Raw genomic sequence first — 115,343 nt, forward strand, 5'->3', positions numbered from 1 at the left:
CCTACAATTTCACGTGCGTAATAGCCCGGACTTCAAATGGCGGATGTTGGCCATGTCCCAAGTTGACGCTCTCTTCCCACCCCTCAGACAAGTGGCCGACTCTCAAGCAGTCGCCGCCATAGAGCACCTCGTCCGAGAAGCCCCTGATCGTGCACTGCATCGCGTGAATGCGCTTGCCTTCGCAAAAGACAACGGCGTTGATGAAGAACAGGCGATCGCCGCCTTCCTGCACGCCACGCGCCTTGGGCTATTTGAAATGTCATGGAATGTGTTGTGTCCAGCCTGTGGCGGTGTTCTTGACGCAGGCACCAGCTTGAAGTCGATCAATCGTGCCGAATATCGGTGCGCCTTTTGCGCGATCGGCTATGAGCCGAACCTGGACGAGATCGTCGAGGTAACCTTTACCGTAAGCCCGCGGCTCCGCCAGATCGCTGGGCATGATCCGAACGGTCTTCCTATCTGGGAGTATTGCCGGCAGATGTTCTGGAGTTCTGGTGTCGCTCTGCCCGAGAACCTGGAATCGGTGGTTGAGGAGATCACCCTTGAGGCTCTTGAGCTGCCTCCCGGTGAGAAGGCGATCCTGTCTTTGCAGCTGCCGGAGAAGTTCGTCATCATCTTCGACCCGGTGACTCATGCGACGCAGTTCATCGACGTCAAGGGCGCGGCGGCCCGCGAGCGCCAAAGCCTCTCGCTCGTGTTTGATCACGCCATGGCGGCAAGCGAGCCCGTCGAGCTGCACCCTGGACCGGTCCGTCTCTCACTTGAGAACCACCGCGACGTGCGGCTTCTGCCGACAGTGTGGGTTGCGGATGAACGGCTCAATGATCTTGTCGCGCGGCGACGGCCATATCTGACCGCCAAGCGTCTCTTGACCAACCAGACCTTCCGGGATCTTCACCGGACCGATATGCTCGACGTGGACCAGCGCTTGAAGATCACCAGCATGACCTTCTTGTTCACGGACCTGAGAGGCTCAACAGAGCTGTACGATCGCATTGGTGATCTCGCGGCGTACGACCTCGTGCGGGCGCATTTTCGGGTCCTGTCCGAGAGTGTAGTCGCCGAAGCTGGAGCCGTTGTGAAGACGATCGGGGATGCGGTAATGGCAACCTTTCCCACTCCACAGCAGGCGATCGCCGCAGCCTTCCGCATGCGCGAAGGAATGCGTCGCCTCAATAAGGAGCAACAGCGTGAGGACCTCTACCTCAAGATTGGAATTCATGAAGGGCCTTGTCTCGCGGTGACCTTGAACGACCGCCAGGATTATTTCGGTCAGACCGTCAATGTGGCGGCTCGTGTCCAGGGGGTGGCCGATGCTCGCGCAATCTGTGCGACGGGGTCAGTGATCGATGATCCTCAGTCGTCCCGGCTGCTCAAGACTGTTGGTGTTAGGCCTGAGCCGCACTCCACAGTTCTGCGGGGGATCTCTGATGAGATGACGATCTACGAAATTCCATAGAATGGCAACGCGCAAGCCGACGGTAGTGTGAATTGGCCTAGCACCTGGCGCTTCATCCACCTTTCGGTGCATCAGTTGGCTTCTCGCATCTTCATTGACGGGGATCATGCGGCATGAAGCACGCGATACCGCAGCAGGTCGAACTTGGCTCTCCTGAACATCTGCCATTCGGCTCCGAAACAGACCTGACGCTTCTGGAACCAGCGACGGCTCCGGGCAAGATCATCATCTTGCGCTGCGATGACGGCAGTCTCCAGGCACCGTTGCATTAACCTCGGCGTATAGCGAGGAGCGGCTCATCAAGGATCCGCTCCCGTGTCTCTGTTCAAGCGCCGTCGCTTCGCGGTCGAGATCATCCTGCTGTGCGTGCGCTGGTACTGCAAGTATGGGATCAGCTATCGCGATCTCGCCGAGATGATGCAGGAACGCGGTGTCAGCGTCAGTCCAAGCACGATCTTCCGTTGGATTCAGCGCTCTGCTCCAGAGATCGAGAAGCGGATCCGACCCTATCTGGGACCTCGCTCAGATTTCTGGAGAGTGGACGAGACCTACATCCGCGTCGGCGGCAAGTGGAAATACCTGTTTCGCGCGGTCGACAAGCACGGTCGGTTGATCGCCTTCAGGCTGTCCGATCGCCGTAATGCCAACGCTGCGTATCGTTTCCTGCGTAAGGCCCTCAAGGCGATGAGCCACTATCCACCGTCCTCCATCACGACGGATAAACTGGCGTCGTATCCCAGGGCAATCCTGCGCCTGCAGAACGAAGGGCTGTTGTCGAAAGATGTGGTACACCGCACCTCGAAATATCTGAATAACATCCTTGAGGCGGATCATGGCGCGCTCAAGCGCATGATCCGTCCGACACGCGGCTTCCAGACCATGAAAACCGCCGCCGCGACCCTGACGGGTTTTGAAATCATGCGCATGATCCGCCGCGGCCATTGCATCCAGCGGGAGCGTCGCGCGACAGGCGAAATCCGTCTTGTCAATCAGCTCCTCGGTCTTGCTGCCTGAGTGGCCCGTTAAACTAGGTCCGTTATGCCGTTTTCAAGTTACTGCAACAGTGCCCAGGCCCTATGTTACGCTGCTTTCGTGACGATCATGAGATATGCGCAGGACGAGTTTTACACCAGTGTGAGGCTGGCTGGGTCAGGCTGATGTCTCGAGATTGTTCGTCATCAATGCGGGCCAGGGCAGCTTTGATTCTCGGAGGCAAGGGCTGGCAGATGATGTCAGCGTAGAAACTGCGGAGGTCTTTGCCAATCGTGCGCAAGAGCTCCTCGTCAGACATCATGAAACCCCGTCTATTACCCCCGACGCTGCTTCCCATAGCCGCCTCCAAATCAATTCTTCAATAGAAGTAGCGAGGCGTTGAGGGCGCGTTAACAATCTTTTCGGCAGGCTGTGGAAAGCAAGCAGAAGGCCAAGTTTTCTTGTATCTGCCGCTCGCTTGCCATCAGCGCAACTTAATTGATCGGTTGAGGATGGCATCAATCAGGCCAAAGAGTGTTGTTCCTAACCAAGGGCTACGCCGCTATCGCGCTATAATCTACATGAGCCCTGCTTGTCACGGTGCGGCGCGTACCCGCGACGGGTTCGGATATAATCCGACCCATCAGGTTTGCGGTCTTGCTTCTCACCATGGATCAGCCACCCCAGCGCATATCCGGCAACACCTGCCATAAACAGCGAGAGCAAAGGGTTCTTCGTCACCTGCTGGGTCACGGCATGCTGGCTCGCGCGAATGTGCCGCTCTGCTTCTGGGTTGCGCTCTCTTGCCTGTCGGACGTAGTGCTCGCCACGATTATATACATCACGGGCTGTTCCAGACGCTTGCTCTGTCACGTCGTGTAGGGCTTCACGGACCTGATCCAGAATGTGCTCGGTTGAGTCCTGCTCCGTCAGGGCCTGCTGGTCATCCGCCGATGAGGAACGGGCTTCCTGGCCAGGACGATCAGGCTCAGGCCCTTTGGTAATGGTGACAGAGATCGGATCACTGGTCGGGAAGGTTTCCTCAATGGCGTGGTCGAGCCTTGTATCGAGGTTCTCCTGCGAGTTTTCAGGCAGCTTATTGTCCGGGGGGCACTCCGTAGACTGACGCTCCTCTTTGTCGAGCGGGGAGTGGCTGCTGACACCAAGTACGTTCACGATAAGAGCCCTCCAGGAACCTCAGAGCAGGTTTGTCGGCAACCCGCGGCAATGATAACGCCAGGACTGCGAACGTCGTTCCTGGATGTTTAACCCATGTGGTGATCTCGACTGACGAGCTTAACCGAGCGCCAGAATAAAAGGCCGGTACATCTCACTTACACAGCTAAACCTATGCTGTCTGTTGGGTTTCTGCCAGTTCTGAGACAAACCTGCTGACTGCCGCGAAAGACCTCAAGTGCGGCACATTCCGTCAAGGTTGCTGAGGAACCTCGATGGTCCTTGGAGGGTGTCTCATGACGCATATGGACGATCCGGTTGCCAAGCACATCAAAGCGATGATCCTGAGGACCACATGGAAGGCGTCTGACGATGAGGGGCAATCCGGCACATCTGAAACGCTCAATCAGATTGTCAGGACACTCAGGAGATTCCCTAATTATCCGTATAACCCCTACCACCCGCATTCTCATCTTGGGGATGAAGATCCAAAGGCCTAGCAGCGGCCGCTCGTCTGTCTGACTTTACGCTCCCATGGCCGGAACTGGAGGCCTTTAGCCCTCCTCATTCTGGGTGCCCGTCCAGCGTTTGCCTTTTTATTGTCAAGGTCTCTGGCCAGGGTTCCTGCATTGAAAAACGAGCTACTTTCAGATCATCAAGGCGCTGTTTGGTTTTGGGCGTCACTGACAATTTGGACAACGATTCATTGGCATCCCAGGTGCAGACCTACCCATGTCACGGATGGGGTAACTCTTCAGATACTTTGATGTAATTAGCCCAAGGGACAATAATCTTATCAAGCCTTGGGCCGCGTGAATTTGGATTAGGGGCGTATTATGGACAGCTTATCTTTACTGGTTGTGGCCATCGGGGCCGTGCTTGTCGCACTCGTGGCGTATCTCGGCGTGATTGACTACATCCATCCAGTCTCTGAGATGAAACTGAGCAAAATCTATGCACGTAAAATACCAAAGCGGAATCACTGAACGCTGGGCAATGGTTCTGGAAGCTCGGGCCTCAGTCCGCAGCGGGCCTCCACTTTCCCAAGGTCACTTTTGACCACTGGGGCTCGAAGGTCGGGCAAAAGAAAGCCCAAAGACATGCTCTGGGCTCAAATGGCACTTCCAAAGGAAACCAGCACAAGTTGGGCGGAAGCGTGAAGGCGATACAACCAATCCTGAATGGGCAATATTCCCGTGCGGATAGGCTAATTTGCTCATGGGTCAAAAAGGGCATCAACTAGCTCGACGCTCGGGTTGCGAAGCCAGCCGAGTTGACCAGCGACATGCGCGTATAGCTGGGTCGTGAGGAAGCGGTCTTTGACTGCCACAACAAGGTCGCGGCGTCCTGAATATCTCCAGAGCGGGCTATCCCCTCTGGGAGCCGATACCTGCACTTCGGTGTCATGAGACACAAGGCCGTGGTGCCTGTTTAGCTCAAAGTTGATACGATACTGGGCAGTACTTTTCTGATCCCTCTCCCGTACCCTAATCCGAGCGACAACCAGAATATCACCGCGCCCCCGTAGTGGCTCGGCTGAGAGCTTGAGGGAATCCCACAAGATAACTGAGCTTGGTCCAGGCTTGACCATGGCCGCTCTCCAGACCCGTGTAGGATACGCCTATCGCTCCTTTATGGAAATGCGCCATTGCTCCCTTCCGCTGCTACGCCGGCGTTCCTCTGCTGACGCGGAAAGGGTTAGCGGTAAGCTCTCTGTGTATTCTCAAACGCAGGCCACAGGATGCTGCGGGATTCGACGCCACAGCGTTGGTCGATCTCGCAGCCGTGTCGATGGAGGAAGTCGAGCTCTGGCAACCCCACTGAGATTTGGAGCGCGTAGCTCAGACCGATCCATTCCGCTTCGACATTCGCAGCCTGACCGTTCCGGCGGCATCAACTCTGCCGGCGAACGTTGGGCCGGACCGATTCCCGTCCCGTCCGAGACAACCAAGTCAGCTGGCGTGGTGAGCGTCTTGCGAGGCCGCGATCAACGTCAGCATAGGTCAGCACAGATTGGGCAGGCTTGGTGTGGTATTGGAACTGTAGCTTCGAGGCGCCGACAAAGAGTGCCGGCACCTCCCTTGACAACCGGAGACGATAGAAGCGTCGAGACTTACTGTTTGGTCGAGCGAATTCGCTCCAACTCCGACATCATCTCTGCCGCACTGGCTTGCCCAAACTCGACGGTGAACTTCTCCCGCACGACCTTGGTCTTCTCCCTCAGCTTTGCCACTTCAGCATCCGGCAGGGTCGAAAACTCCACCCCCTTGGATTTGAGCTCATCGAGAGCCGTAAGTTCAAACGCCCGAATGGTCTTGCGCTCAAAGTCCTGGGCTTCCTTGGCCGCTTCGGTGATGAGTGCCTGCTCGTCCGGCGTGAGGCGATCCCAGAAGCGCTTGCTCATAAGGAAAGCCCAAACGCTGTAGATATGGTTGGACTGGACCGCGAATTTCTGCACCTCGTAGAATTTCGATGCGAGGATGGTGGCGAGCGGATTCTCCTGCCCATCGATGGTCTTGGTCTCAAGAGCGGTGTAAACCTCTGTGAAGGGCATCGGCACCGCATTGGCTCCGAGCTCCCGGAACGTGTCGATGAACAGAGGATTTTGAATGACCCGTAGCTTGAGGCCTGCAAAGTCCTCAGCTTTGGTGATCGGCCTACGACTGTTGGTGACCTGGCGGAAGCCATTTTCCCAGAACCCGAACCCGATCAATCCCTTCTCAGGGAGCTTGGCCATGAGCTTCTGTCCAAACGGGCCATCCAAGAGGGCATCAGCTTCTTGGCCGCTCTGGATCAAAAACGGCAGATTGATCAGTCCGAAATCTTTCAATCCCGAAATCCCGACCAGGGTTGAGGTGTCTGGAATTGTCATCTCCTGCGTGCCGCCCTGGAGAGCCGAAATCATTGTAACGTCGTTTCCAAGTGTGCCGCCTGCGAAGAGCCGCACCTTGATCTTACCGCCGCTCTTCTGACCGACTATCTCGGCAAACTTCGTGACCGATTGACCTTGCGGATGATCGGCACTTAATCCGATCCCAACCTTGATGGTTCGGTCCTTGATGTCGGCTGCATGGGCGGGGGAGAGCAAAAAGAAACCGACGACCAATGACGTGGTAAGCAGTGTTCCACTCGCCATCATTTCCTCCTCTAAAGGGGCGCCTTATTCTACAACCGACACTCTAAGGGCCCGACGATTCATTCAGCCTACCAATGCGAGGAAAGGGTGAAATTGGACCCCGATCATCGACTACTCTCTGCTCCTTAGGGCATAGGACGTTTACCGAGCGAGCATTCGTAGGTGGGTCACCGTTGACCTGGCGCCTCGGCGTAATAACAAAGCCAGCCACTGGGTCTGCCGAACGAAGTTTGGCGCTGTCATAGTGTTCCTCGTCGTCTCGAACACCTGCGCATGTTCAATCATCGCACAGAGCCTTATCTCGGCCCCTCCTTCCGTCAAGTCCTAAAACCTGTCGTCACTTGTCCTCATTTGTCCTAAGGCGCTGCCTCTCCGATTCAACTACGGCGCGGCAAGTTACTTATGGCTCAGTTATGGTGGCCGGCATCGACGCTATCGGTAGAACTAGGGCCTGTTAGGGCTTGAACTCATTGCGCCTGGAGGCGTTTTGCTCGTCCTGATTTGAGGAGGAGCCATGCTGACGGATGCACAATGGGCGATGCTGGAGCCGCTGGTGGAACAATGTCGTCCGAACGGCAAGACACCGCCGCAAGACCTGCGTCGGACGTTCGAGGTGATCCTCTGGCGTCATGAGAACGGCGCCAAGTGGCGGGCCGTCCCCTCTGAGCTCGGCCCGTGGTGGCGAGCGGCTCAGATCTTCATCCGCTGGGCGCGTCTGGGTGTCTGGGAGCGTCTGCTGAAGCTCGTGCAGGAGCACGGCATCCAGCTCGGAATGACGTTCCTCGACGGCACCAGCGTGCGGGCGCACCAGAAGGCCGCAGGGGCTCGCCGAAAAGGGGCTCTCAAGCTCAACGAGACGATCGTGAAGCACTTGGCCGCTCTCGTGGCGGCTATGGCACCAAGGCTTGCGTGATCGCCGATGGTCTGGGCCGCGCCATCGCGTTTCGCCTCGCACCCGGTCAGGCGCATGAACTGCCGCACGCCCTTCCGCTGCTGGAGCGCCTACCGGACGTGCCAACCTGGGTCGTGGCCGATCGCGGCTACACCAGTCATACCTTTCGCGAGCACATCTGGAGCCTGGGAGCTCGACCGGCGATCCCGTCCAAGTCCAATGAAGCACCGCTCGCCTGTCCGGACTGGATCTACAATAATCGCAATGTTGTCGAGCGGCTGTTGATGCCGGAGTAAAACTCCCCAGACCTGCCGATTGAATTTTCCCCAGGTGAGAGCGGTGGCCAGTTGGTTTGGCCGTCTCGGGGAAGACGGGCAGGCCCTCTTCGCTGATGCTGCTCCTGATGATCAGGAGGGCATGCGGTGATCCAGCTTGGGGAGTTAGTCATGATCCTGGATTGGCACCGGCAGGGCATGTCGGTCTCAGCCATTGCCCGACAGAGCGGCCTCGATCGCAAAACCGTGCGCAAGTATATCCAACGCGGCCTGGAGGCTCCGGCTTATGGCCCACGCAAGCCGCGTCAGACCGTCATTGATCCCTTCACCGGCTACTTGCGCGAGCGGGTGAGCGCCTTCCCGGGCCTGACCGGAAGCCGCCTGTTCCGCGAGATCAAGGAGCACGGCTATGCCGGGGGCTACACCGCCGTCACCGACTTCCTGCGCGAGATCCGCCCCACCCCGTCATCCTCCTTCGAGGTCCGCTTCGAGACCGCGCCCGGCCTGCAGGCCCAGGTCGACTTCGCCCAGTTCCAGGTCGTGTTCGCCGACGAGCCTACAACCCCGCGCATCGTCTGGCTGTTCTCACTGGTGCTCGGCTACAGCCGCCTGATCTGGGCCCGCTTCGTGCTGCATCAGGATCTGGCCACCGTGCTGCGCTGTCACGTGGCGGCTTTCGAGGCTTTGGGCGGAGTGCCGCACGAGGTGCTCTACGACCGCATGAAGACCGTGGTCACCGGCGAGACCTCTCCCGGCGGCATTATCTACAACCGCGCGCTGATCGACCTGGCCCGGCACTTCGGCTTCCATCCCAAAGCCTGCCGCCCGTACCGGGCCAAGACCAAAGGCAAGGTCGAGCGGCCCTTCCGCTACATCCGCGAGGACTTCTTCCTGGCCCGCTCCTTTCGCAATCTCGAGGACCTGAACCGGCAGCTGCAGCACTGGCTGTCCACCGTGGCCAACCCGCGCGTTCATGCCACCACGCGCCGCGTTGTCATGGAGGCCTTTGCCGAGGAGCATCCCTTCTTGCGGCCTCTGCCGCTGGCCCCCTTCCGGTCCGTCTTGCGGCTGGAGCGGCGGATCTCGCGCGACGGCATGGTCAGTGTCGGCGGCAACTTCTATAGCGTGCCCGATGCCACACGCCGGCGCGTGGTCGAGGTCCACACCCTGGCTGATGAGATCCGCATCTTCGAGGAGGGTGAGCTGATTGGCGCCCATCCCGTTCTGGAGGGCCGCCACCAGCGCCGGGTCGCGCCGGGCCACCGCAAGAGCTTTCCCGCACCGCAAAGGCGTGAAGCCAAGGTCGCTCCGGTCGGCCGCACCGGCGACGTGGTCGCCCAGCGCTCGCTCGCGTTCTACGACGCGGTCGCCCGTCACCTGGCCCGGGAGACGCGCGCATGAGTGCGCCCCTGGAGCTCATTCCCACGACCCTGGAGCGGATCCGTCAGGATCTGGTTGGCCTGAAGATGCCGCGCGCCCTGGAGGCGCTCGATGCCATCGTGCGTCGCCTCGAGCAGGGCGAGATCGGTGCGCTGGAGGCGATCGACACGCTGCTGTCCGAGGAATTGAGCCTGCGCGAGAACAGCCGCATCAAGACCGGCTTGCGCATGGCGCGGCTGTCGACGATCAAGACCTTGTCGGGCTTTGACTTCACCTTCCAACCCTCGCTCGACCGGGACCGCATCCTGACCCTGGCGCAGTTGGGCTTTATCGCCCGCTGCGAAGTGGTGCACTTTCTTGGCCCGCCCGGCACCGGCAAGAGCCATCTCGCCATCGCCCTGGGGGTAGAGGCGGTCAAGGCCGGCAAGAGCGTGTACTTCTGCACGCTGGCGGATCTGATCGGCATGCTGGCCCGCGCCGAGCGTGAGGGGCGTCTGCCGGAGCGGATCCGGTTCTTCTGCCGGCCTTCGCTGCTGATCGTTGACGAGATCGGGTACCTGCCCGTGGTGTCCGGCGGGGGCAACCTGATCTTCCAGCTGGTCAACGCCCGCTATGAGAAAGGCGCCATGATCCTGACCTCCAATCGCGGCTTTGCGGAATGGGGCGAGGTTTTTGGCGATCCCGTTGTGGCCACGGCGCTTTTGGATCGCCTTCTTCACCATGCTGTGGTGGTGCAGATCGAAGGCTCGAGCTACCGGCTGCGGCAACACGCCGAACTGATGCCCGAGCATGTGCGCTCCAAGGCGCTGATCACGCCACCCAATCCGGTGTCCGTCTCCCGTCCGCGAGGTCGGCCTCCGAAAAATGGTCCCGAGCCCCTGGGGACGTAAGCGGCAGAAGTGGGGAATTTTACTTCGGCGCTTCTGGGGATGATTCACACGGCATTGACAGCGGCTCTGGGCCAGGTTGAAGGAGTGGCGTGCTGTTGCGACCCGCTACGAGAAGACGGCCTCGTCCTTCATGGGCATACTCTGCCTCGCCGCTACTCTCGACTGGCTCAAGAACTAACAGACCCTAACAATCTCGCAGGTTTTGTCGCAAACATTTTGATTCAGAGTTTCAGCTACGGTGACTGCGATCACAGCGGCGGAGACAGGGATGTTCAAAGGCAGGCATTTTGATCGCACGGTAATCCTGCTCTGCATCCGGATAAGGCGCCAGTGGATCGGCTGGCACTTTCACGGGAAGCAAGTGACGAGCCAGGTCGCTGCGCGGTAGGGTAGGGATGCAGCCCGTGTCCTATCGCCGGAATCAAATTCCCGCCCGAGGTCATTCGGCACGCCGTATGGCTTTATCTGCGGTTCACCCTCAGCTACCGGGATGTGGAGGAACCCTGGCCGAACGTGGCTTGGAGATCTCCTATGAGACGATCCGGCGATGGGTGCTCAAGTTCGGCCCGACCTTCGCCCGTAAGCTGCGCCAGCCTGCAACCTCGGCCGAGCGATCAGTGGCACCTGGACGAGATGGTGATCTCGATTCAAGGCAGGCGCATGTACCTGTGGCGAGCCGTCGATAGCGAAGGTGAAGTCCTGGACGTCCTCGTGCAACCACGCAGAGACAAGGTTGCCGCGCTGAGGCTGATGTGAAAGCTGTTGAAGAAGCAGGGCTTGCTCCGCGCGTGCTCGTGAGCGACAAGCTGCCGTCCTATGGAGCGGCCCGAAGGGAGCTGGGTCACTCGGCTTGCCATGAGCAGTGACGGAGGAAGAACAACAGGGCGGAGAATTCACACCAGGTGATCAGACGACGGGAACGGAAGATGCACTGCTTCAAGTCGGCTGGATCGGCTCAGCGCTTTCCCGCCGTTCACTCCGCCAGGGCGCTGGGGGTGTCTGAGCACACCGCACCGGGTGATACGCTACGCACCCGACAGCACTATTGTGAAACAGCTAAGTTTAGAATCCTGATCACAGTTCATAGAAGCTCACCCGTCCGGAGAGGGATGTTCCTCCGCTCAAGCTGACATGGTCGAGCCATATTGCTCCGTTGTGCTGTCCCAGTAGTGCACGTGATACTTTTCATGAGAGGGCCTGATGGCTTACATCAACTGGGAGCGAACGTTTCCTGTCGACCCAGCGACAGGCGAGGTCTTGCCGATAGGCACGGAGGATGCCTTGGAACTTCCAACCTATGGAAACTACGGGGGTGGAGGTTATTCTGCTGGCGAATTTGGAGGGCAGCTTCTCACGACGTCTTCGGGGAGGCCGCTCAGTCAAACCCGTCTTACGAAATTAGGATCTGAGTCTGAGGACCCGCTAGACCGCCTAGACTACCTCTTCTACAAGCACGATGTGGCATCCAACGATGTTGGGGAAGCCTACACCCGAGGACAGGCGAAAGCGGACGCATCCTTGGTCAAATCACTTATTAAGCTCGATGCCAGTTATGATCCTGAAGCCAGTCTCTATGCTGGGGGCTCAACCTTCGCGATGATTGGACGGCTTGCTATCAATGATAAGCTGCATTTCCTCCCACCCAAGGTGCTGATTACCGCAGTTGAGGATGCTGTTGGCGACATCCAGTATGGGCTTGAGAACCTGCCCCAGCAGGAACTCGTCGCAGCACTCGGGACCCTATTCGAGCCGACTTCCGAAACGGGCGTGTTTGCGTTCGACTTTGAGGTTGAGACTACGTCCACTGGGCAGGAGTTTATTGAGTACATTGCATTGACCGTCTTGAATGATGCTATTGATTTCGATGAGATAGACGACGCTCCACTTGACACCGGATTCCCGGTGAGTGGCGTAAGCGAGTACCGGCTCACGTTCGAAGTGGCTACCCGTGACCTGGATTTTCTGTCGGTGTAGCGCGTGGGTCAGTGACGATAACCCCTCTCGGACGGCGACGAGAACTTCCGGGAGGGGCCGCGACCAACCAACCACTTTCCGCGCCTCACCATTTGCCAGTCCATCCACCCGCTCATTCTCAGGATGACCGGCGTGATCCTTCGCCCATATCCAGTTCATCTCTCGGCCAGCTATCAGGGCATCCATCTGCATCCAAAGATCCTGATTCATGACCGACTTACCGTCAGCCTTGCGCCAATCCATGGCCTTCCACCCACGGAGCCACTCCGTCGCACCCTTGATCACGTACTGGCTGTCGCTGTGGATCACAATGGGGAGTTCCTGAGGGACAGCTTCAAGCGCCTTGATGGCTGCCGTCATCTCCATCTTGTTGTTGGTTGTGGTTCGGCCCTGGTTGCGCTGGGTTCAAGTTCCCGTGACAAAGCCAATGCCTTTGCCATCCCGTTAGGCAGCAATTGCACCTTGCGGTTCAACTCGATCATCTCCGGCATCGTGAAGCCGGAGGGGCGCAACAGTGCCTGCGGCCGATCCAAGGCACTGTCCCTCCGGATTGGGAACGTTGAGCACAGCCATACGGTTGTTTAATCAATGGGCGGACTGCCTGAGCAGAACCACGCCCGCGGAGCAGGAGGAAGTGTCATGGACCACAGATTCCAGATCGGCCAGCTTGTGCGGCCGCGCGAGAAGCTTCTCGAGAATGCCGGGATCTACGAGATCTTGCGCCAGCTTCCGAGTGGACCGGATGGCGAGCCGCTCTACCGCATCAAAGCCGCAAGCGGACCGGTTCAGCGCATTGTGCGCGAAGCTGACCTCCTGCCGGCCTGAGGCTCCTCAAGGGTGGCGGGTTGAACAAGCTTTGCCTGTGAATCAGCTTGGAAACGGCGATCCGTATCAGAACGAGCGCAATCTGTTGGTGCTGCGGACCAACCGCCAGCACCAGAGGGGTTACAGCCGACGGCGGTCGTGACCCTCCTGGTCTGAGCAAAAACCGAACGCTCCTCAGACGTTGAGGCCGAGCCGGTGACCAAGTCTGTGTTCCAGGCCAGAATTACAGCCAAGCGGCCAAACCTGCCTCAGATCCGATGGTCTGGCGCCACAGCAGGTAGCTCAGATCCCGGCTCAATGGTCCTCATGCTCGGTGAAGCCGAAGCTGGCTGAGGATCGGTTTGTCCGGATGCCAGACGTTTCTCCAAGGCAGCAACTTGCCGTGACCGTGTTGCATGGATCAGTTGGTGAACGCACTGAGCCCACCCCCTGTCTGTAGTTTAGGCGATGCGGACGGACGTCGGGCATCCGAGCTCAAGCATGCGGTTCAAGGCATGAATGGCAATGGAAATTTCGGTCGTGCGACGCCGGTCCGTCCGCGAACGCAGTGCATCTCCGATCACTCGTTTGAAGCGGCTGATGGAGGCCTCCACCAAAGCCCGACGCGTGTACCCGGACCTCGTCTGCCAGCCCGTGCGTCCATGCTCCGCGATGCTTCGGAGATGCCGATCGCGCTGGGTCGGAGTGCTCTCCGCCGTCTCAGTCGGCACTGCCGTTGATCGTGGCGGAACGATCACGTCAGCATCGGGATAGCGCTTGGCGATAGTGTCGTAGATGCCAGTCTGATCGTAGGCACCATCGCCGATGAACGAAGCGAGTGGATCTGGGATCTGGTCGAGCAAGGGCTCGACCTGCGAGCCGTCATCGACCTCGCTGGTCGTCAATTCCGCCGCGAGGATCTGCCCGGTCTCAGTGTCGACGCCGATGTGCAACTTTCGCCAGGAGCGGCGTCTCCGGGTGCCATGCTTCTCGATTAGCCACTCGCCGGGTCCGCATAAGCGAAGTCCTGTGCTGTCGACCAGTAGGTGAACAGGCCCTGCGGAGAGCGGGCATGGTTCTGGAACCTCCAGGGTCTCGGCGCGGCGGCTCAGGATTGAATGATCCGGGACAGCGAGATCAAGACCGAGCAGCCTGAGAATCTAGCCGATCAGACCCTCCGTCCGACGCAGCGCCAGCCGGAACACCGCCCGGAGCGTCAGGGCTGTCTTGATCGCCAGGGCAGAATAGTGGGGCTGACCGCCGCGTGTCGTCCGAGGCTCAGCCCGCCAGGCTGCAATGGCTTCCTCGGTGAACCAGACCGTGAGACTGCCCCGCTGACGCAAGCTGGCGTCGTACTCGGCCCAGTTTGTCACCCGGTGCCGCTGCCTGGGGATACGATGACGGCGAGCGGCATTGGCTTTGAATGGCACGGTAGAAATCTTTGGTCAGAAGCCGAACAGGCCTCTACGCTACCCGGCTGCGGTTACCAATTCGCTCATCCGTGCAACAAGCCTCTGGAGCACCCGCATTGGCGCGGGCCAGCCCGTAGGCGTGACGGAGAATGTCGTCGCGGCAGATCTTGTCGTAGAGCCCATAGAAGCGGAAAGCGGGCTGCGCCTTCGCCTTGCAATAGAGCTTTCTCTGAAGGATCCGGGTCTTCTCAGGTGTTGCTAGACTCATCGTCAATCACCCTCCCCTCACCATCGTCGAAAGCGCACCAGAAGTCAGGGTCCTTTGCTCCGCCGGCGTTACCCGGCCTCAGCGCTCGTATGACCCTGTCCGACTCCCGCCCTGGCCGGCGTCTTACAACACCGTTGAGGCCGCTACCCTCGCACAGAACGGGTCTCCCCCGATGACCCGCATCACCCTTCCGACGTGCCGTGCCCACGACCCCGGCGGATCGAGCGGGTGCATGTGTCGATTGCTTCCCCGCTCGCACGGCCTTCCCCAAATGGCAGGAGGGTCGGCATCCGCATTGTCACGCTCATAGCCTGCTCAGGCTTCACTCACGTGACGGCCCACCGGATTGCTCAGCCGCCTTACAGCGACCTTTGTCACGAGGCTCCGGCCCGTCCGGTTGCCCGGCCGAACCGCTCGTCAGCGACCAGATCAATCGACAACTCTCTGGGTGGAATCTTCCTCCACTGGTGATCCGCGCCTTCGGGGCGCACTGCCAGGAACTGACCTTCGGCACCGCTAGCAAGAATGATCGGGAAAGCAAGCGCACGCTGAAGGCCTGGACTCCACGGCCAACTCCGCGTCGGCCTGATATGAGACTTCCCAATCCAATTGGTGCCAAGTTCGAATAGCTCGCCCAAGCGGTGAGCCCAGCTGGAAGGCTTCTTCCCTATCAGAACCAATCCGTCTCAATGTCGCCGACGGTTCTTGATGTAGCGGTCGAACGCGACCGCGCTGATGATGATGAGTCCGATGATGACCTGCTGGATATACGACGAGACGTTGTTGAGAACGAGCCCGTTGACGAGAACCCCGATCAGCGTCGCGCCGATGACGGTCCCAGCAATTGTCCCCGCGCCACCGAACAGGCTCGTTCCGCCAATTACCACGGACGCGATCACCGTCAGCTCATAGCCCTGCCCCGCTACCGCCTCCGCAGAGTTGAGGCGGGCATTGAGAACAAACCCGGCGAGGCCTGCGAAAAAACCAACTATCACGTAGACCGAGAGAATGATGCGGCTGACCAAGATGCCGGACAGTCTTGCTGCTTCCATGTTGCCGCCGACAGCATAGACGTTTCGCCCGTAGCGGGTGTGGCGCAGCACCACGTGGCAGATGAGAGCGCATAACAGGAAGAGAATTACCGGCACGGGCACCGGCCCGATCATCCCCTGCCCCCACCAGCGGAAATCAGCGTCGAAGCCGGAGATCGGACCACCTCCAGAAAACCAGAGCGTCAGACCGCGAAAAGCAGATAGGCCTCCCAGGGTCACGACGAAGGGCGGGACCTTCAGGCGCGTGATCGTAAAGCCTTGGATGAAGCCGCACAGCACACCGATACCCACAGCCGTGAGCAGCGAGGCGAACCATCCGTAGCCAGTGACCTCATCGGAATCCAGCGAGAGAGAATTGCCTGTCGAGCCCTTAGCGACAGCGGCAGCCACAATTGCGGAGAGCGCCAGCACCGAGCCGACGGAGAGGTCGATTCCCGCAGTTAGGATCACGAACGTCATTCCCAGCGCAATGAGGCCCGTAATCGAAATCTGGCGCATCACATTGAAGAGGTTCGTGGGGTCCAGGAATCGGGGCTCTAAAGTCGCGAATACGGCCATCATCAGAAGGAGGAAGATGAGAGGGGCAAACCGGCTGAGCAGTTCCCAGGGAGACCGCTCCTTCCGGATCGGCGCTGCAGAGTTTACCTCAAAGGCCTGAGCCATCCTACTCTCCATGAATCCATGCTCTCAACCGGGTGCCTGATCACGGTGGACCAAGGGTTGGTCGAGTGTCATCAGGGTCATCAGCCGCTCTTGCGTCGCCTCGTCGGCCCGGATCTCCCCTGTGATCCGCCCTTCCCGCATCGTGACGATCCGGTCGGAGATGGCGAGTATCTCAGGCAATTCAGACGAGATGACCACGATGGCGATGCCGTTGGCGGCCAGCCTATCCAGAAGCTCGTGTACCTCTGCCTTCGCCGCAACATCGATACCTCGTGTTGGCTCGTCGACAAGGAGCACCTTGGGCTTCACTGAAAGCCAGCGTGCCAGCACGACCTTCTGCTGGTTGCCGCCCGACAAATTCGAGATGGGCTGCTCCGGGCTCCTCATGCGAATGTTCATCGAACCGCGGAACTGTTGCAGGGCCGCCTGCTCCTTGCGTTCATCGACAAAGATACCCGCACGCAGGAAATGGCCCAGGGACGCAATGGAAAAATTGCTTCTGATGGCCTGCTGCAGAAAAAGCGCCTGCTGCTTGCGATCCTCTGGCACGAGTCCGATTCCAAGACGGATGGCATCGCTTGGGGAGCGGATCTTGACAGGTTCCCCGTCTATTGCGATTGTCCCTGCGGCAGGCGGATCTGCGCCGAAGATCGCTCGCGCCATTTCCGTTCGCCCTGATCCGACCAAACCTGCAACGCCTAGAATCTCTCCCGCGCGCACATCGAGATCGACGTCTCGCAGCTTGATCGCCTGTGCCCGCGCGGCCTCGGTGCACAGTCCTCGAACGCTCAGGCGGACGGCCCCGCCCGCATGCCTTGTCGCTGGACGCCTGTAGAGCTCTGACGCCGCACGCCCGACCATGAGCTCGATCACGGCGGCCGTTGTGAGATCCTTGCGATCTCGTGTGGCAGCGAGCTTTCCGTCACGCAGGATCGTGAACCTATCGCAGACCGTCATCGCCTCTTCGAGACGATGGGTCACAAACATGATAGACACGCCCTCTTGGCGCAAGGCCCTCATGATCCCGAGAAGGCGCTTGACCTCCGCCTCCGACAGCGCAGAGGTCGGCTCGTCCATGATGATGAGCCGGGCTTTGATCGAGAGCCCGCGGGCAATCTCGACCAACTGCTGCTCGGCTACGGAGAGTTCCGCGACCGGAATATCAGGGTCGATGTCCAGCCCCACCCGTCTGGTAATAGCCTGCGCCTCGATCCGCATTCGCTTCCAATCGACCAGGCCTCCCAGCCGCAGCGGCTCGCGGCGGATGAAGATATTCTCCGCGACGCTCAGTTGTGGAATGAGGTTCAGTTCTTGATAGATTGTCACGATGCCAGCATCCTGGGCAGCCTGCGGGGTCGGGACGGCGATCTCCCGCCCATCCCATAGAATGCTTCCGGCATCGGGAGCCTGAGCGCCCGAGATGATTCTCAGGAGCGTGGACTTACCCGCACCATTCTCGCCCAGTAGGCCATGGACTTCACCATAGGCTACTGAGAGCGACACCCCATCGAGCGCGGTGACGCCCGGAAATCGTTTCGTGACATCGCGGATCCGAAGAAGAGGCGAGAAGTCATCCATGGCGGAGTTCACACGGAAGTCGGCCGGTCTGGCTTGGAACCAGCCCGGCCACCGCTACGACACTTCCGAGATGCGTTCCGCCTTGTTGACGTTCTCTTTGGTGATCGCCACCGGCGTGATGAGCTTCACTTGCGTGTCCGGCTTCTTGCTGTCACGCGCGTAGGAGACCGCGATCCTCATCGCCTCGCGGCTCTGCTCGCCGGGGAACTGTTCAATCGTGGCGGCCATCTGCCCGGCGCGGATCGCCTTTAAAGCTTCGGGCAGAGCATCAAAGCCGTAGATGGCAATGCCGCTGAGATTGCGGGCCTTGACAGCCTCCATCGCGCCCAGCGCCATATCATCGTTGGCGCAGACGATCACGTCCGGCTTGCCCTTACCAGCAAGGCCTGCCTCCGTCACTGAAAGCCCTTCCGCCCGAGCGAAATTGGCCGTCTGCTCAAAGACGATCTGATACTTGTCCTTTGCCTTGTCGAGGACGTTGTGCAGGCCCTTGTTGCGGTCGATGGCAGGTCCAGCACCAGGTTGTCCCTGCAAGTGGAAGATCTTAGCCCCATTGGGAAACGCTCTCATGATAGCTTCGGCCTGAGCTTCACCGCCCTTCACGTTGTCGGCGCCCACATGGGCGAGGATGCCGGACACGCCACGAACCTGACGGTCGATGGTTACCACAGGAATGCCAGCCTTCACCGCCTGTTCGAGGGCGGGCGCCATTGCGTTCACCTCCAGGGGCGAAATGACGATCGCATTGACCTTCTGAGTGATAGCAGCCTCGACATCGGCGGTCTGCTTGGGGACCGAGTTCTGTCCATCAGTCTCGATTAGTCGGATGTCGCCAAGCGACTTCGCCTCCGCCTGCAACTGGCGCTGCATGTGGACGAAGAACGGGAAGGATAGGCTTGGAAGAGATGTCGCGATTACAAGCGATTTCGCCTGAGCGAAGGCAATCCGCCCTCCAGCGGCGGCCCCGAGGACAAGACTGGCGGTAGAAGTCACAAAGTTTCGCCGAGTCAACAGAATGGACATGCCTCTTCCTCCCGTGAGCTTGGCCTTGTGGCCAATTTTGCCGACTATAACGCCAACTGAGAGTTCGCCCCAGACTATAAAGAGTCTGGCCGACGAACCGACGAATAAAAAGGTATAATTTTGGGAGAATTGGCCAGCCCGCTTATCTAGATTAGCGATAGTCAGGGCTCGGATGGATACCGCCTGTGACGTGAGCCCTGCGAATTCCTCCAGATGAGGTTAGAGTCCGTCCAACGCTGCGCTGAGCCCCTTGCTTGGACCACCCGAGGCTAGAGTTTTCCGTCCTTGATCAAGGCGACGGGCTGGCTGCGTCGCCCGATTTCGTCAGCACAGTCGGGGGCTTATTCCCGATCGCGCCATGGGGCCGTTCCTCGTTGTACAACGAGGTTTGAGAACGCCCACAGGACCATTCGCCGTGAAGTTCTGTATTGGCTTCACCCCAGCGTGCTTGAAACACCCCTGACCTCCCGCTTGTTCAGGCCTGCGTCTGCGAGCCGAGCCAGAACGCCTCGAGCTAAATCAAGCCATACTGTTTCGCCTTATTCCGAAGGAACGGCAGTCCCTGGCCAAGAACTTCCTCCCGTGCGGGGGCAACCGGGCGCCATACCGAGAGAGCGGAGGCGATTTGTGGGGGCACGGTGATGAAGCTTTCCATTGCCATGCCACCCTTGAAGCCGATCGCCGCGAGCGCGGCGAACACCTCGTCCCAGGCAACCGTATCGGCGCCGGGCGTTCCACGATCACTTGCGGAAAGATGGATGTATTTCAGGTGCTCGCGAGCCCGCAGAATGCCGTTCGCGATGCCCTTCTCCTCGATGTTCATGTGATAGGTGTCGAGGTGCACGAAGACGTTCGAGGCGCCGACGCGCTCCACCATTTCGACCGCCTGTTCGGCTGTGTTGAGGATGTGGTTCTCGTAGCGATTGACCGCCTCGAGGCCGTAATCCATGCCAAGCGACTTCGCGTAGGCTGCCGCCTCCTGGACAACCCGCGCGGTTGCGTTCTTCTCGGCTTCCGTCGGCGCAACCCCGGTGCGCTGTCCGATGGCCCCGTAGATGACGCCGCTCATCGCCTTCGCGCCGATCGCATGGGATTTGTCGAGCGCCATCCTCAGGAAGTCGAGCGCACCCTCCGGGTTGTTGGTCGGCAGCTTGTCGAGGGGAAGCCCAAGCGAGCAGACGCACTCGACTTCGTGCCGCTCAAGCAGGTTGCGCGTGTGTTCCGCGTCCACGCCTTCGGGGTCAAGCATCGTGATCTCGAGGAAGTCGATCTCGTGCTTGACCGCTTCGGGTATTGCGAACTCTGCCGCCTCGCGGTTCCACTCCATGGCCCACATGGCGGTATGAACACCAAAGCCGCTGACGCTCATCACACTCTCCCTTTCAATGTCCGCTTTTCACTCGCGTATCGGATGAACGCTCCAACTTGCAGCCTTGCCCAGGCATATCGGACGATCATCACGACAATCAGGATTACGCCCCAGAGTGCCGTCGCCAGATGCTGGTTCGTGCCTAGCAGGTTGAGGCCGGAGGCGATCACCTGAAGGACGACGAGGGCGATCACCACGGGGATCACCCGGCCGAAGCCGCCGAAGGGGTCCACTCGGCCGAGGAAACTCGCAAGCACGGTGATCAGGAGATAGGACTCGCCGTGTCCAACACGAACCGAATTGAACCGGGTCAGCATGACGATGCCGGCGATCGCGCACATGACGCCGGAGAGCGTATAAACCAGCATGATGGCCCTATGCGTGTCGACGCCCGAATAGCGGGTAGCCTCGGAGTTCGAGCCGATCATGTGGGTTGCGAAACCGAGACGCGTTCGCTTCAGCAGGATGGTCCACATCGCCACGCAGGCCATGAAGATGAGAAGCGGGATCGGAATGCCGAAAATAGTACCCTGACCCATGTGAACGACGAAGGTCGGGAAGCCGGAGATGTCGCCGCCGCGGGTCAGGAACTCGCCGAGCCCGCGCAGGAAGATCATCATCGACAGGGATACGAGAATCGGATGCGCGCCCGTATAGGCGATGACAACACCCATGGCGCCGCCGATGATCGCGCCGCTGAGAAGCGCGGCCGCAACGCCGAGTGCGAAGACTGCCACGCCGGCATCAGCGCCGCCATATGCTTGCAGAACCCAGGCGAAAGCCAGACCGGAGATATTCGCCGTGAAGGTGATGGCGAGATTGAAGCCACCTGAGATCAGCGGCATGAGCATGGCGAGCGTCAGCAGGCCGAGTTCGGGAAGCTGGAACGCGATCGACGTGAAGGTCTCCGCGCTGAGGAAGCGATCGGTCGTCAAGCTGAACAGCAGAATGACAGCCGCGAGAACCACGAGCAGGCCGGCGATCTCGCCCCTGGTTGAAGGCGCTGCGCCGGATGCGCCCGCCTTCTGGCGAAACAGAAGAGACGCGATGGAGGTCATTGGGTGGCTCCCGCGAGTTTCGGTCCCCTGAGTCGGCGGGTCACCCGTCCCATTGTGTCGCCGGAAACGCTGATGGCCACGAGAATGACCGCGCCAACGATCATGCGGAAGGCATAGGGCGAAACCCCGAGCAGGTTCAGGCCGTTCTGGGTGATCGAGACGAGAGCCAGGCCCAGAATGGCGCCGAGCAGCGTGCCGCGCCCGCCGCCAAGCCGTGCGCCGCCAAGGACGACGGCGGCAAGAACTTCCAGTTCACGTCCATAGAGCGCATTCGGCACGATTTCCTGGGCGTAATGCGCCTGCATGAGCCCCGCGATCCCGGCGCAGGCACCAAGCCATCCATAGGCCAGATAATGCATCGCACCGAGGTTGATGCCGAGGCGCCGTGCAGCCTCCGTGTTGTCACCCATGGCAAAGAGCTGACGCCCGATGCTGAGGCGACGCAGGAGCAGCCAGGTCAGCGTCACCACGACGACCATCGCCAGGACCGGCAGGGTGATTTCGGCAAAGCCGGTTTCGGTCTCGCGCTCGAAGAGGACGACGCGCGTGCTCAACCAGTCGGGCAGATCATAGATCGAGACGCCACCCGTGACATACATCAACATCCCGAAGAACAGGTTGAACGTCGCAATTGTGACGACAATCGACGTGATCCTGAAGTGGTAAATCAGCGCCGCATTCAGCGATCCCAGGCAGACACCGACGAAGCAGGCCAGGACGAGGCCGGCGGCCCAGTCGCCGCCGCCCATCTGCATCAGGATGGTGACCGTGAGATACTGGACGACGGAGGCCGCGACCGCAAACGAGATATCGATTCCCCCGGCGATCAGGACGACGAGCAGGCCGGCCGCGAACATGATGTTGACGGCGGAGTAGTTCAGAAGGTCGAACAGGTTGACGAGGGTCAGGAACGTGTCGGTGGTCAGCGCGAGAAAGATGCTGATCAGGGCGATAACGAGGATGAGCCATTGCTCGGTCGGCCCGATTTGCTTCAGCCTAGGCATGGATTTCTTCCTCGATCTTTTCCATACGCGTCCGACCCGGGATGTACTCGGCGACGATCGCGCCATCGCGCATGTGCAGGATGCGGTCCGAATTGAAGTAGACTTCCGGTGTTTCGTCGGAAATCAGGAGGATCGCCATGCCCTCGTCGGCAAGCTTGCGGACGATCTCGAAGATCCCGTGGCGCGCGCCGACATCGACGCCGACGGTGGGAGAGTCCAGGATGAGGAGCGTCGGCTTGGTGGCCAGCCACTTGGCAAGGACGATGCGTTGCTGGTTGCCGCCCGAGAGGGTCGACACGGGATCGTCGGAATGACCTATCTTCACTGCGAGGCGTTTGATCCAATGATCGACGAGACTCTCCTCCTTCGAGGACGACAGCAATCCAACATTGTTCGTCAGGTCGTCCAGAACCGTGACGGCCGTGTTGTCGGCGATTGACTGTGGCTGAACCAGGCCGAGCGACAGTCGGTCCTCGGACACGTACGCGATCCCTGCCGCAATGGCGTCGCGGTTCGACCGCAGTTGGAGCGGCTTGCCCTTCAGGTGGATCTCCCCCGAGTCCGGACGGCTCGTGCCGAAAATGGACAGGGCCAGTTCCGTCCGGCCGGCGCCGAGCCGGCCGGTCAGGCCGACAATCTCGCCCTTGCGGATATCGAAGGAGATATCGCGGTATTGACCGCGCCGCATCAGGTTTCGGACTGACAGGATCGGTTCGCTGGAGGCTGATCGTCCGGCGCGGATCTGCTCATTGAATTCCTTCCCGGTCATGAGCTCCGTCAGGCGGATCTGGGTCATGCCTTGCGTCGGGAAGGTTCCCACATATCGCCCATCGCGCAGAACCGTCACCCGCTCGCAGACGTCCAAAACCTCGGCAAGCCTGTGGCTGACGAAAACGACGGCGATGTTCTCGGAGGACAGCCTGCGCACGATCTCGAGAAGCGCGAGTGTTTCCGCATGGCTCAGGGATGCGGTCGGTTCATCCATGAACACGAGGCGGGCATCGGCCACGAGCGCACGGGCGATGGCCACCAGTTGGCGCTGTGCGATGGAGAGCGTTCTCACCGGCCGGTCGGGTTCGATGCTGACGCCGAGCTTGTCCAGCATGGAACGCGACACACGTTTCATCTCGCCGTAATCGACGAGGTGCGGCTTCGCGCCGAGATTGCGTTCGAAGGCGATGTTCTCAGCCACCGACATCTCGGGGAACAGGGCAAGGTCCTGCCAGATCACCTGGATGCCGAGTTCCCGCGCCCGGGCTGGTGTGAGGTGCTCCATCGGCGTACCGTCGAATTCCATGACCGCGCCGGGCTCGGGCGCGTAAACGCCGCTGATGATCTTGATGAGGGTGGATTTCCCGCAGCCGTTTTCACCAGCGAGGCAAAGCACCTCACCTGCGGCAACATCAAACGAGATATCCATGAGCGCCTGAACCCCACCAAAGCGCTTCGAAATTCCCTCAAGGCGGAGAAGACCGGGCCGTCTCCCGGCAGCGGGTTGCTGATCCACCATGATAGCAAGCCTTGCTCAGATGGGTTTGTAGTAGCGCAGCCACCTCGTGAACGCGAAAGCTGCGCCGACGGAGCAGAACAACGCAGATCCTGCTCCGTGCGCGGGGGTCAAAGGCCGAGCGCAGCCAGGTCGTCGACAGTCTTCTCATTGATTGGGACAAGCTTGTCGACGATGATATCCTTGTTGGCGGCATCCGGGTGGACTGTGCCGAGGCCAGCGATCTCCATGCCGTCCTTGATGGGCTCGCCCTTGGCCAACATGGTGCCGAGCGTCACGAAGACCTCGCCGGCCACTTTCGGGTTCCACATGAAACCGCCCGTGAGAATGCCGTCGTGGACGAGCTTGCGTCCCTGCCCGGGAGAGAACGGGCCCAGTACGAGAATTTCACCTCCCTTGCGGCGTTCGGCAACGGCACGCCCGGCGCCGATCGGTCCCTGGCTGCCAAAGGCAAGAAACGCCTTCAGATCCGGATTGGCGCGTATGACGTCCAGGGCGGTGCGTCGGGATGCATCCACGTCCTCCGCGACGCCATAGCGTTCCCCAACGAGTTGCATGTCAGGATGGTTTTTCTTGAGATACGCGATGGCCGCATCGGCCCAGGCATTGTGAAGCGGCACAGTCAGGGAGCCGACAAACACGGCGTACTTGCCTTTGCCGCCCGTCTTTTCAGCGAGAAGCTTGCCGTAGGCTTCGCCAAAGCCCTGGGCAGAGGCTAGCTCGAAGTTCCAGTCCACGTTCTTCTGGTCTGGTGACTCGTGGGTGATCACCTTGATGCCGGCGTCCATCGCTCGCTTCAGGACGGGCTCCAACACCTGCGCATCGTTTGGTACGACGCCGATCACGTTGACGCGCTGCGCAATCAGGTCCTCCACGGCGCGGACCTGGAGAGCGGGGTCTGCACTAGTCGGGCCGACCATGAATGCCTTGACCCCGAGTTCCTTGGATTTCTCCTTGATGCCGGCCTCCATCGCATTGAACCATGGAATGCCGCCGATCTTGACCACGACACCTATTGTCGGAGGGTCCTGCGCGACTGCCGGCAGCGTGCCCATGATTGAGAGACTGGCCACTGCGCCGAACAAGGTACGGCGGCTGATAATGCCTCTACGCATCGCTTTCCTCCCAAAGGAAAATTTGCCGAAGGCGGGAGCCATTGTTCGTTGCGCCGGAGGACTGGCTCATTTCCGCAGACTTGACGAAACGCTAAATCTATTTAGCTAATTCGTCAACGCGATGTGCTGGACTGTGATATGAGCCGCAGCATCAGGCACGTGAAAGAACGCACGAGCATGCCCAAGAGGCAGGGAAAACGGTCGACTATATATGATATAGCCGCGCGGGCGGAGACTTCGGCCTCGACGGTCAGTCTCGTCCTCAACGGCTCGTGGCAGCGGTACCGGATCAATCCCGAAACGGCCAAGCGCGTTCTCGCAGCCTCAGACCTGTTGGGATACAATATCAATCTCCGCGCACGGGGACTGCGGTTGAACCAGTCGCGTCTCGCCGGGATGATCATTCCCCACTACCGGAACCGCTTCTTCGCCGGACTTGCCGAAACATTCGAGGACGAGGTGCGGCGGCGTGGACTGTGTCCGGTGGTTGTGAGCACCCAGCGCGACCCGGTAACGGAGCGTACGGTCATCGAAACCCTGATCGCACAGCAAGTCGAGTTGCTGATCATCACCGGCGTCGACAATCCGGACGAACTCGATGCGCTCTGCGTGAACGCGGGAATCCCTTGCGTGAACCTCGACCTGCCCGGGCGCGGCGCTCCTTCGGTCGTATCCGATAATCGCGGCGGGTCGTACAAGCTTACGGCTCTTCTCGTTGACGCGGTCCGCGAGCGGAGCGGCGATCCCTCGACGATCCGCTTCGTCGGCGGCCGGGCGAATGAGTACGCGACCGACGAGCGGGCCGCGGGCTTCGCGCAGGCGCTCAAGGACGCTGGCATCAACGTCCAGGATGAGTGGGTCATCCGATGTGGTTACAAGCCGAGTGCTGCACGAACCGTCGTGCACGATTTGGCAGGGGAGCAAGCGGGGTTTCCGCCCGGCCTCTTCATCAATTCCGTTACGAGCTTGGAGGGCTTCGCGGAGTTCATGAGGTCCAACTGGGAGGCTTGCCGGGATACCATCCTATGCTGCTTCGACTGGGATCCATTCGCGGCCTCGCTGCCGCTCCCCACGATCATGATGCGCCAGAACGTGGAAGGACTCATCGCTCAGAGCTTCGCGATCCTCGATGGGATGGCCTCCGGTACACCCGATCCGATCGTCGTACAGCCAACCCTGGAGATCGTCGGAATGAAGTCGAACATCGCTGCCTGATGCTGCTCTCATGAAGGGTATGGAAGGGGAACTTTCGCATGCGACATGAGGGGAGTGATCCAGGAAGGGGAAAGGCCGTTGCTGTCTTTGACGTCGGAAAGACGAACGTCAAGTTGAGTATGGTGTCGCCGGAGGGGAGCATCGTCGGGACCCGGTCGCTGCCGCATGCCACGGTCGACGATCCACCCTGGCGCCGCCATGATCTGGTTGGAACCGAGACATGGCTTTTGACGACGTTGGCGGAATTCGCAACACGGTTCGAGCTTCTCGCATTCGTAACGTCCGGCCATGGCTCGGCGGGCGTTCTCGTGCGTGAGGCGGAGCTGTCGAGCGAAGCGCCGGCCCTCCCGATGATCGACTACGAACAGGCGCTTCCCGAAGACATACGGGCGGCCTATGCGCCGCAAGCGGGCGGCTTCTTCGATCGAGGCAGTGCCGTCATGCTCGGAGCGACCCATCAGGCGCGCCAGATGTTCTGGATCGAAGCCGAGGCAAAGTCGGATTTCGACAAGGCGGACTGGTTCCTCGGCGTGCCGCAATACTGGGCGTGGCGCTTGAGTGGCGTAGCGGCGTCCGAGGTGACCTATCTGGGCGCTCAATCCCACCTCTGGAATGTTCCGGCCGCCCACTGGTCGGAGATCGTCGAACGGCGCGGTTGGCGGAGGCTCATGCCCCCTTTTCACCCTGCCTGGGACCGCCTTGGCCGGATCAGGCCGGAGCTTTCACGTCGATACGGACTCCCGCCTGGCCTTCCCATCCTGACCGGCATTCACGATTCCAGTGCCAATTTCTACCGATACCAGACAGCCGGTCTGTCACGGATGACGGTTGTCTCGACCGGCACATGGATCGTGGCGCTTAGCGATCATGCGGATCTGGCAACCCTCAACGAGACCCGCGGCATGACCTGCAATGCCGATGTGTACGGACGCCCTCTGGGTGGAGCGTTGACCATGGCCGGGCGCGAGTTCGCGGCCATTGCAGGCGACGGTGCAGCCAATGCAAAATCCTCAGCGAGGATTCTTCAGGAGCTCATCGCACAAGGGACTATGGCCATCCCATCGTTTGGACAGGACGACGGCCTTTTCCCGGGAAGCGCCGGAAGGGGGCACATCGCCGGACCCTTGCCGAGGAGTGATGATGAACGTCTCACCCTCGCAGTGCTCTATGCTGCTCTCGTGACAAACGAGTGCCTGGAGGCATTGTCCAGCAAGGATCTCGTCATTCTCGACGGGACATTCCTTCGCGAACCTCTTTATGCAAGCCTTGTCGGCGCGCTGCGCCCCGAATGCCATACGGCTTTCAATCTCGCCAGCAGCGGAGTCGCTACAGGGGCAGCGCTGCTGGCAACGCACGGTATGTCCAACAAGGTACCGCTTGTGACCCTTGAAAAGCCCGAGCCATTCCATTGTCCGGCCTTGCCGGACTACGCGAAGGAGTGGCGATCGCGAGTGATCTCTGAACAGCACCGGTTCCAAACCACCTAAACGGAGAGACCCCATGAACGAGGAAACGCTGGCATTGCGGCGCCAGATGGTTGATATCTGCCGCCGGATGAACTCCTCCGGCATCAATCAGGGCACAGCCGGAAACCTGTCCGTCCGACACGGAAGCGGCTTCCTGATCACGCCATCGTCGCTGCCTTACGATACCATGCAGCCTGAGGATCTCGTGGAGATGGACTTCGACGGAACCTACGAGGGCCGCCGGCCCTCATCGGAATGGCGTTTCCACCGGGATATCCTACGGGAGCGGACGGACATCAATGCCGTTCTTCATTGCCATTCGATTTACGCGACAACGCTCGCCTGTCATCACAAGACGATCCCGAGTTTTCATTATATGACCGGCGTGGCAGGTGGCACCACGATCCGTTGTGCAAAGTACGCCACCTTTGGCACGCAAGAACTGTCCAACAACGCTCTCGAAGCATTGATGGATCGAAAGGCCTGTCTTCTTGGACAGCACGGCCAGATTTCCCTTGGTGACAACCTGGAGGCGGCTCTCTGGCTCGCCATTGAGGTGGAAACGCTTTCCAGGGTTTATGTCCAGGCGCTGACGCTCGGAGAACCCCCGGTGCTCCCAGATGATGAAATGGCGCGCGTGATCGAGCAGATGCGCCGGATGAGCTATGGACTTGCTCCAGATGCCGAGGGGACCAACGACGTGGCGCGTCTGCGTTCTTAGAGAAGCGCGGGACACTCCTCCGCGTTCACTCGCAGGAGCGGCATTCGGTAGCGAACGCCACCAGATTTTCATGGCGGAACCAGTTGTAGTCCGCGTCCTCGCTCATCCGGATGACCTTGATCACCGGAAGTTCCCCGGCGAGGCGGGAGAGGAGGAAGTGCTCGCTCATCGCTCAGCACCTCCCCGTGAAGGAAGGTTCCGTTGCAACTCCTGACGTAGGTCAAGCGAAGGCTGGGCAAGGACGCTGGTTATGCGGCTACGCCGAACAGGGTAGCAATGAAGTCGCGCTGAGCGCCCATGTCATTCGCTGGTACACTGACAACCTGCCCCTTCCGATCATCGCCATTGCCTCATAACCAGGAAGCGTCTGCGGGGCGGGCGTGAAGCTCTTGAAGCCCAGCCCTGGCCGGACCAAGCGCTCGATACGCCGGTGAGCCTGCTCGACGATGTTATTCAAGAACTTCACTGCCGCAGTTTGGCAAAGCGCCAGAGTTCTCCCCCACTTTTCATGGATTTCGCCGCAATAGGGTATGCAGCGTTCTTGTCCACCGTGATGGTGCGTGGATGACCGTATTGGCCTGCTTCAGTGCTTTCCGGAACAACCGCCGGGCAGCGGCAGCCCGCTTGGGCGAAAGCAGAAAGTCGATGGTTTGCCCTCTCGCGTCAACAGCACGGTACAGGTACACCCACTTCCCCTTTTACGCGGATATATGTTTGATACTGTCGGCGAACTCAGGCGGCCTGTGGCGATGCCAGAGCAGCAAAGCGGTTAGGCGCGTCTTGGTGCGCGGCCATCCGTCCAACCAGTGCACAATCCGAGAGATGTTCATCGCAGCCGCCATGCAAACCTCCTGGAAACCGGTCTTCAGCAGTCCGATATAGCGGCTGCGTCGCAGGCCAAACGCTCGCACGCCCTGTGAGAGAGTGTCCTCGACGCCACCCCGGGCATGATATCGCTTCTGCTACGCAGGATCATGCATCCGGGATCGGGCTGCATTGAGCGCTTCGTACTCCTCGCGCAGCTGGAAGTAGACGGCACGGCGGGCTTCCTTCGCGGGCGTGCACAGCGCTCTGACGACGCAGGTTCCACAATCGGAGCGGCTGAATACAGCGTTGATGCGCGGGGTCCCGTCCTGGCTGCGCGCGGCGCCAACTCACCGAGACCTTGCCCCTGCGGGCAGGTCACCTGTTCGCGTTCCCAGTCGATCAGGAAGTAGGGCAGATCATCCTTGGGCACCGTCAACTTAACTGAGTAAAGGCCGTTCTCCGCAGTTCTCAGCTATTCCGCGACGGGTCCAAGCTATTGAAAATGCGTGGCCGGCTCCGGACCTAAACACCGGGACGGGCAAGTAAAAGCGTTAAGTTGACGGTGCCGTTCGCGCAAATCAGCGGAATAAGGCTGGGGATGTAGGCCTCCTATACCGCATGCTAAGTCAACGCTTAGCCTGCCCCGGCAGATTCAAGCCCAGATCAAAATCGCTTTAGGGACGTCATGGACGGAGCCAAGCCGATCGGCTCGCAGTTGACCGTCGCGGCAGGGATCCTTGCCGTCCTTCTGGTCGTGATGTCTGCCATCGATATGTCGATGTAGCGATGAGCCAAGGTCCCTGAGGCCATCATGAGGCGATGGAAGCATGCGCACGTGGCCGCGAAGCCGTTGCCGGCTGTTCGCGATGACTGACCTGCGGCGGCTTGCCCCGAAGGGTGATGCGCGTCAGTTCGGCCGGGCGCCCCAACCTCAGCGCGAAACCAGGCCAGAGTGCGGTGCCGTTGTTGACGTAGAGCGTCATGGCCCCGAGCGTGTATCGGCCCGAGACGAAACCGCCATTGCTACGCGCGACCAGCCGATCCAGCCCAAGGATCATGCCGCCATGGGTATGCCCGGACAGTTGCAGCGCCACGCCGCGTGCGGCCGCCTGCGCGGCGTGCCTCGGCTGGTGGTCGAGCAGCACGATCGGCACATCTGACGGCGCACCCGCAAGGGCGGCGGCGAGATCCGGCGCCGGGTAGCGGGTTCCGGGCACCGACAGGTCGGTGACGCCGGCCAGCACCAGTGCGCCGCCATCGCGGGTCAGGACCGTGTGATCGTTGGCGAGCACGCGCATTCCCATGCTGGCGTAGTGGCTCATCCACGTCTCGTAGCCGAAGAAATACTCGTGGTTGCCGGGAATGACCCAGACGCCGTCCCTCGCACGCAGGCCGCGCAGCGGCTCCACGTCGGCGCGGCGCGCGTCAAACGAGCCGTCGATCAGGTCGCCGGTCACCACGATCAGGTCGACGCCGAGCGCATTGGACCGCTCGACCAGCGCTTGCGTCCACGCCTTGGGAAACAGGCGACTGATGTGAAGGTCGGTCAGTTGCAAAAGCTTGTAGCCGTCGAACTGCGGCGGCAGCCCGGGGATGGCGATCTCGACATCCTTGAGCGGCGGCACCCGCGTCGCCTGATACACGCCCAGCGCCGACAGCAGCATGGCCGCGCTCGCGGCTGCGTAGCGCACGCTGTCCGGTGTGGCCCCGCCACCTCGAAGCAGCAGTGCCATCAGCCCGGCAAGATCGAGCGCGATCTGCATCAGCGCCAGCAGCAGGATCGCTCCGAACGCCCAGTTGAACAGAAGCACCAGGGCGCGGGGGAACTCGGGCGAGAAGACTGAGCCGGACGAGAGGCGGCTCCAGAGGTGGTATTGCGACGCGACGAGCAGGAGGACGGCAAGGGCGACCTTCACGCCGGGTGTCCAAGGAAGCGGCCAGATAAACCGCGTCAGGACATAGAGGCTCGGCAATGCGAATATCAGGTGGAACATGGACGTCCTTGGATCGAAGAGGCACAAGAAAGGAACGGTCGGCCGGCTTGAAGTCCGATTACCTAGACCGGGCCGAGGCCTCGGTACAGAGCCTCTCGCTTACGTACCCAAAGGATCCGCCGCAGGATTACGAGAGCATAAGGTTTTGGGGGGCAGCCCTCAGACTCATTATTGGGCAGGTAAACGTGTTGAGATGGCAGGCTCCTGAAACGGATGCATGACTGCGTGCCCTAGAAAACCTCATGCTCCTCAATGCGGCGGCATGAGCAATGCCGGCACCGCCGCGCCCACGCACACGAGGCCGCAATGCCCATACTGCGGCGGCCGCGTGATCGTCATCGAGACATTCGCGCGCGACCTCACGGCCCGCGCGCCGCCCTGGACGTGGTTGCCATGACCTCGAACCGCCCCTCACCGGATTGCAACGCCGCCGAAGTAGCGCACCATCGGCGGCTGGATCGCTTCGTGTGGCTGAGGTCAGCGACCTGCGCCGCACGGCTCGAAACGCTGGAATCCTCAGCCCTTCAACGGCTGCATCGCAAACTGCACGGGCTTCACGAGCCCTGGCCACCTCTCGAAGAATTACGACCCGCTCGCCAAATGCCTTTACCCGGCCAAAGCCGACGAGGCGGAACCGTCAAATCCCCATAGATCCGGAAACTGCAATCTTCATCCCGCGGGTTCTTTCGCTGGAGGCTTTTGGACACTGGCCCCAGTACATCTAGCTGCGTCTGTGATAGCTTGCATTCGAAACCCGTCACAGAAGCGGAACTTGGAAGTCAACTGACACCGACATTCCTTATCCAAGCGCTGCCGGGGCTACGGCAAGCGCCCCGCTGATGTCAGCCCGGATCAGCGCATCGCTCTGCAGGACCATCGACAGTTCCTGCCGGCAATGACTCCCCAGCCGCCAGGTATGCAGTGTAAACGCGAGGCGCGTCTCAGACGGCCTCCGGCAGGCGGTCGATGAGCTTGTCGAGCGTGAGCGGATAGTCGCGGATGCGAACGCCGGTGGCATTGTAGACCGCGTTCGCGACCGCCGCTCCGACGCCGCAGATGCCGAGCTCGGCCACGCCCTTGGCCTTCATGGGCGAGGACATTGGGTCGACCTCGTCGAGAAAGACGACTTCCTGGTGCGGGATGTCAGCATGGACCGGCACCTCATAGCCCGCAAGGTCGTGGTTGACGAAGAAACCTCGCCGCTTGTCCACGGCCAGTTCCTCCATCAAAGCCGCCCCGACTCCCATCGTCATCGCACCGATCACCTGGCTCCTCGCGGATTTGGGATTGAGGATGCGCCCAGCCGCGCACACGGCGAGCATCCGCCGAACCCGAACCTCGCCGGTCGCTGCGTCAACCCCGACTTCGACGAAGTGGGCCGCGAAGGTCGATTGCTGGTGCGTTTTGGCGAGATCGCCGTACTCGATGAAGTCTTCCACGACAAGCTCACCCGCGCTCGCGGCCTCGGCAAGCGGTACGCTGCGGTTGCCCGATCGCACGTCGCCGTCCGAGAATACGGCGTCGGCGGCGTTGAAGCCGAGTTGCTGCGCGACGGCTTCGCGCAGTTTGACACAGGCAGCGTAGACCCCGGCGGTCGAGTTGTTCGCCCCCCACTGACCGCCGGAGCCGGCGGAGACCGGAAAGGCGGAGTCGCCAAGCCGCACGGCCACCTTGTCCAAGGCTACCCCCATCATCTCGGCCGCGGTCTGGGCGATGATGGTGTAGGAGCCCGTTCCGATATCGGTCATGTCGGTTTCAACCGTGACCACTCCTTGACGGTTAAGCCGGACCCGCGCCGCGGACTTTGTCAGGAGGTTGTTGCGGAAGCCCGCCGCCACGCCCGCTCCGACGAGCCAGCGTTCGTCCCGCACCTGGGCAGGCTGGGGATTGCGCTTGTCCCAACCGAAGCGCTCGGCACCGAGTCGAAGACAGCCGACGAGATCGCGATGGGAGAAGCGGCGGTCGGACTTCTCTGGATCGACCTGGGTGTCGTTCAGGATCCGAAAGTCGACCGGATCCAGGCCGAGCTTCTCCGCCATCTCGTCCATGGCGACCTCAAGCGCCATCATGCCGGGTGCCTCGCCCGGTGCGCGCATCGCGTTGCCTTCCGGAAGGTCGAGCGGAGCCAGCCGCATGGCCATCAGGCGGTTTGCGCCCGCGTAGAGGAGCCTCGTTTGGGACACCGCCGTCTCGGGCTTGCCCTCCGCCAGATTGCCGGAGGTGCTCTCGTGCGCGATGGCTGTGATCGTGCCGTCACGGTTCGCGCCAATGCGGATGCGCTGGATCGTGGCAGGCCGATGGGTGGTATTGTTGGCGACGAGCGGGCGACTCAGTGCCAACTTGACGGGTCTGCGCGCCGCCTTGGCAGCGAGCGCTGCCAGCACGGCATCGGCCCGGATGAACAGCTTTGCTCCGAAGCCACCGCCGATATAAGGCGAGTCGAGGCGAACGTTCTCTGCCGGAATACCGAGGATTTTGGCAATGCTGCCTTTGCCCCAAGCAATCATCTGGTTTGATGTCCAGAGCGTCAGCCGATCGCCATCCCATGCCGCGATCGTGGCGTGCGGCTCCATCATGGCGTGGCTCTCATCGGGCGTCGTGTAAGTCTCGTCGAGTTTCACCGGCGCGGCCGCGAACGCACCCTCGAAGTCGCCGACGCGGGCCTCTGGAGGTCCGCTGCTGCCTTCCCCGCTATCGTCGCCAATGAGCGGGGCGTTCGGCGCCTCGGCGGCGAGATCGAACTTCCCCGCCTCGGGCTGGTAGTCGACGCGGATCAGGTAGGCCGCGGCCCGGGCCTGCTCGAAGGTCTCCGCGACCACCACGGCGATCGCTTGGTGGTAATGCTGAATGACCGGTCCGCCGAACAGGTAAGCGGCATTCATCATGCCGCGCTCCAATCGGGGCATGTCGAGCGTCGTGACGATCGTCAGAACGCCTGGCGCCGTCTTGGCCTCCTCCAGGTGCATGGCAACGATGCGGCCTTTAGCGATCCCGGAGCCCAGCACGAAGCCATAAGCCTGGTCTGGCACAACGTCGTGCCGCTCGTAGGCGTAGGGCGCGGTGCCGGTTGTCTTGTAGCGTCCATCGATCCGGTCGGTGGGTCGGCCAACAACCTTGAGCTGGTCAATCGGATTGGTACTGGCGGGAGTGTCGAACCGCATGTCTCAGCTCCTCGCTTCGGAGATCACCGCGCCGAGCGTGCGCTCGACAAGCGCTACCTTGAACGCGTTGTCGTGGGTCGGCTTGGCACCGGCGAGCAGCTGTTCCGTGACCGCCCTGGGGCCGCGCGGCAGAGCGGCTTCCGCCGCTTCGACCCGCCACGGCTTGTGCGCCACGCCGCCCACAGCCACACGTCCTGAGCCGTCCCGCTGAATGACAGCCGCCACAGACACCAGAGCGAAGGCGTAAGACGCGCGGTCGCGCACCTTGCGATAGATCTGCCGGCCGCCGATGGGCGGGGGCAAGGTCGCGGCGGTGATGAGCTCACCGGGCTCCAGCGTCGTCTCCACGTGGGGCGTGTCGCCGGGCAGGCGGTGAAACTCAGCAATCGGGATCGTCCTGGTCGCGCCGTCGGCCCGCACGGTCTCGACCGTCGCGTCGAGCACGCGCATGGCGACCGCCATGTCGCTCGGGTTGGTGGCGATGCAGGCATCACTCACCCCGATGATGCCGAGCTGCCGGCTGAACCCGTCTAGGGCCGAGCAGCCGCTGCCGGGCCGCCGTTTGTTGCAAGGCTGAGCGGTGTCGTAGAAGTAGGGGCAGCGGGTGCGCTGGAGAAAGTTTCCCGCCGTCGTTGCCCGGTTGCGCAACTGGCCGGACGCCCCCGCGAGCAGCGCCCGTGACAGGACACCGTAGTCGCGCCGAACGCGCTCGTTGGCAGCGAGGTCGGTGTTACGGACAAGTGCGCCGATCCGAAGCCCACCTTCCGGGCTCGGCTCGATGGTGTCGAGCTTCAGCCCGTTCACGTCGACGAGGTGGGTGGGTGTCTCGATCTGCAACTTCATCAGGTCGAGCAGATTTGTGCCACCCGCGATGAACTTCGCGCCAGGCGTGCGGGCGACGGCGGCGGCTGCCTCAGCAGGCGTGTTTGCGCGTTCAAAGGTGAAAGCTCTCATCCCTGCCTCTCCGCGACCTCGGTCATGGCCTCGACGATGTTGGAGTAAGCGCCGCAGCGGCAGATGTTGCCACTCATCCGCTCGCGGATCTCGGCCTCGCTGAGCTGCGCTGGAGCTGTGAGGTCGGCCGTGACATGGCTCGGGATCCCGGCCTTGATCTCGTCCAACACCGCCACACCCGAGCAGATCTGTCCGGGCGTGCAGTAGCCGCACTGATAGCCGTCATGCTTGATGAACGCCGCCTGCATGGGATGCAGGTCGTCCGGCGTGCCGAGCCCCTCGATCGAGGTCACCGCGCCGCCCTGGTGCATCACGGCAAGAGTGAGGCAAGAATTGATCCGCCGCCCGTCGACCACAACCGTGCAAGCGCCACACTGGCCGTGATCGCAGCCCTTCTTGGTGCCGGTGAGATGCAAGTGCTCTCGCAGAGCGTCGAGGAGCGTTGTGCGGGTGTCGAGCTCGAGCGTGCGAACCTGCCCGTTCACGTTGAACGAAACCTGTGTCATCACAGGCGTCCCGACCGGTACGGGTTGTGCTTTCACCGAAAGCGGCGCCGTCGCGAGCGCCGCACAGGCTCCAGCTCCGACCATCACCTCGCGCCGGTTCACATTCAGCTCTCCAGGATCCGACATGTCGGCCTCAATTCCCTATTGCCTGCGGGCGTCAGTTCCGCTTCGCCGCAGTTATGAACTTAGCGTCGCTCGCCAGAGGCGCGGCCGACATCAGGCGACAACGGCCCATCGCCTGAGTTGTTTCAACTTAAGTCAGACATAGCCAAGCGATTAGAGGGTCGCGGCGACATAACCTTATGATTGGCATTCATGAATGCTCATCACCTTCGGCTGGCAAAGTGCGCAGACAGGATTACGATTTAGGCTGCAAATCGTTCATCTTGGCCGGGATTTGGGCCCTTTACCCCGGGTATACGCAACCTCGTGGCGGATCTCTACCTACCACCGCCGTGGGCTATCAGCCTCCCTTCGAGCGTTCGAGCTGAGCAGCAGATTTCACAGTGAAATCAAAGCTTAGAAATGGCCCGCCGGAGAGGATCTAATTGAGAACCCATATGTCACAGTCGCGCCTGTGAAAGTCCCTGGTGGCCGAAGCCGCCTGTCCCGTTCAAGCCTTCTCTCTGAGTGCGTCCAGGAGCAGCTGGAATGCCGGAGACGAGTGCCGGCGCGAAGGATAATAGAGATGGTAGCCCGTAAATGCCGGGCACCAACGTGTAAGGACCCGCCGCAGACGGCCGTCGGCTATATAGGGCGAGGCCATGTCTTCCGGGACATAGGCCAGGCCGTGACCTGACAGTGCGGCCGAAAGGATCGGCACACTGCTGTTGAAGGCCAGCTGACTGTCCACCCTTACATTCAGCGACTGGCCATCCCGTTCGAACTCCCACGCATAGAACCCCCCGTGAGTGGCCAGCCGCAAATTGATGCAGCGGTGGCCAGTCAACTCGTGCGGCGACTTCGGCACGCCATGTTCGCGGAAATAGTCAGGGGTCGCCACCACGGCCATGTGCCAGTCGGGGCCGATGCGAACGGCGATCATGTCGCCGGCGACTTCCTCGCCCAGGCGCACCCCGGCGTCATAGCGGCCCGCAACAATGTCCGTGTAGCCATTGTCGATGTCGACCTCGACCGTGATATCGGGGTACTGGCGCAGAAAGGCATCGAGCTTTGGCCAGAGGATGCTGCGAACGGCATGCTCACCTGCATTGATGCGCAGCGTGCCGGTGGGCTTGTCTCGCGTGGCCATCAGCGCATCCACGGCGCGGTCTATGTCGTCGAAATGATGGGCAATGTCGTCCAGCAAGCGCTCGCCGGCATCGGTCAGGGCGACGCTGCGGGTCGTTCTTGTCAGCAGCCGCACGCCGAGCCCAGCCTCAAGCTTGCGGATCGTGTGACTGAGAGCTGACGGCGACAAGCTCAGCTGGGCAGCCGCGCGGGTGAAGCTGCGCTCGCGGGCGACAGTCCTGAACGCAAGAAGGTCGTTTAGATCGGGGCGCAGCATTATTGAATCCCATTCACAAGCTCATGCCGATAATACCATCTAATCGTAGAATAAGACGAGGACTACCTTCGTTGCCGAGCGCTGGGATCGCAATCGCCCCGCGAATGAGGACGCTATGAAACTAGCCCGTGAAGGATCACACCCGTCCGACAGGGGACCGGCCGACCGGTTTACAGGGACCGTCCGCATCGACCCACTTTTCACAGCTCTAGCGGGGTCGAGAGCCGCGGCGAATACCGTGACGTTCGAGCCCGGCGCGCGCACGGCATGGCACACTCATCCCCTGGGGCAAATGCTCGTCGTCACCGCGGGATGTGGCCGAGTCCAGCGTGAAGGCGGCCCCATAACGGAAGTCCGCCCCGGCGACGTCGTACGTTTCGCCCCCGGCGAGAAGCACTGGCACGGGGCAGCACCTTCAACCGCCATGACGCACATCGCCATTCAGGAGACGGTCGAAGACCAAGCCGTTGTTTGGCTGGCCCATGTAAGTGGTGGCGAATATGGCCGCTCGCATTTAACCGGCCAAGGAGAACAATGATGGGTAATGTCAATGTCTTGATTGGCGCCGGATCGATCGGCCAGGCCATCGCGCGGCGGGTAAGCGCCGGCAGGCATGTGGTGCTGGCGGACCTTCGCCAGGAAAACGCCGATGCCGCGGCCAAAGTGCTGCGTGACGCCGGGTTCGAGGTCAGTACGGCAACTGTCGACGTATCATCGCGGCCTTCCGTCCAAGAACTCGTTGAGCTCGCGGCAGGTCTCGGCGATATTACGGGAGTCATTCATGCGGCCGGCGTGTCACCGTCGCAGGCCTCACCGGCGACGATCCTTGCAGTCGATCTATACGGCACAGCCGTGGTCCTCGAAGAGTTCGGCAACGTCATCGCAAAAGGCGGCGCCGGGGTCGTGATTGCTTCCCAGTCTGGCCACCGGTTGGGCGCCCTGACGGTAGAGCAGAACGCAGCGCTTGCGACCACGCCTGCTGAGGATTTGCTTTCGCTCGCGATGCTCCAGCCGGATCAGGTCAAGGACTCGCTCCACGCCTACCAGCTCTCCAAACGCGGGAATTCCCTCCGCGTCATGTACGAAGCCGTTCGATGGGGGCAGCGTGGCGCGCGGGTCAACACGATCAGCCCGGGCATCGTCATCACGCCGCTTGCGAGGGACGAGCTGACGGGCCCGCGCGGTGAAGGCTACCGGCGGATGATCGAGCTATGTCCGGTCGGACGCGCCGCGACTCCAGATGAGGTTGGCCATGTCGGGGCGCTGCTTCTGGGGCCGGACGGCGCCCTCATCACAGGAAGCGACTTCCTCATGGATGGCGGGGTCACAGCTTCCTACTGGTACGGCGAACTCGCAGCGAAACAATAGAATACTGAAAGGACAAGACCATGAAAAAGCGCGTGCTCGGACAAAGCGGACTCGAAGTCTCGGCCATCGGCCTTGGCTGCATGGGCATTAGTCAATCATACGGCCAGCCGCTGGCCCTGCCTGATGCGGTGAAGCTGATCCGCGGCGCCTTCGAGCGCGGAATCACATTCTTCGATACGGCTGAAGTCTACGGACCCTACAAGAACGAAGAGGTCGTGGGCGAAGCCCTTCAGCCCATCCGCGACCGGGTTGTTATCGCCACCAAGTTCGGCTTCGATATCGAAGGCGGCGGCGCGATGGACAGCAGCCCGCAGCGCATCCGCACGGCCGTAGAAGCGTCGCTGAAGCGCCTGCGCACCGACCGGATCGATTTGCTGTATCAGCACCGGGTCGATCCCAATGTGCCGATGGAGGATGTTGCCGGGACGGTCAAGGAGCTGATCTCGGAAGGCAAGGTTCTGCACTTCGGCCTCTCGGAAGCCGGCGTGAACAACATCCGCCGCGCCCACGCGGTTCAGCCCGTTGCCGCCCTGCAAAGTGAATATTCGCTGTGGTGGCGGGAACCGGAGGAGCAGATCCTACCGGTTCTGGAGGAACTCGGAATCGGCTTTGTGCCGTTCAGCCCGCTCGGCAAAGGCTTCCTGACCGGTACGATCGGCACGGACGTGAGCTTTGGGAAAGACGACTTCCGGAGCACGGTACCGCGCTTTACGCAGGAAAATCTCGCCGCCAACCAGAGGCTTATCGAGGCGCTCAGTCATATCGCCCGGACAAAGCAGATCACGCCCGCCCAGCTCGCCCTCGCCTGGGTGCTGGCCCAAAAGCCGTGGATCGTCCCCATCCCTGGGACAACCAAGCTGCATCGCGTGGAAGAGAATATCGGCGCGTCCACTATCGAACTTTCCCCGGACGATCTTGCCGCCATCGACGACGCGATGTCAGGCATCGCGGTTCAGGGCGAGCGCTATTCACCCAGCCATTAGGCGCGGATCGACCGATGACCGGCGCCACTCAACAGCCAGCGAAGGTGCTTGTGCTTGGGGCGAACGGGCAACTCGCCCGCAACACCACGCGCGTTCTCTTAGAACAGAGCAACGCACGGTTGACCCTCTATCTGCGTCGGGCCAGCCGGCTTGAGAACCCGGACCCTTCACGGGTGCGGGTTGTCGAAGGCGACGTACTCGATACGGCTGCACTGCGCTCGGCGATGCAGGGCCAGGACCTCGTCTATGCGAACCTCGCCGGCGACATGGCGCGCCAGGCCCGCAGTATCATCGATGCGATGCACGAAACGGGCGTGAAGCGCCTGATCTTCATCAGCTCGATGGGCATCTATGGCGAGGTGCCGGGCGAAGCGTACCGGAGCGTGCTCGATCCGTACCGCGACTCGGCTGCCGTAATTGAAGCCTCGGATCTCGCCTACACAATTCTGAGGCCGGGCTGGTTCGATCAGACACCCGCTGTCGACTACCAGATCACGCACAAGGGTGAACCATTCGGCGGGCACGATATTTCGCTGAACAGCCTGTCTGACCTAATTCTGAAGCTCGTTACCACGCCCGGCCTTCATATGCGCGAGAGCCTGGGGGTGAGCCGTGGTTGACCTGTCCCGCCGCAATGCCCTGCAAGGCCTCACAATGCTTCCGCTCGCAGGGAGCATAGGTACGGCCGTACGTTCAGCCTCAGCGCAGGATTTGCGGGTGCCCGCCTCACGCACCCTCGTCGCGTTCTTCAGCCGTACCGGCAACACCCGGGTCATAGCAGGTCAGATACGTCGCGCTCATTCGGCTGACATCTTTGAGATTGTGCCGGCCACACCTTACCCTGAAGACTACCAGGAGACCGTGAGTCAGGCACAGCGTGAGCGCGACTCCGGCTTCGAACCGCCACTGCGCGAAACCGTGCGCGCAATTGCGGCCTATAGCATCGTCTTTCTTGGCTTTCCGATCTGGGGCACGACCGCTCCGTCCGTCATCCGTACTTTCCTTTCGAGCCACGACTTGGCGGGAAAGACGCTGGTGCCGTTCATCACGCACGGTGGGTACGGCCTTGGCAGCAGCCTTTCGGTCGTCCGCTCGCATGCCCCGCAGGCACGCTTGATTGAAGGTTTCGCACTGGAAGCGGATCAGGAGCGCCGCACGCTCGAACAGGTTACTGGCTGGCTGGGAGGCCTACCATTATGAACATCCGCACCACGCTTTTCGCTTGCATCGCTTTTGTCGTGTTACCGATCCTAAACGACCCTGCGCATTCGCAGGAGGCTTTGCCCGGCAGCATCTACAAGAACAGCAGCGGCATAGAGTTTCTACCGATCCCCGCCGGCAAGTTTCTGATGGGCTCTCCCGATAGCGATAGCGATCGCGAGGCGCGCGCATTCGAGAAGCCACAGCATGAGGTGACGATCAGCAGACCCTTCTACCTGAGCCGCTTTGAGGTCACCCAGGCCCAATGGGAAGCAGTGATGGACTCGAACCCCTATACGCTCGATCGCTCGAACCCATACTACAACCTGCCCGGCATGGCCGAACGGATCACGAGGCCCCACCATCCGGCCACGGTGTCCTGGAATGACGCGCAAGAATTCATTGCCCGGCTAAACCGGATGGAGGGCGGGAACCGCTACCGCCTGCCAACCGAAGCCGAATGGGAATATGCCGCACGCGCCGGCACAACAACGGCTTATTCCTTCGGCGACAACGATGCCGACCTGGGCCGGCACGCTTGGTTTGGGGAGGACTTCGCCACCGGCGGCACCCATCCCGTGGGGCAGAAGGCGCCCAATCCCTGGGGCCTCCACGATGTCCACGGCAATGCCTGGGAATGGGTGCAAGACTGGTTCGACCCGGCCTACTACGCCAGCAGCCCCTCGGTCGATCCCACTGGGCCACAACAGGGGAGCAAGCGCGTCGTACGAGGCGGGAGCTGGCACAGCACGGCGACCAGCTGGCGCATGGCGTTCCGGCGAGACTACGATCCCGACTACCGCGGCATCAGCATCGGGTTCCGGCTGCTGAGGGCGGCGGACTAGGCATGGCCGTTTGATCGACTGGGCTATGGCTCGCCGAACAGCGCCGCGGGGCGTACCCTCGTACAGGTTCGTTATGAACGCCTGCGCGGCTGCTCGCGGCAAAACGGCAAGGTCCGACTTATGAGGCGAACCGAAGATATCTCGCTCTGGCTGGCGAACGAGGCACCCCATGACAGCGTCAAAGAGTTATTCGCCGGCTTCTGCCAGAAGATAGTTCGGTCCGGGGTTCCGGTCTGGCGCGCCTCCCTGGGCCTGGAGGTACTGCATCCGGAGGTGAGCGGCTGGCAGCATGTCTGGACGGACGAGACCCTGTCGGTGCACGCCGCGGATCGGGCCACGGCGCCGACCTCCGAGTCGTATCTGAACAGTCCCACCCGTATTGTCGACGAAACCGCGCGGCCGTTCCGCCGCCGGCTCGAGGCACCTTGCCTTGACATGCCGCTCCTCGAGGAACTGCGCCTGGCCGGCGCGTCCGATTACGTCATGTATCCCCTTCCGTTCCTCGATCAGACCCGGACCGCGGTCGTCTCGTTCGCGACCCGGGAGGAACAGGGCTTCGACGCGGCATCCCTGGAGGCGCTGGAACTGGCTGTAAGGCTTCTCAGCCCGTATCTGGAGCGGCATGTCCTGCGCCGCATCGCCGTCGACCTGCTCGACACCTACGTCGGTCCCCGCACCGGACAGCGCATCATTGAGGGACGGGTGGACCGCGGCGCCGTCGAGATGATCGAGGCGGCGATCTGGTTCTCCGACCTGCGCGGGTTCACGCTCCTGTCCGAGCAATCGCCCATCCCCGAGGTGCTGGCCCACCTGAACGCCTGGTTCGGAATCGTCGGGGAGGTGGTGGAGGTACATGGAGGCGAGGTGCTGAAGTTCATCGGCGATGCCGTGCTGGCGATCTTCCCGACCTCCGACGAGCATGACCGCAGGGCAGCCTGCCGGAAGGCTCTGGCGGCCGCGCAGGAGTTCGTCCGGAGGACAGACGCCGAAAATGACCTGCGCCGATCGGCGGGTACATCAGCTTTGGTCCATGGCCTGGCCCTGCATGTCGGCGAGGTGGCCTATGGGAATGTCGGAGCCCCGCATCGGCTGGATTTCACGGTCATCGGCCCGGCGGTGAACCGGGCCAGCAGGCTCCTGGACCTGGCCAAGCGGCTCGACCAGCAAGTGCTCGTTTCGCAAGCTCTTGCGCGGGAGGTACGTCAGCCCCTGGTGGATTTGGGGCGCCACCAGTTGCGAGACGTCGAGAGGTCGCAGCGGGTCTTTACGTTGCCCAACCAAGGCAGTGTTGGATCGCACTGACCAGCACGCCAAGGCATCTCCATCCGCTCAGTACCTGCAGACCGAGCCGACTTTTCACTCGCTGCTGGACCGTCTCCTCTGGTTCAGGCCGTGAAGTTCGCCGACCGCTCGGAATGTCGGATATTCCCATCTGAAGCGGATGTTCAAGCTATTTCTGCCTCACGCCAAAGTGAGGCCCTTGGACGTCACAGGATGCAGGGCTGAGGTTTCTCATGTCAGCTCGGCCGAACCCACAAGGTGGGTCCCAGAGCGGGCCGTAACGGCCGCGTCCACTAAGGCGTGCGCAATCCGCTCGGCTGGGTTGATGCGCAAGCCTCGGGGCAGGATCGGCTTGAGAAGCCCGAGGGCCAGCGAGGCCACTTGCTCCATCGGGCGAGCCTCTTCCCGCCTCCCGCCAATCAAGCCCGGCCGCACGAAGGTCAGGGATGGAAAGCCAAGCGTGGCGAGGTCGCGCTCCAGCTCGCCTTTCACTCGGTTGTAGAAGAAGCGCGAGGATGGGTTTGCGCCGATCGCGGAGTTCAGGACGAAGGTGGGCGTGCCGTGCTCTCGGGCAAGGCGGGCAACGGCGAGCGGGTAACCGTGATCGACCCTGCGGAATGCCTCCTTCGATCCGGCGGTGCGCATCGTCGTTCCAAGCGTGCAGATCACCGCGTCAGCCCGCCACCACGGGGCATCCTCGGGTAAGCGCTCGAAGTCGACTGTCTGCGTGAGGAGCTTCGGGTGCTCGTGCAGCTCGCGGCGGACCAAGGCGACCACGGCACTAACCCGACGGTCTGCGAGCACGAGATTGAGAACATGGTGGCCTACGAGCCCCGTCGAACCCATAAGAAGAAGCTTCATCTCACCGACCATTCCCCAAGCCACAGCCTGGAACCCTATCTGGTGTCATGAGGCGTACTCAAGCCATTGAGCGAGCGTCGTTCCCGACTGTTCGTCATTAATCTAAGCCCTTGTAAAAGCGGTAAGTTGGATCAACAAGCGAACTCAATCCGAAACTTACTTCGGTGCCCTATGAGGCCATCCTTTACTCGCAATTGGTATCGATAACTGCCGCTTATCGGCATCTCGCATCACGGATGCCGAACGAAGCCCCGAATTCCCTGAGAGAACTGTCAAAACCTTAATTTTCAAGGCATTTTCGCCCGGTTTTAGTAGGCCCCTCCCCTCCTCGTCACGCCATCAAAATGGTCTCAGCAACGATCCCAAATGGCCAGATGCGGCTATCCGCAGACATTGTACAACAGCGGACTCCGATTTGTGCTTTGACAGGCAGCGCTGGTCTTGCTTCGGTGCACCTCAAGAACTAGATATACATCTAACATTTCGTATATCATGGAGGATGTAATGCAGGTAGCCAAGTGGGGGAACTCCCTTGCTGTCCGCCTCCCCTCAGCCGTCGTCGACGCGTTGAAGCTGAAGGAAGGCGACGACATCGAAATCATCGTTGCTGGATCGCGCTCCTTCGAGGTCTCAAAAGCCCCTGATGCGGCCGAGACCCTCGCACGCCTGCGGCGATTCCGTGGCCGCCTCCCCGCTGGGTTCAAGTTCGATCGGCTTGAGGCCAATGAGCGGTAAGGCCTTTTTCGACACCAATGTCGTCTTGTATCTGCTATCTGAGGATGCCGCCAAAGCTGATCGGGCCGAGGCTCTCCTGGCTTTGGGGGGCACAGTAAGTGTTCAAGTCTTGAACGAGGCCGTGAGCGTCATGACTCGAAAGCTCAAGATGGATCTCGACGAGGTCCGGGAGGTCTTGGCTGGAGTACGGCACTTTTGCGCGGTCGAGCCGATAACCACCGATACCCATGATGTGGCGCTCAACGTCATGAAGCGCTACGGCTTCTCGATCTATGACAGCCTAATTGTCGCCGCAGCCGTCAGCGCCGGCTGCGAGACCCTCTTTTCGGAGGACCTACAAGACGGCCAGCGGGTTCAAGACAGTCTGACCATCGTAAATCCGTTCAAGTAAGGCATAAGCTCGGTCCGTTTAGATGAGCCTGAAGCGAGCTCCAAGGTTTCTCCGGCGATGAAGGCCCCCTCCCCTCCTAAAGCCAACCTAATCGGCTATGCCCGTGTTTCTACAGAGGACCAGGCAACCGACCCCCAGATTGATGAGCTCCGGGCTGCCGGCTGTCTTGTAATCCATCAGGAGTTCGCCTCAGGCGCCTCTCGGAGCCGCCCCGTTCTTGCAGGCACTCTGCGCAGCATCCAGCCCGGAGAGACACTGGTTGTAGTCCGTCTTGATCGACTGGCCCGATCTGTAAAGCACCTCCTGGAGGTCATTGAGCAGCTGGAAGCCCGCGGCGCACATTTCCGGTCACTGGGTGACCCAATCGACACCACCACCCCACAGGGCATGTTCTCTCTGCAGGTTCTGGGGGCCGTCGCCCAATTGGAGCGATCCCTAATCGCCGAGCGGACAAGGCAGGCATCAAGGCTGCGGCCCGCCGCGGGAAGCTTCCAGGCAATCCCGGCTTGAGGGCGCGAAATCCGATTGCAATTCGCAAGGCAGCGGCGGGTTGGTCCCATGCTCATCTCGAAGGGGTTCTTGAGACGGTCGATACCTGGCTTCCGACCGTCCGCCGACTTCGGCCTCAACACACATGGGATGACGTGGCCCGCGTTCTCAATGCCTCAGGACAATCATGGACAGCCGAACGGCTGCGGCGGACGACCAAACGGCTAGTGAAGGAAGGTTTGGCCGAAAAGTCCCTTCTGACGAAGTCCCCTCCCCGTCTTCCCAACGAGCGCTTACTCACGCTGGTTGCGGGCATCGCTATGGCGGCACCTAACCTTAACTTGCGTGAAATAGCTGCCCAGTTAGAGCGCATGCGGGAACGTGCCCCGCGCGGAGGGGCGCGATGGTCAGCGTCATCGGTGAAGTCCCTCCTGGACCGGGCGACTAAGCTTGGGCTAACCACCAGTAACACAGGGGCTGAATAGGGTTGCAACAGCCCGCCTACCAGTCTCCGTCTGTCTCATCGAAGCTGGAAATTTCGCTCGCGATCTCCTGCAGCGCTCGATCCAACGGGCTATGCCGGCGGGCATTGAGAGTGCGGTCACCACCCCCCTGCCCTGCCCGTGCCATCCGCTTCTTGAGGATGCGAATGCCTCGAACGACTAGATGAGCAAGCTCTTCATCGCCTAGCTCGTTAACCATATCTTCCAGTTCATAGCGGCTTGAGCGCTGTGCCAGAGAAGCAAGCGAAACAGCCTGGACAGGTGGCTCCTTAGGAACCTCACTTTCGGTAGGGGCCAGTCGTTTGGTAGCTGCAGGCTTTGGCGCCGGTGCCCCAAAGAGGTCTCCCTGTCTCTCGTCCCAGGAATATCGCCGCCGCATCAGGCCCCTTCTCCAAAGTTGGCGCACTCCTACCTTTTGGTAAGGCGCTCGCCCTGGCTCCGGATCCGGGATCGGGCCAGCCCTGTAAGTTACAAGATGAAACCGAAGCGTGCACGCGTGCCCTATACTGTGCCCTCCCCCATCGGATATCTTCCGTTGGGCATCCGGTGGCTTCACGGAGCAAATTTGAGAAAGGCTTCCCTCAAACAGACCTTCAAGTATTGGAGGCTATCGACCTGTGCCTCCACGTTGTTCTGCCGCGCATGCGATGCACCCACGAACGGGAAAATTGTAAGCTTACAATTTGCCCTGCTCGCATCGAACAGCCAGCCAAGTCATCGTCAGGGAAACGCTCACCGCACTTGAATTGTAAGCTTACAATTCTGCTCAACTCAGTGCTCCGAACCCTGCACCCGTGACAACCCACGCCTTGCGATATCGGATCTGAGGAAGCGGCATTCCTCCCTCCGCCGGCGTTCGCCTGAAGTGCATTCAGTTCAGACGTCAAGATCGTCGAGCAGGCGGGAAAGCGTGCTCCGTCCGAGGGAGCTCATACTGGGATTGGTCTGCTCGTAATACCAAACCAACCCCATCGCTTGCTGGAACGCCCACGCTGCGACGCGCTCCCACTCGACTTCACCCGTTCCGAGGTAGCGCCGCACGATGTCCCTTCGGTCGCGGTCGAGAAGATGCCATGTGGCCACAAGATCCAATGCCGGATCGGCTGGCCCGAAGCTGCCGGCATCGAGCACGCCGGCAAGACGCTCGCCATGCACAAGAAGGTTCGCCGGAATGAGATCCCGGTGGCTCATGACGTCGGGCCCGGATGGCGGCAGCTCACGAAGCCGAGTCCACATGCGCCGCAGGCGAGTAACGTCGAGGAGAGCATCGCTATTGTTGAAACAGACTTCCATCCAGGCATCGTGATCGGAAAGGTTGCCGCCCCTCCCTATTCCATCGAAGCGACGACCGTGAGTGTCCGCTGCTCGAAGCGACGCAATCAGGTGAGCAAGATCGCGGGCGAAGGCCGTGGACGTCGCGAATCCGGTTGGCGTCGCAACATCGCCTTCGATTCAGCTCTGTACCGCCCAAGGCATCGGATAGCGCGCGTCAGGTCGACCAAGCCCGAGCGGCCGAGGAGTCGGAACAGGACAATTCTCCACGAACTCGGTCATGGCTGCTGCTTCCCTGTGAAGCATATCAGCACACTCGAGCGGCTTCATCTTGCGGAGAGGAAATCTTGCCGCAGCGTCTGATCCAATCCGGTAAATTGCATTGACGGTGCCGATCGTCTCAAGTTGCTTTATCCGTTCATGGCGATACTCCGGGAACTGATCGATGATTATTCCACGAGCGATATTACGATCGATAAGCACCTGATCAGCGTGCATCATGCTGCCAATGTCTCCGACCAAATCCGCTCCTGCGCCAGTTTGATTGCCCGAAGCTTGAACCCTCGTCACCAGATCCGGACTCGTTCGACCAACTGCGCGGCAACCTAGAAATTGTAAGCTTACAATTTGCCACTAACGATCCTGAGCCGACTAGAGCATCGGACGATTACACGGACGCATATCCGGCGGCCTTGAGATAGTTCCAGCATTCCTGCGGCTCGAACAGATTGCAGATGTTGCCGACAGCTCGCCAGAGCGCGTCAACGGTTCGGGCTTCGGCTTTGCGCAGGTGTGCTTTGATCTTTGCGAAAGCCTGCTCAATTGGGTTCAAATCGGGCGAATATGCAGGCAGGAACAGGAACCAGGCACCTCGTTGCTTCAGACATTCCGCCGCCCTCGCACTCTTGTGGACCGCGAGGTTGTCGAGGATCACCACATCACCCTTCACCAGCGTGGGCGCCAGTTGCGTCTCAATATAGATGTCAAACGCCGAGCGCGTGATCGGGCCATCGATGATCCACGGCGCACTCAGCTCATGACAGCGCAGCGCGGCCAGAAAGGTGTGGGTCTTCCAGTGGCCAAAGGGGGCTGCAGCGCGCAAGCGCTGACCTCTGCAGCTCCGGCCGCGCAGGCGCGTCATCTTGGTATTGACGTAGGTCTCATCCAAGAACACCAACCGATATGGCTGCTGGCGCATCCGCGGCTGACGCTGCGTGTGCCAGACCCGGCGCTCCTCACGCACGTCGGCGCGTGCGCATTCCGCGGCCATCTGGGCTTTTTTATAGGTGAAGCCGTGCCGGCACAGCAGCCGCGAGAGAGTGGCCGGGGCGGCGACGATCCCATGCTCCTCCAGCAGCCGAGCCGCGAGTTCGGGCATGGTGATGTCCGGCTTGGCCTCGACGGCTTGGATCAGAAACGTCTCGTAGGGCGAAAGCCTCCGGCGTCCGGGTGGACGGCCCTGTCGCGCCGGAGTGGGCGATCCGGACGTCTTCTGGCGCTGAAGCAGCTTGATGGCGAAGCTGTCGCTGACCCCAAAGTGGCGCGCCGCGGCCCGGCAAGAGTGACCCGCTTCCACAAACGCCACCACGCGCACGCGTAGATCGAGAGAGTAGCTCTGGGTCATGATCCACCTCCTGGTCAGAAGGGAATCACAGCTCCCGCCCAAAGTGAACCCGTTGAATCCGCGTTCCTGTCCGATGCTCTAGGGGAGGGGTTCTTAAGCTTGCACAAAATCCTGTAAAGGGGTTCGTAATCTGCAGGATTGGGCCTCAATTTTCAGCAGTCCTCAAGCTGGCGCGTCGTCGTGCACTGCCTCGTCCGTATGTGGCTTCACTCAGGATGAAGGGCTATGGCATGGCCGGCATTGGTGCGACGAGCTGAGTTCTTGCTGGCTGGACGGCCGTCGGAATTGTTAGCTTACAATTCAGTGTCCCAGCTTGCTCAGCTCGATCCACGGCAGGTGCCCTGAGCCTCCCGGTTGTAAGCTTCCAATTGGCAACTACCTCTTCTGAAATCCCCGAGGGCAGGGGTGTGGCCCGGTAAGGATAGTGACGACGCCGTTCGTATCGATGGGGTGGGCTCATCCAAGGACAACGCCTGAAAGGATCGCTAACGAAGTGAGCGGCTATGTAAGCCGAATTGTAAGCTCACAATTCGGCATCTTTCGTGCTCAAGGCTTTCGGCTCAGACCATATGCCTCAAATTGTAAGCTTACAATCTTAGCTCCAACTTGGCCGCGAAGACAGCAAAGCGTATAGCAGGGCTTGTCCCATTGAAAGGTCGAATTGCCAGAATTCTCAAAGTAGCCTTCAGCAGGGGAGAGTAATCTCGATCCCGTCCGAAAGAAACTTGTAAGCTTACAATTTCCCGCCCCTCCTTGATCTTGTCTGCCATTGTCTCACTGCTGCCGATTTACATCTTTCTCCTGCGCGCCTTACCTCTAGCCGGACTGAATACAACTCCGTCGAGTCGCTTCAGCATCTTGGAAGGGGAGGGGGGCTGATTATAACACAGCCGATTCTGCCTCAGCGGAAACGATCCCAAAAAAAGCCTGCCCAGCCGCAGTCTACTTGCTTAAAAAGACGTTTTCCGAAGGGGAGTGTTTACGGATTGTTAAACCTCTTAGCTCCTACTGCTCATCAGCGCACATCGGCCCCCATCAGCCATTTCTGCGCAGATCCAGAGGCACGGAAAAGCAGTATGAGCACTCAGGCCGCATTATCGTACGAGACCGATAAAACCTTCCTTGAGCTCCTAGAAAATGACGCGGACGAGTTGGCCTCAAAGCTCCAGGCCCTCCAACGCCGCATTTTCCCACCACTCGCCAAGAAGGCGATCCGCCGTCTGACTTCTGCCGAAGCCGCCAAGTTCATCGGCATCGCCGAGGGCTACCTCCGCCAGATCGCCATCGACGGAAAAGTTGAACTTTCAGAACCTCCGGTCAACGGCCGGCGCACCTACTCGGTGGAAGACATCGCCGCCATCCGTGAATTGCTCGACGCTACAAACCCATCGCGTCAATACGTTCCCCATCGTCAGGGTGAAGACAAACTCCAGATCCTGTCGATCATCAATTTCAAAGGTGGCAGCGCTAAAACCACGACCACCGCTCACCTAGCCCAGTATCTGGCCCTAAAAGGCTACAGAGTGCTCGCTATCGACCTGGACCCCCAGGCCAGCCTTTCAACGTTATTTGGTCATCAACCTGAGCTCGACGTGGGGGCAGACGAAACCCTCTATGGCGCTCTGAGGTACGATGATCGCCGAGTCGATATTCGGGAGATCATCCGCTCGACTTATCTACCCGGGCTGCACATCATCCCGGGAAACCTCGAGTTGATGGAGTTCGAGACAACAACTCCCCGTGCGAAGGAAGCCTCGACATTCTTTGTAAGGATCGCACAGGCCCTCGAGCCTGTCGAAGGTGAGTACGATGTCGTCCTCGTCGACTGCCCTCCCAACCTCGGGTACCTGACGATGGCCGCTCTCTGCGCGGCCACCTCGATCATGATCACCGTTCATCCGCAGATGCTCGATGTCCTCTCGATGGCTCAGTTCCTGCGCATGACAACTGATCTGCTCCAGGTCATCAACAAGGCCCGGCCCATCGCGAACTACGACTGGATGTCGTATCTGATCACCAGATATGAGCCGAGCGACACCCCTCAGAACCAGATGGTGGGCTTTCTACGCTCACTGTTCGGTCCGCGGGTCATGACCAACGCTATGTTGAAGAGCACAGCCATCGCCGATGCTGGCTTAAGTAAGCAGACGCTCTACGAAGTCGATCGCCAGAAGTTTAACAAGGGCACGTACGATCGCGCCATGGAGTCACTCGATCTCGTCAATGGAGAGGTCGAGGCTCACATTCGCCGCACCTGGGGGAGAGTCTAATGGCTCGTCTAAATCTTCTCGCAGACCTTATTGATGAAGGAACCGCTCCCGCGGCCAATCAGCCGGTAGAGCAGGGCGACCGTCCGCACAAGGTCGACCGGCCGTTTGCGTCGACGGACAAGAGGCCCTCACGTCCTACCCCACAACTCGGGACGATCACGCAAACCGTCGACGTGCTTGCGCGGGCTGAGGAAATGCAGCGGCAGCTCAGCCAGGGTCAAACGATTGTCGAGTTGGATCCTGCGGATCTCGATGCATCGTTCGTTCCTGATCGCATGGCCCCATCCGAAGAGGACCATCAGGAACTTCTCCGATCCATTCGGGATCGAGGTCAGATCGTTCCTGTCCTGGTCCGTCCTCACCCGACGGAAAATGGACGATACCAGATCGCCTTCGGTCACCGGCGTGTTCGTGCTCTCAAGGAGCTCAGCCTAAAGGTCAAGGCCACCGTCAGAAACTTGACCGACGAGGAATTGGTCGTTGCTCAAGGGCAGGAAAACAATGCCCGCACCAACCTCAGCTTTATTGAAAGGGCGCGCTTTGCTAAGCAACTCGAAGACAGGAAGTTCACCCGTGAAGTGATCTCCCAGTCGCTGTGCATCGATCCTGGCAATCTCTCTCGTCTGATCAGCGTCGCCTCCAGCATCCCGCTCGATATAATCGACGCAATCGGGCCGGCACCCAGCATCGGTCAAGGCCGCTGGATGGATCTGTCCGCGAGCATGGATAATCGGGCTCACCAGAAAGTCCGCAAAGCATTCACCAGTGATGACTTCCAGCGCCTCTCATCTGATGCGCGCTTCCAGTTTGTTCTTGCTCAGGTCAAGAAGACCGAACGTGCGCAGACAGAAGCATGGACGGCTACCGACGGGCTGAAGGTTGCCAAGTACACGCGCGGCGACAAGAAATTTCAGCTCACGTTGGATGAAAAGCTCGCCCCCGAGTTCGGGAACTTCCTACTCGCCAAGCTGGATAGCTTGTACTCGGAATTCAGAGCGCAGGCCCACAAGTCTGAATAATGACATCGAACGGGGCTCAGCCAAATGGAAGGGCCCCGGCATCCGGTCTGTTTCCTTCTGCAACGATCTTCAGCACATCATCTGGAAGGGATCTCTATAGTTCCGATGCCTCCGTGGCTGGTCCACAGTCGCGAATACGTGCAAAGGGCTCGAAGGGGAGGGGTATTCAAACGTTAGTTGGAAGTTCTAGAGCGGGCTATGTACACTTTTGCTTATCGCGAGCAATCGATCGTTTGCAAACGTCTCTCAAGCCATTTTGTTAACTAGCAGGGGAGGGGAGGGCTTTCCTACAGCCAGCGAAAGTGCTTTGAAAACAAAGGCTTTAGCGGTTCGGCTGGAGCCGAAAGGCCTAAATAGGTGCCCGTGATTTGATCTTTGATGAAGCCGCTCACGGTGCAGCCGAGCGATGTGGCGCTTATCCGACCATCAGACCGTAGCCATCCCCTAAATACCTTCCTGTGGTGTACTTAGGTCCAACGATATCAAAACCTTAGCAATAGGCCGAAGCGTGACTTCGGGAAAGGCTAGGTTCGGAAACCTTAAGTGAGTGAAGCCTTGCTGAAATCCATGCTGCTTCTGCTGCGATGATCAGTGGAGGGCAAGAGGCAATAAGCTGCCCAGTAGGCATTTACGACAGCAGGAGAGGGGAGGGCAGGTCAGGAGCGAAAAGCGGACCTTCACACGGCCAAGCTGAAGGGCAGTCCGTGACCCGAAGCGGTCCATCAGCGTGGGATTGGCGAGCTTCCGAGATGGAGCGCAGCCATTGTACAACCGCGGTCTTCCGCTTCGAACAATGTGCTTTATCTTTAGAGGACGCAAACGTCTGGTCGGTAAGATCAACCGCTTCAAGCGCCTGGCGCCCCGGTGGGCACCGTCAAATTAACCAGAGAGTGACCGGATCAGGGCATACGTGAAGGATGAAATCTTCTCGCCAGCCTCGCTATGCCCGCCACCGGTTCCCTGCTGAGGTCATCAGCCACGTTGTGTGGCTGTATTTCCGGTTCTCCTTGAGCCTGCGCATGGTTGAAGAGATGCTCGCTGCCCGAGGTATCCTGGTCAGCCACGAGATGGTACGGCAGTGGGCGATGAAGTTCGGCCAGGATTTTGCCAACCAGATCCGCAGGCGTCATCCGGCTCCTGGCGACAAATGGCATCTCGATGAGGTTGTGATCAGCATCGCTGGTAAAAAGCATTGGCTCTGGCGTGCCGTGGACCAGCATGGAGTCGTACTCGACATCCTGGTTCAGAGTCGGCGCAACGCGGAGGCGGCCAAGCGCTTGCTGCGCAAACTGCTGAAGCGTCAGGGCCGGTCACCGCGCGTGATGATCACGGACAAGCTGGCCAGCTATGCCGCCGCGAAGAAGGCTGTCATGCCGGGTGTGGAGCACCGCCAGCGTAAAGGCTTGAACAATCGAGCCGAAAATAGTCACCAACCGACCCGTCGGCGCGAGCGCATCATGAAGCGCTTCAAGTCAGCTGGGCAGGCCCAACGCTTTCTCTCGGTTCATGACCAGGTTGCGAACCTCTTTCGCCGTCCGTCAAACACCAATGCAGCTGACCATCGCGCATTCCGGGCGCAAGCCTTTATGACTTGGACTGAGGTGACCGGCGTTGCGCCGACCTTCTGATCCGCAGATGCAGAGCCGGCGTTTCGACCTCAACTCGTTAACTTGACGATGCCCTTGGGTGAGCTTGTGTTGGAATTGCGCACTCTCGTGATCCTTGACCATTAGAGCGGGGGCGAGCCGGGCCACATGACCGTTTCGGACGATGCGCCCTTCAGACACGAGACCGGCCCGGGAGACCTCCGCTGCACGATCACGGCGTGCCATCCTTTTGGGACGTTGACGCGCACACCGAGGCGCTCGTTTAGGAACTCGGCACCAGGTCATTGGGCTATGCCTCACAGGCTGCGGAGGACATCCATGCGATCATCCTTGATGGGAGTGCTCGACGCTCTCGCCATTGTCCCGGTCCTTGCCCAAGCGCCAGAGGGAGTGCACATCCGCATTCGCGGGACTGTTGACCGGTTGGGGGGCGGACCCTGGTCGTCAGAACAGTCTCTGGACAGAGTCCGGTCACCATAGGTGAAGGTGACCTACCAAGGCTGGGAGGCGGACATCACGGTTCCGCCTGAGGTTCCCGGGGCCACCTTCGTGCCGAGGGACATGAGCCTCGTGAAGCTTGGCGCTGCGATCTTCATCTTTGGCCGCGGCAGCCCGATGGCTCCCTGTCCGCGACCCGCGCAATTCACCGGATCTGCGGACCCGCTCGGGCGTAAGCCCGTCCAGGGCGGAGAGGTGATGCCGCTGGTGAGCAAACCGCAGGTCACCTTGCCTCGCGCCGGTCTCCGCCATCGCCGCTCGCAGCCTTGTACGGATCGGATCAGATGCCAGGGTCCCAGGCCAGCAGAGCATCAGGGGCGGATCCTACTGATGACTGCTGTCGGCGGTTCACCATTCGGGCATGGAGCTGCTTCACCGTGCCGCTCGCGGTTGTCACGCACAGGAAGGGCAGGACGGCATGCACCAAAGCCGCTAGACCGGCCGTAAGCAGAGGACCGGCAAAGCTGAGGGCGACGCCCATATGTTCGAAGTAGGATTCCCCCACAGACTCGGGATGCTCGGTGAATAGGCGTTTCACGTGCATGAGAACCTCCTACTCGTTCAGGGCATTATGGCTGGGTGCTGAACCGCTTTGAAGATATCCGGCGTTTTGACCACTGCCGTGATCAACCGCACACAGCGATGGGACACGCTGATCTGCTGAGCCAAGCCCTAAAGGCATACCCGATGCTGGATTCCCTGAGAAAGCCCAGCAAGCGAGCAACCCCGCTAAGTCGGAGAGCGCGGCCACGGGCAGGAGGCCGATCAAAGTGGTCTTGCCGGAGCTGGCCTCCCGAACTCTGGGGAAGCGTCGGCGGGCGCCGCTCCCCAGAACCGCATTGTGCCTCTATGCGGCCGCGTCATAGCAATCCGCCGCATGGTCGAGAGACGGTGCCGTCTCCTCCGGATCGCGGCGGGTGTCGTCTCCCGCCGTCGGGCCTTGTGCCCCGAAGAGCTCTCGGTAATGCAGCACCTTGAATGTGTGGGCCAGCACTGCCTCGCGCGAGGGGCCTTTCATCACGTCCTCCCACTTAAGCGAGGGACACTGGTACTCGATGCCGAATGACGGATGCATGGTGAAGCTCCTTTGATTGGTTGCCGGCTTGCGCCGATCCCCATCGGGGATGCTTCGACCTTGACCCGTGCCCATGTGAGCGACCGTGGAAGCGTGCGATGTATTCAAGGCTGTGAGCGTGGTAATGAGAGGATCTTCCCCTCCCAGCAGTCGGCGTCTGTCTGCTCCATAGAGTTTGCACGGCGCCGTCCCGCTGCTACCCTGTGCATTCTATGGCCGACGGGATTTGGTGAAGAGGCTTGGTCGCTTTGTTCATTTCAGCTGTTGCAACCGGGATAGGTCCTGAGACGGATGGCGTAGCCAGCCGAGCAGTAGATGTCCTGCGAAGCTATCTGTCATTGAGGAGCAGTCTCCTCCACGAGAGCCGTGAACTATACTCTCAGCTGCAAATCAGCCCACCTGGCAGAAAAGGTGATCTATGCTGGGATTGCTCGACATCCGAGTTCTCGGGGATTTCCACGTTGGCCGGGATGGTATACCGATCGGTCTGCCTCCTTCGAAGAAGACACGGGCGCTTCTGGCCTACCTGGCTGTCACTGGCCGATCTCACCGCCGCGAGCGACTGTGTGAGCTGTTCTGGGATGTCCCCGACGATCCGCGCGGCGCATTGCGGTGGAGCCTCTCAAAGATGCGCCAGATCCTGGGCCGCGGCTCCGAGACGTGCCTCATAGCTGACCGGAATACTGTCACTCTCACGCCTGACGCAATAAAGCTGGATTTCGCCCGCGTTGGAACGCTGCATAAAGATGATCTGAGCTCCCGCGAGACTGCTGAACTCGAGGAGATGGCAACACTGTACCGCGGCGGGTTCCTAGCAGATCTCTCCTTACCGCGCTGTCCCGATTTCGAGGCTTGGCGGATCGCCCTAGCCAACGAGGTCGACCTCGGAAGAATCCGCCTTCTCCAGGAGTTGATCTGTCGCTTCGCAGAAGTGCCGGAGCGCGCACTTCCCTATGGCCATGCCCTTCAAAGCATCGTCTCTCAGAATAGTCAGGTCGCCAAACAGGTCGAGGCTCTCGGCGAGGCCGCTCTTCAAAGCGTCCTAAAGCCAAATGCTGTAATCGCTCCAGGCGCAGCTATCGAGGCACAAACTCATGTTAGCGATCACGAGATCGTGCACAGTGATCAGACGATAACACCAACGCCCATGACTCCTGTTGCAACGGACGAGACGCGCAAGCAAGTCAGTGTCCTGGTGGTGGAGATCGTCATTCCGCTCTTAGCCCGTGACGACACGGACCCAGAGGTCTTCCTCGAGGCCATCGAGCCTTTGCTCGACCTTGCCACCAATGTTGTCGAGCAGAGGGGTGGCATCATTGTCACTCGCGGACAGGCTGATCTGACCGCGATCTTTGGAGCCGTGGCACCAGTAGAGGATCATGCTCTCCAGGCTGCCCAGACGGCTCTCGCTGTGAGCCGGGCCATACAGCATCTTGCCGACCAAGCGACGCAGGTCAAAGCGGCGACTGATACCGGCGAGGCGATTGTGCGCACTCGCACGCTCCCTCAGGGATCACGGGTTGAAGTGAACGGCCCACCAGTTCGTGTGGCTCAACGGTTGGCGCAAGCTTTAAGACACGAGATCATCGTAGCGACCGCGAGAACGCGCGAGGCAACCGGCGGCTTTCTGATCATGGAGTCGCTTGACGCCTCCGCTGATTTGTCCCCGGAGCGCGAACAGCAGGTCTACAGGGTCGTCGGAGAAAACCAAGCTCTGTCACGGTGGCAGCTTCGGGCTGGTCAAAGGCTGACACCTCTGATCGGACGTGCGGCGGAACTGCGTACCATCTGCCAGGCATGGCAACGTGCGCAACGAGGGCAGGGCCAGGTTGTTGGTCTTGTCGCCGGGCCCGGGTTGGGCAAATCCCGGCTCGCGCACGAGTTTGTGGCCCGTCAACAGGACAAAGGAGCCGTCGTGCTCGAGAGTGGAGCGCTGGAGGCTGACAGCAATGCTAGCTTCATCGTTCTTAAAAGACTGCTCCACAGCCTACTCGGCGTCGGCGCCGGTGCGCCGGCCGAGGCGGTAGCCGCCAAGCTTACCACTCGCCTCCGGGAACGAGGCGCCGAGGCGCGCGTCTTATCGCCCCTGCTGTTCGTGCTCGATCTCCCGATCGAGGATCGGGAATGGATTGTGCTTTCAGCTGCCGATCGCGCCAGACGGGCCCGGGATGCGACCGCAGTGCTTCTGTCTTTGGAGGCGCAACAACAGCCAATTGTCGTTCTGATTGAGGATTTACATTGGGTCGACCCCGAGAGTGAAGCCGCCATCACGCGAATTGTGGCGAGCATCAGCCACCAGCCAATTCTGCTGCTGGCGACCTATCGGCCGGAGTACCGACACGATTGGCTCCAGAGAGGCAGCTTCCTCCAAGTGGGGCTTGATCAGCTGGAACCAGGCAACGTGGATGCATTCCTGCGCAGCCTGATTGGGGATGATCCAAGTGTTTCCCACTTAATCCCGCTAGTTGCAGAGCGGACAGGAGGCATTCCCCTGTTCATGGAGGAGGTGGTTCGGTCCTTGGTTCAGAGTGGCCAACTCGTGGGGCCGCCGGGGAGCTATTCCGCCCAAGAGGCGATCACCAAGCTTGATGTGCCCGCCACTGTGCAATCCGTCATTGCCGCTCGGATCGGGCAACTCCAGGAACGAGACCGGTGGGCACTGCAGATTGCGGCGGTCATCGGGCGAGAGATCCCGGTCGACCTGCTCGGCCAGATCACCGGGTTCGATCACAGGCAGCTCGAAAGTAGCCTGACCTGTCTCCAGAGAGCAGGATTCATCAGCGAAAAGCAGGTGTTCCCGGCTGGCGTCTATATCTTCAGGCACTCCCTGATCGAGGACGTGGCGTACCGGAGTCTGGTGGGTTCAACGAGGCGTGGCATCCACGGCCGTGTTCTGGAGTTGATGGAGATAGACCATGCTGAGCACCTTGGAGAGATCCTGGAAAGCTTGAGCGAGCATGCTGTCAGGGCCGAGAGCTGGACCAAGGCTGTCGATTATCTTCTGCGTGCAGCGCGCCGGGCTCTGCAACGATCTGCTCATCAGACAGCCCTGGCGTTTCTTCGTCGGGGCTTGGAGATCGCGGCGCGGTGGCCGGAGACAGCAGAGCGATTCCGGATCGAACTTCAGTACCAGGAAACCTGCGGCGTCGCCTGGATGGCTGCCAAGGGTTGGGGTGCCCGTGAGGTGTCGGAGGCCTATGAACGGGCTGAGGCGCTCTGCCATCTGCTTGATGACAGGGCGGAGCTGTTTACCATTCTGCGTGGCCGGGCGCAGTACTACATGATCAGCGGGCAGCCCAAATCTGCCCAGAAGATTGCCGAGAAATGCGCAGAGACAAGTCTGGGTTCACCGGACAACGGAGTGGCCATCGAAACCCACCATATGTTCTGGACGAACGGCTTCTTCATGGGCGACTATGCGACGGCCGGAGCACACGCAGAGCACGCTATCGGGCGGTACCAGCCCGAGAGAGATCATTCCTTAACCTTTCAGTACTCGGGCCATGACCCAGGCGTCTGCAGTCGCTGCATGTCCGGCCTCGTCCTCTGGCAGCAGGGCCACCTTGAACGCGCAACAATCAGATGCACAGAGGCCATGCAACTGGCGGAGAAGCTCGCGCATCCTCTGACGACCGCACTGGCCTATTGGGGTATGAGTTACCTGCACATATTCCGGCGCGAACCCGATCTTGCCCTGTTATGGGCCGAGCGAGAGATTGAGGTCTGTGATGAGTACATGCTGCCGCTTCTGCGGTCCCAGGGCGTCTTCCAGGTGGGGTGGGCTACAGCGCAGCTTGGCGAACTGGATCTGGGCATCGAGCAGATGGAACAGGGAGTTCAAGCCATCCGGGCGACCGGCGCCGAGATGGGACTTCCCTACTTCCTGGGCTTGCTCGGAGAAACCTATAGCACTGCGCGGGAGACAGGGAAGGCACTTGCGACGATCGGAGCAGCCATCAAGAGCGCAGAGCAAAACGGTGCTAGATTTCAGCTGTCGGAGCTGTTGCGCATGCGAGCTCACGCCCTGGCCAGAGGCCGGTATAGCAACTCCGACGAGATCGAGCGGACTTTCCGGACCGCGATCGAGTCAGCCCGAAGTCAGGGAGCCCTCATGCCTGAGCTTCGCGCGGCCACCAGCCTTGCCGGATATCTTACCGAGACAGAGAGGCGGTCAGAGGCGCGCGAGCTTCTCCGATCTTATGGCGATTTCATCAGAGCTACTCCGGGATGCACCGATATCGATGCCGCGGCTGAACTGCTTTGATTTGTTTGGCCCGACTGAATGCTCGAGATATGACGCTTTGGCTTGCCTTAAAAGGGTGAGGCAGGAAAGCTTGAGCAAAGGTCGCGTCACTCACTCCTGCGCCCGGCTCGTGGCAATGCCCAGAGTCAGGCCGGGATGCGCCCCAGCGTGACGACGAAGTACTCGCGAAAGCAGAAGTCCGGATAATCGAACAAGCGATCCGGATCCGCCGCGGCGACATTCAATGCCTCGCAATCGGTTGGCGAGAGACTGTGCTCCGCTGCGGGCTTTGCATGATAGCAAAGCCCCATGGCGATGAACTCGCGCGTGTGGGTTGGCAGTGGTGCCCAACGTTCCACGAGCCAACCCTTACGCATGATGTCCGTCAGTCCCGCGTGCCGGAAGAAGGCGGGCTAGCGAGGGCTAGCGAGGATCCGCACCACGCGCCCAGCACCCCAGTCTCGGCTGCCTTGGCTCGGCGTGCCGCAACCTGACGGGCCTTAATAGCTGGGTCCAGCGGTAGCAATTGTAGGAGCGTCCCGTCAGTGATGTGAGCCCTGGGAACTCCTCCGGAAGAGGTTACAGTCCGTCCAGCTCAGCTCACAGCCGGGAAGGGCTGAGCTTCGGGGAACTATCGCTTAGGAGCTTTCCGGGCTGCGTCTTCCATCCCTTGCGGGTTCTTCTCGACTCCCTCCTGGAGCACCTTCGCGGCGGCGTCCTGTTCCTGCTCCAGAGGCGCGGAGATCGGCGCGGTGTCGCCGCGGGCTTCAAGACCTTGCTCCTGCGGCTTCCGACTTCCCGCCTTCGCGGCGGATTTCAGGGAGCGTAGAGCCTCTGGCTGCTGACCATCCTGCATGCGATCGGGCATCGGGCGAACTCCTGCTAAGGCGGCTTCGTCGTCATCTCCCAAGGGGAATTCCTGGCGCGGCGAGGCGTTCCATCCTGAGCGCGTCCGGACAGCGAAGTCACCCACGCTCAGTGTCATCCTTGCGAATCGTGTTCACGCTCACGACGCCCGCAGCCACTGGCGTGGATTGGCTCGCTCGGCCAGATCGCCGGACAGGGCCCGGCAGAGCTCCTCCATAGACGCTAGGTTGTGAATAGAGCGGAACTCATCCGCATAAGGCAGCATCGCCCGGATGCCGGAGGCGCGAGCCTCGAAAGCGTCGAACCGAAGAAGCGGATTCAGCCATATAAGACGGCGGCAGGAGCGCTTGAGCCGGTCCATCTCAAACGTCAGTTCCGGCGTCACTTCCCGTTCGAGGCCGTCCGTGAAGAGCAGGACGATAGCACCCTGACCGAGCACCCGGCGGGACCAATGGCGGTTGAAGTCGTGCAGCGCATGCGCGATGCGCGTTCCGCCTTCCCAGTCCTGTACGCGCTTCGAGGCGCGGGCCAGGGCCTCATCAGGATCACGGCTCGTCAGTTCGCGACTGATATTGGTCAGGCGCGTGGCAAAGACGAAGGAGTGAACTCTTCGTCTCTTCTCGGCAATGGTATGCAGGAAGTGCAGGAAGAGCCGGGAATAGTCTGCCATGGAGCCTGAGATGTCCATGAGCGCCACCATCGGCGCATGGCGCATTGCGGGGGTGCGATAGGCCAAGTCGATCGCGGCCCCGCCGCCGCGCAGCGACCGCCGGAACGTCCTGCGTGGATCGATCTGGCGGCCTCGCGGATCCGACACGAAGCGGCGCGTGATCACTTCGTCGTCCGGCAGGGACATGTCGGCAATCAGGCGCTTGGCCACAGCGATCTCGGCGGCCGACATCTGCGCGAAATCCCTCGCCTTCAGAACCTCACGGTCTGAGACGGTGAGGCGGGCGGAGAATTCGGTCTTCTCGACCGGCTCCGGCTTCTCCTGCCGGGGCGAGGCCAATGCTTCGGCTACGCGCAGAGCACCAGCCTGCGGCTTCTTCTCCTCCTTGGCCCCGCCGGGAGTGATCGGCGACATCTGAGCGATGAGCTTCTCGATCAGTGCGCGCCGCTGCCAGAAGATCCTGAAGGCTTGGTCGAACAGGATGCTGTGCTCATGCCGCTTCACGAAGATCGCATGAAGCGTCCAGTAAAAGTCCTCGCGCGGGCCGATCCGCGCCACCTCGACCGCCGCAATGGCATCGAGAACCGCGCCAGGGCCGACCGGCAGACCTGCGGCCCGTAAGGCCCGCGCGAAATAGGCGATGTTGTCCGCAAGGCGACCTTCACCCTGGCGGGCAGATCCGTCGGTCACTCGGGTACCCTCAGCATGCTCTGAAGCCGATCGAGCATGGCCTTGGTCCCGCTGCCCTGCATCTTCTGGATGTCATCCTGGTATTTCAACAGAACGCCGAGCGTGTCCGAGACCAGCGCCGGGTCGAGCGCAACCGCATCGAGTTCCACGAGGGCCGATGCCCAGTCGAGGGTTTCGGCCACGCCCGGTGCCTTGAACAGATCCTCCTTTCGGATTGCCTGAACGAAGGCGACGATCTCCTGCGACAAGCGCTCGGCGGCCTGCGGAACACGGCTTGTGAGGATGGCGAGCTCTCGCTCTGCGCCCGGGTAATCGACCCAATGATAGAGGCAGCGGCGCTTGAGCGCGTCATGAATCTCGCGGGTGCGGTTCGACGTGATGATGACAATGGGAGGATGCTCAGTCTTGACCGTGCCGAGTTCCGGTATGGTGACCTGGAAGTCTGAGAGCACCTCCAGAAGAAAGGCCTCGAAGGCCTCGTCCGTGCGGTCGAGTTCGTCGATCAGGAGAACCGGTGCTCCGGCGGTGTCGGGCTCAAGAGCCTGCAGGAGCGGCCGCTTCACCAGATAGCGTTCCGAGAACAGGTCGCTCTCTAATGTGTCGCGGTCCACCGTCCCGCCGGCCTCGGCCAACCGGATGGCCATCATCTGCCCGGCATAGTTCCATTCGTAGACGGCTGAGGCGACATCAAGGCCCTCGTAGCATTGCAGGCGAATGAGGCGGCGTCCTAGCGCAGACGCGAGCACTTTCGCGATCTCAGTCTTGCCGACGCCGGCTTCTCCTTCAAGAAAGAGTGGGCGTCCGAGCTTCAGCGCGAGAAAGAGCACCGTCGCGAGCGGGCGGTCGGCCACATAGCCTGCACTCTCAAGCAGCGCCAAGGTGCTGTCGATGGAACCGGGTTGGTCGGCCACGAGCTGTGCTGCTCCATAGGGTAGGGCGCCCGGGCAGAGCCCGGGCATTGAGTCAACGTCGTTCTGGTCTGGCTGTTCAGCTCCGCGCGGCCGCCTGCACGGCCCTGCGGGCCATGACGCCGACGAGGTGAGCCCGATAGGCGGCATCCGCATGGATGTCGCTGTTCATCTCGTCCTCGGCCACGGCAATGCCGTCGAGAGCCTCGGGCGCAAAGTTCCCGCTTAAGGCCTGCTCCATCTCCGGCACGCGGAACACGCCGTTCGATCCCGCTCCTGTCACGGCGACACGCACGCCATCCGCATGCTTCGCCACGAAGACGCCGACAAGGGCGTAGCGCGAGGCCGGGTTGCGGAACTTGGTGTAGGCTGCCTGTGAGGGGACCGGGAACGACACCTGGGTGATGATCTCGCTTTCCTCTAGAGCCGTTGTGAAGATGCCCTGGAAGAAGTCGTCGGCCGCGATCTTCCGCTGGTTGGTGATGATCGTTGCGTTCAAGGCAAGACAGGCGGCAGGATAATCAGCGGAGGGATCATTGTTGGCGATGGAGCCGCCGATGGTGCCGCGGTTGCGCACATGCGGATCGCCGATGAGCTCGGCCATCTCGGCAAGAGCCGGAATGGCCTCCTTCACCTCGGCTGAATTGGCGACCTCCGCATGCTTCATCATGGCCCCGATGGTGATCGTGTCGCCGGAGCGTTCGATACCGCGAAGCTCCGCGATCTGGCCGAGATCAATCAGGTTCGCCGGACCTGCGAGCCGCAGTTTCATGGTCGGCAGCAGCGTATGCCCGCCAGCAAGGAACTTGGCGTCCTCCGCTTGGCCAGCGAGGTTTGCTGCTTCCTTGACGCTTGTAGGGTGGTGGTATTCGAAAGCGTACATTTCCGTCCTCCCTTATTCCGCCGCCATGGGCATGCGTGCCTTCTGGGCCGCCCGCCACACCGCCTGAGGCGTCGCCGGCATGGCAATGTCCTCATGGCCGAGGGCATCGGTAATCGCGTTGATGACGGCCGGCGGGGCCGCGATGGCGCCGGCTTCGCCGCAGCCCTTGATCCCGAGCGGGTTCGAAGGGCAGGGGGTCATCGTCATGCCGACCTGGAAGGACGGAAGATCGATGGCACGCGGCATGCAGTAGTCGTTGAAGCTGGCCGTGATGAGCTGGCCGCTTTCGTCATAGTAGGCACCTTCGAGGAGCGCCTGACCGATGCCCTGGGCGATGCCGCCATGAACCTGGCCTTCGACGATCATCGGGTTGATGATCACCCCGAAATCGTCCACTGCCGTCCAGCGCTCGATCTTGGTCACGCCGGTATCCGGATCGATCTCCACCTCGCAGATATGGACCCCGGCCGGGAAGGTGAAGTTAGTGGGATCGTAGAAAGCTCCCTCCTTCAAGCCGGGCTCCAGATCCTGGCCCGAGAACTTGTGGGCGATGTAAGCCTGAAGCGCCACTTCGCCGAAGGCCAGCGAGCGGTCGGTGCCGGCCACGCCGAACCTCCCGTCCTTAAACTCGATATCGCCCTCGGATGCCTCGAGCACATGGGCGGCCACCTTCTTGCCCTTCGCAATCACCTTGTCGAGGGCCTTGGCAATGGCAGACATGCCGACGGCACCGGAGCGCGAGCCGTAGGTGCCCATGCCGAATTGCACCTTATCGGTGTCGCCGTGGACGATGCTGACCTGATCGATGGAAATGCCGAGCCGGTCCGACACGAGTTGGGCGAACGTGGTCTCGTGGCCCTGGCCATGACTGTGCGAGCCCGTGAGCACCTCGACGGAGCCGGTCGGGTTGACGCGCACTTCGGCCGATTCCCATAGGCCTACGCCCGCACCGAGAGAGCCGACTGCCTGCGAGGGAGCGATACCGCAGGCTTCGATGTAGCTCGAGAAGCCGATGCCCCGCAGCTTGCCGCGGCGGGCGCTTTCCTGCTTTCTTGCCGAGAAGCCCTTGTAGTCGGCAATCTCCAGGGCCTTGTCGAGCGAGGCGGCATAGTCGCCCGTATCATAAGTCATGATGACCGGGGTCGCATGCGGGAACTGCGTGATGTAGTTCCTGCGGCGGAACTCGGCCGGGTCCCGGCCCAGTTCGCGCGCGGTCTTCTCGACGAGACGCTCGACCACGAACGTGGCCTCGGGGCGGCCCGCGCCGCGATAGGCATCGACGGGCGCGGTGTTCGTATAGATCCCGTCGACCTCGCAGTAGATTGCCGGAATGTCGTACTGGCCCGACAGGAGCGGGGCGTAGAGATAGGTCGGCACTGAGGAGGAGAAGGTGGAGAGATAAGCGCCGAGATTGGCTGTGGTGTGAACCCTGAGACCGATGATCTTGCCGCTTTCGTCGGTTGCCATCTCCGCATGGGTGACGTGATCGCGGCCATGCGCGTCGGACAGGAAGGCTTCCGAGCGATCCGACGTCCACTTGACCGGGCGCTTGACCTTCTTCGCCGCCCAGACACAAACCGTCTCTTCCGCATAGATGAAGATCTTGGAGCCGAACCCGCCGCCGACGTCCGGCGCGATGACGCGCAGCTTGTGCTCGGGCGCGACGCCGATGAAGGCCGAGAGCACAAGGCGGGCTACGTGCGGGTTCTGGCTTGTCGTGTAGAGCGTGTAGTTGTCGGTCCCGAGATCGAATTCGCCGACGGCCGCGCGCGGCTCGATGGGGTTCGGCACCAGCCGGTTGTTGATGAGGTCGATCTTGGTCACGTGCTTCGCCCGCGCGAAAGCCGCTTCCGTTTCGTCCTTGTTGCCGAGATGCCAGTTGAACACGGTGTTGTCGGGCGAGACGTCATGCACCTGGACCGGTGCTTTCGTCGCCTGGGCTGTGTCGACAACAGCCGGGAGCACGTCGTAGTCGACCACGATGGCTTCCGCCGCGTCCTTCGCCTGGGCGAGCGTCTCGGCGATCACCACCGCCACGTGGTCGCCCACATAGCGCACCTTGCCCTGAGCAAGCGCCGGGTGCGGCCCTGCCTTCATCGGGCTGCCATCCTTGGAATGGATCATCCAGCCGCAGATGAGTCCGCCGATCTTGTCGGCTGCGAGGTCGTCGCCCGTGAAGACGGCGATCACGCCCGGCATGATCATCGCCGGTCCCGTGTCGATGGACCGGATCGCCGCGTGGGCATGCGGCGAGCGGAGGAAATACGCGTAGGCCTGGCCAGGTCGGTTGAAGTCGTCAACGTAGCGTCCCTGGCCGGTGACGAAACGCTGATCCTCTTTCCGGCGGACGGGTGCGCCGATCCCTGTTGCGGTCATGAATTCCTCCCTTGTCTGCTTTGTCCCTCATCGGGAAGCGGAGCGGAAACCGCGAAGTAGGCTCTGGAGAGAAGCCGCCTGCTCCGAGGCTCGCGTGCAGATCGCGCCTGTTCGGGCCGTGGACGAGCGTGTCGCCTTACTCCGCCGCCTGCTGCAGAGGCGCCTGGGCCATGCCCTGAGCTCCGGCGGCAACAGCCTTGACGATGTTGTGATAGCCCGTGCAGCGGCACAGATTGCCTTCGAGCTCGGCCCGGATCGTCTGCTCGTCTAGCACATTCCCCTTGCGGTTCACGATATCGATGGCGGCCATGATCATGCCCGGCGTGCAGTACCCGCATTGCAGCCCGTGATGCTCACGGAAAGCCGCCTGCATCGGGTGCAGCTCGCCGCCCTGGGCGATGCCCTCGATGGTGGTGACAACGCTGGCATTTGCCTGAACGGCGAGGGTGGTGCAGGACTTCACGGCCTGTCCGTTCAGGTGAACGACGCACGCGCCGCATTGGCTGGTGTCGCAGCCCACATGGGTTCCGGTGAGTCTTAGATGGTCGCGCAGGAACTGAACGAGCAGGGTGCGGGGGTCGACGTCTGCGGTGACGGATTGACCGTTCACCGTCAGGGAGACGGTGGTCATGCGTGATATCCTCCTCAGTCGCCGGCAACCCAGCCAACCTTCAGGTGGTCTCAGGCACCGGCAGGTATTTTTGTTGGACGACCGCACGAATGCGATCCATCAAAGCCGAGTGTGGCCCGCCCAATCTGAGCGGTCAAGCATTGGAATGATTCAAAGAACGGCCACTGAGGATATGGTCAGGCGGCTGTTTCGGCGGGAGACAGGATCTTGGCGAAGTTCGCGAAGAAGTCGTCGGCATATTTCTTGGCGACGCCGTTGATGAGACGCCCGCCGAGCTGGGCGATCTTGCCGCCCACATTGGCCTCGACGTCGTAGATCAGCTTGGTGCCGCCCTCGACGTCTTCGAGCCGCACCTTCGCGCCGCCCTTGGCCCAGCCGGCAACGCCGCCTTGGCCCTCGCCGCTGATCGTATAGCCGCTGGGCGGGTCGAGGTCGGTGAGGTTCACGCCGCCCTTGAAGGTCGCCTTCACGGGCCCGACCGAGACCTTGGCGGTTGCCTGGAACTCCGTGTCGCTGATCTTCTCCAGGTCCTGACAGCCGGGAATCGCCGCCTTCAGGACCTCCGGATTGTTGAGGGCCGCCCACACTGTCGCCCGGTCGGCCGGAAGTGCGACTTCGCCCTGCATCGTCATCGCCATGCTGAGTTCTCCTCCTGTCAACAGCCCGAATGGCAGAGTAAGGGCAAATCAGGCGGCGCGTCACCTGCCAAGCGTTGCTGCAACGCACGCTGAGGCGCGGCGCTCAGGTGCCGATATCCGTGACAGGCTGTTCCTTCCTGGCCGCTTGGGCTTGGGCAAGCGCATCGACCACAGCGTCGAAAGTGAGGAGGATCGAGGCGTGACGGGCTTTTAGGTCCCGCGCCGGTTCCAGCAGCGCCAAGTCTGCCCACTTGCCGGAAGGAGGATCCCCGCCTGCCTTCAGCATGCGATGCATGTCCTCCCGGAGCACCCGAAGCTCCCCGGCGGTCGAACCGATCACATGCCGCCCCATGATCGATGAGGAGGCTTGCCCAAGGGCGCAGGCCTTCACCTCGTGAGTGAAGGCGCTGATGACATTGCCGTCAAGTTTCAGATAGACCGTGACCGTCGACCCGCACAGTTTCGAGTGGGCCTTTGCGCTTCCATGCGCACCCGGCAAGGTCCCTTGAAGCGGGATGTCGGCCGCAAGCTCCAGGATGCGGCGGCTGTAGATATCGTTCAGCATCCTGCGGGCGGTCCATCCGACGGAGGTGCTAGTTCGGCACGGATCAGACTCCGCAACGCCGGGCCTGTCAATGCTCCGGAATGTCAGACCTGACGAGACCTGGATCACGGTTGCGGTCCAAGGCACGGTGGTGGCAGTATTGATCATCGAACGGTCTGCGAACTCGCTCCAATCGCCGGGAAATCTCATGCTCTCGACCGACACGGATATCCTGAAGACGGCAGAAGCCTGGAAGCGCGACGGCAGGGGTGTCGCGATCGCGACCGTGGTCGAGACCTGGGGATCGGCACCTCGGCCCGTGGGCAGTCATCTGGTGATCGATGACAACACGAACTTTCTCGGGTCCGTGTCCGGCGGATGCGTCGAAGGCGCGGTGATCACGGAGGCCCTGGACGTGATCGCCAATGGAAAGCCCCGCATGATCGAATTCGGAGTGGCTGACGAGACCGCCTGGCAGGTCGGACTGTCCTGTGGCGGTCGGATCCGGGTCTACGTTGAGCGGGTGGATTAGACGGCATGCGCCTGAGCCTCCTGTCAGACCTCAATGCAGAGCGCGCCGCCCGGCGAGCCGCCGTGCTCGTGACCGATGTTGCTTCGGGCGAGCAGCGCATCGTTCGGGAGGCGGAGGTTGGAGGCGACCCGCTGGCCCAGGACCTACAGGAGAGCTTGCGCCGTGGGAAGAGCGGGCTCGTCGAGCGGGATGACCGCCAGTTCTTCCTGACCGTGCAAACGCCGCCGGTGCGGTTGGTCGTCATCGGGGCTGTCCATATCAGTCAGGCTCTCGCGCCTATGGCCAAGGACCTCGACCTCGACGTTACGATCATTGATCCGCGCACAGCTTTCGCAACGCCTGAGCGCTTCCCCGATGCACCGGTGCTGGCCGAATGGCCTGATGCCGTTCTCCCCGACGTCGGGATCGACCAGTATACGGCCGTCGTCACACTCACCCACGATCCGAAGATCGACGATCCTGCGCTTACGGCCGTCCTGCGGTCAAAATGCTTCTACATCGGTGCGCTCGGCTCGCGCAAAACCCATGAACGCCGCGTTCAACGCCTCACCGCGTCCGGGTTCAACGAAGCGGATCTCGCTCGGATCCATGCCCCCATCGGCCTCGATATCGGGGCTGTTTCGCCTGCGGAGATCGCGGTCTCTATCCTGGCCGAAATCGTCGCGAGCCTGCGCAAGGAGCGGAGGCGCTCGGCGTGAAGTTCGGCCAGATTCCACTCGAGGAAGCGATTGGGGCCCTGGCGGCCCACAGCGTGCGGGCGGGGCAAACGTTGGTGAAGAAAGGAACCCTCGTCACGTCGGAAATCGCCGTGCGCCTGAAGCAGGCCGGCGTCGAAACCCTCATCGTAGCCCGATTCGAACCTGATGACATTGCCGAAGACGAGGCGGCCTCCCGGCTTGCTCATGCGCTTTCAGGCAGCAACGTCGCTGTCGAAGCACCCTTCACCGGGCGCTCCAATCTCTACGCCGAAACCTCGGGCGTTCTTGTAATCGATACCGACTCGATCCACGGCCTCAACGCCGTCGACGAGGCCATGACAGCCGCCACCCTGCCAGCCTATAAGCCTGTTGTCGCAGGAGAGATGGTCGGCACCGTCAAGATCATTCCCTATGCCATTCCGGAGGTCATGCTGCAAAATGGGATCGTGAGAGCCGGCAAGGGTGCCTTGCGCATCGCGCCCTACATGCGACGCACGGTGGGGGTTATCTCAACGATTCTCCCAGGCCTCAAGCCGAGCATCATCGACAAGACCCTTGCCGTGCTCGGCAGGCGACTGGAACCGGCGCACGCGCGGATCACGCAGGAACGCCGTGTGCCTCACGAAGCCCCCGCCCTAGCGGAGGAATTGGCTTCACAGGCAGATGGCGACACTGAGCTCATCATCGTTTTCGGAGCCTCGGCCATTGCCGACCGTCGCGATGTCATCCCATCAGCCATCGAGAGGGCCGGCGGACGGGTGGAGCATTTCGGCATGCCGGTCGATCCGGGAAACCTGCTTCTTGTGGGTTCCATCGCCGGCAAGCCCGTGATCGGTGCTCCAGGATGCGCGCGATCTCCGAAGGAAAACGGCTTCGATTGGGTCCTGCACCGCCTTCTGGCAAACGTGCCCGTGACCCGGTTCGACATCATGTCCCTCGGCGTCGGAGGGCTTCTCATGGAGATCGTCTCCAGGCCACAGCCGCGTGAGGGTGGCGTAAGCGAGGGCGACGAATGAGCCATGTGGCGGCCATTGTTCTGGCTGCCGGACGGGGCACCCGGTTCGGCGACGAGCTGAAGCTTTTGGCTCAGATCGGCGGCAAGGCCCTGGTTCGGCATGCGGCGGAGGCTGCCGTCAGCTCCTTGGTTGATCCGGTTATCGTGGTGACTGGCTGTTGCTCCGACGAGGTTAAGGCGGCGCTGCATGGGCTCCCCGTTCAGATCCTCTATAATGCCCTATTTGCACAAGGGCTTTCGACTTCGCTGAAGGCCGGATTCTCCGCCCTCCCTCCAACGACGCGGGCTGCGGTCATCCTCCTCGGGGACATGCCCTTCGTGAAAGCGGATCTCATCGACGCTCTCGTGGCCGAGTGGCGAGAAAGGGGAGAACCAGCGGCCCTCGTTCCTACCTTGGGCGGCCGTCGAGGTAACCCCGTCGTGCTCTCGCGTGATCTCCAAGCGGTAATCGGAGATCTGTCCGGTGATGTCGGTGCGGGCTCACTTCTGCGCGAAAGGTCGGATGTTCTCGAGTGGCCGACTACGGATCCTGCTGTCGCTCAGGATATCGATACGAGAGAGGAACTCGCCAGGCACAGCTTGTAACCGGCCTACGCGAAGGGCCAGCGCCGGTATCTCTTATCCTCCTCGCAGAATAGGCCCGGCGCGGATCCATGCGGAATGGGTTTCGGACCCACAGGTTATCAGTCGCCATCGCGTGTTCTGAACCGATCGTATACGCGGGCCTCGGTACTAAACCTGAAGCTGAATACAACGGAGAGCCGGCCTTCAGACGGTTCTCTCTTCGTCGCAGTTTGACCCATTCGCGGACACCGTCAATCCCAACCGCTGCCCTTCGGATTGGACGCTTAAGATCAATCGAGCTTGTCCAACGTGATGGGCAGGTCGCGCACGCGCATTCCCGTCGCGTGATAGACCGCGTTGGCGACAGCAGCGGCGACGCCAACAATGCCGATCTCGCCCAGCCCCTTGATGCCCAGCCGATTGATGCTGTCGTCCGGCTCGTCGACGAAGATCACCTTAATGTCGTGTATGTCCGCATTCACTGGGACGTGGTACTCCGCTATGTTGGCATTCATGACGCGCCCGAAGGTGTGGTCGAGGAGCGTTTCCTCGTGCAGCGCCATGCCGATACCCCACACCACGCCACCCAAGATCTGGCTTCCGGCGGTCTTGGGGTTCAGGATGCGCCCGGCCGCAACTGCGCTGACGATGCGGGTGACTCGGATGACGCCCAGCTCTTCGTCGACCTTGACCTCGGCGAAGACGGCGGAATGCACGTTGTGCGAACGCGACTCGTCCTTGGTAAAGCGCGTGGTCTTCTCCCGCTCGATGCGGTCGACACCGCTATGGCGCATGGCATCGGCAATCAATACCGCGCTTGTAGGATCGCGCTTGCTCACGAGCTTGCCATCAGCCAGCGTGACCTCATCGGGCGCAACGTCTGCAAACGGCGAATTCTGCATCTGCTTGGCGAGGCCCAACAGCTCGTGGCGGACCGCATCGGACGTCGTCGCGATCCCATTGGCGACCGAGGCCGCAATCCATGATCCCCCTTCGACCGGCGATTGCGGTAGCGTCGAGTCTCCAAGCTTGATGGTGATGTCGTCGAGCGACAATCCGAGCATGTCGGCTGCGACCTGCGCCATGATCGTATAGGTGCCTGTGCCGATATCGGAGGTCGCGCAAGACACTTCGGCATGGCCATTGGCAGTGAGAACGATGCGCACCCCGATCGGAACCTGCATCGCTTCCCAGACGCCGGTTGCCATACCCCAGCCCACCAGCTCGCTGCCATCGCGCATCGAACGAGGTTCGCGGTTGCGCTTGTCCCAGCCGAACGCTTCGGCACCCTGGCGATAGCAGTCCCGCAGGTTCTTGCTGCTGTAGGGCCGGTCGGCGTGCTGGTCACGGTCCGAATAACACCGCAGGCGCAGATCGAGCGGGTCGAGGCCGAGCGCAACCGCGAGCTCGTCCATGGCGCATTCGAGGGCATAGACGCCAGTCGCCGCGCTTGGAGCACGCATGTCGCACGAGGTTGCAAGGTCGAGCGGAGCGAGTTTGTGTGCGTATGTTGCATTGGCACACCGGTAGAGCAGGCCTGACCAGCCAGTCTCCTGCCGGTAGAAGTGCTCGTATTGCGACGTCACCGTGACGGCGTCGTGCGTGACCGTCTCGAGTGTTCCATCGGCCTTGGCACCGAGCTCGATCCGCTGGATCATAGCCGGCCGGTGACCGAGGCCATACATCTGCTGCCGGGTGAGCACGACGCGCACCGAGCGCTTCAGTGCGAGCGCCGCCAGCCCGGCCAGAACTACCTGATATTGTGGGCGCAATCCTGATCCGAAGCCGCCACCCATGAAGGGCGACATGACGCGCACATCGTCCGGATCCATCTTGAGTACGCCGCAGAGGTAGCGCTGGACGTTCTGCACACCCTGGGTTTTATCGTAGACCGTGAGCTTGCCATCGCCCTCGAATATGACCGTCGACGCATAGAGCTCCATCGGGTTGTGATGCTCGATCGGCACATAATATTCGCCCTGGTGGCGCACTTCAGCGGCAGCGAGTGCTTTCTCGGCCGCGCCGCGTGGCTTTGGTGGAGCGAAGGGATCTGCTCCAGTCTTTGCAGACGGTTTCAAGGCCGAAGGCTCTTCCCGCCTGCGACGCACATCGGTGACGTGCGGTTCCTGGTCATAGTCGACCCGCACTAAGGAGGCCGCGAACTGAGCGATTTCCGGTTCTTCGGCAATGACTAACGCGATTGGCTGCCCGTCGAACAGAATTCTATCATCATAGAGCGGCCGGAATGGCGAGCCATCCGGAGCAACATCGTCCTTATAGGCGCTGTCGTCATCTGGCATCTCCGGCCGGTTCAGGTGCGTTAGCACCTTGATCACGCCATCGACTCTCAATGCCTCGCTCACATCGAGACGCGTAATCCTGCCCCTAGCGATGGTGGATGTAACCACGCTGCCATGAGTGAGGTCGTCAGGACGGACCTCCGCAGCGTATTTCGCAGCGCCGGTAACCTTTGCATAACCGTCGACACGGGATGCAGCAGTGCCGATATACCTCATGACAGTCACCGGATTTTCTTGATGGCCTGGATTTGTGGCGTACCGTTCGCGGCCTGCGTCAGCGTGCGTTCGACCGCGCGGCGCGCCAAGCCGACTTTGAAAGTGTTGTGCGCGTAGCCTTTGGCATCGCGAAGCATAATGTCGGCCGCTCGCGCGAACGCGGCTCGATCGGGAGCTTCGCCGCGCAAAATTGCTTCAGCTTCAGCTTTGCGCCAGGGTTTGTGGGCTACGCCGCCGAGCGCAATACGCGCTTCCTTGATACGCCCGCCATCGAGTTCCAAAGCGGCCGCCACTGACACAAGTGCGAACGCATAGGACAGCCGGTCGCGGATCTTCAAATAACTGTAGTTTGCCGCGAAGCCTTTCGGCGGCATCTCTATCGCCACAATGATCTCGGTCGGTGCGAGATTGGTATCGATTTGCGGCGTATCACCAGGCAAGCGATGGAAATCGGCGAACGCGATCGAGCGTTCTCCAGCGGGCCCTACCACATGAACTGTAGCCTCCAGAGCAGCAAGTGCGACACACATGTCAGACGGATGCGTCGCAATACAGGCATCACTCGTACCGAGGATAGCGTTTATCCGATTGATGCCATTGATTGCGGAGCAGCCGCTGCCGGGCTCGCGCTTGTTGCAGGGCGTTGCCACATCGTAGAAATAGAAGCACCGTGTGCGCTGCAATAGATTGCCGCCCGTTGACGCCATGTTGCGCAATTGCTGCGATGCCCCTGCCAGGATTGCACTCGACAGCAAGGGACAGCGCTCCTCGACCAGCGGATGATAGGCAAGATCGCTGTTCGGAACGAGCGCGCCGATGCGCAAGCCGCCGGTCGATGTTTCCTCGATGGTCTTGAGCGGCAAGTGAGTGATATCGATCAGTTGTGTCGGGCTCTCGACATCGTACTTCATCAGGTCGATGAGGTTGGTGCCTCCCGCGATGAACCTCGCGGTTGGATCAGCCGTGATCTGTCGGACGGCGTCGGGGACGTCAGAGGCGCGCGCATATTCGAAATTGATCATAGTTTGGCACCCATTGCCTGCTGGATCGCCGCGACGATGTTGGGATAGGCGCCGCATCGGCATATATTGCCGCTCATCAACTCGCGGATTTCATCCGCGGTCTTTGCCTTTCCCTCTGCGATGAGACCAACAGCAGAACAGATTTGGCCAGGTGTGCAGTAGCCGCATTGGAACGCATCGTGATCAATGAAGGCCTGCTGCACGGGATGGAGCGCACCGTCGACGGCAAGACCTTCGACCGTGGTAATTTTGGCGCCGTCTTTCATGACCGCGAGCGTGAGGCATGAAACGATCCGACGGCCGTCGACGATCACCGTGCAGGCGCCGCACTGGCCATGGTCGCAGCCCTTCTTAGTGCCGGTCAAATTGAGGTGATCTCGCAAGGCATCAAGCAAGGTCGTCCACGGCGCGATTGTCAACATACGATCTTGCCCGTTGACATTGAGCGTGACGGGCTTCGCAGCCGACTTGGTGTTCGATTTAGGCTGCTGGCCGCTTGGGAAGGTTGATGCGCTCATCCGTCTCCCCTGATTCGCTGTTGAGCATTGTTAATAAGCCAAGGTCAATTTGCCTATTTTGAGGCGTATCGTCGCTACCGGGTTATCGGCAGGATGCAATTCCGTCGCAGATTGGATGGTGAAAGGATCGGGAGCGGCGCAAGATGTGTTCCTGATTGAGCGCCGGCATCCTCAACCAAAGACAGCCTTTCCTTCGCTGCTAAGCTTTTGCGTGAGATTCTGAGCCGTTATTGGCTGAGGGGCGTCCCATCAGGTCTTGTTCCGGCCCCCTTAAGTGAGTGAAGCCATGCTGAGATCCATGCTGCTTCTGCTGCGATGACTAGTGTGGGGCAGGAGGCAGTGAGCTGCCCGTTGGGCATTCACGACAGCAGGAGAGGGGAGGACGGGTCAGGAGCGAAAAGCGGACCTTCTCACGGCCAAGCTGAAGGACAATCCGTGACCCAAAGCAGTCCTCCGTCGTGTCACTAAGGCGTTGACCACAGCAGGCGGGCTGGTGAACGTGGTGATCAACTCGATTGGCCTAAAGGTGTTCGGGCCGGCGAATGGCAGCGTGAGAAATACGGCGGCTAAGGCTGTCGGACGTGGCGCAAGCTCCACCGGGCCATTGATCCTGATACCGGCGAGATCCTCGCCTCAGAGCTGACGACCACCGAAGACGGTGATGCCTCACAGGTCGGTTCCTTGCTGGATCAGATTTTAAGCCCAATCGCTTCGGTCACGACTGATGGCGAACCCGTCTACCGTACCATCGCCGAGCGGGATCCTGCTGCGGCTGTGATTATCCCACCGCTCTCAACGGCAGTGCCGAGCGACAATACCGAGACGGCGCCTACCCAGCGAGACCGGCACCTCCAGACAATCCAGGCGCGTGGTCGGCTCGGCTGGCAGAGGATGGTCAACTACGGCCGACGGTCGTTGGGCGAGGTGGCAATAATGCGCTACAAAACCCTGATCGGCCGCCGCCTCCACGCCCGGACTCTGTCTAAGCAAAAGGCCTAAGCCGCGGCGGGCTGCAAGGTCATCAACGTCCTGAGCATTGCTTCACCTGACCTATCACCGCACGGTGATCCTGCTATAAGCCTTGCCCTATCTCATCATGCATCCCCGTGACAGTGCCTCAGTGCGAGCGAGCAAATGTAGCCGACACCTTCCTTCATCGCTTTCCGCTCGGCCGCTTTTTTGTAGGCGTCTTTTTGCTCGACCGTCTTTCTGTAGCGGCCCTTTTGCTAGCTCGTCTTCGGGTGCGCACAGACGAAGGCAATCCCATCCCAACGATTGGATTGCTTGTTGAATAGTCTTCAAGCTCTCGAGCTGTCGTCAGTGCCGCTGGCTGATAGATGAATTCTTGCCGGGATGGATCGCTCGCCCAGTATGACCGAAGCGTGTTGATGGCCGAGTACAGGTTTGAGGAAGCATTTATTGCAGCATAAAGTTCGGCAATAGTCTGCTGGGTGTCATATACCCAAAAGGTTCGATAATGATATGATTGCCCAGTTGACCAGTAGGTTCCTCCGTATCTTGCTCCCTGAACAGAAGCTACTTGCCGCCGGATAAACTGCTCATTGTCTACAAGGAACTGATGGAACGCAGGCACATCAGCGTACGGGACACCAAACGTCCATTCAATCAGTATTGTACCAAGCTCAAACTGGATCTGAGGGTCAGGCGCCTTGATAGGATATGCAGCATGGGTCCTGACTTCTGGAACGATAGTCGCGGCAGTCGGAGGCAAAGCGACACCTCGACGGCGAATAAGCCGCTTCGCGTAATCGACGGTATGATCTCGTCCCATGAAATGCTCCTAGTTGCTCTCGGTTGAGTCACATGAAAACGCGATGAGACCATTGCTTAGAAGGTAGTCCAACACCTCTTTTACTTCGAGGCTAGCCTTCTCCTGAGATCTAGAAGGTTCAATGGCTGCATAATACGCACGTTGAAGAGATCTCAAACTGCGTCCATCGCACATTTCCAGGACCAGCCAAGCAGACAAATTGAGCGTGTGAAGGCGCGGTTTGAGAGGAGTGTACACAAGGCAAACGTCCATCTCTTCAACAAGACGAACACGCAAACCTTCTGACTTATGAAAGCAACCTTGCCGGTAATGCACGTAGGTCGACTCCATCGTTCAAAACCGAACAAAAAGGATCAGGCGCTTGCCAACTACCGTGAAAGGCATAAGCCGCAGACCGGCAACCGCCTCGTGTCCCCTCCCGAGCTTCACAACCGGAGCAAGATTTCTCGACATTCCCGGAGCGCAACTCTCGGTATAGAGGATCGTTCCACGTTTCCAGGAAGGGCACATCAAGGATATTGCCATAGTTGACATACTCTCGAAGATATGCGCAGCCAATCGATCGCCCGAAAGGATCGATCGCGGCACTCTGCCAGCAGCAGTTTCGGTCATTGGGGTGCCACGACTGCATCACTGTAAGTTGCTCTGGTGGATCAATCGCCGCTAGGACGGACATTTGATCGTTCAATGAAAGTGCTAGCTCGTCCCACCGCATCTTAGCCCGACCTAGCGGGTAAAGTCGTAAGATCCCAGCTCTTGAGGCGCCAAAATCATGAGCAACCTTCAGAATTTCTTGCACTTCGCCGGCGTTTCGTCGATTGAGGATCGTAAGTGTATCGACCTCAATCTGTGCTTCATGAAGACTACTTATCGCGTTGCAAGCTTTCGCAAAGCTACCCTCGACTCCAGCGAAATAATCGTGCGTTTCGTCCGTTGCTCCAAGGAGATCAATAAGTACTCGGCCCACACCGATCCGCTTCAACTCACTCGCGACGGACTTGTCGATTAACGTTCCGTTGCTCCTCACTAGCGTCATCATCTTCGGGGTCGCGTGAGCCAAAATCCGAAGGAAGTCAGGGCGTGCGAATGGCTCGCCACCCTCAAAGTAGAGCGAAACAAACTCATTCTTCGCCAAATACTCAATAGTATCGATCCATTGATCGGTTGTTAGTTCATGTTGCTTCTTAGCTGGACTACAATCCGCATAACAATGCTTACACTCAAGGTTACAGGTTTGAGTGATTAGTAAGCTAATATTGAATGGCGAGTTCAACCAAGGTTGCATTTTTGAGGCTCCGCGCTCAAAATAACACATTGGGCTAGTTCGACCAGAGCATCGACCCTTAGTCGGCAGCGTGTCAACGTACGCATTCGAAGTACCGTGTAGCAAAATGGCTTATGGATTCGACCTGAGTTATTAACTGTAACCTATCCGGGACTGGGAGGGTCGGATGCTCTGCCGACAGTGTCACTCAGAAATTCCCTCTGGGCTTCGGTTTTGCAGTAGTTGTGCCACCCCTCTGCCTGTAACTTGCTCACAGTGTGGTCAATCGAGCCCTGGCGACTTTTCGTTTTGTGGTCACTGCGGTGCAGCGTTATCACCTCCTGCATCGTCCGACAGAAGAGCCCATAACGATCATGAACTGATTGGATCTGACGCAGACCGGCGTCAAATGACCGTCATGTTCTGCGACCTCGTCGGATCGACGGCTTTATCGCAGAAGTTGGATCCTGAGGACCTCCGCGACTTGATCGCGGCCTTCCGGAAGACTTGTGCCGATGCTGTTCGCCAGTGCGGCGGGTGGATCGCGCGCTATCTCGGCGACGGGATGCTTGTTTACTTTGGGTATCCTAGCGCAGATGAAAACAGTCCTGAGATGGCGGTCCGTGCGGCTCTGCGAATAATTCTTAAACTACGAGAAGGTGGCCCGGATGTAATGTATTTTGGAAGCCCGCTCCAAGCACGCATTGGGGTACACACCGGGCTAGTCGTTGCGGGCGACCTGCCCAGCGGCGATGAACGCGAGGCTTTCTCAATAGTCGGCGAAACGCCCAACATCGCAGCCCGCCTCCAGAGCATAGCTGATCCACAGACAATACTGATCAGTGAGACAACTTACGCATTGGTTCGGCACCGGTTTGAGTGCCGTGAGCTAGGTCAGCAGCATTTGCGTGGTACGGCACGACCAGTTCGAGTCTTTGAGCCGGTCGCCGAACGTCTTAACTACGCGACACAGGATGCATTCGAACTAAGGGACTTAACTCCTCTCGCAGGTCGCGAGAAAGAACTGGCAGCCCTTGTCAAGGCTTGGGCAGAGGTAAAGGAAGACTCCGGGCGCGCGCTGCTTATCTCGGGAGAACCAGGCATTGGCAAGTCTCGACTGATTCACGCTTTCCACTCTTCCCTTGAAGGCGGGTGTTCTTTCATCGCATGCAACTGTGCAGCGCACTGCTCAGACAGTGCATTCTATCCCATCGTTGACCTACTCCACCGATACATCAGCATTGACTCGTCAGACGGCAATCACGAACGGCTTAGAAAAGTCGCCAATGCGCTTGAGCAATCGGGCCTTCCATCTGGCGAGGCGCTGCCATTTCTCGGACCGCTTCTGTCAATACCCGCCGCTGTCCTCGGCTCTTCAATTAGCTTTTCACCGCTCGCCTGGCGGGAAAAGACGATTGAGTTGCTCGTCTCATGGATCATGAAGGCCTCGGAACGGCGGCCGATGATTTTGGTGGTGGAAGACCTACATTGGGCTGACCCTTCAACTTTGGAAACTGTCTCCCGCCTGGTTTCAAGCATTCCTCGTGCGAAACTGCTCCTCATTGTAACCTCACGGCAGGAATTCAACCCAGAATGGACGTGCGCGTTAAACGTATCAAACATCAACTTAGCTCGCCTGGCTGTTGATGACGCGAAACAAATGATTGACGCACTAGACACCCGCGCAGAATTGTCAGACGAAGTGCGCACACAACTTATAGAGAGGACAGACGGCGTACCACTTTTCCTTGAGGAGCTAACAAAAGCGGTCGTAGAGACAAAGCTTTTGGACGGGAACACTGACAACTTGCGGCGTGACCCAGGTGAGTCGATTATACCTTCAACACTGCGCGACTTTCTTATGGCGCGGCTCGATCGCCTTCATTCTGTTAAGCGAATTGCGCAGATAGCGTCGACCTTGGGACGGGAGTTCAGGTACGAACTCCTACTCGCGGTCTCCTCCATGCCAGAAAATGATCTCTGCGAAGCACTATCGCAGTTGGTCGATCGGGAGCTATTGTTTCAACGGGGCGTGCCTCCTCGTTCCACTTATTTTTTTAAGCATGCACTAATTCAAGAGGCTGCCTATCAGTCGCTTCTGAGATCTGCCCGGCGCCATTATCATCGCATGGCAGCCGATGTACTTACGAACCAGTTTCCCGATATAGCCGATCAGCGGCCAGAACTCGTTGCACACCACTTCAGTTTAGGCGGCGCTGATCATCTCGCCATTCCATACTGGCAAACTGCAGGCGAGCATGCACTAGAAAGATACGCCAATGCCGAAGCACTGGCACATCTTAGAAAAGCTCTTACTGCTGTAGAGCGCCTGGCCGACTTGCCAGAGCGTGCCCAGCAGGAGGCGATAATATTGGCGTCAATTGGAACGGCGGTGACAGCCTTGAAGGGTTGGGCCGCACCCGAGGCAGAGACTATCTATTCCCGCGCACGCATCCTGTGTCAGGCTCTGGGTGATACACATACGCTCGCTGCAGCACTACGCGGATTGCAGTCGTACTTTCAGGTGCGAGGTCCGTTACGGGCTGCTCGACAAGTGAGTAGACAGTTACTTGAGCTGGCTCAGCGCGGCGACGACCGCTCAATGGAGGTCGAAGCAAAGCGTGCATTCGGATGGTGCCTCTTCTGTCTTGGCGAGCTAGGACCGAGTAAGCAGCTTCTTGAAAATGCTGTTTGGGATTACGATCCGGGGCAGTCAAAAAGCAATATTCGAGCGTACGGCTCGGACGCGGGAGTAGCCGGGCTATCCAATCTTGCGTGGCTAGAATGGAGCATTGGGAATTCAAGGCGGGCGATAGAGCGAAGCGATGAAGCGATCCGCCTAGCACGAGCACTCGGGCATCCACTTAGCCTAACCTATGCACTTTGTATGTCAGCCGCCGTATACCAAGGGCTACAGCAGCCTGATATAGCGCAATCGCTAGCATCGAGCACCGTCCAACTAGGAAAAGAAAACAGCCTTTCCTATTGGTGCGCTTGGGGAACTATCATTCACGGTTGGACCATTTGCGAGCAGGGCCATATCGAAGAAGGAATAGCTGAAATCAAAAGGGGCATCTCTGCCTATCGGGCAACTGGAGCTAACCTCTTCAACGCCTATGCCCTTGGCCTTCTGTCTGATGCATGTGCCAAGGCGGGGAAGGCATGCGAGGGCATCACTCACGTCAGTGAAGCCATCGCCAGTGCTAAGTCTATTGACATGCATATATTCGATGCCGAGCTTCTTCGTATCAAGGCAGCACTCTTGGTTCAGACTGGCGCTTCTGAGGATTTGGCTGCTGCTGAGCTACGCAAGGCTGTAAAGATTTCCCACCATCAGGGTGCAAAGATGCTGGAGCTCAAGGCTCGAACCGCATTGTTTGAAATTTCCGCTAGGACCAAGAAGTCACCACGCGAGAGCACAAGGATTGACCGTTTACTCGATGAGCTACGTGAGGAATCAGCCTTTGCCGACTTGGTTCGCAACAAGGAGCATCTCGCGTCGAGTGCTTTAGCGTCAACATCAATGCCAGACAAGGATCCAGCGTGAGTTAGCGAACTCGTAGGTTTAACCTTGGCGGTGCAAAGGTTGGCTCAAGAACAGATCGCTCGAGAGCGGTTCGACCCTCGATAGTCTCGGCTGCTCCGAATTCGACGAGGACGACCTGGAAGTTGCGATCGACTTCGTGTGCGAGGCAGGAGATCGCCACCGGCCCCGGCATTGACGGGCGCAGGCGCGCCGTTCCTGTGAAGCGGTACCGAAGCTTTAACTCCTCCTATGGGAGGCGCAACGCCCGGGTTTAGCAACACAAAATGGAAATCTGGTGGGGTCACGATCGTCGCCGGTGATGATCCCGCCGATGCTACGAATTTGCTAGTAATGGTATGGGCTTAACGGCAGTCGGCCCAAGGATCCGTATTCGATGCTGATTTACACGTTGCCCTTGCGGGAGGATGCCGTCATTCACGGCTTTCGAGCGGAAGGGCCGCTAATGGCACGGGGCTGACCTTAGCCGAATTTCTGCAAGAGGAGAGTGAAGCGGACCTTGACACGTTCAAGCTGAGCGGCAGTGCCTGACCCCCTCCGGTCCTTCGCAGGAGGTCCTTCCGTCAAACTTGTTTGTCGTGCACTGTCTTGATCTGAGAGCCGAGCCTCCACAAAGCGGCCGATAATCTCTGAATAACGGGAGTGCTGCATCACCGGGCTACCTTAGTTGCCTCAAGCTTAGGGTAAAATCGTTGAGAGGGCGGTCCGTCGCGATCCACGACGATCGGCCGCCAAGCCGATGGAGACAGGGAGCACGTGATGCGCATTGTCGATCATGCCGGACAGGAGTGGGAGTCATGGCGACCCGGTGTACTCACACGCATGCGCGTCTCGGCTCTGACCGGCGCCGCGCAGTTGTGTGTCTTCGAGCAATGGTGCGAGCCTGGCTGTGGTGCCCCCACCCACCTGCACGCGGTCGAGGAGGTGTTGACCGTAGTGGCCGGTCAGGCTGAGGTGTGGGTTAATGACGAACGCGCCATCGTGACAGCCGGGCAATCCGTGATCGTGCCGGCGGGCTATCGGCACGGTTTTCGCAGTGCCGGCGAGACGACGCTTCACGTGGAAGCCACACTTGCCGCACCGATGTTCGAAGCGGCCTTCGATGACCTGCGCGAGACCAGACGGCGCTGGCTTCCGGATCCGATTGCGCCGCCGTGATGCCGGGGTTGCGGTATCCATCTTCAACCAAGAGCGCGAGGCAATGATAGGGCCGCAGACAATCGACAGAATGTTTGGAAGCGCACCAGCCACGACGTTTATGGGCCTACCGGCTTGCCCCAATCTTTCGAGACCCAAGGCCGACGCGGTGCTTTTCGGTGTTCCGGCGGCGATGCCCTACGCGTCGGTCGGTCCGTACTGCGCTGACGCGCCTGATGCGGTCCGTGCGGTGATGGCTCAGTATGCGGCCGCCCTTCATCGTCATGACTTCGATTTTGACGGCCCGCTGCTTCCGCCACGGGCGCGTGTTGTGGACGCCGGAAACCCACACAGCAGAATTCGTGAAAATGTATGTCGGGCCCGACCGCTCATAGGCCTGCTTCACCACACCCCCGCCTTCCGCTAATGCGGGCGGGAATGCGGCTTCTCCTCATCATTGGCGTTTCATCCATCCTCTCCTGACCCGCCCGACCGGACCGAAGGCCTCTTCGGCCGCCGCGCAGGCCCGTGTCTCAGACATTCGCGAGAGAAGGCTGCCATAGTAGGATAAGCGTTCATCGAAGAAGCTGGCATGGCGCCCACCATCCTGCCAGTCAGTCGGCTGAAGGTTGAGCTGGGCAAATCGCGTCCGAGCCTCCGCCAAATCGATCTGCCAGGACGGGCATTTGGTACCTAGCATTCTGGCTGCCACGAAGTCGTCCAAAGCAGCCTGCTGCGGATCTCGTATCTGGGCGCCGACAGGACATGAAAGCAGATAAGCAAGGATCACTGCCGTAGAGAAACCGGCAGTCTTGGAGCCACCGATCAAAATTGCCCAACGGTGCGGTGCCATGAGACAAGGCCCGTGGCGGGTTGACCGCATCCTTGCTTCCTCCTCATGGTCTCCATTGTACCATGCCTGGTGGGTGGCGGGGACTGGATCCACACCATCACATCTGTGCTTCGGCCGAGAAGAGAGCGTACGATAATTGCCAAGGTCAAAAGGAGACACACCGATGCATCTCTTCGGAGCCTTTGAACTGGATCTTCAGCCCGGTACTCCCGACAGCCCAGCATCCATTAGGGTTGCCCTACTACGTTACGTTCGGGGCGAGGATGGGCGTCTCTTCATCACTCCGGAGTGCACATCCTTCGAAGGGCACTGTTGCATTAACCTTGGCGGTATAGCGAGGAGCGGTTCATCAAGGATCCGCTCCCGTGTCTCTGTTCAAGCGCCGTCGCTTCCCGGTTGAGATCATCTTGCTGTGCGTGCGCTGGTACTGCAAGTACGGGATCAGCTATCGCGATCTGGCTGAAATGATGTCCGAACGCGGTGTCGCTGTTGACCCATCCACGATCTTCCGTTGGGTTCAGCGCTATGCCCCGGAGATCGAGAAGCGGGTGCGACCATACCAGGGACATCGTTCAGGCTCATGGCGGGTGGATGAGACCTATGTAAGAGTGGGCGGACGCTGGCGGTACTTGTTTCGAGCGGTCGATAAACATGGTCGGCTGATTGCCTCCATGCTGTCCGGCCGGCGTGATACCGGAGCGGCTTATCGCTTCCTGCGCAAAGCCCAGCGGGCGGTGAGCGACTATCCTCCTTCATCCATCACGACCGACAAACTGGCGTCGTATCCCAAGGCAATCCTGCGCCTGCAGGACGAAGGGCTTCTGCCGAACGATGTGGTACACCGCACCTCGAAATATCTGAATAACATCCTTGAAGCGGATCATGGCGCGCTCAAGCGCGTGATCCGTCCGACGCGCGGCTTCCAGAGCATGAAAACCGCCGGCGCAACGTTGAAGGGTTTTGAGGTGATGCGGATGGTCCGCCGAGGTCACTGCATGCTGAGGCATGCGGGCGTGACAGGCGAAGTTCGTCTGGTGAACCAGTTGTTCGGTCTCGCCGCATGAGGAAGGCGCACCGGTAGGCTCATGATGACTTATTGCAGTTTATGCAACAGAGCCAGAACCCCGGGAGGGTTGCACTAACCAGAACGGGATGAACCGAACCCGAACGGCACAAGGATCCGCTCAATCCGTGCCCTACGCGAAACTGGAATGGGTGGCCCCAAGGGCCACCCACGCGCATTCGGGAAATAGGCGTTCCTTATCGGATGATCTGCACGACCTTGCGGCTGCCCGGCTCGACCAGCACGGGAGTGTTGTTCACGACCGTGTACTTATAACCCTTCACCTTGTACTCGGCCGGCACCTCGTAATAGGTCACGCCGGACTCGGGCAGGACCGCACCGACACGGACCTCTTCCCTGTATGTGTAGGAGGGCACCTTCTGGGTGGTCACATACTGGCGGAACTGCGGCTGCTGCTGATCGGCGAGGCCGCCCACGATGGCACCCGTTACGCCACCCACCACAGCGCCCACGGGACCGCCGACGACCGCACCGCCGACCGCGCCCGTGGCGGCACCGGCCGCGGCACCCCCGGATTGGGCGAAGGCAGCCGCAGGGGCGAGCGAGGCAAGGACGGCGCCGGCGAGAAGGATCTTCCTGGACATCGATTGGCTCCTGAACTGTATCCGCGGGCTTCCTGCCCGTCGATGATCAAACGCGATGCCCTCGATGTAGTTGCAAATATATTTTATCTAATTCCGAAAGGTAAATCAGTATTCATCAACCTGAACGCTAGATTAACGAGATGATTATTGGATTGTTGGAGTTGAATGTGACTGTTCTTCCAGGACGTTCGTTTCCGCCATCCTGCGCCGAGGTCTGACGCCGTTCCGGCGATGCGGTGGCGGAGGCCCTTGATCTGCCACGCTTGGGCTGGGCACAAGTCGGCCGGCCCGGCGCAACGCGAATCGCGTGTCCGGGTTGTACAAGCGCAGCAATGGAAAGCCGAGGATCGTGACGACACCCACCCCAACTTCGGATGAGCCTTCCGGACCCAAGCCGCAGAGGGACATCCTGTCGTTGGCGGACCCCGCGCAGACCCTGGCTCCCTCCCGCTTCGGGCGGCTGGCCGCGCGGGTGCCACCGGCAGGCCGGAGGACCATGGAGGAAGGCAGGCGGCTGGCCAAAAGGGCGATGGCACGGACCCGCCTTATGTACGCTGGCGCCTTGCGCCGGGCGCGTACTGCGGCGACCCGCGCCGCGACAGTCCTCGGCCCATGGCGCGAGCCGATCATCAGAGGTGCAGCATGTGTTGGCACGGGAGTGCAGCGCCTCCTGGGGCGCATCCGGCGCCGCCACGCCCTCATCGTCGCCGGCAGCTTCGCCGTCCTGCTGGCCCTGATCGTCGGCTACAGCATTGCGACCCTGCCGCTCGACGGCGGCTTGCAGGTCGACCCGACCCCGAGCGCCCTGGTCGTCGAGGCGGATGGCGGCGAGACCTTCGCGACCCGCGGCGTCTTCAAGGGCACCAAGGTCACGGCAGCCGACGTGCCCGCCCACCTTGCCCAAGCCGTCGTGTCCATCGAGGACCGACGGTTCTACAGCCACCACGGCGTCGATCCATGGGGCATCCTGCGGGCCGCCTGGCGCAACTGGCAGGCCGGCGGCACGCGCGAGGGCGGCAGCACCGTCACCCAGCAATTGGCGCGGCTGATGTTCTTGTCGCCCGACCAGAACCTGCGCCGCAAGATCCAGGAGGCCGTCATTTCCCTCTGGCTGGAGCGCCAGCTCAGCAAGGAGGAGATCCTCCTGCGCTACCTGAACACGGCCTACTTTGGCTCCGGCGCCTACGGGGTCGACGCGGCCGCACGGCGCTACTTCGCCAAGGCGACGAAGGAGCTCTCCCTCGCCGAAGCCGCCATGCTCGCCGGCCTGGTGCGGGCGCCGTCCCAGCTCGCCCCGACGCGCAATCTGGGAGGCGCCAAGGAGCGGGCCGACACCGTGCTCCAGGCCATGATCGACACCGGGGCGATCTCGGCGGAGCAGGCGGAGGCGGCGCGATCCGAGCCCGTGAATCTGCGCGTGCCACCCGAGACGCCGCCCGGCACCAACTACTTCGTCGACACGGCGGCCGCCGACGTGCGCCGACTGCTCGGCGGTGCCTCCGGCGACCTGACCCTGCGCAGCACCCTCGACCTGGAGCTCCAGCGCCTTGCCGAGGGCGTCATCGAGCGTCGGCTCGATGACGAGGGGCGGCAGAAGAACGTATCGCAGGCGGCCCTGGTCGCGCTCTCACCGGACGGCGCCATCCGGGCGCTCGTCGGCGGCCGCGACTACGAGGCGAGCCAGTTCAACCGCGCCACGCAGGCGCGGCGGCAGGCCGGCTCGCTGTTCAAGCTGTTCGTCTATCTCGCCGCGATGCAGAAAGGCTACGAACCGCAGTCCACGGTCGTCGACCGCCCGACCCAGATCGGCGACTGGGAGCCGCAGAATGCGAATGGTCGCTTCCGCGGCTCCGTCAGCCTGCGCAACGCCTTCGCGCAGTCGATCAACACGGTTGCGGCGCAACTGGCCGACGAGGTCGGCATCCCGGCGGTGATCGAGACGGCCAAGCGCCTGGGTGTCCAGTCCGAGCTGCCTGCGGTGCCGAGCCTGGCGCTCGGGTCCGCCGAGGTGACCCTGCTGGAGATGACCCGCGCCTACGCGGCGGTGGCGACCGGCAACCTGGCGCTCGAGCCCTACACGGTCCGCTCGATCCAGGGCACGACGCAGCAGGCCCTGTTCACCCGCCCGGGCGCCGCGCCCCGCACGGAGGGTCTGGGCGGCAGCCGCGCGGCGATGCTCGACCTGCTGCAAGCGGTGGTGCGGGAGGGAACGGGCAAGGCGGCACGTCTCCCGAACGTGCCGGCAGGCGGCAAGACGGGCACCACGCAGGAGTATCGCGACGCCTGGTTCATCGGCTTCACACCAGATCTCATCGTCGGCGTCTGGGTCGGCAACGATGACAATGCGCCGATGAACAAGGTGGTCGGCGGCGACCTGCCGGCGGAGATCTGGCGCGACTTCCTGACCAGGGCCGCTCCGCTGCTCGCCAAGGACAAGCGCCAGGCTCCGGCCGACAAGGTGGCCAACACCGATCCCGAATCCTCCGCCGCGCCCGCCGCAGGGGCCAACCTCGTGCGCGGAGTGCCGGAGGTGATGGACACCGGGACCCTGGCGATCCGCGGCACAATCGTCCGGCTCGAGGGCATCCAGGGCGAGCGCGGCACCCTGGCCCGCCAGCTCGCCCGCTTCCTGCGACGCCGCGAAGTGACCTGCGCCCCGAGCGACGCTCCCGGCGTCCAGCGCTGCCGGATCGGGAACTACAACCTCTCGGCCATCATCCTGGCGGCGGGCGGCGGGCGGGCAACCCCGGACGCGTCGGAGGAGCTTCAGGCGGCCGAGGATCAGGCCCGCTCCGCCCGGCTCGGGGTGTGGCGGCGCGGGCGATGAAGGGCGTTGTCATGAATGGATGGCGCCCGTCGGTCCAGTCCAGCACCCTATGGTCTCGTTAACGAAGATACCATACGTCTCTCCGGCCTTTGATCAAGCCACCACTGCAACAGACCGATTCCCACTTTACAAGATCACCAGGAAGTCTCTTGCGGCGACATTGTTGGGGCTTCCGGCAATCGTTGCAAACTGCGTCTGGTCTGCCGCTCCAACACCATCGGAGTCAAAATACAAGGCGCCCGAGACCGTGTCGTAGATAATCCGGTCGCTGCTGTCGACCGCGGCCGTGCCCACACGGAACGCGCTGCCTCGCAGCACGCCAGCGGTCAAGCCCGTGAATACATCGTTGTCCAGCACAATCGTATCAGAGCTCCGGAAGTCGTTGATCGTGTCGATATTCTCTGGGCCAAGGGCTGTGCTGAAGGTAAAGCGGTCGAAGCCTGCCCCGCCCGTTAGAAAGTCCGCACCCAGTCCGCCATCAAGGCGATCATTTCCGCTGTCCCCTCGCACCCGGTCGTCACCCTCACCACCGTTCAGGCGATCATGCCCTGAGCCACCAAAGACCCGGTCATCGCCTGCGGTGCCATCGGCTCGGTCATTGCCGGCCCCGCACCGGATCTCGTCATCGTCGCCCCCGCCGTTGATCCGGTCGTTACCGTCGCCGCCGAACAGGCGGTCGTTGGCAAAGCCGCCCGACAGTTGATCGTGACCCTCCTGCCCAAAGAGAATATCGGCGAACGCGCCGCCCGTGAGGCTGTCGTTCCCACCCTCGCCAAAGAAGATTGCTGGCGCGTCCGTGGCCGTGAAGTTGTTTCGAGCATCAGTGCCAAAGCGGACGTCATGCAGGGGCAGAGCGTCACGAAGTAGGTCAACCTGCGCGCTGCCCAGGTTGAACTGCATCCGGTCCAGCGAGAAACTGGACACGCCCGCCGGAAGCGCGGCTGTGAGGGTAAGCGTGAACCCGCTGAACGTGGCTTCCTGGTTGCCGTCGAGGAGGTCGGGCAGCATCACATACTCGAAGGCGTTCGGGTCGGATGAAACGATATTGGGTGCGGCAAAATCAGTGACGGGGTTGGCCGTCATACTGGGGGGCGGAAGGGCTGCGCCGATCACCCCTATTAGGGCGGTATCCACGGTCAGCTGTGCACCGGCGGGAAGGGTCGGACCGCCGAAGCTCAGTCCGGGTGCGAATTTATGGTTGTTGGGGAACACGGCCGGCGGAGGATCCCCGAGGGTGGCGCCCACAAATGATGAAGGATTGTAGGGCGAACCGACACCCAAGTCCTTCAGCCGCAGGGACTGCGTGACGCCGGTTTCCCGGTCGACGAACTCAACACGGACGGTTAGCTGAGTGTCTCCTGGCGCGAAGGTCGCACCCGACAGCGCAATCAGGCTCCCGAGGAAGTTGTCCTGCTCCGCCGCGCCCGATGCCCCGGGGCTTTGGCTTCCCCGCTGGACGAGCGTTCCTGAGTCAAGATCGTACCTGATGGTGATTGGAGCCGGCATTTCAACCTCCCGAGAGACCATGGGCCCAAATTCGCCCACATACCGCCCCTGATGGAGACATCAGCCGGAAGGCCGCCGTTCTTGACCCGGGTGGCGGCTCGACGCTGCGCACAAGGCTGATGCAAACAAGGAGATCACAGGTTCGTGTCTCGAGTGCGGCAGGTGATCGGTTCTGGGAGTGTCCCGCTACCTTAGTCCCTCATTGCTCAGCGAAAGACAGGTATTTCTGTGGAGGCTCGTCGCCTGACTGGTCCGAGCAGGTCCCTATTCCGGCACTCCAGCCTTTCTCAGACCCTCGATGAACAGCTCGCAGTGAGCGTAATCCCCCAGATTTGCGCGGAGGCGACCTACAGTGATTGGGGGGCCAATCTGGTTGCGTTGCTGGATATGTGCCTGTGCCTCCTCCACAAGGCCGAGATGCCCACAGCAGCTGATCAGCGCATTGTGGTGCCCCGGAAATTCCGGGAAAGCCACGACCGAACGGCGCAGGAACGACAGAGCGTCCGAGAAGCGGCGCTCTCCGAGCAGGGTCAGCCCGTGGAATGCCACGTAGATCCCGGCAAACGTATCCAACGGGCTCATCCGTATGGCCTTTCCTGTCTCGTTGACAGCCTCGGCGGAGTAACCGGCCCTGAGAAGGGCCACGCCATACATGGTGCGTCCAAGCGCCCAGCTCGGATTGATCTCGAGAGCCCTCTTCATCTCCTCCAAGGCACGGTCATGGTGACCCATCGTGCTCAAGCTGAAGCCATAGCTCATCATGGCCCAGGGCTCGCTCGGATCAAGGGCCAAAGCGCGCTTGGCAAGATCGGTCATCTCGCGAAAGCCTCCCTCTCTTGAGCGCCAGTAGCAGAAGGTTTCCCACCACACTGCCCAACTGAGAATGGCGTACGCTCTCGCATAACTTGGCTCACGAATGATGGCGCGTCGAAGAAGCGCCTGCGCCTCTTCGTTCGATTTGCGTTGCGCCTTGTTGATCAAGCTGAGGGCTGACACGACTAAGCCCCAGGTATCGACACTTTCGGGTGGCTTGTTCCGGGCTCTGTAACCCTCCTCGGCATAAAGATGAGGTTCGATTGCAGCCACAACATTTTCGGTGATCTCATCCTGAACCGCGAAGACATCTTCCAGCAGCCTGTCGTAGCGCTCTGCCCAAATATGCTTTCCGTTCGCGGCATCGATGAGCTGCCCTGTGATGCGAATGCGACTGCCCGACGCTCTTACACTGCCTTCCAGAATGTATCGGACACCAAGCTCGCGGGCGGCCTGACGCACGTCGATCGCCTTGCCCTTGTAGGCGAAGGTGGAGTTGCGCGAGATGACGAGCAGCCAGCGCAGACGCGAAAGTGCGGTAATGATGTCCTCGGCCATCCCATCCGCGAAGAATTCCTGCTGTGGATCGCCGCTCATGTTGTTGAAGGGCAGTACCGCGATGGATGGCTGGTCTGGCAGTGTTAGGGGCTGACTTGAAATCGCTCCCGGCAATGGCGCCATCTTCGTCACGGCCGAGAACCTGAAGGTCCTCACGGCTCTTGCTATGTTCTTGACCTGTTGTTCCCCCTGATCCTCAAAGAGGTACGGCAGTTTATCCCTGACCTCGTCGTAGACTTTGCCAGAGACGCAAATGCCTCCGGGCTCAGCCAACTGCTCCAGGCGAGCTGCCACATTCACTCCATCGCCGTAGATATCGCCATCGGCTTCGATGATGATATCCCCGAGATTGATGCCAATGCGGAGTTGGAGCCCCGGTCGGGCAGCATGGGTGGCTTCGGACGCGAGAGCCGCCTGAACTTTCACAGCACAGCGAACCGCCTCCACAGGGCTTGAGAATTCAACCAGAAAGCCATCGCCGGTTGTTTTTACCAGGCGCCCCTGATGGTCACTCACCTTCGGCTCAATGACGTCCCGACGAAGCGTCTTGATCCTGGCGAGGGTGCCTTCCTCATCCTGGCCCATAAGCGCGGAGAAGCCTGCTATGTCGGCCGCGAGAATTGCTGCGAGGCGCCTCTGCACCTTCTGACCGCTTGGACTGGTCATCTCATCCCCAGGGATACAGGTGTCGAGGAGCAATGGTGCTTCGCTCAGCACGCTTCGTCCAGAGGCATTACTGCGGCAGCTCTCCGCGTACCAAAGCCAAGCTCTTGGATGTGCCACGATCCACAGCCACCGGTCTCAGAGTCGGCTGCAGAGCGCACGACAATGCAAAAGCCGCGTAGCTGGTTCATGCCGGAAGAAGACATTCCCAATCTGGAGTGCATAAGTCTCGCGGCTGCGAAAGAAAACCCCATCATCTGTTTTCTGTCGGATTCCAGAGGGCCTGCGCGTGGACGCGCATGCGATTAGATTCTGCCTGTGGCAGATAGCTTGAGCGTTATGCTGCAAAGGCATAACACCTCTTCGAGGATTCGGCTCCTCAGCAGCAGGGCGCATCCCAATATGCTGCAGTGCAGCAAGGGCAGTGATCGTCGGCCGCCAGGGCCGTGATCTGCCAGGGGGCCATCCATGTTCGTTATCTACATCCTGTCCAAGATCCGCACCTACAAGCACTCCATGAGACCGTGAACCCGTGGCCGGAACACTCCGACCGGCCGTGACGATTGCGCCAAGCCATGGGTCGTCCTGTTGAATGCAACCTCGATGCCATCACCCAGGAACAAGCCGTCTGCCGTCCGGACCTCGCTTCGTTTCAAGCCGCCGACCTTGGAGGAGGCCATCCATGCCGCGCAGGGGCTCACCGATGACATCGATGGCCAGGCCGAGATTGCCGCAGGCTTGATGGGATTGCCGGAGCCGGATGTCAGATTCGCAATCCTGAAGGCGCCTCCGCGCAGGCCCGCTCGCCCATCGACCCAAGTGCGGGTCGCAACGGGCCGACAGACCGTTCTGGTCGAGCGCAGGGCACCCCGCGCCCTGATCCGCTGAGGGCTGACGTCGATCTCAACTGATCGCGTCTCGTCCAACCAGGTCCGTCCTTCGTTCAGTGCTGCGGCGGCATGGGCAGCGCCTCGATCCTGGACCCGCTCGCCAGGACATGCTCATGAGAAGGCGCGCTTTGTCTTCCGCAGGCGGACGATGATCTCGACGCCGGCCACTTCCATGCCTTCGGGAGGCTCGGGCAGGTCGGCGACGCTCAGGCCGGAGGAGGGCATGTCGACGATCTCACCCTCTTCCTTGAGGAAGAAAGGGTGATGCTCGGTCGGGTTGGTGTCGAAATAGGCCTTGGCGCCGTCCACCGCGAGCTGGCGCAGGAGGCCCGCTTCCGTGAACTGGTGCAGGGTGTTGTAGACCGTCGCCAGCGAGACCGGGACCCGCGCCCGGGTGGCCTCGTCGAAGAGCATTTCGGCCGTGATGTGCCGATCGCCCTTGCCGAACAGCAGCCAGCCCAGGGACACGCGCTGCCGGGTCGGGCGCAGGCCCGCTTGGCGCAGCTTTCCCTTGAGGTCTGACAGGGGGCATCCCTGCAAGCGGAGAGCTGGTCGCTGAGGCGCTGTCAGACGCGTTGTGCTTGTCACCTCATCAGACAAAGCTCTCTCCATGCAGTTTAGAAAACGTAAAAACTAAAGCCTTCCATAGGCTTAGTTGGTCGAGGCTGGGGACTGCTACCGCAAGTGTGGGCCGTTGCCGCAGCTCAGTGTCTCTCGATGAGGCTGTTGGATGAGGGAACCTGCCAGGTGATTGTGGCTTCTCACAAAAATTGTCGAGGATGTTTCCATGTCTGACATCCCTTACCCTGACACGCCGCAGCCGGACATTCCCGTGCCGCCGCAGCCTGACTTGCCGATGCCGGTCCCTGAGGTCGAGCCTGATCCCAGCGAAGAGCCGGACCTGCCGCCGGAGCCCTCTGAACCGCCCGGAGACGATCTCCCGACGGTGGGATTGAGGAGCTCTCAGGAGAATTTAGCAGGAGGTTGCGCATGATGTCTGATCCACAGCAGCCAGTCGTTCCCTCTCCGCCCCAGCCTGATGTGCCGGCACCAGATCCTAATCCTGTCATGCCACCCGCGGGCCCGCCTGGTTTGCTTGGGTCCCATGGCAAAACACCAAGTTTGAGCGGGTCACTCCCCAGGAACCAGTATTTTACAATGCTTCGCGAAAACGAAGAATCCTTCAGCCTCAATCGGTTGTGGGTTGTTCAGGGCCGACTATCTAGCGTCCACAGAAATGCGCCCCCGCCTCACGGCTCTGGGGCGCTTTCTTTTTCCAGACCCCTCACAATCTATTCGCCACGAGCATCTTCGACACGTGCGCCGCCGAGTTGCGCAATCTTGCCGATGAGGCGAGGCGTCTCCCTCCGCCGGACAGGCGGAACCCGCATGCGTTTCAGGAAGCTCGCGACGAGCTTGCCCCCCGGATCTCGGAGTTGGCGAACTTTCTGTCGGGCAAGTTCACGCTCGCTCGCTCCGAGCCCAAAGCGGCCATCAAGCCGGGCCCGATCCGGAGCGCCAAAGGCAAGGTTGTGACGGTCGAATTCCGCGATCCGAAGCGGGTCTGATCAAGAACGAGGGCCGCTCGATTCCGATTGGATCATGATGCCGGCAAGAGGGCCGCAGAGGGCTTTGAACTTCGCGTCCTCGGTCTTGTGCCTCTCCCTCAGTCGATGGCGTTCCGCCTCGAGGCAGTGAGACAGTAGCATCGCCGTGTACGGGTTGGGCGGCGGGATATCGTACGCGAGCTTTTTCACTTCCTGGATGAAGTCATCAATCCAACTGTCGTCAGTCATGGTCGCCCCCGGCATTCGGCTCATATGCAAGAGTAGCCCGAGACAGGCTGCGGTCACACTTCACCAGAAGAGCGGCCTAGATAGTAGTACGCCTCACCCGAAAGAGCCGCTGCGCCGCTCAGGCACCGGCGACTGGGCATAAAATTACTCACGATAATCACCCTTCCCGTGACCAATCGCGAAGGGCTGAAATTTGGAGCACGTAACGGTTTCCGATCTGCAAAGCGGGTCGAAAGTATACTGGTTTGATAAACTGATGAACCTGCCGGTGCCCGTCGCGCCGGCGGACAACACGCCGACAGTCACGGATGCACTGAGGTCGGCTGCGGAGTACGCCCAGGCCGAAAAGGCTGACGCCACTCAATGAGAAAGGGCGGATCTGTAAACCCGGATCGCCTCTCCGAGGGCTCAGTCGCCTCAGTGGTAAAGCGCTACGCGAGGGCCGCAGGCCTCGACCCCGAAACCTTCTCTGGCCACTCGCTGCGCGCCGGCTTCGTCATCTCCGCCCTCGAGGCGGGCGCCGACCTGCTGAAGGTTATGGACGTCACCCGCCATAGGGAAGTGAAGACGCTCAAGGCCTACGACCGCCGCGCGAAGACCTTCAAAAATCATGCCGGACGCGGCTTTCTCTAAGGAAACCTGATGTGCCTGATCCGCCACTATTTCGCGCGCCCTGCCACTGTGTTGTCATTAGGTCTCTTCGGCCTGTTCAATTTGATCCGGTCATCGATCCTCGCATCGCCTCAGGCCGGAAGAGCACGCTCGGCGGCCACTCGCGCTCGAAATACGTGCCGCATCAGAGCTCCCGCGAGTTGGCTCGTCGTCGCTGACAGATCACAGTTGGTTTGCTCCGAGTCGAGAACGGGCTCCATGTGGGAGCAACTGCATGAACTTCGATGAAGCCATCGAAGCCTTGAAGGCCGGTAAGCGCGTTGCCCGCGCCGGCTGGAACGGCAAAGGGATGTGGCTCTGCCGCGATAAGGGCCAGAAGATCGGGCCCGCGCAGTTCTGGAATGAGCACACCAAGCAGTTCGTCTATGAGCGCTACATGCTCGCGACGAGTGGCGACACAGACCTGACTGATGACGATCGTCTGACCGAGGTCCTGCCGTACATCATCATGAAGACGGCGGACAATAAGATCCTCATGGGCTGGCTCGCATCCCAGTCGAACATGCTTGCTGACGATTGGACGGAACTCTCATAGCGGGTCATACGTGAAAGGCCCACATCAGGAACAATCCCCCGATCCCAATGATCGCGATCAGCATGATCATGGCCCAAAACCGTCTTCGTCCTGATGGGAAGTCGCCGAACATGGTCGCCTCCAAAATGCGTGCATCTCGCGCCACCGCAGTGAGCTAGAACTTAGCCCGAAACGGGCTTGATGCGCATCCTCGATCCTCGCACCGGCTTGAGCGTCTCGCTCACATCCCAGTCTGGCATGCTCGCTGAGGATTTGGTGGATCTCTGATCCAGCGGCTCAGTCCAAGAAGTAGAATATGAACAGCGCGCAGAGAATAAGCCCGCCAATTAACCCGAGCCACCTGAAGATAACCGCAGATGAATCGTTCGGGCGCGGAGGCTTCGGCCCCGCTGGAAAGGGATCGTCGTCGTCATCGTCATGCGTGGCTACTGCCCCCCGGCTGAGTAGGCAGCCTAGGATCCCGATCTTCGTCGAAGAGTCGAATCTTCTTGCGGATTATCCACGACAGATAGCGGGCTGTGACACTGCCTGATGCTGATCCTCGACCCGCGCACCGGCCTGAGCGTCTCGCTCACATCCCAGTCCGGCATGCGCGCTGAGGATTGGGTGGAGCTGTAGCGCTCGATGCTCCCGTCCTAATCTACGAAAAGGAGTTATATCGCGAAGGAACATTGCTCCTAATGTCGCGAAGGCAGATTATCCTGCTGGTTGTCCACCGAGGTGGTACTATGCAGGCCCTCGCTATAGCCGCTCTTTATCTCGGAACTGCTCTGGCTGCGTTCGTATTGGCTGTAGATGTACTTGACGTTGTAGATCCTCTTAATGCGTTGATCGCTCACTAGATTGAGCTAGTCTCTCATAGAAATTGCCTCCGCGACGCGGTGAGACTCAACTACTGCTGATAAGGTTTTCAAGTCAGCAGAATGATTCTCCTCATTGCGCTATCGACTGTCTTGGCCGGTGTACTGTTTGCGGGTGCCGCCGGAGTCCTGTGCGCTAAATTCGCTCTTGTCCTCTTAATCGGATTTTGCGCGGCCGCCATGGTACTGTCAAGTTGGCATAGGTCGGCACCTATGGCAGGGTTTCGGGCATGAGCACGACGTCCAACCCGTACCGCGGCTTCCGGTTTCCGGCTGAAATCATCAACCAGGCCGTCTGGTTGTATCACAGCTTCAGCCTGAGCTTGCGCGATGTCGAGCTGATCCTGGCGGCCCGTGGCGTCGTGGTCAGCTACGAGACCATCCGTGAGTGGAGTCTGCGCTTCGGACGAACCTACGCCAACAGCTTCAAGCGGCGCCAGCCGCAGCCAGGAGACAAGTGGTTCTTGGACGGTGTGTCACGAACACATCTCTGAAGGAGGAGATGTGGAGCTGTACAAGAGATGAGGGTTGGCCCCTCGAGGTCTGCAGTCAGGTGCCGGCCTCAAACCCCTGCAAGCTGCGGCCGTCAAGAGCGACCGTGGTGAGCGTTGCAGCCAAAGGCGGGACCTCAGTCCCGTCAGGTACGATCCGGAGAGGCGAGCGAAAGCAAACCGCTGATGACGTGTCGAAATGCCAAAGATGATGTCAAAACCGGGAAGTCGTCGAGGTCCCGGGATCAGTTCGGGGGCTGTCCTGAAGACCGCCCGAGCGACATCCGGCATGTAGGCGGCGCGAAGCCGGATCAGGCTCTTGTATGGAACGTGAGAACCTGTCGCCCCGCTGCCAAGGGAGACGTCCAAGCGGCAAAAACCGCAAGGACCCGAGTACCGATGCGGGGCACAGGGGCGGAGCAGCTCTGAGTCAGGAGGAAGGTTCTGTCATGGGACTGGACCGAAGGGGCTGCAGTGTTCCGCCGCGGCGCAGAGCCAACCGGTCACGGGAGGAGCTCTGTGGCCATGGCAAAGCCGTTTTCCATTCCGCTGCATGGAAACGGCCGAACATCGGGAGCCGTATGACGCGAGAGTGCGCGCCGTGAAAACGGCGAGTCGAATCCTCATCCAAGATGAGAGGAGCCGGGAGAAATGCTTCTGGGTCAACCACCTTACCGGATGGTGAAATCCTTAAGGGACAAGAGCATGGTGGTGAAGCGGGGGTTGGGCGAACATGCCAGACCCGACGCCCTGCAAGGCCCGCGCGATATGGTCAAGGCTGGATTGCTTGAACCCCAGTCTCCAGTGATCGAACGTCACATCCCACGCCGCGGCATGTCAGGGCGTGGTCGGCAGAGTAGGGTAGTATCACTTTCGCTGCCCGAAACTTCCTCTGCCGAGCGACGGCCAATGGGGCTGTTCAAGGGGACGAACGGGGGACCTACGTCGCGCTAACACGTTCGACTCGTACGAACACGGGATCGCCTGCCGGCCGCGAGGCCCATGGCGACGGAACGGTCGTAGTAGTTCGAGGACGGGAAAGCCGTCCACATGGCGAAGGACCGCAGGTGCCTTGATGGTCAAAGCTATGAGGTAGCCGAAATGGCAAGCGCCGAAACAGTCATGGCCGTCTACTCTGATCGTGGCAAGCGAGGCCTGCCACTCGAAGGTGTCTACCGGCAACTCTACAGCCGGGACCTCTACCTACCTAGGACGGCAAAGCTAACTGTCTGGTAGAGTGTGGTGGTGGGGGTCTTCTGTACCTGATGGGAGGTGCGGGATGACCAGACTCTCAGGGCGCCAGCCGCCGGAGCGCGAGCGGGTGCTGCGTCCCGCCTGTCGGCTTTGTCCGGCCTGCGGATCCCGGATGCGCGTCCGCTACGAGAACCACCGCACCCTTGTGACGCTAACCGGCTCGGTGCGCTTGCGGCTCAAGATCCGCTGGTGCGAGACCATGGGCTGCGCCCGCTTCCACAAGCCTTACCGGCCCGAGAGTGAGGGCGCCCTGGCCTTGCCCCAGCACGAGTTCGGACTGGACATCGTGGCGCTGGTCGGGGCCTTGCGGCACCGCGAGCATCGCAGCGTGCCCGAGATCCACGCGGTGCTCACCGCCCGCGGCGTCGCCATTGCCGAGCGCAGCGTCACCAACCTGCTCGACCGCTATGATGAGCTGCTCGCCACTCGGCTGATGGAGCGCCGCCCTCTGCAGAAGCTCCTGGCCCAGCAAGGGCGGGTGATTCTGGCGGTGGATGGCGTGCAGCCGGATGTCGGCCATGAGGTGCTGTGGGTGATCCGCGACTGTCTGTCCGGCATCATCGTGCTGGCCCGCAGCCTGCTCTCCGGCCGGGCCCAGGATCTGGCGGTTCTGCTGCGCGAGGCGGTGGACGCCGTGGGCGTGCCGGTCGTGGGCGTGATCAGCGACGGTCAGACCGCCATTCGCCAGGCGGTTGCTCAGGTGCTGCCGGGGGTGCCGCATCAGCGGTGCCAGTTCCATGTCCTGCGCGAGGCGGCGCATCCGATCGTCGAGGCCGACCGGCATGCCAAGAAGGAACTCAAGAAGCAGGTCCGCGGCATCCGCCGGATCGAACGCACCGTGGAGGAGCGGGATGATGCCGAAGCAGCGCTCGTGCAGGGGTATTGTGCGGCGGTGCGCAGCGCGATCACCGATGACGGCCGGGCGCCGCTGGCCGCCGCGGGCCTCAAACTGAAGCAACGGCTGGAGACGGTCGCCGGCAGCCTGGACCGGGGGCAGCAAAAGGGGGCCTCGGGCCGGCGCTCACGCGACTGCACCAGATGATTGGCCGGGCGCTGGAGCGCACGGCCGCCTTGTGGCCGGATGTGGAGTACGCCTACCGGTTCGTGCACGCCGTAGCACATTGGCTCGGCAACCCGCACGAGGAGAGTGCCGCCATGGTGCGGCGGCGGGTGAATGGGGTGCTGGGCGCGATGCAGCGGCATCGCGACAAGGCTGGGACGCTGGCCGGGGCCTTCGCTCATTTCCAGAAGGTCACGCGCAGCTATCGGCCTGGCCTGTTCCACACCTATGCGGTGCCGGACGTCGCGCGCCAACAACGATCTCGAACAGCTGTTCGGTTCTCAGCGCTATCATGAGCGGCGCGCGACGGGCCGCAAGACGGCGGCCCCCGGTGCGGTTCTGCGCGGCTCGGTCCGGCTGCTCGCTGCCACTGCGACCCGCGTGCAGGCGCCCACGGCGCGAGACCTGGGCGCAGCGAACCGGGAGCACTGGAGAAGCTTGCGTCAGCGCCTGGAGAGAGGCCGCCGCGCGCGAACTCTGCGCACCCGCTTTCGACACGATCCCGGCGCCTACCTGGCCGCTCTTGAACAGCAGGCCTGCCAGTTAACTTTGCCGTCCTAGTACCTACGCGCCTATGGGCGCATACACCGCAACGACGGGGCGATGACCCCTGGCGTCACGGCTGAGACCGTGGACGCCATGTCTCTGGAGAAAATCGACAGGATCATCGGCACTCTGCGCCGTGAAGCCTACCGATGGTCTCCGGTGAAGCGGATATGTATCCCGAAGAAAAGCGGGAAAAAGCGTCCGCTTGGTCTGCCCCCATGGTCCGATAAGCTCGTCCAAGAGGTTATCCGCCTCCTGCTCGACGCTTACTATAAACCACGGTTCAGCGACCACTCCCATGGATTCCGCCAAGGACGTGGCTGCCACACGGCGCTGCGGGAAATCACCCAAAAATGGCGAGGCGTGAAGTGGTTCATCGAGGGCGATATCAAAGGCTGCTTCGACAACATTTGCCATGAGGTTTTGTTGGAGACGTTGTCCGAAACCGTCCGAGATAACCGGCTGCTGCGCCTCGTATCTAACATGCTCAAGGCCGGATACATGGAGGACTGGCGATACAACGCTACGCTGAGTGGCAGCCCGCAAGGGTCAGTGCTCAGCCCGCTCCTCTCTAATATCTACCTCGACAAGTTAGATCGGTTCGTAGAGGAGAACCTGCTCCCGATCTACAATCGGGGAACCGACGCAGAAATGACCCGAGATACAAGGCCATCATCAACGCCGCTCGACGAGCAGGGGATCGAGGCAACCATGAGGAGGCGGCACGCCTGCGTAAGCAAGCGCAAGCCATGCCTTCGCGTGACCCTGAAGACCCCGACTTCCGACGGCTTTGGTATGTCCGGTATGCGGACGATTGGCTGCTCGGATTCAGCGGCCCCCGACACGAAGCCGAGGCGATCAAACGCCGCATCGGCCAGTTCCTTCGCGAGACATTGCGGTTGGAACTCTCCGAGGCAAAGACGTTGATCACCCACGCCCGCCACCATGCGGCGCGGTTCCTCGGATACGAAGTCGTGGCACTCCATGCCGATGAAAAGCACGACCAACGTGGTCAGCGCATCATCAATGGCTTGGTCCGTCTGAAAGTCCCGAACGATGTGATCGTGAAGCAATGCCGCCGCTACATGCAGGACGGAAAGGCCGTGCACCGACCCGAACGGCTGCACGATGCCGACTTCAGCATCGTCAGCCAATACGGAGCGGAGTATCGCGGCTTCGTTCAATACTACCTGCTGGCATTCAATGCCCACCGCCTCTGGAGGGTGCATCAGGTGATGCGCACCTCACTCCTCGCCAACAAGCACAAGACGAAGATCGCCCCGATCTATCGTCGACTGCGAATGGAGGTGGAGGATCGAGGACGCACCCAGACGGCCCTGGTCGTCACACGGGAGCGGGGTGAGGGCCAGAAGCCACTTGTGGCCATGTTCGGCGGCATCTCGTTGGCATGGAAAGAGGATGCGATCTTGAGCGACCGTCCGCCCAGAGTCTACAGCGGCGTCCGCAGCGAGGTCGTCCAACGTCTGCTTGCACAGAAATGCGAGCATTGCGGCTCCGAAGAGGGACCTTTCGAGGTCCACCACGTCCGCCGTCTCGTAGATCTGGATCGACCGGATCGCAATGACCAACCCTTGTGGGTCAAGCGAATGGCTTCACGCCGTCGCAAAACTCTGGTCGTCTGTACCCGGTGCCACCAGGACATCCACCGGGACCGTTCTGGATGGCGTGAGATAAGACACTGGAAAGCCGGATGAGACCGAAAGACTCATGTCCGGTTTGGGAAGAGGGCACCGGAAAAGTACCAAGAGGTAACTCGCCGATGCCCTACTCCACGTCACGTACTGTTCTGGGAGCACGCGGGGGTGAGATTCCCCCGCGCGACTCGCCAGGTGTTTGTCCGCATCCGAGGCAAACTGCACTACCTCTGGCGAGCCGTTGATCAGCATGGCAACGTGCTCGATGTGCTGGTGCAGAGCCGCCGCAACAAGACGGCCGCCAAGCGCTTCTTCCGCAAGCTGCTCAAGGGCTTGTGCTATGTGCCCAGGGTCATCGGGACCGACAAACTTGGATCCTATGGTGCCGCCAAGCGTGAGATCCTGCCAGGCGTTGAACATCGGCAGAGCTGGTATCTCAACAACCGCTGTGAAGTCTCGCACCAACCGACCCGACGGCGGGAGCGTCACATGAGGCGGTTCAAGTCCGTCCGGCACGCACAGCAATTCCTCGCCACTCACACTCCGATCCACAACCACTTCCAGCTCCGCCGCCATCGCCTTTCGGCCAGTGAGTACCGAGCCGCCCGAGACCACGCCTTTGCTACCTGGCGCGAGGTTGCTGGGCTGCCCTCGTAGGCTGATGTAGACCAGCATGATGGCTGCGCCAGCGACAGCTTTGTCTGTAATTACCCAGGCCCTTGCACAAGTCGGGCTTCGCTGATTCCATGCCTGTATGGGCCGCAGCGATCTTGAGCGTCTGAGCAAGGAAGAGCTGATCGAGCTGGTGCTGCGACTGCAGCGGCCGCAAAAGACCTCACGCACGTCCTCAAAGCCGCCCTCGACCGATCGCAAGGAGCAGCGCGAGCGCTCCAAACCGGGCGGAGCCAAGCCCGGTCATGAAGGCCACAGCCGGATCCTCAGCGCCACGCCTGATGAGGTGGTCGAGCACCGTCCTGACCGGTGCTCGTGCTGTTCGGCTGTCCTGATGGCGGATTGGCCGGCGGAGACGATCAGCCTCCACGAGCAGATTGAGCTGCCGGAGGTGGCGCCCCGCGTCACCCAGCATCGGCGCCTGGCGGTGCGCTGCCGGGCGTGTGGAACGCGGGTCGCCGCGGCCGTGCCGGACGCCGCAAAGGGGACACCGTTCGGGCCCCGCGTCCATGCCATGGCGACTTATCTCAAGACCTTCCAGGCTCTGTCCTACGAGCGGCTGCAAAGCGCATTCGCGGATCTGTTCGGGCTCACCGTCAGCCAGGGCGGCCTGATGACCATGCTGCGCCGGGCGCAGGGCGCCTTCGCGGGCGAGCGCGACAAGGCGGTTGCGGCGTTGCGCCGGGCCCGGGTCACCGCCTCGGATGAGACCGGCGTCCGGATCGAGGGCTCGAACGCCTCTCATTGGGTGTTTCGCTGCGCCGAGGCGGTGGTCCATCACGCCTCGCCGACCCGGGGCGCCATCGTGGTCCGGACGATGATGGACGGGCACCGACCCGAGGTCTGGTGCTCCGACCGCTACAGCGCGCAACAGGGCCATGCCGACGCCCACCAGACCTGCCTGGCCCATCTTTCCCGCGACGTCGCCTCTGCCGATGAGGCGAGCGCGGATGTCCTGCCCTCCCGCCTCCAGCTGTGGCTGCACCGGGCCTTTGCCCTGGCGGAGGAGGTCGCAACCCTTGCCGCCTCGACCCTCGCTCGCAAGCGCCGCGCCCTGGAGCGCAGTCTGGACGCGATCCTGGCCGCGCCGACCTCCTGCGATCTGGCCCGTGACATTCAGAACAAGGTCCGGCGCGCCCGCGATCAGCTTCTGACCTTCGCCCACTGGCCTGGACTGGTTGATGCGACCAACAACGCCTGCGAACGCGCGCTCAGACCGGCCGTGATCCAGCGCAAGGTGACCAACGGCTATCGCTCCATGTGGGCCGCCGAGGGCGAAGCGGACATACGCACGGTCGTTGACACGGCTCGTCTCGGTCCGGGAACCAACGCGTTCAAGATAATTCTTCAGACTGTGTCCGCCTGAACCTCAGTGCGAAATAGGGGCGTGGGTAATTACCTTTGTCTACTCGGCCGTCAAGTTGACAGTACCTCTGGAACACCATCGCGATGTCGCGCTCCTTGGGCGGAACGTCGTTCACGACCTTCGGGCCGATGCGAAGCTCGCCGCCGGACACGCTTTCCAGTCCCGCGATCATGCGCAGGAGGGTGGATTTGCCACAGCCGGACGGCCCGACCAGGATTACGAACTCGCCGTCCTGGATCTCGATGGAGACACCGTGAATGACCGGGACGGTTCCGAAGTTCTTTCGAATGTTGCGGATCTCAACTGAGGCCATGAGATTTCCTCCGAAGTCTTCTGTCCTGGGCGGCGTCGTGGCAGTCCGAACACCCTTCGACATGGCGTCCCCGTGAGCTTCGATGAGTTCCTCCACCATGGCGCGGATCTCCTCGATTGACAGGACGCTTGCAGCAGGGTGGCACGGTGCACGCCGTCGTAGCTGCCCTGGGAAGCAGTTCTCACAGGAAGCTCCGAGACGAAGTAGAGACGGCTCAGACGAAGTTGGCCAATTCCTGTTCGCCTCGGGTGAAGCGGTTCAGCTTGGCATAGAAATCCTCAAGGATGTATCTCACATCAATGCTGTGGTAGACCTTGATCGGCCGATTGGCGCCTGTATGAACATAATTCATCAAGCTGTTGAACTCGGGCGCAGGCAACCATTCCGAGATGCCACCGTTCGGATTGAGAATGACCGACAGGGCTGGCGTATCGCCAAGCGATCTGTGCTCAATCGGGCCAGCATGCATTCTCAGATTCCAGTCGATCAGCTGCTCGACAAGATACTTGCCAATCGCTCCCTTGTCATAGACACGCTCCATGAGCTCCGCGTAGCTGACGGCCATCATGCGGTAGACCGGCATGGGTATCTGCCACAGCTGGACTTTCGACTTCATGACCACGTTGGCGGCATGGATATCGTTCGACAGGTTATATTCGCGACCGCCAACAGGCCACTGCCCTCCTCCAATCCAAACAACGCAGATATTCCGCTCATTCAGACGAGGCTCCTTCAGCAGGGCCGCGGCCATATCGGTGAGTGGCCCAAGGAATGCCACATAGAGGGGTCGGGGATCATCCTTCATTCCCTCTTCGACAATCAGGCGCGCGCCTGCCGAGGCCATTGGAGTAGTTTCATCGGGCATTGAGCCCTCGGCTCCGGGCTCCACTCGAACGCGATCCTTAAGGCTCATCAGATCCAGGATTTTCACGACCTCATCGTGACTGTCCCTAAGACTGGATTTCGACTTAATCGATCCGAAGTGCGCCGGAATAATCCCATGCAAATCGAAGGTCGGCGTCAGAAGTGCATGAACGATCGTGTACTGGTCGTCAGCCTCGTTCTTCGCATCCGTGTTGAGGATGATACGAGCTCTCTTTTCGATGGGTAGCACTCTTTTCTCCTATGTCAGTGCGGTCTCAGATTATTTGATCGCTCCGGCCATGCCATGGACGAAGTATCGCTGGAAGAACAGGTAGAGCAGGATCAACGGCATAATGGTGATGATCTGTCCGGCCGCGAGGAGTTCATATGCTGTCGAGAACTCCGTGCTGAACTGCACGACTCCCAGTGGCAGAGTACGATTGGCCTGGGTCCGGATGAATATCTGCGCGAGGATGAACTCGTTCCAGGTCGATATGCCGTCCAGGATGAGAAGCGATACGATGGCGGGCTTCGAGACCGGTATGACAATCCGCCAATAGACATCCCACCAGGAGCAGCCATCGATGAATGCCGCTTCAATCATCTCATCTGGGATTGAGCGGAAATAGCCGCGCAGAATCAGAATTCCCAACGGCAGTCCAAAGCCGAGGTAAAGGAAAAACAAGCCCGGCAGTGAATCGATCAGTCCCAAGTGCTGATACAATGTGGTCAAGGGCACGAGCGTCATTTGCATTGGCACGACCAGTCCGAGGACGAAGATCGTGAAGATGGCCCGAGCGCCCCGCAAGCGCATCTTTGCGAGCGCGAATGCCGCAAGCGAGCATATGAAGACCCCTGTCGGCACCTTTATGAGGGTGAGGACAAGAGAGTTCATGAAGTATGTCCTGATCCCGACGTCCCATGCCTTGGCGAAATTCGAGAGCTCAATCGTTTGCGGCAGAGAAAAGGTTCCGTTCTGAGCGAAGTCATTGGCACTCTTCAGGGCGGTAAAGAAGAGGATAAACAGTGGCGATGACCAGATGAGTGCAGCAACCGCGATCGCGATATAGAACACGTATGATCCGACCGCCAACCGCGGCGCCCGTACGGTAACATCGGGTAAGGGAGCAACGGAGGCTGTCATCAGTTTCTCACCATGTGGCGGGTGTAAGGAATGGCGAAGAACAATGTCAGACCGAAGAGGATGACTGCTATCGCCGTGCCGAGGCCAACCTCGTTATGGTTGTATGTGAGAAAATACATCCATGTTCCGAGGACCTGGGTCCGATTGGCGGGACCGCCGTAGGTCATCACGTAGATGATGTCATAGACCTTGAGGGAATTGATCGCCGTGATCGCAACCACGACCATTGTCGTCTCCCGCAGCATCGGAAAGGTGACAAACCAGAAGCTCTGCAGGCGGGTCGCACCGTCGATGCGCGAAGCCTCCATGACCTCCTTGGGGATGGTCTGCAAGCCAGCGAGGAACAGCAGCATCGGGAGGCCCGCATTATGCCAGGTTGCGGCGACGAAGACCGAATAGAGTGCGATTGAAGGATCGGACAGCCAATTATTCTCCAATCCAGTTAGCCCAATGGCAGCGAGGGACTGATTGATGAGACCGAGTGTCGGATGGTACATCCAGCTCCAGATCAGGCCGACGATGCTCATCGACAGGATCGCCGGAAAGTAGAAGACGCTCCGGAAAAACGAACTTCCCCGAAACGCCGTGTTGAGAAGCAGGGCAAGGCCTAAGCCGATCCCTGTTGGGATGACGAGTGAGAGCAGACTCCAGAACACATTGTTCTTCAATGCGATCCAGAATACCCGGTTTGCCGTGAACAGCTCAACGTAGTTCTCAACACCCACCCAGACCTTGTTCGGAGAGACCCCGTCCCATTGAAACAGGCTCAACCAGGCCGAATAGGTCATTGGATAGATAAGAACGACTGCGAATATGACTGCTGCCGGAGCAAGGAACAGCCAAGCCACAAGAGACTGCGGGAGAGCACGTCTCATGGTCTGGCTGCCGGCTTTCATATCGACCGGGATGGATGTCATGGCGCTGCACCTCGCAGGAGAGCCAAGGATGTCAGTTGTTGCGCTTCTTGAAACGCGTGATGGCTTCCTGAACCTGCTCGGCCGCCTCTTCAGGTTTCATAGCCCCAAGGATGACCGAGTCTTGTGCCTCGAAGTACGATGCCACCACGTCTTGAGGAAGCCCCTGATCCGTCAGCTTGTAGAAGCCGACCTCACCTTGCGTCCACTCGGCCCACTTCCGCTGGATCGGGAGGTTTTCAGGGGGCAGAATGCCTTTTGTCGCGCTGGGATAGCCGACTGCTTCCGCCGTCACCGGAGCGATTTCCGGACGCGCCGCGAAGCTCACAAAGAGCAGTGCCGCCTGCCTCGTTTCCTCCGGCGTCTTGGCGTTGACCTGGAACTGGGACGGGGATCCTGGCGCACGCAATGGCTTGTGATCCGTCGGAAGTGGGAATGTACCATAATCAGCCGGCGACATGTTCTCCCGAATGATGCGGCTGGTTTCCAGCGACGGGGTATCGAAGACGATCGCCGCCTGATCGTTGTAGAGCAGAGGAAGATTGGTGCTCGGATCGATGTTGAGGAAGCCCTTTGGGAAATACCCCTTGTCGGACCATTCCTTCAATTTCGCGAATGACTTGACCACTGGATCGGATGTCCACGGCGTTTCTGTGTTAAGCAATGCGTCGTGACCAGCCGGACCTGCATAGTGCTCGAGGAAGAAGTCGAAGAACCGCATGGTCATCCAGCTGAACTTGCCTCCGATCGAGAAGGGCGTAACGCCATTCGCCTTAAGGGTTTCGGCGGCCTTCTCGAGCTCTTGGAATGTGGTCGGCTCCTTGATGTTGTACTTTGCGAAAAGTGCCTTCTTGTAGATGAAACCAAATGGGCCGATCTTGTTGGGAATACCGTAAAGATCAGCGCCATCCCGCGTAATGTCGAGCGATGCGGGCGTCACATTCTGGTCGATGCCGTACTCTTTTTGCATCTCCGGCGTGATTTTGAGCGCGTAGCCGGCACGGTTGTACGGCGAAGCAAGCGACCCGCCCCAGTTCCACCAGAGATCAGGAAGCTTGCCTGAGGATGCGCCCACGCGAAGCGCCTGCTTCATCTCGTCAGTGCTGAACTTCGTGAACTTGATTTTGATGTTCGGGTACTGGGCTTGAAAGCGGTCGATGACCAGTTGCCAGTTGTGCGACGCCAGGCCGAATAGTTCGAGGGTAACGGGACGGGTGGGTACGGGCTGAGCCAAAGCCGGCGCAGTGCCAAGCAAAAGAGCCGCGGCAACGATCGATCGGCGAGACAAGGCGTTCCAAGATAAGGCGTTCATGGCGTAACTTCCTCCTGTTTTGAATTCGGCTGTCTTTATGTTCTTGCTCTTGAAGCATCGCGCCGCGTGACGCGATCCTCGTCCGTGTCGGCAGGTAACGGTCAGGCCGCTTTGCAGATCTCTTTCACGGATTGCATAACGGCCTTCGGGTCGAAGACGCGCTCCAGCCAGCCTTCGCGGAAAATTTGAGGTTTGGCCTGCTCGATCGCATGCAAGGCACCGTCCGAGAAGCGGCCTTCCGGGAAGACTTCGAAGGCGATGGAAAGTCCGATGTTGATGTGCCCCAGCACGAACTCGACAGCGGCCTGACGCGGCACGCCGCGCCGAATCGCCTCTTCGGTGGCCTCACGAAGAGCGATGCACATAGTAATCGCGACTGTTTCTGAGAGGGCGGGCTCAAGGATCGCGATCTGCTCGACCGTACAGCGATGGGCCGCGATGACGGGCTTGTAGATCGTGCGGGCGATCTCCTCGCAGAGGGCGTAATGCTCCTCGGGACCTTGCATCAGGGCACATACGATATGCTGCTTGGCTTTTACGCCGCCGAAGAAGTCGTTCTTGGCCTCGGGGTCGGTTTCGTCGTTGAACACCGATGGGTGACAGGGATGAGTGACGAAGTATGTCACATCCGGTCTGTTAGGCATTTCGCCGGCGTGCGGCGCGGCGGCATCGAGCACGATGAATGCCGTGCCGGACCGGACCTTGTCGATAATACTGTGTGCGATCTTGCCGATCAGCCGGTCCGGAACGGCCATGACAACGACGTCCGCTCCGGCAAGAGCCTGATCCTGATCAACGCAGTCTACCCCGATGGCAGATGCCAAACGTTGGCGCCCGTCTTCGGAAATCTCGACGTGGTCAACGTCAAACCGTGATCCACGCAGGTTAGTGGCCAGGCGGACCCCCATCTTTCCACCGGCGCCGAGCAATGCGATCTTCGTCATCTTTCTCTCCTCGTTCAGTATTGGGGACAGGCTCCGCCCTGCCTCACAGCGCAGAAAAAGTCGGGCGCTCCGATCTGCCCACCCTTGAGCGCAATTTCGAGTTGAGCATGGGCTGGATCGTCCGTGTACGCCCGGCAGAGTGGCGAACCGGGAGCAATCGGTGCTGTGGCGGTGAGCGCGTAGATGCCGAGCTCGCGGGCGGCATGGCCGGATGTATCGCCTCCGGCGATGACTGCGCGCGTGAGCCGGGCACGCCGCATAACTCTGTCTAGGATCCGTCCAAGGCCAGATCCAATCCGATCATTGATCTCCCCGGCAGACTGCCCGCTCGCCTCGACGGCGGACGCCACGCAGGCGAGCGCGGGGTCGTCCGGGCCGGCGGCCGTGAAGACGAGCGGATCCCTCTCCGCAGCAATGGCTGCGAGTGCTTGATCCTCAGCCCGTCCGAGCTCCCGTTCCCATTCCCGTCTGTCCGCAGCCTGTGCAGCATCGAGCCGGATCCCGGCAAACCCGTTTTGCTCCGCGAACGCGATTTGTCCCGCGGTTACCGGCGAGCACGAACCGGAGACGCAGACAATCCGCTCGACCGAGGCGGACCGGAACTCACGGCGTGGCTTGTCGAGCAGGCCTGTGGCCTGCCAATGAGCAACCAGAGCATTCTCCAAGCCTTGTGAACCTACCGCGAAAATCCGGTCCCCGCGGTTTTCCCAAACCAGTCGACCGGCTGCAGCAAGCGTCTCGCCGTCGGCGACATCGATTGCCACGATCTCGGCCCCCCGGGCGCGTTCGTCCTTCAGCCTTGTGACGGCTTCGCCACGCTTCAGGGCAAGATAATCGACCAGACCGATGTCTTTATTGGTCTGCTGCTGGAGGTGCCGGCGGACATCCGCTTCGCTCATGGGAGTGACCGGGTGGCAGGACATGGTTGGATGCCGGTCGAGCCGGTAACCAACATCATCCGCGACAGCGAACAGGTTGCCGAAGACTTGGTAGCGCCCAATCGGCGGATCCGCAACGATGAGCGGATGCCAATCGCCGCCAAGCTTAGGAGCCGCGAGATCGATCGCCCGCCCGATCGAGCCGACGTGTGGTGCCGAGTCGAAGGTCGAGCAGACTTTGTAATGTGCAATGGGAGCATTAAGCGCTGCCATCGTCTCAAAGATTCGGGGTAGATTCGCCGTCATCCAGTTCGGCGACTGCGACCGGGCAATGCCTGCGATCCCAATGCCCCGGTATCCTGCAAACCTCGCGAACTGCTCCGCCGTCGGGGTATCAAGAAAGAGCACCGTGGGGAGGCCGGCGAAGGTCAGGGCCTCCATGACCGAGGTCGAGCCGGTGAAATCGTCGCCGTAGAAGCTGACGAGAAGACCGTCCGGCAGGACATTCGAGACAGCCATGTCGCTCATGCTGAGCGGGCCTCCAAGGCCTTGGCGAGGGCGGGATGCTCACGGGCGTAGTCGCCGAGCGGGATGCCGGCCAAGGTCGCCTCCCAGGCCTCGCGCAGGCCCGACACGCCAGCGGCGGGACCATCGGGGTGAGCCATGATGCCCCCTCCCGCCGTGACGATCAGGTCCGCCGATTCGAGCCCCGCATAGGTGCCCGGCGCCTGCTTGGCGGATTGGCCCGAGGAGAAGACCGGCATGGTGATGCAAGGCTTGTCCGCAAACATCGGGGTGAGGCAGGCCCGGGCCGAGGTGATGACACTCTCGTCCGACTCTGAGAATTTGCTCTGCAGACCATTCACATGCATGTGGTCGGCGCCCGCGAGCCGCCAGATCTTTTGCCAGGCGACGTAAGACCAACCCAACACGGGCGAGCGGGAGAGATAGCCCCAGCCGTTGCGATGGGCGTGGATCGGCAGTTGCGAGAACCGCCCCAGTTCGACCATGCCGACGAGGCCCACCGAGTTGAGGCTGGCCATGATGCAGGTGCCGCCAAGCTCGAGGACAAGATCGTGGCGACGCCGCATCTGATCGAGCTCACCGGTGAGATTGAAGGCATACATCACCTTCTTGCCCGTGCGGTCCTCGTGATCGTTGATGACGCGCATCACGGCGCGGACCCGCTCGTCGAAGGGACAATGTGGTCCGTCGGATTGAAGCTCATCGTCCTTGATGAAGTCGATGCCGGCTTCGCACAGGGTCTTGGTCAGCGCAGCGGTTTCCTCGGGTCCAAAACCAACGCTTGGCTTGATGATGGTCCCGATCAGGGGGAGAGCCTCGACGCCGGCGAGGCGGCGCGTCCCGGAAATGCCGAACTTCGGGCCTGGATAGCCCTGCGCGAAGGCGGTGGGCAGGCGCATGTCGAGAAGGCGCAGGCCTGAGAACTGGCGCAGCTCGAACAGGTTCCCTGCAACCGTGGCGACCAGATTGGGCAGCGACGGGCCGATGTTGTCGAGTGGCCAGGACAGCGTGACGCGCGCCTGCCGCCGGATCGGATCGGCCACGCCCTTGGGGTTTGCCGAGCCTGGAAGCGAAGGCTGTGGTATCTCTCCGTTCTGAATGTCCAGCGCTTCGATGCGGGCTGCCGATCGTGCCTTCAGCTCCGGAGTTTCACCGGGAACTGGGACGAACGTTCCGCTCGACTGCTCCCCTGCCATCGCCTCGGCCGCGGCACGGGGCTCGAAGGTCGTCTCGATAAGATAATCGGCCTCGATGCGGGTCGGATCGCTCACAGCGTGCCCTCTCACGTGCATCTCTGTACGGAATTCGGCAAGGCTGCCCTCGCCACAGCCCCACCCATTCGGATTTGATGGGGCATCAACATCCAGGCAGCTCTTAAAGCTGGGTGTCTGGATCAAGGAGCCAAGGCTTGGTGGGCTTGTGCATGGCGTTCCTCCTGTTTGACATCCGGCGCGGTCGCTCAAGCCTGAAGGGGACGAGTGCAAATAAGCGCTTTCTATATCGGCTTCTGCGCTCTTGATGGCGCATTCCTCCCTTCGCCTGGCGGTGTGCGGACAGAAGAGTTGCTTTAATCGTCGTATGGTAACAGTTAGCATACTCATTATACCAGCAGACCAGAACGTGCAAGGAGTTTCCGCACAAATGAGCGATGTTGCGATCAATTTCTTTTGCAGGTTGGGCGATCGCGGGACTGGCTAGGCAGCTAGCAGAACGGTGAGCAGACCATCGCGATGAGTTGGATCAGAGAAGTGTCTAATAGCAAAGGGACAGTTCATCAGGCGCCAAGCAGCGATTGCCAGGCTGCCGCACATTCCATCAGGCGCCGCTTTTGAGCGAGCTGCAGGTGGATTAGACAGACCACGCGTTACGCACATGCGTTGCCCAGCGCAAGAGCGCGATGATCGCACCTTGAGCTATAATCATTATACCAATATGATAGAAACTCTGAGAAAGGTTCGGTCCCTGGAGCTGTTTCGTCCCTTGAGCGGGTTCACCAATTCAGGCAACAGAGATCAGGCTAAAGAAGCAGGGATGTTGTGACGGCACCAACTGACGCAATTGTTCGCCGGAAGCTCTCGGATGAGGTGTTCGACCGGTTGAGGCTGATGGTAACCTCTGGAGAACTCAACCCAGGCGACATGATGCCGTCGGAGCGCGAGCTCATGGAGCGCTTCCGTGTGGGCCGTCCAGCCATTCGCGAAGCGATGCAGGCCCTCAATAACATGGGGCTGATCACCATCACTCACGGTGAGCGCGCGAGGGTTCGCCAGCTGACCGCGCGCTCGCTCTTCGAGCAGGTCGACGCGACAGCCCAAATCCTGCTCTCTACCTCCCCAACCTCTCTCTATCATTTGAAGAATGCGAGGCGATTCTTCGAGCGCGGCATGGTGCGGGAAGCTGCCCTCAAGGCCAGCAAAGACGATGTAGCCCATCTGAGGCAGACACTGGAGCGGCAACGGCATAGCCTGGGTAATGCTGCTCCGTTCATTAATGAGGATATGAGATTTCATGCGCAGATTGCCGCGATCTCAGGGAATCCCATCTTCGAGGCAGTCAGCGAGGCCATGCTCAGTTGGTTGAAGGAATACCACACCGAGTTGCTGATCTGGTCCGGCAAGGAAAAGTTCACGTTGTCCGAACATGAGGAGATTATCGATCGGATAGAAGCTGGAGATCCTGACGGAGCAGAGGCGGCAATGACCAAGCATCTCGATCGGTCCGCCTCTCTGTACGAGCATCATCCCAACTCTAGTGAGAAGGATAAGGCCGAGACAAAGCCAAACCGAAAGCCAAGCACCAGGAAGCCCGGTCGCGCCAAGGTCAGCCCCAAGGGCCGCTAGCGCATCGTGTGATCCGGAAATTGTACCCACTTTCTGGAACGATGCTCTAAGATTCGCTGCATATCTTCAGGCTGCCTCAAGGCGGGTGATGGCAAACGGCTCCATCTCAAAGGCGCCGTTACGTACGTTCATTGTAGTGCCCAGTGAGCCAAGAGACGCGGACTCGACCGAGTGCTGGTCAAGGGTGATCATCTTCCAGAGAGAATTTTCAGAGACTATTCGGACACTCTGCTTCCGATCTGTCACATTGGCCGCCCAAATCGTTGGACGCCCTTGTTCACCGATGACGCCGATTGCGAGGATGTCAGACGGGCGACTCGACCGGCATCCGACCAGTTCCTTGCCAGCGAGGGAGCACAAGCCGGAAGCGGCATGGAAGACAGGCCTGATCTGACCCGCGCCAGACCCATCCCGCAGGAGGCCGAACGGACCTGTCAGAGCCCCGATTGTGAGCACCTCGAGCTTTGCTTTGTCAGTGCGCGCCGCATATCCGATCGTCCACGCCGCTGCGAAGAGGCTGTCTTGTCGGGGATCCCATGAGGCCATGGCAATCCGTTCATTGTTCGGATTATCCATCGTGCGGGAGCCGTACGGATTCTGGCGCATCCCAATCGTCGATGGTCCAATCCAGTATGGCTTATCCCCGATGAAGGCACGCGCCGAGCGCGTGATGAACGGGAGCGCTTCGAGCGACTGCATTACGCTCAGGTCATCGGCTGCATGCACGATCGGGCAGGTACAATGGGTCACGAAGCCAAGTTTCTCGACCGGCACACGCTTGCGATTGAGTTCCGTGAAATAGCTGAACATGCCGCCGCCGAGCCGGATATTCGGAAAGGCTTTCTGCGCAGACGCATAGACATCCCCAAGCGGCGGACACTCGGGCCATGCGCTGCCAGGCGGCGTCGATTGTCGGTCTACAGAGGGAGACACAGCTATGGCCGAAAGCGACAGTCCCGCGGTCCGCACCAGCTCGGCAACCTGCTCAAGTTCAACCTCATGTGGCTCGCGGCACGCGAAAACACACTCAAGCACCATTTCAGCCGGATAAGCGGCTGCAATCCTTGCGAACCCCTTTATCGCCTCAAGCCCATGCCCTGCCGTCGGATCGAAATGACAAAGAAGGACCTGAGGACCTGCCTCCCGCAGGCGCTCAATATTTGCAAGGGTGGCTTCGATCTCCTCCGGAGCGATCACAAGCCCGATCTTGGGCGATGCCCCGGTGGCCGGCTCAAGGGAGATTTCAACGGCCTCCTGCCTGTGAGCGGTGCTTGTGTCGGATAGCGGTTGCCGTTGATCATCGATGGTAAGCGCAACCGTCTGTCGATCAGCAATGCCTCGCGGCATGGTATAAGGCCAAGGCAACGCCAAAGGCCGGACGTACGTCTTGTAGGAGGCATCAGACCAATTTCGTTGATCCTCCATCTCCCACACCCCACCCTCCATCCGGCAGTTCGCGGTCAGTCCGGGGCCAACCCGATGGGAAATCGCGCGCATGTCCTTGAACGGCTGCCACGGCTCGATCAGGTCTGGGAGACCTGATTGCTCCATCTCACCGTCCGTATGTTCGACCGTGACGGGCGTTCCTGCCAGGTCCACGATGGGGTGGAGAATGCAAAAGCCACACCGGTTCGTAAGAAAATCCGTCTCAGGCTCGGCCACGACATCGAACGTGACCCCTGCCTCTGTGCCATGGATTGCGGCACGGTAGGTTAGGTTCTGATCCCCCGAGCCCCGGCAGGCCGCATGGTAGGTGACGGTAAACTCGTCGGCGCTTTCGCAAACAACCAACTCGTCGATGACGGGGGAGTACGTCCCCCAGTCTTTGTCACGGACAACATAGGAGATGGCGCGAAGCACCTCCAGACCATCGTAAGAGATGGTCCTCAGATTGCCCTCGACCAACTCGGCCGTCAGCCGTCCTGCCGTCAGGCGACGCACCGCGACCGGGCTCTGCTCGGTGCCGAAAAACGTCTGAAGCAAGGTCTTGTCCATGACGAGCCTAGCCATTGGTCAGGTCAATCGTTCGGCCGGTTGCGGCGCTCCGATAGGCCGCCTCCACCAGCGCTAACGTCTTGAGATTGTCGTGTCCGGACGTTGCCGGTTCTTGCCGTTGCCGCAGGCACTCAACCCAGTGGCTCTGGATCGCGAGCACACTCTCCTGGATGGTATGCCACGGCTTGCTTGCCCATGGCAGAAGAGTTGGAGCGACATCTCTGGTTTCTACCCCCTGCGGGCTGGTCACGACCATCTGATAGCCTTGGCCGATCCTGATGGAGCCGTCACTCCCGTCGACCTCGACGAGCGTTTCGGGAAAGGGTTCCGTTGCCAAGCGGGTGGCATAGCTGCAGTCGACCACCGAGGTGGCGCCATTCGTATGATCGAGCAGCATGGTGGCAACATCTTCGCCACGGATCGCCGGATTGACCCGCTGCGTTCTCGCTGCAATGCGTGAGGCATCGCCGAGCAGAAAGCGTGCGATGTCGAGAATGTGGATTCCCAAGTCCTCGATG

General features: G+C 60.6%; 85 protein-coding genes and 17 pseudogenes (1 of these 102 cut by a window edge). 48 read left to right on the forward strand and 54 right to left on the reverse strand.

The features are described from left to right. The first annotated feature begins 52 nt into the window (after window positions 1-52). Together BB934_RS35055 and BB934_RS35060 are read left to right on the forward strand one after the other, a co-directional pair. Entirely contained in the window at window positions 53-1,459 is a 1,407-nt protein-coding gene (locus tag BB934_RS35055; protein ID WP_099514423.1) for an adenylate/guanylate cyclase domain-containing protein, read from the forward strand. 315 nt (window positions 1,460-1,774) lie between these two features. Further along, window positions 1,775-2,473 (forward strand): IS6 family transposase, encoded by a 699-nt coding sequence (locus BB934_RS35060; protein WP_099514424.1) that lies wholly within the window; start codon window positions 1,775-1,777, stop codon window positions 2,471-2,473. Window positions 2,474-3,427: 954 nt separating this feature from the next. Here BB934_RS35060 and BB934_RS51200 read toward each other — a convergent pair. Continuing rightward, window positions 3,428-3,607: pseudogene (locus BB934_RS51200) on the reverse strand (hypothetical protein); the annotation flags it as partial. A gap of 296 nt (window positions 3,608-3,903) precedes the next feature. Here BB934_RS51200 and BB934_RS35075 point away from each other — a divergent pair. Beyond that, complete coding sequence (locus BB934_RS35075; RefSeq protein ID WP_099514426.1) at window positions 3,904-4,107, forward strand: hypothetical protein; 204 nt, start codon at window positions 3,904-3,906, stop codon at window positions 4,105-4,107. Window positions 4,108-5,720: 1,613 nt separating this feature from the next. On the opposite strand, the gene BB934_RS35085 is transcribed toward BB934_RS35075, so the two are convergent. Beyond that, the gene (locus BB934_RS35085; protein WP_418294810.1) at window positions 5,721-6,746 is read right to left on the reverse strand and encodes a TRAP transporter substrate-binding protein; all 1,026 of its coding nucleotides are present in this window, start codon (window positions 6,744-6,746) and stop codon (window positions 5,721-5,723) included. A 511-nt stretch (window positions 6,747-7,257) separates the two neighbouring features. Between BB934_RS35085 and BB934_RS35090 the strand changes: the two are divergent. From BB934_RS35090 to BB934_RS48465, 6 genes and pseudogenes are all read left to right on the forward strand, one after another. Next, window positions 7,258-7,916: pseudogene (locus BB934_RS35090) on the forward strand (IS5 family transposase); the annotation flags it as partial. Window positions 7,917-8,057: 141 nt separating this feature from the next. Continuing rightward, complete coding sequence (istA, locus tag BB934_RS35095) at window positions 8,058-9,311, forward strand: IS21 family transposase (protein WP_099514078.1); 1,254 nt, start codon at window positions 8,058-8,060, stop codon at window positions 9,309-9,311. Beyond that, on the forward strand, window positions 9,308-10,180 hold the full coding sequence (istB, locus tag BB934_RS35100; protein ID WP_099514429.1) for an IS21-like element helper ATPase IstB: 873 nt from the start codon (window positions 9,308-9,310) through the stop codon (window positions 10,178-10,180). The genes istA and istB overlap by 4 nt, the downstream gene beginning before the upstream one ends. A gap of 58 nt (window positions 10,181-10,238) precedes the next feature. After that, window positions 10,239-10,358, forward strand: a pseudogene (locus BB934_RS35105) (transposase); the annotation flags it as partial. Between the two features lie 217 nt (window positions 10,359-10,575). Continuing rightward, a pseudogene (locus tag BB934_RS49635) lies at window positions 10,576-11,310 on the forward strand (IS6 family transposase). Window positions 11,311-11,380: 70 nt separating this feature from the next. Continuing rightward, window positions 11,381-12,154, forward strand: a complete 774-nt coding sequence (locus tag BB934_RS48465; RefSeq protein ID WP_162299253.1) for a hypothetical protein — start codon at window positions 11,381-11,383, stop codon at window positions 12,152-12,154. Window positions 12,155-12,298: 144 nt separating this feature from the next. Here BB934_RS48465 and BB934_RS35115 read toward each other — a convergent pair. Further along, a pseudogene (locus BB934_RS35115) lies at window positions 12,299-12,520 on the reverse strand (RNase H family protein); the annotation flags it as partial. A 273-nt stretch (window positions 12,521-12,793) separates the two neighbouring features. On the opposite strand from BB934_RS35115, the gene BB934_RS35125 reads away from it, so the two are divergent. Next, window positions 12,794-12,979 carry a hypothetical protein gene (locus tag BB934_RS35125; RefSeq protein ID WP_099514146.1) on the forward strand — a complete coding sequence of 62 codons (186 nt, stop codon included), beginning with the start codon at window positions 12,794-12,796 and terminating at the stop codon, window positions 12,977-12,979. 440 nt (window positions 12,980-13,419) lie between these two features. On the opposite strand, the pseudogene BB934_RS35130 reads toward BB934_RS35125, so the two are convergent. From BB934_RS35130 to BB934_RS35175, 10 genes and pseudogenes are all read right to left on the reverse strand, one after another. Then, window positions 13,420-14,388, reverse strand: a pseudogene (locus BB934_RS35130) (IS5 family transposase). Between the two features lie 34 nt (window positions 14,389-14,422). Next, the gene (locus BB934_RS35135; protein WP_418294811.1) at window positions 14,423-14,638 is read right to left on the reverse strand and encodes a hypothetical protein; all 216 of its coding nucleotides are present in this window, start codon (window positions 14,636-14,638) and stop codon (window positions 14,423-14,425) included. Between the two features lie 686 nt (window positions 14,639-15,324). After that, the gene (locus tag BB934_RS35140) at window positions 15,325-16,353 is read right to left on the reverse strand and encodes an ABC transporter permease (protein ID WP_099514431.1); all 1,029 of its coding nucleotides are present in this window, start codon (window positions 16,351-16,353) and stop codon (window positions 15,325-15,327) included. A 24-nt stretch (window positions 16,354-16,377) separates the two neighbouring features. Next, window positions 16,378-17,931: a sugar ABC transporter ATP-binding protein gene (locus BB934_RS35145; protein WP_099514432.1), complete on the reverse strand. Its 1,554-nt coding sequence runs from the start codon at window positions 17,929-17,931 to the stop codon at window positions 16,378-16,380. Between the two features lie 54 nt (window positions 17,932-17,985). Continuing rightward, window positions 17,986-18,954 carry a substrate-binding domain-containing protein gene (locus tag BB934_RS35150; RefSeq protein ID WP_099514433.1) on the reverse strand — a complete coding sequence of 323 codons (969 nt, stop codon included), beginning with the start codon at window positions 18,952-18,954 and terminating at the stop codon, window positions 17,986-17,988. Window positions 18,955-19,468: 514 nt separating this feature from the next. After that, window positions 19,469-20,323 carry a sugar phosphate isomerase/epimerase family protein gene (locus BB934_RS35155; protein WP_099514434.1) on the reverse strand — a complete coding sequence of 285 codons (855 nt, stop codon included), beginning with the start codon at window positions 20,321-20,323 and terminating at the stop codon, window positions 19,469-19,471. Next, window positions 20,323-21,381, reverse strand: coding sequence for an ABC transporter permease (locus BB934_RS35160; protein ID WP_099514435.1), 1,059 nt, complete (start codon window positions 21,379-21,381; stop codon window positions 20,323-20,325). The genes BB934_RS35155 and BB934_RS35160 overlap by 1 nt, the downstream gene beginning before the upstream one ends. Continuing rightward, a complete protein-coding gene (locus BB934_RS35165) occupies window positions 21,378-22,385 on the reverse strand; it encodes an ABC transporter permease (RefSeq protein ID WP_099514436.1) in 1,008 nt (335 codons plus the stop codon). Before BB934_RS35165 ends, BB934_RS35160 begins: the two co-directional genes overlap by 4 nt. Next, window positions 22,378-23,895, reverse strand: a complete 1,518-nt coding sequence (locus tag BB934_RS35170) for a sugar ABC transporter ATP-binding protein (RefSeq protein ID WP_099514437.1) — start codon at window positions 23,893-23,895, stop codon at window positions 22,378-22,380. Before BB934_RS35170 ends, BB934_RS35165 begins: the two co-directional genes overlap by 8 nt. 107 nt (window positions 23,896-24,002) lie before the next feature. Further along, a complete protein-coding gene (locus BB934_RS35175; protein WP_237050600.1) occupies window positions 24,003-24,947 on the reverse strand; it encodes a substrate-binding domain-containing protein in 945 nt (314 codons plus the stop codon). Window positions 24,948-25,184: 237 nt separating this feature from the next. Between BB934_RS35175 and BB934_RS35180 the strand changes: the two genes are divergently transcribed. The 3 genes from BB934_RS35180 to BB934_RS35190 all read left to right on the forward strand — a co-directional run bounded on the left by BB934_RS35180 (window position 25,185) and on the right by BB934_RS35190 (window position 28,409). Beyond that, window positions 25,185-26,222, forward strand: coding sequence for a LacI family DNA-binding transcriptional regulator (locus BB934_RS35180; protein WP_162299254.1), 1,038 nt, complete (start codon window positions 25,185-25,187; stop codon window positions 26,220-26,222). Between the two features lie 119 nt (window positions 26,223-26,341). Then, window positions 26,342-27,709, forward strand: coding sequence for an FGGY family carbohydrate kinase (locus BB934_RS35185; protein ID WP_237050601.1), 1,368 nt, complete (start codon window positions 26,342-26,344; stop codon window positions 27,707-27,709). A gap of 13 nt (window positions 27,710-27,722) precedes the next feature. Then, the gene (locus BB934_RS35190; RefSeq protein ID WP_099514441.1) at window positions 27,723-28,409 is read left to right on the forward strand and encodes a class II aldolase/adducin family protein; all 687 of its coding nucleotides are present in this window, start codon (window positions 27,723-27,725) and stop codon (window positions 28,407-28,409) included. A 25-nt stretch (window positions 28,410-28,434) separates the two neighbouring features. Here the strand turns inward: BB934_RS35190 and BB934_RS47785 are convergent, their stop codons facing one another. The 8 genes and pseudogenes from BB934_RS47785 to BB934_RS35225 all read right to left on the reverse strand — a co-directional run bounded on the left by BB934_RS47785 (window position 28,435) and on the right by BB934_RS35225 (window position 37,338). Then, complete coding sequence (locus BB934_RS47785) at window positions 28,435-28,578, reverse strand: hypothetical protein (RefSeq protein ID WP_157934515.1); 144 nt, start codon at window positions 28,576-28,578, stop codon at window positions 28,435-28,437. A 79-nt stretch (window positions 28,579-28,657) separates the two neighbouring features. Then, window positions 28,658-29,126 (reverse strand): annotated as a pseudogene (locus tag BB934_RS51205) (IS6 family transposase); the annotation flags it as partial. A 107-nt stretch (window positions 29,127-29,233) separates the two neighbouring features. Next, window positions 29,234-29,533: pseudogene (locus tag BB934_RS51490) on the reverse strand (transposase); the annotation flags it as partial. A gap of 492 nt (window positions 29,534-30,025) precedes the next feature. After that, window positions 30,026-31,210: a metallophosphoesterase gene (locus tag BB934_RS35205; RefSeq protein WP_099514442.1), complete on the reverse strand. Its 1,185-nt coding sequence runs from the start codon at window positions 31,208-31,210 to the stop codon at window positions 30,026-30,028. A 941-nt stretch (window positions 31,211-32,151) separates the two neighbouring features. Beyond that, window positions 32,152-34,371, reverse strand: coding sequence for an aldehyde oxidoreductase molybdenum-binding subunit PaoC (gene paoC, locus BB934_RS35210; RefSeq protein WP_099514443.1), 2,220 nt, complete (start codon window positions 34,369-34,371; stop codon window positions 32,152-32,154). A gap of 3 nt (window positions 34,372-34,374) precedes the next feature. Then, window positions 34,375-35,325, reverse strand: coding sequence for an FAD binding domain-containing protein (locus BB934_RS35215; RefSeq protein ID WP_099514444.1), 951 nt, complete (start codon window positions 35,323-35,325; stop codon window positions 34,375-34,377). Next, on the reverse strand, window positions 35,322-35,957 hold the full coding sequence (gene paoA / locus BB934_RS35220) for an aldehyde dehydrogenase iron-sulfur subunit PaoA (RefSeq protein WP_099514445.1): 636 nt from the start codon (window positions 35,955-35,957) through the stop codon (window positions 35,322-35,324). Before paoA ends, BB934_RS35215 begins: the two co-directional genes overlap by 4 nt. A 487-nt stretch (window positions 35,958-36,444) precedes the next feature. Next, entirely contained in the window at window positions 36,445-37,338 is an 894-nt protein-coding gene (locus tag BB934_RS35225; RefSeq protein WP_099514446.1) for a LysR family transcriptional regulator, read from the reverse strand. Window positions 37,339-37,453: 115 nt separating this feature from the next. On the opposite strand from BB934_RS35225, the gene BB934_RS35230 reads away from it, so the two are divergent. The 7 genes from BB934_RS35230 to BB934_RS35260 all read left to right on the forward strand — a co-directional run bounded on the left by BB934_RS35230 (window position 37,454) and on the right by BB934_RS35260 (window position 43,036). Further along, the gene (locus tag BB934_RS35230; protein WP_099514447.1) at window positions 37,454-37,876 is read left to right on the forward strand and encodes a (R)-mandelonitrile lyase; all 423 of its coding nucleotides are present in this window, start codon (window positions 37,454-37,456) and stop codon (window positions 37,874-37,876) included. Then, a complete protein-coding gene (locus tag BB934_RS35235; RefSeq protein WP_099514448.1) occupies window positions 37,876-38,706 on the forward strand; it encodes an SDR family oxidoreductase in 831 nt (276 codons plus the stop codon). The genes BB934_RS35230 and BB934_RS35235 overlap by 1 nt, the downstream gene beginning before the upstream one ends. Window positions 38,707-38,726: 20 nt before the next feature. After that, window positions 38,727-39,689, forward strand: coding sequence for an aldo/keto reductase (locus BB934_RS35240; protein ID WP_099514449.1), 963 nt, complete (start codon window positions 38,727-38,729; stop codon window positions 39,687-39,689). Between the two features lie 14 nt (window positions 39,690-39,703). Further along, complete coding sequence (locus BB934_RS35245) at window positions 39,704-40,309, forward strand: NAD(P)H-binding protein (RefSeq protein ID WP_099514450.1); 606 nt, start codon at window positions 39,704-39,706, stop codon at window positions 40,307-40,309. 34 nt (window positions 40,310-40,343) lie between these two features. Further along, window positions 40,344-40,889 (forward strand): flavodoxin, encoded by a 546-nt coding sequence (locus tag BB934_RS35250; protein WP_099514853.1) that lies wholly within the window; start codon window positions 40,344-40,346, stop codon window positions 40,887-40,889. Further along, complete coding sequence (locus tag BB934_RS35255) at window positions 40,886-41,734, forward strand: formylglycine-generating enzyme family protein (protein WP_099514451.1); 849 nt, start codon at window positions 40,886-40,888, stop codon at window positions 41,732-41,734. Before BB934_RS35250 ends, BB934_RS35255 begins: the two co-directional genes overlap by 4 nt. Window positions 41,735-41,854: 120 nt before the next feature. Then, window positions 41,855-43,036, forward strand: coding sequence for an adenylate/guanylate cyclase domain-containing protein (locus BB934_RS35260; RefSeq protein ID WP_099514452.1), 1,182 nt, complete (start codon window positions 41,855-41,857; stop codon window positions 43,034-43,036). 210 nt (window positions 43,037-43,246) lie between these two features. On the opposite strand, the gene BB934_RS35265 is transcribed toward BB934_RS35260, so the two are convergent. Next, window positions 43,247-43,876 (reverse strand): Rossmann-fold NAD(P)-binding domain-containing protein, encoded by a 630-nt coding sequence (locus BB934_RS35265; RefSeq protein WP_099514854.1) that lies wholly within the window; start codon window positions 43,874-43,876, stop codon window positions 43,247-43,249. Between the two features lie 504 nt (window positions 43,877-44,380). On the opposite strand from BB934_RS35265, the gene BB934_RS35270 reads away from it, so the two are divergent. The 3 genes and pseudogenes from BB934_RS35270 to BB934_RS35280 all read left to right on the forward strand — a co-directional run bounded on the left by BB934_RS35270 (window position 44,381) and on the right by BB934_RS35280 (window position 45,976). After that, window positions 44,381-44,611, forward strand: a complete 231-nt coding sequence (locus BB934_RS35270; protein WP_099514453.1) for an AbrB/MazE/SpoVT family DNA-binding domain-containing protein — start codon at window positions 44,381-44,383, stop codon at window positions 44,609-44,611. Beyond that, a complete protein-coding gene (locus BB934_RS35275) occupies window positions 44,601-45,002 on the forward strand; it encodes a PIN domain-containing protein (protein WP_099514454.1) in 402 nt (133 codons plus the stop codon). Before BB934_RS35270 ends, BB934_RS35275 begins: the two co-directional genes overlap by 11 nt. A 57-nt stretch (window positions 45,003-45,059) precedes the next feature. Then, window positions 45,060-45,976, forward strand: a pseudogene (locus tag BB934_RS35280) (recombinase family protein). 894 nt (window positions 45,977-46,870) lie between these two features. On the opposite strand, the pseudogene BB934_RS35290 reads toward BB934_RS35280, so the two are convergent. Beyond that, window positions 46,871-47,767: pseudogene (locus BB934_RS35290) on the reverse strand (aminoglycoside phosphotransferase family protein). Window positions 47,768-47,933: 166 nt separating this feature from the next. Further along, the gene (locus BB934_RS35295) at window positions 47,934-48,890 is read right to left on the reverse strand and encodes an IS630 family transposase (protein ID WP_099514456.1); all 957 of its coding nucleotides are present in this window, start codon (window positions 48,888-48,890) and stop codon (window positions 47,934-47,936) included. A gap of 1,076 nt (window positions 48,891-49,966) precedes the next feature. Between BB934_RS35295 and repA the strand changes: the two genes are divergently transcribed. From repA to BB934_RS35310, 3 genes are all read left to right on the forward strand, one after another. After that, window positions 49,967-51,160 carry a plasmid partitioning protein RepA gene (gene repA / locus BB934_RS35300; protein WP_099514457.1) on the forward strand — a complete coding sequence of 398 codons (1,194 nt, stop codon included), beginning with the start codon at window positions 49,967-49,969 and terminating at the stop codon, window positions 51,158-51,160. Beyond that, complete coding sequence (gene repB, locus BB934_RS35305) at window positions 51,160-52,179, forward strand: plasmid partitioning protein RepB (RefSeq protein ID WP_099514458.1); 1,020 nt, start codon at window positions 51,160-51,162, stop codon at window positions 52,177-52,179. Before repA ends, repB begins: the two co-directional genes overlap by 1 nt. 917 nt (window positions 52,180-53,096) lie before the next feature. Next, entirely contained in the window at window positions 53,097-53,807 is a 711-nt protein-coding gene (locus BB934_RS35310; protein WP_099514459.1) for an IS6 family transposase, read from the forward strand. A gap of 757 nt (window positions 53,808-54,564) precedes the next feature. Here the strand turns inward: BB934_RS35310 and BB934_RS35320 are convergent. Then, window positions 54,565-54,828 carry a DUF6356 family protein gene (locus tag BB934_RS35320; protein ID WP_099514461.1) on the reverse strand — a complete coding sequence of 88 codons (264 nt, stop codon included), beginning with the start codon at window positions 54,826-54,828 and terminating at the stop codon, window positions 54,565-54,567. 303 nt (window positions 54,829-55,131) lie between these two features. Further along, window positions 55,132-55,359 carry a hypothetical protein gene (locus BB934_RS35325; protein WP_099514462.1) on the reverse strand — a complete coding sequence of 76 codons (228 nt, stop codon included), beginning with the start codon at window positions 55,357-55,359 and terminating at the stop codon, window positions 55,132-55,134. 1,147 nt (window positions 55,360-56,506) lie between these two features. Here BB934_RS35325 and BB934_RS35330 point away from each other — a divergent pair. Further along, on the forward strand, window positions 56,507-59,623 hold the full coding sequence (locus BB934_RS35330) for an AAA family ATPase (RefSeq protein WP_157934516.1): 3,117 nt from the start codon (window positions 56,507-56,509) through the stop codon (window positions 59,621-59,623). 125 nt (window positions 59,624-59,748) lie between these two features. On the opposite strand, the gene BB934_RS47800 is transcribed toward BB934_RS35330, so the two are convergent. The 9 genes from BB934_RS47800 to BB934_RS35370 all read right to left on the reverse strand — a co-directional run bounded on the left by BB934_RS47800 (window position 59,749) and on the right by BB934_RS35370 (window position 67,830). Continuing rightward, window positions 59,749-59,979 carry a hypothetical protein gene (locus BB934_RS47800; protein ID WP_157934517.1) on the reverse strand — a complete coding sequence of 77 codons (231 nt, stop codon included), beginning with the start codon at window positions 59,977-59,979 and terminating at the stop codon, window positions 59,749-59,751. Between the two features lie 254 nt (window positions 59,980-60,233). Continuing rightward, window positions 60,234-60,470 (reverse strand): hypothetical protein, encoded by a 237-nt coding sequence (locus tag BB934_RS35335; RefSeq protein ID WP_157934518.1) that lies wholly within the window; start codon window positions 60,468-60,470, stop codon window positions 60,234-60,236. A gap of 138 nt (window positions 60,471-60,608) precedes the next feature. Next, a complete protein-coding gene (locus BB934_RS35340; RefSeq protein WP_099514465.1) occupies window positions 60,609-61,829 on the reverse strand; it encodes a vWA domain-containing protein in 1,221 nt (406 codons plus the stop codon). Then, window positions 61,826-62,740, reverse strand: a complete 915-nt coding sequence (locus BB934_RS35345; protein WP_099514466.1) for an AAA family ATPase — start codon at window positions 62,738-62,740, stop codon at window positions 61,826-61,828. The genes BB934_RS35340 and BB934_RS35345 overlap by 4 nt, the downstream gene beginning before the upstream one ends. Window positions 62,741-62,816: 76 nt before the next feature. After that, complete coding sequence (locus tag BB934_RS35350) at window positions 62,817-63,620, reverse strand: FAD binding domain-containing protein (RefSeq protein ID WP_099514467.1); 804 nt, start codon at window positions 63,618-63,620, stop codon at window positions 62,817-62,819. A gap of 12 nt (window positions 63,621-63,632) precedes the next feature. Continuing rightward, window positions 63,633-65,996: a xanthine dehydrogenase family protein molybdopterin-binding subunit gene (locus BB934_RS35355; protein ID WP_099514468.1), complete on the reverse strand. Its 2,364-nt coding sequence runs from the start codon at window positions 65,994-65,996 to the stop codon at window positions 63,633-63,635. 136 nt (window positions 65,997-66,132) lie between these two features. Further along, a complete protein-coding gene (locus BB934_RS35360; RefSeq protein WP_099514469.1) occupies window positions 66,133-66,627 on the reverse strand; it encodes a (2Fe-2S)-binding protein in 495 nt (164 codons plus the stop codon). Between the two features lie 176 nt (window positions 66,628-66,803). Continuing rightward, a complete protein-coding gene (locus BB934_RS35365; RefSeq protein WP_099514470.1) occupies window positions 66,804-67,265 on the reverse strand; it encodes an SRPBCC family protein in 462 nt (153 codons plus the stop codon). A gap of 103 nt (window positions 67,266-67,368) precedes the next feature. Further along, complete coding sequence (locus BB934_RS35370; RefSeq protein WP_099514471.1) at window positions 67,369-67,830, reverse strand: iron-sulfur cluster assembly scaffold protein; 462 nt, start codon at window positions 67,828-67,830, stop codon at window positions 67,369-67,371. Window positions 67,831-68,017: 187 nt separating this feature from the next. Here BB934_RS35370 and BB934_RS35375 point away from each other — a divergent pair, with 187 nt between their 5' ends. From BB934_RS35375 to BB934_RS48630, 4 genes are read left to right on the forward strand one after another with little or no spacing between them, the layout of a single operon-like run. Continuing rightward, the gene (locus tag BB934_RS35375) at window positions 68,018-68,341 is read left to right on the forward strand and encodes an XdhC family protein (RefSeq protein ID WP_099514855.1); all 324 of its coding nucleotides are present in this window, start codon (window positions 68,018-68,020) and stop codon (window positions 68,339-68,341) included. Between the two features lie 5 nt (window positions 68,342-68,346). Next, window positions 68,347-69,039, forward strand: coding sequence for an XdhC family protein (locus BB934_RS35380; protein ID WP_099514472.1), 693 nt, complete (start codon window positions 68,347-68,349; stop codon window positions 69,037-69,039). Further along, entirely contained in the window at window positions 69,036-70,055 is a 1,020-nt protein-coding gene (locus tag BB934_RS48625; protein ID WP_173909553.1) for a molybdopterin-binding protein, read from the forward strand. The genes BB934_RS35380 and BB934_RS48625 overlap by 4 nt, the downstream gene beginning before the upstream one ends. Then, entirely contained in the window at window positions 70,052-70,639 is a 588-nt protein-coding gene (locus BB934_RS48630; protein ID WP_173909554.1) for a nucleotidyltransferase family protein, read from the forward strand. Before BB934_RS48625 ends, BB934_RS48630 begins: the two co-directional genes overlap by 4 nt. 269 nt (window positions 70,640-70,908) lie before the next feature. On the opposite strand, the gene BB934_RS35390 is transcribed toward BB934_RS48630, so the two are convergent. From BB934_RS35390 to BB934_RS35400, 3 genes are read right to left on the reverse strand one after another with little or no spacing between them, the layout of a single operon-like run. After that, window positions 70,909-73,134, reverse strand: a complete 2,226-nt coding sequence (locus tag BB934_RS35390; protein WP_099514473.1) for a xanthine dehydrogenase family protein molybdopterin-binding subunit — start codon at window positions 73,132-73,134, stop codon at window positions 70,909-70,911. 5 nt (window positions 73,135-73,139) lie between these two features. Further along, window positions 73,140-74,156 (reverse strand): FAD binding domain-containing protein, encoded by a 1,017-nt coding sequence (locus BB934_RS35395; RefSeq protein WP_099514474.1) that lies wholly within the window; start codon window positions 74,154-74,156, stop codon window positions 73,140-73,142. Beyond that, window positions 74,153-74,674, reverse strand: coding sequence for a (2Fe-2S)-binding protein (locus BB934_RS35400; RefSeq protein ID WP_099514475.1), 522 nt, complete (start codon window positions 74,672-74,674; stop codon window positions 74,153-74,155). The genes BB934_RS35395 and BB934_RS35400 overlap by 4 nt, the downstream gene beginning before the upstream one ends. A 460-nt stretch (window positions 74,675-75,134) precedes the next feature. On the opposite strand from BB934_RS35400, the pseudogene BB934_RS49645 reads away from it, so the two are divergent. Next, window positions 75,135-75,670, forward strand: a pseudogene (locus BB934_RS49645) (transposase); the annotation flags it as partial. Between the two features lie 1,082 nt (window positions 75,671-76,752). Here the strand turns inward: BB934_RS49645 and BB934_RS35415 are convergent. Further along, window positions 76,753-77,751 carry a radical SAM/SPASM domain-containing protein gene (locus BB934_RS35415; protein ID WP_099514478.1) on the reverse strand — a complete coding sequence of 333 codons (999 nt, stop codon included), beginning with the start codon at window positions 77,749-77,751 and terminating at the stop codon, window positions 76,753-76,755. Between the two features lie 166 nt (window positions 77,752-77,917). On the opposite strand from BB934_RS35415, the pseudogene BB934_RS51215 reads away from it, so the two are divergent. The 3 genes and pseudogenes from BB934_RS51215 to BB934_RS35425 form a co-directional block, all read left to right on the forward strand. Continuing rightward, a pseudogene (locus BB934_RS51215) lies at window positions 77,918-78,043 on the forward strand (double zinc ribbon domain-containing protein); the annotation flags it as partial. A gap of 96 nt (window positions 78,044-78,139) precedes the next feature. After that, complete coding sequence (locus BB934_RS35420; protein WP_237050586.1) at window positions 78,140-81,277, forward strand: ATP-binding protein; 3,138 nt, start codon at window positions 78,140-78,142, stop codon at window positions 81,275-81,277. Window positions 81,278-82,033: 756 nt separating this feature from the next. Continuing rightward, the gene (locus BB934_RS35425) at window positions 82,034-82,432 is read left to right on the forward strand and encodes a cupin domain-containing protein (RefSeq protein ID WP_099514480.1); all 399 of its coding nucleotides are present in this window, start codon (window positions 82,034-82,036) and stop codon (window positions 82,430-82,432) included. Window positions 82,433-82,865: 433 nt separating this feature from the next. On the opposite strand, the gene BB934_RS35430 is transcribed toward BB934_RS35425, so the two are convergent. Then, window positions 82,866-83,264, reverse strand: a complete 399-nt coding sequence (locus BB934_RS35430; protein ID WP_099514481.1) for a hypothetical protein — start codon at window positions 83,262-83,264, stop codon at window positions 82,866-82,868. Between the two features lie 365 nt (window positions 83,265-83,629). On the opposite strand from BB934_RS35430, the gene BB934_RS35440 reads away from it, so the two are divergent. After that, window positions 83,630-84,328 (forward strand): IS6 family transposase, encoded by a 699-nt coding sequence (locus BB934_RS35440; protein ID WP_099514483.1) that lies wholly within the window; start codon window positions 83,630-83,632, stop codon window positions 84,326-84,328. A gap of 196 nt (window positions 84,329-84,524) precedes the next feature. Here the strand turns inward: BB934_RS35440 and BB934_RS35445 are convergent, their stop codons facing one another. Next, the gene (locus BB934_RS35445) at window positions 84,525-84,932 is read right to left on the reverse strand and encodes a DUF1236 domain-containing protein (protein ID WP_099514484.1); all 408 of its coding nucleotides are present in this window, start codon (window positions 84,930-84,932) and stop codon (window positions 84,525-84,527) included. 349 nt (window positions 84,933-85,281) lie between these two features. On the opposite strand from BB934_RS35445, the gene BB934_RS35450 reads away from it, so the two are divergent. Next, on the forward strand, window positions 85,282-87,759 hold the full coding sequence (locus BB934_RS35450) for a PBP1A family penicillin-binding protein (RefSeq protein WP_237050587.1): 2,478 nt from the start codon (window positions 85,282-85,284) through the stop codon (window positions 87,757-87,759). 126 nt (window positions 87,760-87,885) lie between these two features. On the opposite strand, the gene BB934_RS35455 is transcribed toward BB934_RS35450, so the two are convergent. Next, entirely contained in the window at window positions 87,886-89,265 is a 1,380-nt protein-coding gene (locus BB934_RS35455) for a calcium-binding protein (RefSeq protein ID WP_157934519.1), read from the reverse strand. 264 nt (window positions 89,266-89,529) lie between these two features. Continuing rightward, on the reverse strand, window positions 89,530-91,302 hold the full coding sequence (locus tag BB934_RS35460; protein WP_099514487.1) for an adenylate/guanylate cyclase domain-containing protein: 1,773 nt from the start codon (window positions 91,300-91,302) through the stop codon (window positions 89,530-89,532). A 600-nt stretch (window positions 91,303-91,902) separates the two neighbouring features. Between BB934_RS35460 and BB934_RS35465 the strand changes: the two genes are divergently transcribed. Continuing rightward, window positions 91,903-92,187, forward strand: a complete 285-nt coding sequence (locus BB934_RS35465; protein ID WP_099514488.1) for a hypothetical protein — start codon at window positions 91,903-91,905, stop codon at window positions 92,185-92,187. A 113-nt stretch (window positions 92,188-92,300) separates the two neighbouring features. Here BB934_RS35465 and irr read toward each other — a convergent pair whose 3' ends face one another. Beyond that, window positions 92,301-92,801 carry a Fur family transcriptional regulator Irr gene (gene irr / locus BB934_RS35470; RefSeq protein WP_099514489.1) on the reverse strand — a complete coding sequence of 167 codons (501 nt, stop codon included), beginning with the start codon at window positions 92,799-92,801 and terminating at the stop codon, window positions 92,301-92,303. 824 nt (window positions 92,802-93,625) lie between these two features. On the opposite strand from irr, the gene BB934_RS50310 reads away from it, so the two are divergent. The 9 genes and pseudogenes from BB934_RS50310 (at window position 93,626) to tnpC (ending at window position 103,096) form a co-directional block, all read left to right on the forward strand. After that, window positions 93,626-93,757, forward strand: coding sequence for a hypothetical protein (locus tag BB934_RS50310; protein ID WP_257792386.1), 132 nt, complete (start codon window positions 93,626-93,628; stop codon window positions 93,755-93,757). A 591-nt stretch (window positions 93,758-94,348) separates the two neighbouring features. Next, entirely contained in the window at window positions 94,349-94,618 is a 270-nt protein-coding gene (locus tag BB934_RS35485; RefSeq protein ID WP_099514492.1) for a tyrosine-type recombinase/integrase, read from the forward strand. 253 nt (window positions 94,619-94,871) lie between these two features. Then, window positions 94,872-95,192, forward strand: a pseudogene (locus BB934_RS35490) (DUF2829 domain-containing protein); the annotation flags it as partial. Window positions 95,193-96,282: 1,090 nt separating this feature from the next. Then, window positions 96,283-96,528 (forward strand): annotated as a pseudogene (locus BB934_RS35495) (IS6 family transposase); the annotation flags it as partial. Window positions 96,529-97,909: 1,381 nt separating this feature from the next. Continuing rightward, window positions 97,910-99,418 (forward strand): annotated as a pseudogene (locus BB934_RS35505) (transposase). Window positions 99,419-99,460: 42 nt separating this feature from the next. Beyond that, window positions 99,461-100,330: a reverse transcriptase/maturase family protein gene (locus BB934_RS49650; RefSeq protein WP_237050590.1), complete on the forward strand. Its 870-nt coding sequence runs from the start codon at window positions 99,461-99,463 to the stop codon at window positions 100,328-100,330. Beyond that, window positions 100,327-101,118, forward strand: a complete 792-nt coding sequence (locus BB934_RS49655; RefSeq protein WP_237050591.1) for an HNH endonuclease — start codon at window positions 100,327-100,329, stop codon at window positions 101,116-101,118. The genes BB934_RS49650 and BB934_RS49655 overlap by 4 nt, the downstream gene beginning before the upstream one ends. Window positions 101,119-101,250: 132 nt before the next feature. Further along, window positions 101,251-101,715, forward strand: a pseudogene (locus BB934_RS35515) (IS6 family transposase); the annotation flags it as partial. Between the two features lie 97 nt (window positions 101,716-101,812). Further along, window positions 101,813-103,096 (forward strand): IS66 family transposase, encoded by a 1,284-nt coding sequence (gene tnpC / locus BB934_RS35520; RefSeq protein ID WP_099514495.1) that lies wholly within the window; start codon window positions 101,813-101,815, stop codon window positions 103,094-103,096. 60 nt (window positions 103,097-103,156) lie between these two features. On the opposite strand, the pseudogene BB934_RS35525 reads toward tnpC, so the two are convergent. The 8 genes and pseudogenes from BB934_RS35525 to BB934_RS35560 all read right to left on the reverse strand — a co-directional run. After that, window positions 103,157-103,409, reverse strand: a pseudogene (locus BB934_RS35525) (ATP-binding cassette domain-containing protein); the annotation flags it as partial. Window positions 103,410-103,623: 214 nt separating this feature from the next. Continuing rightward, window positions 103,624-104,523, reverse strand: a complete 900-nt coding sequence (locus tag BB934_RS35530) for a nucleoside hydrolase (protein WP_099514496.1) — start codon at window positions 104,521-104,523, stop codon at window positions 103,624-103,626. Window positions 104,524-104,553: 30 nt separating this feature from the next. After that, window positions 104,554-105,417 carry a carbohydrate ABC transporter permease gene (locus BB934_RS35535; protein ID WP_099514497.1) on the reverse strand — a complete coding sequence of 288 codons (864 nt, stop codon included), beginning with the start codon at window positions 105,415-105,417 and terminating at the stop codon, window positions 104,554-104,556. Next, complete coding sequence (locus BB934_RS35540) at window positions 105,417-106,334, reverse strand: carbohydrate ABC transporter permease (RefSeq protein ID WP_099514498.1); 918 nt, start codon at window positions 106,332-106,334, stop codon at window positions 105,417-105,419. The genes BB934_RS35535 and BB934_RS35540 overlap by 1 nt, the downstream gene beginning before the upstream one ends. Before the next feature lie 31 nt (window positions 106,335-106,365). Beyond that, entirely contained in the window at window positions 106,366-107,643 is a 1,278-nt protein-coding gene (locus BB934_RS35545; protein ID WP_099514499.1) for an ABC transporter substrate-binding protein, read from the reverse strand. Window positions 107,644-107,744: 101 nt separating this feature from the next. Then, entirely contained in the window at window positions 107,745-108,587 is an 843-nt protein-coding gene (locus tag BB934_RS35550) for a phosphogluconate dehydrogenase C-terminal domain-containing protein (RefSeq protein ID WP_099514500.1), read from the reverse strand. Between the two features lie 14 nt (window positions 108,588-108,601). Further along, entirely contained in the window at window positions 108,602-109,993 is a 1,392-nt protein-coding gene (locus BB934_RS35555; RefSeq protein WP_099514501.1) for a four-carbon acid sugar kinase family protein, read from the reverse strand. Then, window positions 109,990-111,261, reverse strand: coding sequence for a ribulose-bisphosphate carboxylase large subunit family protein (locus BB934_RS35560; protein WP_099514502.1), 1,272 nt, complete (start codon window positions 111,259-111,261; stop codon window positions 109,990-109,992). Before BB934_RS35560 ends, BB934_RS35555 begins: the two co-directional genes overlap by 4 nt. Before the next feature lie 765 nt (window positions 111,262-112,026). Here BB934_RS35560 and BB934_RS35565 point away from each other — a divergent pair. Continuing rightward, entirely contained in the window at window positions 112,027-112,830 is an 804-nt protein-coding gene (locus BB934_RS35565; RefSeq protein ID WP_099514503.1) for a transcriptional regulator NanR, read from the forward strand. Window positions 112,831-112,896: 66 nt separating this feature from the next. Here the strand turns inward: BB934_RS35565 and apnL are convergent, their stop codons facing one another. After that, on the reverse strand, window positions 112,897-114,840 hold the full coding sequence (gene apnL, locus BB934_RS35570; RefSeq protein WP_418294812.1) for a D-apionate lactonase: 1,944 nt from the start codon (window positions 114,838-114,840) through the stop codon (window positions 112,897-112,899). Further along, window positions 114,833-115,343: the end of a Gfo/Idh/MocA family protein gene (locus BB934_RS35575; protein ID WP_099514857.1), read on the reverse strand. Its footprint extends 518 nt past the window's final position; only the last 511 of its 1,029 coding nucleotides appear in the window; its start codon lies off the right edge, out of view; it ends in the stop codon at window positions 114,833-114,835. The genes apnL and BB934_RS35575 overlap by 8 nt, the downstream gene beginning before the upstream one ends.

The organism is Microvirga ossetica (genome assembly GCF_002741015.1).
Lineage (GTDB): Bacteria > Pseudomonadota > Alphaproteobacteria > Rhizobiales > Beijerinckiaceae > Microvirga > Microvirga ossetica.

Excerpts from the sequence above, each read along its gene's own strand:
- BB934_RS35055 (WP_099514423.1), top strand. The coding sequence starts at position 53 with ATGTCCCAAGTTGACGCTCTCTTCCCACCCCTCAGACAAGTGGCCGAC.
- BB934_RS35350 (WP_099514467.1), bottom strand. The coding sequence starts at position 63,620 with ATGTACGCTTTCGAATACCACCACCCTACAAGCGTCAAGGAAGCAGCA.
- BB934_RS35245 (WP_099514450.1), top strand. The coding sequence starts at position 39,704 with ATGACCGGCGCCACTCAACAGCCAGCGAAGGTGCTTGTGCTTGGGGCG.
- BB934_RS35545 (WP_099514499.1), bottom strand. The coding sequence starts at position 107,643 with ATGAACGCCTTATCTTGGAACGCCTTGTCTCGCCGATCGATCGTTGCC.
- BB934_RS35160 (WP_099514435.1), bottom strand. The coding sequence starts at position 21,381 with ATGACCTCCATCGCGTCTCTTCTGTTTCGCCAGAAGGCGGGCGCATCC.
- BB934_RS47800 (WP_157934517.1), bottom strand. The coding sequence starts at position 59,979 with ATGCGTAAGGGTTGGCTCGTGGAACGTTGGGCACCACTGCCAACCCAC.
- BB934_RS35270 (WP_099514453.1), top strand. The coding sequence starts at position 44,381 with ATGCAGGTAGCCAAGTGGGGGAACTCCCTTGCTGTCCGCCTCCCCTCA.
- BB934_RS35485 (WP_099514492.1), top strand. The coding sequence starts at position 94,349 with ATGAGAAAGGGCGGATCTGTAAACCCGGATCGCCTCTCCGAGGGCTCA.
- tnpC (WP_099514495.1), top strand. The coding sequence starts at position 101,813 with ATGGGCCGCAGCGATCTTGAGCGTCTGAGCAAGGAAGAGCTGATCGAG.
- BB934_RS35535 (WP_099514497.1), bottom strand. The coding sequence starts at position 105,417 with ATGACAGCCTCCGTTGCTCCCTTACCCGATGTTACCGTACGGGCGCCG.
- BB934_RS35180 (WP_162299254.1), top strand. The coding sequence starts at position 25,185 with ATGCCCAAGAGGCAGGGAAAACGGTCGACTATATATGATATAGCCGCG.
- BB934_RS35360 (WP_099514469.1), bottom strand. The coding sequence starts at position 66,627 with ATGACCACCGTCTCCCTGACGGTGAACGGTCAATCCGTCACCGCAGAC.
- BB934_RS48465 (WP_162299253.1), top strand. The coding sequence starts at position 11,381 with ATGGCTTACATCAACTGGGAGCGAACGTTTCCTGTCGACCCAGCGACA.
- BB934_RS35165 (WP_099514436.1), bottom strand. The coding sequence starts at position 22,385 with ATGCCTAGGCTGAAGCAAATCGGGCCGACCGAGCAATGGCTCATCCTC.
- BB934_RS35420 (WP_237050586.1), top strand. The coding sequence starts at position 78,140 with ATGACCGTCATGTTCTGCGACCTCGTCGGATCGACGGCTTTATCGCAG.
- BB934_RS35295 (WP_099514456.1), bottom strand. The coding sequence starts at position 48,890 with ATGACCCAGAGCTACTCTCTCGATCTACGCGTGCGCGTGGTGGCGTTT.
- repB (WP_099514458.1), top strand. The coding sequence starts at position 51,160 with ATGGCTCGTCTAAATCTTCTCGCAGACCTTATTGATGAAGGAACCGCT.
- BB934_RS35145 (WP_099514432.1), bottom strand. The coding sequence starts at position 17,931 with ATGGATGACTTCTCGCCTCTTCTTCGGATCCGCGATGTCACGAAACGA.
- BB934_RS35355 (WP_099514468.1), bottom strand. The coding sequence starts at position 65,996 with ATGACCGCAACAGGGATCGGCGCACCCGTCCGCCGGAAAGAGGATCAG.
- paoA (WP_099514445.1), bottom strand. The coding sequence starts at position 35,957 with ATGTCGGATCCTGGAGAGCTGAATGTGAACCGGCGCGAGGTGATGGTC.
- BB934_RS35260 (WP_099514452.1), top strand. The coding sequence starts at position 41,855 with ATGAGGCGAACCGAAGATATCTCGCTCTGGCTGGCGAACGAGGCACCC.
- BB934_RS35265 (WP_099514854.1), bottom strand. The coding sequence starts at position 43,876 with ATGAAGCTTCTTCTTATGGGTTCGACGGGGCTCGTAGGCCACCATGTT.
- BB934_RS35230 (WP_099514447.1), top strand. The coding sequence starts at position 37,454 with ATGAAACTAGCCCGTGAAGGATCACACCCGTCCGACAGGGGACCGGCC.
- BB934_RS35135 (WP_418294811.1), bottom strand. The coding sequence starts at position 14,638 with ATGAGTCTAGCAACACCTGAGAAGACCCGGATCCTTCAGAGAAAGCTC.
- BB934_RS35185 (WP_237050601.1), top strand. The coding sequence starts at position 26,342 with ATGGTGTCGCCGGAGGGGAGCATCGTCGGGACCCGGTCGCTGCCGCAT.
- BB934_RS48630 (WP_173909554.1), top strand. The coding sequence starts at position 70,052 with ATGAGCCATGTGGCGGCCATTGTTCTGGCTGCCGGACGGGGCACCCGG.
- BB934_RS35085 (WP_418294810.1), bottom strand. The coding sequence starts at position 6,746 with ATGATGGCGAGTGGAACACTGCTTACCACGTCATTGGTCGTCGGTTTC.
- BB934_RS35460 (WP_099514487.1), bottom strand. The coding sequence starts at position 91,302 with ATGACCAGTCCAAGCGGTCAGAAGGTGCAGAGGCGCCTCGCAGCAATT.
- BB934_RS35400 (WP_099514475.1), bottom strand. The coding sequence starts at position 74,674 with ATGAGCGCATCAACCTTCCCAAGCGGCCAGCAGCCTAAATCGAACACC.
- BB934_RS35415 (WP_099514478.1), bottom strand. The coding sequence starts at position 77,751 with ATGCAACCTTGGTTGAACTCGCCATTCAATATTAGCTTACTAATCACT.
- BB934_RS35240 (WP_099514449.1), top strand. The coding sequence starts at position 38,727 with ATGAAAAAGCGCGTGCTCGGACAAAGCGGACTCGAAGTCTCGGCCATC.
- BB934_RS35150 (WP_099514433.1), bottom strand. The coding sequence starts at position 18,954 with ATGTCCATTCTGTTGACTCGGCGAAACTTTGTGACTTCTACCGCCAGT.
- BB934_RS35370 (WP_099514471.1), bottom strand. The coding sequence starts at position 67,830 with ATGCTGAACGATATCTACAGCCGCCGCATCCTGGAGCTTGCGGCCGAC.
- repA (WP_099514457.1), top strand. The coding sequence starts at position 49,967 with ATGAGCACTCAGGCCGCATTATCGTACGAGACCGATAAAACCTTCCTT.
- BB934_RS35205 (WP_099514442.1), bottom strand. The coding sequence starts at position 31,210 with ATGTTCCACCTGATATTCGCATTGCCGAGCCTCTATGTCCTGACGCGG.
- BB934_RS35430 (WP_099514481.1), bottom strand. The coding sequence starts at position 83,264 with ATGGCACCGCACCGTTGGGCAATTTTGATCGGTGGCTCCAAGACTGCC.
- BB934_RS35465 (WP_099514488.1), top strand. The coding sequence starts at position 91,903 with ATGCCATCACCCAGGAACAAGCCGTCTGCCGTCCGGACCTCGCTTCGT.
- BB934_RS35425 (WP_099514480.1), top strand. The coding sequence starts at position 82,034 with ATGCGCATTGTCGATCATGCCGGACAGGAGTGGGAGTCATGGCGACCC.
- BB934_RS35155 (WP_099514434.1), bottom strand. The coding sequence starts at position 20,323 with ATGAGCGTCAGCGGCTTTGGTGTTCATACCGCCATGTGGGCCATGGAG.
- paoC (WP_099514443.1), bottom strand. The coding sequence starts at position 34,371 with ATGCGGTTCGACACTCCCGCCAGTACCAATCCGATTGACCAGCTCAAG.
- BB934_RS35190 (WP_099514441.1), top strand. The coding sequence starts at position 27,723 with ATGAACGAGGAAACGCTGGCATTGCGGCGCCAGATGGTTGATATCTGC.
- BB934_RS49650 (WP_237050590.1), top strand. The coding sequence starts at position 99,461 with ATGACCCCTGGCGTCACGGCTGAGACCGTGGACGCCATGTCTCTGGAG.
- BB934_RS35335 (WP_157934518.1), bottom strand. The coding sequence starts at position 60,470 with ATGCCCGATCGCATGCAGGATGGTCAGCAGCCAGAGGCTCTACGCTCC.
- BB934_RS35235 (WP_099514448.1), top strand. The coding sequence starts at position 37,876 with ATGGGTAATGTCAATGTCTTGATTGGCGCCGGATCGATCGGCCAGGCC.
- BB934_RS47785 (WP_157934515.1), bottom strand. The coding sequence starts at position 28,578 with ATGAGCGAGCACTTCCTCCTCTCCCGCCTCGCCGGGGAACTTCCGGTG.
- BB934_RS35325 (WP_099514462.1), bottom strand. The coding sequence starts at position 55,359 with ATGCATCCGTCATTCGGCATCGAGTACCAGTGTCCCTCGCTTAAGTGG.
- BB934_RS35250 (WP_099514853.1), top strand. The coding sequence starts at position 40,344 with ATGCTTCCGCTCGCAGGGAGCATAGGTACGGCCGTACGTTCAGCCTCA.
- BB934_RS35075 (WP_099514426.1), top strand. The coding sequence starts at position 3,904 with ATGACGCATATGGACGATCCGGTTGCCAAGCACATCAAAGCGATGATC.
- BB934_RS35175 (WP_237050600.1), bottom strand. The coding sequence starts at position 24,947 with ATGGGCACGCTGCCGGCAGTCGCGCAGGACCCTCCGACAATAGGTGTC.
- BB934_RS35540 (WP_099514498.1), bottom strand. The coding sequence starts at position 106,334 with ATGACATCCATCCCGGTCGATATGAAAGCCGGCAGCCAGACCATGAGA.
- BB934_RS35215 (WP_099514444.1), bottom strand. The coding sequence starts at position 35,325 with ATGAGAGCTTTCACCTTTGAACGCGCAAACACGCCTGCTGAGGCAGCC.
- BB934_RS35455 (WP_157934519.1), bottom strand. The coding sequence starts at position 89,265 with ATGCCGGCTCCAATCACCATCAGGTACGATCTTGACTCAGGAACGCTC.
- BB934_RS35395 (WP_099514474.1), bottom strand. The coding sequence starts at position 74,156 with ATGATCAATTTCGAATATGCGCGCGCCTCTGACGTCCCCGACGCCGTC.
- istB (WP_099514429.1), top strand. The coding sequence starts at position 9,308 with ATGAGTGCGCCCCTGGAGCTCATTCCCACGACCCTGGAGCGGATCCGT.
- BB934_RS35125 (WP_099514146.1), top strand. The coding sequence starts at position 12,794 with ATGGACCACAGATTCCAGATCGGCCAGCTTGTGCGGCCGCGCGAGAAG.
- BB934_RS35320 (WP_099514461.1), bottom strand. The coding sequence starts at position 54,828 with ATGCACGTGAAACGCCTATTCACCGAGCATCCCGAGTCTGTGGGGGAA.
- BB934_RS35380 (WP_099514472.1), top strand. The coding sequence starts at position 68,347 with ATGCGCCTGAGCCTCCTGTCAGACCTCAATGCAGAGCGCGCCGCCCGG.
- BB934_RS35445 (WP_099514484.1), bottom strand. The coding sequence starts at position 84,932 with ATGTCCAGGAAGATCCTTCTCGCCGGCGCCGTCCTTGCCTCGCTCGCC.
- BB934_RS35375 (WP_099514855.1), top strand. The coding sequence starts at position 68,018 with ATGCTCTCGACCGACACGGATATCCTGAAGACGGCAGAAGCCTGGAAG.
- BB934_RS35310 (WP_099514459.1), top strand. The coding sequence starts at position 53,097 with ATGAAATCTTCTCGCCAGCCTCGCTATGCCCGCCACCGGTTCCCTGCT.
- BB934_RS35330 (WP_157934516.1), top strand. The coding sequence starts at position 56,507 with ATGACTCCTGTTGCAACGGACGAGACGCGCAAGCAAGTCAGTGTCCTG.
- BB934_RS35255 (WP_099514451.1), top strand. The coding sequence starts at position 40,886 with ATGAACATCCGCACCACGCTTTTCGCTTGCATCGCTTTTGTCGTGTTA.
- BB934_RS35170 (WP_099514437.1), bottom strand. The coding sequence starts at position 23,895 with ATGGTGGATCAGCAACCCGCTGCCGGGAGACGGCCCGGTCTTCTCCGC.
- BB934_RS35365 (WP_099514470.1), bottom strand. The coding sequence starts at position 67,265 with ATGGCGATGACGATGCAGGGCGAAGTCGCACTTCCGGCCGACCGGGCG.
- BB934_RS35390 (WP_099514473.1), bottom strand. The coding sequence starts at position 73,134 with ATGAGGTATATCGGCACTGCTGCATCCCGTGTCGACGGTTATGCAAAG.
- BB934_RS35225 (WP_099514446.1), bottom strand. The coding sequence starts at position 37,338 with ATGCTGCGCCCCGATCTAAACGACCTTCTTGCGTTCAGGACTGTCGCC.
- BB934_RS35275 (WP_099514454.1), top strand. The coding sequence starts at position 44,601 with ATGAGCGGTAAGGCCTTTTTCGACACCAATGTCGTCTTGTATCTGCTA.
- irr (WP_099514489.1), bottom strand. The coding sequence starts at position 92,801 with ATGGAGAGAGCTTTGTCTGATGAGGTGACAAGCACAACGCGTCTGACA.
- BB934_RS35140 (WP_099514431.1), bottom strand. The coding sequence starts at position 16,353 with ATGGCTCAGGCCTTTGAGGTAAACTCTGCAGCGCCGATCCGGAAGGAG.
- BB934_RS35550 (WP_099514500.1), bottom strand. The coding sequence starts at position 108,587 with ATGACGAAGATCGCATTGCTCGGCGCCGGTGGAAAGATGGGGGTCCGC.
- apnL (WP_418294812.1), bottom strand. The coding sequence starts at position 114,840 with ATGGCTAGGCTCGTCATGGACAAGACCTTGCTTCAGACGTTTTTCGGC.
- BB934_RS35555 (WP_099514501.1), bottom strand. The coding sequence starts at position 109,993 with ATGAGCGACATGGCTGTCTCGAATGTCCTGCCGGACGGTCTTCTCGTC.